This window comes from Haloferula sp. BvORR071 (assembly GCF_000739615.1).
Taxonomy (GTDB): Bacteria; Verrucomicrobiota; Verrucomicrobiia; order Verrucomicrobiales; family Akkermansiaceae; genus Haloferula.
Genome location: NZ_BATP01000023.1, coordinates 1 through 111,932 on the forward strand (window position 1 = coordinate 1; position 111,932 = coordinate 111,932).

108 protein-coding genes, 2 tRNA genes and 2 pseudogenes (1 of these 112 running past the window's edge) are annotated in these 111,932 nt (G+C 62.4%); 47 read left to right on the forward strand and 65 right to left on the reverse strand.

Annotation, left to right across the window (positions count from 1 at the left end):
- Window positions 1-1,128: 1,128 nt before the first annotated feature.
- From BV071_RS11820 to BV071_RS11850, 7 genes are all read right to left on the reverse strand, one after another.
- The gene (locus BV071_RS11820; RefSeq protein WP_052573204.1) at window positions 1,129-2,562 is read right to left on the reverse strand and encodes a hemolysin family protein; all 1,434 of its coding nucleotides are present in this window, start codon (window positions 2,560-2,562) and stop codon (window positions 1,129-1,131) included.
- Between the two features lie 6 nt (window positions 2,563-2,568).
- Window positions 2,569-2,829, reverse strand: a complete 261-nt coding sequence (locus tag BV071_RS11825) for a zinc ribbon domain-containing protein (protein ID WP_035606964.1) — start codon at window positions 2,827-2,829, stop codon at window positions 2,569-2,571.
- A gap of 60 nt (window positions 2,830-2,889) precedes the next feature.
- Window positions 2,890-3,159: a 30S ribosomal protein S14 gene (rpsN, locus tag BV071_RS11830; protein ID WP_035606967.1), complete on the reverse strand. Its 270-nt coding sequence runs from the start codon at window positions 3,157-3,159 to the stop codon at window positions 2,890-2,892.
- Window positions 3,160-3,333: 174 nt separating this feature from the next.
- The gene (locus BV071_RS11835) at window positions 3,334-3,774 is read right to left on the reverse strand and encodes a hypothetical protein (protein ID WP_035606970.1); all 441 of its coding nucleotides are present in this window, start codon (window positions 3,772-3,774) and stop codon (window positions 3,334-3,336) included.
- A gap of 18 nt (window positions 3,775-3,792) precedes the next feature.
- Window positions 3,793-4,170 (reverse strand): VOC family protein, encoded by a 378-nt coding sequence (locus tag BV071_RS11840; RefSeq protein WP_035606973.1) that lies wholly within the window; start codon window positions 4,168-4,170, stop codon window positions 3,793-3,795.
- Window positions 4,171-4,180: 10 nt separating this feature from the next.
- On the reverse strand, window positions 4,181-4,432 hold the full coding sequence (locus BV071_RS11845) for a hypothetical protein (RefSeq protein ID WP_035606976.1): 252 nt from the start codon (window positions 4,430-4,432) through the stop codon (window positions 4,181-4,183).
- Between the two features lie 10 nt (window positions 4,433-4,442).
- Window positions 4,443-5,390 carry an N-acetylmuramoyl-L-alanine amidase-like domain-containing protein gene (locus BV071_RS11850; protein ID WP_081885946.1) on the reverse strand — a complete coding sequence of 316 codons (948 nt, stop codon included), beginning with the start codon at window positions 5,388-5,390 and terminating at the stop codon, window positions 4,443-4,445.
- A gap of 113 nt (window positions 5,391-5,503) precedes the next feature.
- Between BV071_RS11850 and BV071_RS11855 the strand changes: the two genes are divergently transcribed.
- The 4 genes from BV071_RS11855 to BV071_RS11870 all read left to right on the forward strand — a co-directional run bounded on the left by BV071_RS11855 (window position 5,504) and on the right by BV071_RS11870 (window position 9,106).
- Window positions 5,504-5,929, forward strand: coding sequence for a DUF5069 domain-containing protein (locus BV071_RS11855; RefSeq protein WP_035606978.1), 426 nt, complete (start codon window positions 5,504-5,506; stop codon window positions 5,927-5,929).
- 123 nt (window positions 5,930-6,052) lie between these two features.
- The gene (locus BV071_RS11860) at window positions 6,053-6,832 is read left to right on the forward strand and encodes a hypothetical protein (RefSeq protein ID WP_035606980.1); all 780 of its coding nucleotides are present in this window, start codon (window positions 6,053-6,055) and stop codon (window positions 6,830-6,832) included.
- Window positions 6,833-6,971: 139 nt separating this feature from the next.
- Complete coding sequence (locus BV071_RS11865) at window positions 6,972-8,600, forward strand: fumarate hydratase (RefSeq protein WP_035606982.1); 1,629 nt, start codon at window positions 6,972-6,974, stop codon at window positions 8,598-8,600.
- Window positions 8,582-9,106 carry a hypothetical protein gene (locus tag BV071_RS11870; RefSeq protein WP_265594354.1) on the forward strand — a complete coding sequence of 175 codons (525 nt, stop codon included), beginning with the start codon at window positions 8,582-8,584 and terminating at the stop codon, window positions 9,104-9,106. Before BV071_RS11865 ends, BV071_RS11870 begins: the two co-directional genes overlap by 19 nt.
- Here BV071_RS11870 and BV071_RS11875 read toward each other — a convergent pair.
- A complete protein-coding gene (locus tag BV071_RS11875; RefSeq protein ID WP_035606988.1) occupies window positions 9,103-9,618 on the reverse strand; it encodes a hypothetical protein in 516 nt (171 codons plus the stop codon). The genes BV071_RS11870 and BV071_RS11875 overlap by 4 nt on opposite strands.
- Before the next feature lie 212 nt (window positions 9,619-9,830).
- Here BV071_RS11875 and BV071_RS11880 point away from each other — a divergent pair, with 212 nt between their 5' ends.
- Window positions 9,831-10,538: a hypothetical protein gene (locus BV071_RS11880; protein ID WP_265594355.1), complete on the forward strand. Its 708-nt coding sequence runs from the start codon at window positions 9,831-9,833 to the stop codon at window positions 10,536-10,538.
- 115 nt (window positions 10,539-10,653) lie between these two features.
- On the opposite strand, the gene BV071_RS11885 is transcribed toward BV071_RS11880, so the two are convergent.
- Window positions 10,654-11,685 (reverse strand): fibronectin type III domain-containing protein, encoded by a 1,032-nt coding sequence (locus tag BV071_RS11885; protein WP_081885969.1) that lies wholly within the window; start codon window positions 11,683-11,685, stop codon window positions 10,654-10,656.
- A gap of 206 nt (window positions 11,686-11,891) precedes the next feature.
- Here BV071_RS11885 and BV071_RS11890 point away from each other — a divergent pair, with 206 nt between their 5' ends.
- The gene (locus tag BV071_RS11890; RefSeq protein ID WP_035606997.1) at window positions 11,892-13,268 is read left to right on the forward strand and encodes a class II fumarate hydratase; all 1,377 of its coding nucleotides are present in this window, start codon (window positions 11,892-11,894) and stop codon (window positions 13,266-13,268) included.
- A 12-nt stretch (window positions 13,269-13,280) separates the two neighbouring features.
- Here BV071_RS11890 and BV071_RS11895 read toward each other — a convergent pair whose 3' ends face one another.
- The 8 genes from BV071_RS11895 to BV071_RS11930 all read right to left on the reverse strand — a co-directional run bounded on the left by BV071_RS11895 (window position 13,281) and on the right by BV071_RS11930 (window position 22,426).
- Window positions 13,281-14,114: an SDR family oxidoreductase gene (locus tag BV071_RS11895; protein ID WP_052573221.1), complete on the reverse strand. Its 834-nt coding sequence runs from the start codon at window positions 14,112-14,114 to the stop codon at window positions 13,281-13,283.
- Window positions 14,111-14,932, reverse strand: a complete 822-nt coding sequence (locus BV071_RS11900; protein WP_035607000.1) for an SDR family oxidoreductase — start codon at window positions 14,930-14,932, stop codon at window positions 14,111-14,113. Before BV071_RS11900 ends, BV071_RS11895 begins: the two co-directional genes overlap by 4 nt.
- An 11-nt stretch (window positions 14,933-14,943) precedes the next feature.
- Complete coding sequence (locus BV071_RS11905; RefSeq protein ID WP_035607003.1) at window positions 14,944-16,131, reverse strand: outer membrane protein transport protein; 1,188 nt, start codon at window positions 16,129-16,131, stop codon at window positions 14,944-14,946.
- 86 nt (window positions 16,132-16,217) lie between these two features.
- Complete coding sequence (locus tag BV071_RS11910) at window positions 16,218-16,610, reverse strand: helix-turn-helix domain-containing protein (RefSeq protein WP_035607006.1); 393 nt, start codon at window positions 16,608-16,610, stop codon at window positions 16,218-16,220.
- A 92-nt stretch (window positions 16,611-16,702) separates the two neighbouring features.
- Window positions 16,703-17,749 (reverse strand): response regulator, encoded by a 1,047-nt coding sequence (locus BV071_RS32855; RefSeq protein WP_052573223.1) that lies wholly within the window; start codon window positions 17,747-17,749, stop codon window positions 16,703-16,705.
- Entirely contained in the window at window positions 17,746-20,466 is a 2,721-nt protein-coding gene (locus BV071_RS11920; RefSeq protein ID WP_035607009.1) for an ATP-binding protein, read from the reverse strand. The genes BV071_RS32855 and BV071_RS11920 overlap by 4 nt, the downstream gene beginning before the upstream one ends.
- Window positions 20,459-21,877 carry a class I SAM-dependent methyltransferase gene (locus BV071_RS11925; RefSeq protein WP_035607012.1) on the reverse strand — a complete coding sequence of 473 codons (1,419 nt, stop codon included), beginning with the start codon at window positions 21,875-21,877 and terminating at the stop codon, window positions 20,459-20,461. Before BV071_RS11925 ends, BV071_RS11920 begins: the two co-directional genes overlap by 8 nt.
- 84 nt (window positions 21,878-21,961) lie before the next feature.
- Window positions 21,962-22,426: an NUDIX domain-containing protein gene (locus BV071_RS11930; RefSeq protein WP_035607015.1), complete on the reverse strand. Its 465-nt coding sequence runs from the start codon at window positions 22,424-22,426 to the stop codon at window positions 21,962-21,964.
- 107 nt (window positions 22,427-22,533) lie between these two features.
- On the opposite strand from BV071_RS11930, the gene BV071_RS11935 reads away from it, so the two are divergent.
- Complete coding sequence (locus BV071_RS11935; protein WP_265594356.1) at window positions 22,534-23,130, forward strand: hypothetical protein; 597 nt, start codon at window positions 22,534-22,536, stop codon at window positions 23,128-23,130.
- 52 nt (window positions 23,131-23,182) lie between these two features.
- Here BV071_RS11935 and BV071_RS11940 read toward each other — a convergent pair whose 3' ends face one another.
- Both BV071_RS11940 and BV071_RS11945 read right to left on the reverse strand, forming a co-directional pair.
- Window positions 23,183-23,587 carry a hypothetical protein gene (locus BV071_RS11940; RefSeq protein ID WP_035607018.1) on the reverse strand — a complete coding sequence of 135 codons (405 nt, stop codon included), beginning with the start codon at window positions 23,585-23,587 and terminating at the stop codon, window positions 23,183-23,185.
- The gene (locus BV071_RS11945; protein ID WP_081885947.1) at window positions 23,584-25,182 is read right to left on the reverse strand and encodes an AsmA-like C-terminal region-containing protein; all 1,599 of its coding nucleotides are present in this window, start codon (window positions 25,180-25,182) and stop codon (window positions 23,584-23,586) included. Before BV071_RS11945 ends, BV071_RS11940 begins: the two co-directional genes overlap by 4 nt.
- A gap of 74 nt (window positions 25,183-25,256) precedes the next feature.
- On the opposite strand from BV071_RS11945, the gene sufT reads away from it, so the two are divergent.
- On the forward strand, window positions 25,257-25,802 hold the full coding sequence (gene sufT / locus BV071_RS11950) for a putative Fe-S cluster assembly protein SufT (RefSeq protein ID WP_035607023.1): 546 nt from the start codon (window positions 25,257-25,259) through the stop codon (window positions 25,800-25,802).
- 190 nt (window positions 25,803-25,992) lie between these two features.
- Here sufT and BV071_RS11955 read toward each other — a convergent pair whose 3' ends face one another.
- Both BV071_RS11955 and BV071_RS11960 read right to left on the reverse strand, forming a co-directional pair.
- A complete protein-coding gene (locus BV071_RS11955) occupies window positions 25,993-26,307 on the reverse strand; it encodes a hypothetical protein (protein WP_035607026.1) in 315 nt (104 codons plus the stop codon).
- Between the two features lie 22 nt (window positions 26,308-26,329).
- Window positions 26,330-27,409 carry a M42 family metallopeptidase gene (locus tag BV071_RS11960; protein ID WP_035607029.1) on the reverse strand — a complete coding sequence of 360 codons (1,080 nt, stop codon included), beginning with the start codon at window positions 27,407-27,409 and terminating at the stop codon, window positions 26,330-26,332.
- 223 nt (window positions 27,410-27,632) lie between these two features.
- Between BV071_RS11960 and BV071_RS11965 the strand changes: the two genes are divergently transcribed.
- The 4 genes from BV071_RS11965 to BV071_RS11980 all read left to right on the forward strand — a co-directional run bounded on the left by BV071_RS11965 (window position 27,633) and on the right by BV071_RS11980 (window position 36,475).
- Window positions 27,633-30,848: an ankyrin repeat domain-containing protein gene (locus BV071_RS11965; RefSeq protein ID WP_035607032.1), complete on the forward strand. Its 3,216-nt coding sequence runs from the start codon at window positions 27,633-27,635 to the stop codon at window positions 30,846-30,848.
- A gap of 77 nt (window positions 30,849-30,925) precedes the next feature.
- Window positions 30,926-34,126, forward strand: a complete 3,201-nt coding sequence (locus BV071_RS11970) for an ankyrin repeat domain-containing protein (protein ID WP_035607035.1) — start codon at window positions 30,926-30,928, stop codon at window positions 34,124-34,126.
- Between the two features lie 31 nt (window positions 34,127-34,157).
- Window positions 34,158-35,801: a HAMP domain-containing sensor histidine kinase gene (locus BV071_RS32860; protein ID WP_052573227.1), complete on the forward strand. Its 1,644-nt coding sequence runs from the start codon at window positions 34,158-34,160 to the stop codon at window positions 35,799-35,801.
- The gene (locus BV071_RS11980) at window positions 35,798-36,475 is read left to right on the forward strand and encodes a response regulator transcription factor (protein WP_035607038.1); all 678 of its coding nucleotides are present in this window, start codon (window positions 35,798-35,800) and stop codon (window positions 36,473-36,475) included. Before BV071_RS32860 ends, BV071_RS11980 begins: the two co-directional genes overlap by 4 nt.
- Here BV071_RS11980 and BV071_RS11985 read toward each other — a convergent pair.
- The 5 genes from BV071_RS11985 to BV071_RS12005 form a co-directional block, all read right to left on the reverse strand.
- Window positions 36,472-37,911, reverse strand: coding sequence for a UdgX family uracil-DNA binding protein (locus BV071_RS11985; protein ID WP_035607041.1), 1,440 nt, complete (start codon window positions 37,909-37,911; stop codon window positions 36,472-36,474). The genes BV071_RS11980 and BV071_RS11985 overlap by 4 nt on opposite strands.
- Complete coding sequence (locus tag BV071_RS11990) at window positions 37,898-39,139, reverse strand: putative DNA modification/repair radical SAM protein (RefSeq protein WP_035607044.1); 1,242 nt, start codon at window positions 39,137-39,139, stop codon at window positions 37,898-37,900. The genes BV071_RS11985 and BV071_RS11990 overlap by 14 nt, the downstream gene beginning before the upstream one ends.
- Window positions 39,140-39,215: 76 nt before the next feature.
- Window positions 39,216-39,581: a hypothetical protein gene (locus tag BV071_RS11995; RefSeq protein WP_035607047.1), complete on the reverse strand. Its 366-nt coding sequence runs from the start codon at window positions 39,579-39,581 to the stop codon at window positions 39,216-39,218.
- A gap of 80 nt (window positions 39,582-39,661) precedes the next feature.
- Window positions 39,662-39,832 carry a DUF1328 domain-containing protein gene (locus BV071_RS34245; protein WP_035607049.1) on the reverse strand — a complete coding sequence of 57 codons (171 nt, stop codon included), beginning with the start codon at window positions 39,830-39,832 and terminating at the stop codon, window positions 39,662-39,664.
- Window positions 39,833-39,867: 35 nt separating this feature from the next.
- On the reverse strand, window positions 39,868-40,326 hold the full coding sequence (locus BV071_RS12005) for a PA2169 family four-helix-bundle protein (RefSeq protein WP_081885948.1): 459 nt from the start codon (window positions 40,324-40,326) through the stop codon (window positions 39,868-39,870).
- 177 nt (window positions 40,327-40,503) lie between these two features.
- On the opposite strand from BV071_RS12005, the gene BV071_RS12010 reads away from it, so the two are divergent.
- Window positions 40,504-41,253: a metallophosphoesterase gene (locus BV071_RS12010; RefSeq protein WP_035607053.1), complete on the forward strand. Its 750-nt coding sequence runs from the start codon at window positions 40,504-40,506 to the stop codon at window positions 41,251-41,253.
- 6 nt (window positions 41,254-41,259) lie between these two features.
- On the opposite strand, the gene BV071_RS12015 is transcribed toward BV071_RS12010, so the two are convergent.
- A complete protein-coding gene (locus BV071_RS12015; RefSeq protein WP_035607055.1) occupies window positions 41,260-41,568 on the reverse strand; it encodes a hypothetical protein in 309 nt (102 codons plus the stop codon).
- A gap of 111 nt (window positions 41,569-41,679) precedes the next feature.
- Here BV071_RS12015 and BV071_RS12020 point away from each other — a divergent pair, with 111 nt between their 5' ends.
- Window positions 41,680-42,384 (forward strand): AraC family transcriptional regulator, encoded by a 705-nt coding sequence (locus BV071_RS12020; protein ID WP_265594357.1) that lies wholly within the window; start codon window positions 41,680-41,682, stop codon window positions 42,382-42,384.
- Window positions 42,385-42,433: 49 nt separating this feature from the next.
- Here BV071_RS12020 and BV071_RS12025 read toward each other — a convergent pair whose 3' ends face one another.
- From BV071_RS12025 to BV071_RS12100, 16 genes are all read right to left on the reverse strand, one after another.
- A complete protein-coding gene (locus tag BV071_RS12025) occupies window positions 42,434-43,915 on the reverse strand; it encodes an arylsulfatase (RefSeq protein ID WP_035607061.1) in 1,482 nt (493 codons plus the stop codon).
- Window positions 43,916-44,042: 127 nt separating this feature from the next.
- Window positions 44,043-45,239 (reverse strand): glycoside hydrolase family 76 protein, encoded by a 1,197-nt coding sequence (locus BV071_RS32865; RefSeq protein ID WP_052573236.1) that lies wholly within the window; start codon window positions 45,237-45,239, stop codon window positions 44,043-44,045.
- A 137-nt stretch (window positions 45,240-45,376) separates the two neighbouring features.
- Window positions 45,377-46,465, reverse strand: coding sequence for a Gfo/Idh/MocA family oxidoreductase (locus BV071_RS12035; RefSeq protein WP_035607065.1), 1,089 nt, complete (start codon window positions 46,463-46,465; stop codon window positions 45,377-45,379).
- Between the two features lie 14 nt (window positions 46,466-46,479).
- Window positions 46,480-47,343 (reverse strand): neutral zinc metallopeptidase, encoded by an 864-nt coding sequence (locus BV071_RS12040; protein ID WP_035607067.1) that lies wholly within the window; start codon window positions 47,341-47,343, stop codon window positions 46,480-46,482.
- Between the two features lie 166 nt (window positions 47,344-47,509).
- A complete protein-coding gene (rpoC, locus tag BV071_RS12045) occupies window positions 47,510-51,661 on the reverse strand; it encodes a DNA-directed RNA polymerase subunit beta' (RefSeq protein ID WP_035607070.1) in 4,152 nt (1,383 codons plus the stop codon).
- A 43-nt stretch (window positions 51,662-51,704) separates the two neighbouring features.
- Window positions 51,705-55,592, reverse strand: a complete 3,888-nt coding sequence (gene rpoB, locus BV071_RS12050; protein WP_035607073.1) for a DNA-directed RNA polymerase subunit beta — start codon at window positions 55,590-55,592, stop codon at window positions 51,705-51,707.
- 200 nt (window positions 55,593-55,792) lie between these two features.
- Window positions 55,793-56,164 carry a 50S ribosomal protein L7/L12 gene (gene rplL, locus BV071_RS12055; RefSeq protein ID WP_035607076.1) on the reverse strand — a complete coding sequence of 124 codons (372 nt, stop codon included), beginning with the start codon at window positions 56,162-56,164 and terminating at the stop codon, window positions 55,793-55,795.
- Window positions 56,165-56,299: 135 nt separating this feature from the next.
- The gene (gene rplJ, locus BV071_RS12060; protein WP_035607079.1) at window positions 56,300-56,863 is read right to left on the reverse strand and encodes a 50S ribosomal protein L10; all 564 of its coding nucleotides are present in this window, start codon (window positions 56,861-56,863) and stop codon (window positions 56,300-56,302) included.
- Window positions 56,864-56,876: 13 nt separating this feature from the next.
- Window positions 56,877-57,578 carry a 50S ribosomal protein L1 gene (gene rplA, locus BV071_RS12065; protein WP_035607080.1) on the reverse strand — a complete coding sequence of 234 codons (702 nt, stop codon included), beginning with the start codon at window positions 57,576-57,578 and terminating at the stop codon, window positions 56,877-56,879.
- Between the two features lie 87 nt (window positions 57,579-57,665).
- Window positions 57,666-58,094, reverse strand: coding sequence for a 50S ribosomal protein L11 (rplK, locus tag BV071_RS12070; RefSeq protein WP_035607083.1), 429 nt, complete (start codon window positions 58,092-58,094; stop codon window positions 57,666-57,668).
- A 50-nt stretch (window positions 58,095-58,144) separates the two neighbouring features.
- Complete coding sequence (nusG, locus tag BV071_RS12075; protein ID WP_035607086.1) at window positions 58,145-58,711, reverse strand: transcription termination/antitermination protein NusG; 567 nt, start codon at window positions 58,709-58,711, stop codon at window positions 58,145-58,147.
- A gap of 44 nt (window positions 58,712-58,755) precedes the next feature.
- Window positions 58,756-58,992, reverse strand: a complete 237-nt coding sequence (locus BV071_RS12080; protein ID WP_035607089.1) for a preprotein translocase subunit SecE — start codon at window positions 58,990-58,992, stop codon at window positions 58,756-58,758.
- 39 nt (window positions 58,993-59,031) lie between these two features.
- Window positions 59,032-59,107 (reverse strand) — tRNA-Trp (locus BV071_RS12085).
- A gap of 121 nt (window positions 59,108-59,228) precedes the next feature.
- Complete coding sequence (gene tuf, locus BV071_RS12090) at window positions 59,229-60,410, reverse strand: elongation factor Tu (RefSeq protein ID WP_035607092.1); 1,182 nt, start codon at window positions 60,408-60,410, stop codon at window positions 59,229-59,231.
- A 53-nt stretch (window positions 60,411-60,463) separates the two neighbouring features.
- A tRNA-Thr gene (locus BV071_RS12095) sits at window positions 60,464-60,538 on the reverse strand.
- 208 nt (window positions 60,539-60,746) lie between these two features.
- On the reverse strand, window positions 60,747-61,577 hold the full coding sequence (locus tag BV071_RS12100) for a TIGR00282 family metallophosphoesterase (RefSeq protein WP_075090895.1): 831 nt from the start codon (window positions 61,575-61,577) through the stop codon (window positions 60,747-60,749).
- A 105-nt stretch (window positions 61,578-61,682) separates the two neighbouring features.
- Here BV071_RS12100 and BV071_RS12105 point away from each other — a divergent pair, with 105 nt between their 5' ends.
- The 7 genes from BV071_RS12105 to BV071_RS12135 all read left to right on the forward strand — a co-directional run bounded on the left by BV071_RS12105 (window position 61,683) and on the right by BV071_RS12135 (window position 68,538).
- Window positions 61,683-62,900: an N-acetylmuramoyl-L-alanine amidase gene (locus BV071_RS12105; RefSeq protein ID WP_265594358.1), complete on the forward strand. Its 1,218-nt coding sequence runs from the start codon at window positions 61,683-61,685 to the stop codon at window positions 62,898-62,900.
- A 52-nt stretch (window positions 62,901-62,952) separates the two neighbouring features.
- The gene (locus tag BV071_RS12110) at window positions 62,953-63,207 is read left to right on the forward strand and encodes a hypothetical protein (protein WP_035607096.1); all 255 of its coding nucleotides are present in this window, start codon (window positions 62,953-62,955) and stop codon (window positions 63,205-63,207) included.
- Between the two features lie 136 nt (window positions 63,208-63,343).
- Window positions 63,344-64,828 carry a PA14 domain-containing protein gene (locus BV071_RS32870; protein ID WP_052573238.1) on the forward strand — a complete coding sequence of 495 codons (1,485 nt, stop codon included), beginning with the start codon at window positions 63,344-63,346 and terminating at the stop codon, window positions 64,826-64,828.
- Entirely contained in the window at window positions 64,825-66,309 is a 1,485-nt protein-coding gene (locus BV071_RS12120) for a PQQ-dependent sugar dehydrogenase (RefSeq protein ID WP_052573239.1), read from the forward strand. Before BV071_RS32870 ends, BV071_RS12120 begins: the two co-directional genes overlap by 4 nt.
- A gap of 172 nt (window positions 66,310-66,481) precedes the next feature.
- Complete coding sequence (locus tag BV071_RS12125; RefSeq protein ID WP_035607098.1) at window positions 66,482-66,871, forward strand: hypothetical protein; 390 nt, start codon at window positions 66,482-66,484, stop codon at window positions 66,869-66,871.
- A gap of 149 nt (window positions 66,872-67,020) precedes the next feature.
- Window positions 67,021-67,590, forward strand: a complete 570-nt coding sequence (locus BV071_RS12130; protein WP_035607100.1) for an ankyrin repeat domain-containing protein — start codon at window positions 67,021-67,023, stop codon at window positions 67,588-67,590.
- A gap of 48 nt (window positions 67,591-67,638) precedes the next feature.
- Window positions 67,639-68,538, forward strand: coding sequence for a YitT family protein (locus BV071_RS12135; protein ID WP_265594359.1), 900 nt, complete (start codon window positions 67,639-67,641; stop codon window positions 68,536-68,538).
- Between the two features lie 97 nt (window positions 68,539-68,635).
- On the opposite strand, the gene BV071_RS35345 is transcribed toward BV071_RS12135, so the two are convergent.
- Window positions 68,636-69,139 carry a hypothetical protein gene (locus BV071_RS35345; protein ID WP_265594360.1) on the reverse strand — a complete coding sequence of 168 codons (504 nt, stop codon included), beginning with the start codon at window positions 69,137-69,139 and terminating at the stop codon, window positions 68,636-68,638.
- Window positions 69,140-69,241: 102 nt separating this feature from the next.
- On the opposite strand from BV071_RS35345, the gene BV071_RS12145 reads away from it, so the two are divergent.
- A complete protein-coding gene (locus tag BV071_RS12145; protein WP_035607104.1) occupies window positions 69,242-70,057 on the forward strand; it encodes an NAD-dependent epimerase/dehydratase family protein in 816 nt (271 codons plus the stop codon).
- Window positions 70,058-70,102: 45 nt separating this feature from the next.
- Here the strand turns inward: BV071_RS12145 and BV071_RS12150 are convergent, their stop codons facing one another.
- Window positions 70,103-70,459 carry a hypothetical protein gene (locus BV071_RS12150; protein ID WP_035607106.1) on the reverse strand — a complete coding sequence of 119 codons (357 nt, stop codon included), beginning with the start codon at window positions 70,457-70,459 and terminating at the stop codon, window positions 70,103-70,105.
- 190 nt (window positions 70,460-70,649) lie between these two features.
- Window positions 70,650-71,102 carry a hypothetical protein gene (locus BV071_RS12155; RefSeq protein WP_035607109.1) on the reverse strand — a complete coding sequence of 151 codons (453 nt, stop codon included), beginning with the start codon at window positions 71,100-71,102 and terminating at the stop codon, window positions 70,650-70,652.
- A 315-nt stretch (window positions 71,103-71,417) separates the two neighbouring features.
- Here BV071_RS12155 and BV071_RS12160 point away from each other — a divergent pair, with 315 nt between their 5' ends.
- Entirely contained in the window at window positions 71,418-73,436 is a 2,019-nt protein-coding gene (locus BV071_RS12160; protein ID WP_265594361.1) for a CAP domain-containing protein, read from the forward strand.
- 45 nt (window positions 73,437-73,481) lie between these two features.
- Here the strand turns inward: BV071_RS12160 and BV071_RS12165 are convergent, their stop codons facing one another.
- From BV071_RS12165 to BV071_RS12200, 8 genes are all read right to left on the reverse strand, one after another.
- Entirely contained in the window at window positions 73,482-74,651 is a 1,170-nt protein-coding gene (locus BV071_RS12165; RefSeq protein WP_035607115.1) for a putative zinc-binding metallopeptidase, read from the reverse strand.
- A 230-nt stretch (window positions 74,652-74,881) separates the two neighbouring features.
- Window positions 74,882-75,118 carry a hypothetical protein gene (locus tag BV071_RS12170; protein ID WP_035607117.1) on the reverse strand — a complete coding sequence of 79 codons (237 nt, stop codon included), beginning with the start codon at window positions 75,116-75,118 and terminating at the stop codon, window positions 74,882-74,884.
- 19 nt (window positions 75,119-75,137) lie between these two features.
- Window positions 75,138-77,030 carry a 1-deoxy-D-xylulose-5-phosphate synthase gene (gene dxs / locus BV071_RS12175; protein WP_052573246.1) on the reverse strand — a complete coding sequence of 631 codons (1,893 nt, stop codon included), beginning with the start codon at window positions 77,028-77,030 and terminating at the stop codon, window positions 75,138-75,140.
- On the reverse strand, window positions 77,008-77,358 hold the full coding sequence (xseB, locus tag BV071_RS34250) for an exodeoxyribonuclease VII small subunit (RefSeq protein ID WP_075090896.1): 351 nt from the start codon (window positions 77,356-77,358) through the stop codon (window positions 77,008-77,010). Before xseB ends, dxs begins: the two co-directional genes overlap by 23 nt.
- Window positions 77,358-79,166, reverse strand: coding sequence for a hypothetical protein (locus BV071_RS12185; RefSeq protein ID WP_035607120.1), 1,809 nt, complete (start codon window positions 79,164-79,166; stop codon window positions 77,358-77,360). Before BV071_RS12185 ends, xseB begins: the two co-directional genes overlap by 1 nt.
- Before the next feature lie 69 nt (window positions 79,167-79,235).
- The gene (locus BV071_RS12190; protein WP_035607123.1) at window positions 79,236-80,621 is read right to left on the reverse strand and encodes a sigma-54 dependent transcriptional regulator; all 1,386 of its coding nucleotides are present in this window, start codon (window positions 80,619-80,621) and stop codon (window positions 79,236-79,238) included.
- A 19-nt stretch (window positions 80,622-80,640) separates the two neighbouring features.
- Window positions 80,641-80,958: a hypothetical protein gene (locus BV071_RS12195; RefSeq protein ID WP_035607127.1), complete on the reverse strand. Its 318-nt coding sequence runs from the start codon at window positions 80,956-80,958 to the stop codon at window positions 80,641-80,643.
- Between the two features lie 2 nt (window positions 80,959-80,960).
- The gene (locus tag BV071_RS12200; RefSeq protein ID WP_035607130.1) at window positions 80,961-82,136 is read right to left on the reverse strand and encodes an ATP-binding protein; all 1,176 of its coding nucleotides are present in this window, start codon (window positions 82,134-82,136) and stop codon (window positions 80,961-80,963) included.
- 132 nt (window positions 82,137-82,268) lie between these two features.
- Between BV071_RS12200 and cutA the strand changes: the two genes are divergently transcribed.
- Both cutA and BV071_RS12210 read left to right on the forward strand, forming a co-directional pair.
- Window positions 82,269-82,589 (forward strand): divalent-cation tolerance protein CutA, encoded by a 321-nt coding sequence (gene cutA / locus BV071_RS12205; protein WP_035607133.1) that lies wholly within the window; start codon window positions 82,269-82,271, stop codon window positions 82,587-82,589.
- Between the two features lie 2 nt (window positions 82,590-82,591).
- Complete coding sequence (locus tag BV071_RS12210; RefSeq protein WP_035607136.1) at window positions 82,592-82,948, forward strand: hypothetical protein; 357 nt, start codon at window positions 82,592-82,594, stop codon at window positions 82,946-82,948.
- An 8-nt stretch (window positions 82,949-82,956) separates the two neighbouring features.
- On the opposite strand, the gene BV071_RS12215 is transcribed toward BV071_RS12210, so the two are convergent.
- On the reverse strand, window positions 82,957-83,481 hold the full coding sequence (locus BV071_RS12215) for a Rossmann fold nucleotide-binding protein (RefSeq protein WP_035607139.1): 525 nt from the start codon (window positions 83,479-83,481) through the stop codon (window positions 82,957-82,959).
- A 62-nt stretch (window positions 83,482-83,543) separates the two neighbouring features.
- Window positions 83,544-84,758 carry a hypothetical protein gene (locus tag BV071_RS12220; RefSeq protein WP_035607142.1) on the reverse strand — a complete coding sequence of 405 codons (1,215 nt, stop codon included), beginning with the start codon at window positions 84,756-84,758 and terminating at the stop codon, window positions 83,544-83,546.
- A 72-nt stretch (window positions 84,759-84,830) separates the two neighbouring features.
- Here BV071_RS12220 and BV071_RS12225 point away from each other — a divergent pair, with 72 nt between their 5' ends.
- Window positions 84,831-85,409: a hypothetical protein gene (locus BV071_RS12225; RefSeq protein ID WP_035607145.1), complete on the forward strand. Its 579-nt coding sequence runs from the start codon at window positions 84,831-84,833 to the stop codon at window positions 85,407-85,409.
- A gap of 22 nt (window positions 85,410-85,431) precedes the next feature.
- Here the strand turns inward: BV071_RS12225 and BV071_RS12230 are convergent, their stop codons facing one another.
- The 5 genes from BV071_RS12230 to BV071_RS12250 all read right to left on the reverse strand — a co-directional run bounded on the left by BV071_RS12230 (window position 85,432) and on the right by BV071_RS12250 (window position 88,805).
- Complete coding sequence (locus BV071_RS12230; protein WP_035607147.1) at window positions 85,432-85,707, reverse strand: acylphosphatase; 276 nt, start codon at window positions 85,705-85,707, stop codon at window positions 85,432-85,434.
- A complete protein-coding gene (locus BV071_RS12235) occupies window positions 85,704-86,297 on the reverse strand; it encodes a MarC family protein (protein ID WP_035607150.1) in 594 nt (197 codons plus the stop codon). Before BV071_RS12235 ends, BV071_RS12230 begins: the two co-directional genes overlap by 4 nt.
- A gap of 72 nt (window positions 86,298-86,369) precedes the next feature.
- The gene (locus tag BV071_RS12240) at window positions 86,370-86,891 is read right to left on the reverse strand and encodes a hypothetical protein (protein WP_035607151.1); all 522 of its coding nucleotides are present in this window, start codon (window positions 86,889-86,891) and stop codon (window positions 86,370-86,372) included.
- A 7-nt stretch (window positions 86,892-86,898) separates the two neighbouring features.
- Window positions 86,899-88,188, reverse strand: a complete 1,290-nt coding sequence (locus BV071_RS12245) for a hypothetical protein (protein WP_035607155.1) — start codon at window positions 88,186-88,188, stop codon at window positions 86,899-86,901.
- 20 nt (window positions 88,189-88,208) lie between these two features.
- Window positions 88,209-88,805, reverse strand: coding sequence for a hypothetical protein (locus tag BV071_RS12250; protein ID WP_035607158.1), 597 nt, complete (start codon window positions 88,803-88,805; stop codon window positions 88,209-88,211).
- 135 nt (window positions 88,806-88,940) lie between these two features.
- On the opposite strand from BV071_RS12250, the gene folP reads away from it, so the two are divergent.
- From folP to BV071_RS12300, 11 genes are all read left to right on the forward strand, one after another.
- Window positions 88,941-89,780 carry a dihydropteroate synthase gene (gene folP / locus BV071_RS12255; protein WP_035607161.1) on the forward strand — a complete coding sequence of 280 codons (840 nt, stop codon included), beginning with the start codon at window positions 88,941-88,943 and terminating at the stop codon, window positions 89,778-89,780.
- A gap of 200 nt (window positions 89,781-89,980) precedes the next feature.
- Window positions 89,981-90,220 carry a hypothetical protein gene (locus tag BV071_RS12260; RefSeq protein WP_035607164.1) on the forward strand — a complete coding sequence of 80 codons (240 nt, stop codon included), beginning with the start codon at window positions 89,981-89,983 and terminating at the stop codon, window positions 90,218-90,220.
- Between the two features lie 78 nt (window positions 90,221-90,298).
- Complete coding sequence (cdaA, locus tag BV071_RS12265; protein WP_035607167.1) at window positions 90,299-91,141, forward strand: diadenylate cyclase CdaA; 843 nt, start codon at window positions 90,299-90,301, stop codon at window positions 91,139-91,141.
- Window positions 91,101-91,226, forward strand: a complete 126-nt coding sequence (locus BV071_RS35350) for a hypothetical protein (protein WP_265594362.1) — start codon at window positions 91,101-91,103, stop codon at window positions 91,224-91,226. The genes cdaA and BV071_RS35350 overlap by 41 nt, the downstream gene beginning before the upstream one ends.
- Before the next feature lie 60 nt (window positions 91,227-91,286).
- On the forward strand, window positions 91,287-91,916 hold the full coding sequence (bioD, locus tag BV071_RS12270) for a dethiobiotin synthase (RefSeq protein ID WP_035607170.1): 630 nt from the start codon (window positions 91,287-91,289) through the stop codon (window positions 91,914-91,916).
- 152 nt (window positions 91,917-92,068) lie between these two features.
- Window positions 92,069-93,223, forward strand: a complete 1,155-nt coding sequence (locus BV071_RS12275) for a family 43 glycosylhydrolase (RefSeq protein ID WP_265594363.1) — start codon at window positions 92,069-92,071, stop codon at window positions 93,221-93,223.
- 6 nt (window positions 93,224-93,229) lie between these two features.
- Window positions 93,230-94,915: an arylsulfatase gene (locus BV071_RS12280; protein WP_075090898.1), complete on the forward strand. Its 1,686-nt coding sequence runs from the start codon at window positions 93,230-93,232 to the stop codon at window positions 94,913-94,915.
- Window positions 94,916-95,055: 140 nt separating this feature from the next.
- A complete protein-coding gene (locus BV071_RS12285; RefSeq protein WP_035607173.1) occupies window positions 95,056-96,474 on the forward strand; it encodes a sulfatase in 1,419 nt (472 codons plus the stop codon).
- Window positions 96,471-97,850 carry a sulfatase gene (locus BV071_RS12290; protein ID WP_052573248.1) on the forward strand — a complete coding sequence of 460 codons (1,380 nt, stop codon included), beginning with the start codon at window positions 96,471-96,473 and terminating at the stop codon, window positions 97,848-97,850. Before BV071_RS12285 ends, BV071_RS12290 begins: the two co-directional genes overlap by 4 nt.
- Window positions 97,851-98,028: 178 nt before the next feature.
- Complete coding sequence (gene trpB / locus BV071_RS12295; protein WP_035607176.1) at window positions 98,029-99,228, forward strand: tryptophan synthase subunit beta; 1,200 nt, start codon at window positions 98,029-98,031, stop codon at window positions 99,226-99,228.
- Window positions 99,228-99,473, forward strand: coding sequence for a hypothetical protein (locus BV071_RS12300; RefSeq protein WP_052573249.1), 246 nt, complete (start codon window positions 99,228-99,230; stop codon window positions 99,471-99,473). The genes trpB and BV071_RS12300 overlap by 1 nt, the downstream gene beginning before the upstream one ends.
- Before the next feature lie 2 nt (window positions 99,474-99,475).
- Here the strand turns inward: BV071_RS12300 and BV071_RS12305 are convergent, their stop codons facing one another.
- Both BV071_RS12305 and BV071_RS12310 read right to left on the reverse strand, forming a co-directional pair.
- Window positions 99,476-99,730 carry a hypothetical protein gene (locus BV071_RS12305; RefSeq protein WP_035607179.1) on the reverse strand — a complete coding sequence of 85 codons (255 nt, stop codon included), beginning with the start codon at window positions 99,728-99,730 and terminating at the stop codon, window positions 99,476-99,478.
- 9 nt (window positions 99,731-99,739) lie between these two features.
- Entirely contained in the window at window positions 99,740-100,291 is a 552-nt protein-coding gene (locus BV071_RS12310; RefSeq protein WP_081885953.1) for a GNAT family N-acetyltransferase, read from the reverse strand.
- A 150-nt stretch (window positions 100,292-100,441) separates the two neighbouring features.
- Between BV071_RS12310 and rpmH the strand changes: the two are divergent.
- The 9 genes and pseudogenes from rpmH to BV071_RS12355 form a co-directional block, all read left to right on the forward strand.
- Window positions 100,442-100,573, forward strand: a pseudogene (rpmH, locus tag BV071_RS36070) (50S ribosomal protein L34); the annotation flags it as partial.
- Between the two features lie 78 nt (window positions 100,574-100,651).
- Window positions 100,652-101,020 carry a ribonuclease P protein component gene (rnpA, locus tag BV071_RS32875; RefSeq protein WP_052573251.1) on the forward strand — a complete coding sequence of 123 codons (369 nt, stop codon included), beginning with the start codon at window positions 100,652-100,654 and terminating at the stop codon, window positions 101,018-101,020.
- Between the two features lie 107 nt (window positions 101,021-101,127).
- Window positions 101,128-101,358: pseudogene (yidD, locus tag BV071_RS12325) on the forward strand (membrane protein insertion efficiency factor YidD); the annotation flags it as partial.
- 72 nt (window positions 101,359-101,430) lie between these two features.
- Entirely contained in the window at window positions 101,431-103,311 is a 1,881-nt protein-coding gene (yidC, locus tag BV071_RS12330) for a membrane protein insertase YidC (RefSeq protein ID WP_035607187.1), read from the forward strand.
- A gap of 131 nt (window positions 103,312-103,442) precedes the next feature.
- On the forward strand, window positions 103,443-103,814 hold the full coding sequence (locus tag BV071_RS12335) for a DUF2237 domain-containing protein (RefSeq protein WP_035607194.1): 372 nt from the start codon (window positions 103,443-103,445) through the stop codon (window positions 103,812-103,814).
- 218 nt (window positions 103,815-104,032) lie between these two features.
- Complete coding sequence (locus BV071_RS12340; protein ID WP_035607196.1) at window positions 104,033-105,181, forward strand: alpha/beta hydrolase; 1,149 nt, start codon at window positions 104,033-104,035, stop codon at window positions 105,179-105,181.
- Window positions 105,169-105,627 (forward strand): hypothetical protein, encoded by a 459-nt coding sequence (locus BV071_RS12345; RefSeq protein WP_035607199.1) that lies wholly within the window; start codon window positions 105,169-105,171, stop codon window positions 105,625-105,627. Before BV071_RS12340 ends, BV071_RS12345 begins: the two co-directional genes overlap by 13 nt.
- Window positions 105,628-105,810: 183 nt before the next feature.
- A complete protein-coding gene (locus tag BV071_RS12350) occupies window positions 105,811-107,013 on the forward strand; it encodes a hypothetical protein (protein ID WP_265594364.1) in 1,203 nt (400 codons plus the stop codon).
- Window positions 107,010-108,731, forward strand: coding sequence for a hypothetical protein (locus BV071_RS12355; protein WP_265594365.1), 1,722 nt, complete (start codon window positions 107,010-107,012; stop codon window positions 108,729-108,731). The genes BV071_RS12350 and BV071_RS12355 overlap by 4 nt, the downstream gene beginning before the upstream one ends.
- Before the next feature lie 72 nt (window positions 108,732-108,803).
- On the opposite strand, the gene ptsP is transcribed toward BV071_RS12355, so the two are convergent.
- Window positions 108,804-110,567, reverse strand: coding sequence for a phosphoenolpyruvate--protein phosphotransferase (ptsP, locus tag BV071_RS12360; RefSeq protein WP_035607204.1), 1,764 nt, complete (start codon window positions 110,565-110,567; stop codon window positions 108,804-108,806).
- Window positions 110,568-110,720: 153 nt separating this feature from the next.
- Between ptsP and BV071_RS12365 the strand changes: the two genes are divergently transcribed.
- A complete protein-coding gene (locus BV071_RS12365; protein ID WP_035607630.1) occupies window positions 110,721-110,987 on the forward strand; it encodes an HPr family phosphocarrier protein in 267 nt (88 codons plus the stop codon).
- A 161-nt stretch (window positions 110,988-111,148) separates the two neighbouring features.
- Here BV071_RS12365 and hprK read toward each other — a convergent pair whose 3' ends face one another.
- Window positions 111,149-111,932, reverse strand: the 3' portion of a protein-coding gene (gene hprK / locus BV071_RS12370) for an HPr(Ser) kinase/phosphatase (RefSeq protein WP_035607213.1). It continues 170 nt past the right edge of the window; 784 of the gene's 954 nt are visible here — the last part of the coding sequence; the start codon falls outside the window, past its right edge; it ends in the stop codon at window positions 111,149-111,151.

The window sequence follows — 111,932 nt, forward strand, 5'->3', positions numbered from 1 at the left end:
CCAGGAGAAGTTAATTCCCGGGGTGCAGGTGTGGTTCGCCACACGGAGGAGCTGCACTCCGGGTTTTTCTTGTACGCGATCGCGGCATCTAACAGGTCAATTCCGCTTAACAGTCCTTAACACGACAAGCAGCCGAATCCGTGCTTTAGTATCACCAGTTCCGAGAGCGCAGGCCGCGAGGCCAGCGCACGAGGAAAGACAGTTTTCCAGGAGAAGTTAAATCCCGGAGTGCAGGTGTGGTTCGCCACACGGAGGAGCTGCACTCCGGGTTTTTCTTTGTAGGATCGGAGGCCCTCCAACAGGCCATCGCGCTTAACAGTCCTTAACACGACAAGCGGGTGAATCCGTGATCAAGTGCCGCCAGTTCCAAGAGCGCGGGCCGCGAGCCAGCACACGAGGAAAGCCAGTTTTCCAGTAGAAGTGAAATCCCGGAGTGCAGGTGCGGTTCGCCGCACGGAGGAGCTGCACTCCGGGCTTTTCATTTACGCGATCGCGGCATCTACCAGGTCAACTCCGCTTAACAGTCCTTAACGCGACAAGCGGCCGAATCCGTGCTTTAGTATCACCAGTTCCGAGAGCGCAGGCCGCAAGGCCGGCAGGCAGGGAACACAGTCTTCCAGGAGAAGTTAAATCCCGGGGTGCAGGTGTGGTTCGCCGCACGGAGGAGCTGCACTCCGGGTTTTTCTTGTACGCGATCGCGACATCTAACAGGTCACTCCGCTTAACAGTCCTTAACGCGACAAGCGCGAGAATCCGTGCTTAAGTATCACCAGTTCCGAGAGCGCAGGCGCAAGGCCAGCAGGCAAGGAACACAGTCTTCCAGGAGAAGTTAAATCCCGGGGTGCAGGTGTGGTTCGCCACACGGAGGAGCTGCACCTCGGGTCTTTCTTTTTTGGGGGTGGGCCTTCGGTTTCCCGGAGACGCTGGAATGGACAGGGCGTTTCCGCTTGTGGGCGGAGAGGAGTATCCGCCCTCCACAGGGCCGCGCGCGATGCGAAGGCGCTTGGCTCGCGCGGGGACAAGGTAGCAGTGAACTTGCCAAGCACTTGTCCAGCGGCGCTTCGAAGCCCGGAGGCACTCCCAAAACGGCGATCCTCGCGCGCACCCCAAAAGCGGGCAGGTGTAGTCTTACACTTCGGCTTCCTCGCCCTCGACCTTGGCGACGGCGGGCTCGAGGCGGCGGAAGTGGACTTGGCCGACGCGGCGGCCATCGGTGCTGGTGACCTTGGCCTCCCAGCCGTTGATCTCCATGCTCTCGCCGATTTCCGGGAAGCGGCCGAGCTGCTGGGTGATGTAGCCACCAACGGTGGTCACCTCGCCGCTCTCGATCTCCAACTCCTCGTCCATGCTGGCGAGATCGTTGAGGGTCATCGCGCCTTCGACCACGAATTCGTTTTCGTTGATCCAGTTCGACTCCGGGCGCTCGTTGTCGAACTCATCCTGAATGTCGCCGACCAACTCCTCGATCACGTTGTCGAGGAAGACAATGCCGACCGGTGTGCCGAATTCATCGACGGCCATGGCCAGGTGGGCGCGTTCTTTCAGGAAAAACTTGAGCAGCTTGTCCAGCGGCATGGTGTCCGGGACCATCTTCAGCTCGCGCTTGATCCGCATCAGGTCGGGATCGGGAGAGCCGATCAGCTTGAGGATGTCCTTGATGTGAATCAGACCGATCGCGTGGTCGAGGTGACCATCCTTCACCAGCGGGAAGCGGGTATGCTTGCTGCGGCGGGCGACTTCCAGGGCCTTGTCGAAAGGCTCGTCGGCATTCAGGACGATCACGTCCTGGCGCGGGGTCATCACGTCGCGGACCCAGAGTTCGTTCAACCCGAGCGCATTGATCAGGATTTCGCGCTCGGTTTCAGTCACCTCCTGGGCGCGCTCGCTTTCCGCTACCAACAGCGCCAGCTCATCGGAGGAATGGATGTGCTCGCCCTCAGCGACCGGATCGATGCGGAAGACGTTCTTGAGAATCCAGTTCGCAGTGCCGTTCAGCACCCGGATCGCCCAGTTGAAAGTCTTGTAGAAGACATGCAGCGGCCCAGCCAGTATCAGGGTTGCGGCCACCGCCTTGCGGATCGCGATCGACTTCGGCAGCAACTCGCCGATCACCACGTGCAGGAAGGTGAAGGAAGCGATCGCCAGCAGGAAGGAGATCGTCGAGATCGGCTTGAGCACCTTGCCCCAGACATCGACCGTCACCGGCACGCCGATTTTGTAGAGCGCAGGCGAAACGAGAGCCTCCACGAAAGGCTCCCCGAGGAAACCGAGGGCCAGCGAGGCGATGGTGATGCCGAGCTGGTTCGCGGAGAGGTAGCCATCGAGATGGCTGACGACGTGGAGCGCCGTCTTGGTCCTGCGATGGCCACTTTCCTTGCCCTCGGCCTCAAGCTGGCTGGGGCGGACCTTTACGATCGCGAACTCCGAAGCCACGAAGAAGGCATTCAGAAGCAGGAAGAAGACGATGCCCGCCAAGTAGAGCATGGTCTCCCCGGCGGAAGGAAACTCCGTGCGCAGCTCCGTGGCGGCAAGCAACAGGTGATCGGGAAGAAGGAAGTTCATCCCGAATCAGAGTTTCTCGTAAACTCCCTGATCCCGCTTTTCAAGGATCGTGAACCCCGCAGCCTTCGCGTCGCTCACGGAGAGCGGCTTGGCGATGCGCGGGGTATTCACCTTCGAAATCACCTTGCGCACGGGGTGCCGGCAAAGCGGGCACTTTTCCAGCGCCGGGCGGTCGAGCGGCCGATGCAACTCGAAGCCCTTGCGGCAAACGCGGCAAGATCGCTCCGGGTCTTCCGGGGTCTCGGAAAGGTATTCGTAGATAGGCATCGATGGGACGAAAGGTCGGGCGGTTTCCGCCTTTCGTCAACCGTAGCGGACGGCGTGCCGTTACCAGCTCGACTTCGTCACGCCCGGGATCATGCCGTGCGAGGCGAGCTCGCGGAAGCTGATACGGGAGAGACGGAAGCGGCGGATGAAAGCGCGGCGGCGGCCGGTGAACTCGCAGCGGTTCACAAGGCGCGTCGGGCTGGCGTCACGCGGCAGCATCGTCAGGCCGATGTAATCCTTCTCAGCCTTCAGCTTGTGACGGATATCGGAGTATTTGGCGACGGTGCGCGCCTTGCGCTCGTTGCGGGCGATCCAGCTCTTCTTTGCCATAATTCGGGGCGCGGTGAATATCCCATCAGCAGGGCCGTGCAAGCCCAAACTTGGGATTTTTCCTCGGAGGCGGCAGATTGCCGCCTTTTGGCACTGGAATCGGCCGCGACCGAGCCGGGGACCGGGCGAAGGCCAACTTCAAGCAGAACCACGGCATCCCGCCTCAAAGCAGGCCTAGGAACCGCGATTCCCGAACGCATTCCAATAGGTCGTCGCCGCGGCAAACAGATCCGCCAGCTCAATAGCTCGCCCACCGTCAAGCGCCAGGGAGAAACCTCGGGCAGCCAGCGAAATAACCCCTCCTTGCGAGCTTTCGACAGGCAGCGGGATCAGGCACGCGAAATCGGTTGGTGAGGTGCCCCGCAGGATATCCAGCTCCAAAGCCACGATTGCCGCCAAGTCAGTCTCCGCCACCTCCGCGTCCCAATTTTTGAAGGAGAACCCGCTACAGTCGTGGAGGGTGACGACAATGAGATCCCCCGGGTCTTCAAAGAACTTCCGCATATACAGAATGCAAATACCCAGCCGCAAGTCTCCGGGGACCGAGCCGGTGATCGTCTCCAATCCCCCGTCGTGCAGCACACTCCAGAGGTCCTCAGTCAGTGGTGAAACCATGGGGAGAAGGGATGCGGATCAAGGCCCGTCGGCCTTGGGTTCTCTACTGCTCTCTTGCCCGAAGCCGACCAAATTCCCGTCCGGATCCTCGACCACGAAGTCGCGCATCCCGTACTCGTAGTCCTTCGGCGGGGCTTGGGGTCTAGCGCCTCTTCCGATGATCTCGGCGTAATAGCCGTCCACGTCGCCGCAGAAGATGTAGATGCTCCCCTGCCCCACCTGTCGCTTGTTCGTGGACTTCGGCCCGGAGAGATGGATTTGCACCTCCCCATGCTCAACACCGGCGTAGTCGCCGAAGCGGAAGCGCTCCGAAAAGCCGAGAACACCGGTGTAGTAGGCCAGCGCGGCCTCGACATGGGCGACATGAAAGGTGGTGGCGGAGCCTTTTGTCTGCATGGCTGGGGCTCTAGAATCTGCAAGCTACCACCTCTCCCGTGCTGGAATCCTCGACTTCGGCTTTCCAATAATGGGGATCGTTGATTTCCCGGAAAATCAGAATGGCCTCCCTCTCCCAAGCCCTGCTGACAAAGGGCCCGGCAAGAATGACCAAACGCCTGAGCTTCCCCCATTCAAGAGCACCGCCGTCCACGACGCAGTTTCCAGCAGAGAGTTCAGCCTCCAAAAACCGCTGAAGTGGCGCTGACTCCAAGGGTTTCATTTCTAGATTCTCACCTCTCCGCCACCGGCGCGGTCCAGAACTTGGACGGCGGCAGGTCATTCGGGCGCAGGATCACGATCCCCGCGTGCTTCGAGCCTTGATAGAGGTAGTCCGTGATCGGGCAGTCGATGATGGTCATGCGGCCCTTGTCGCGGTCGGAGGTGGCGTGGGTGAAGACGGCTCGGCCGTTGATCTTGGTGATCATGCCGACGTGCGAGGTATAGCTGCTGTTGTCGTTGGCGGTGATTGCGCAGACGTCGCCGTCCTGCAGGTACTTCTCAATGTTGCGGACTTGGCTCTTCGGGACGTGGTAGACCGGCAAGCGCGACACGGCGGCCTCGATGCGGCCCATCTCCGGCAGCAAGTTCGGATTGCTGCGCAGGTAGCGGTAGCTCTTCCACTGGACCGTCATCTCGTGGATCTCGCGGTACAGACGCTGAGCCCCCGGCAGGCGCGGGGTGATATTGGTGGCGAAGCCGCGCCGCTGGTTGTCAGAGAAGACCTCCTCCAAGTGGTGCATGCGGCTGAGATAGCCTCCGGTGCAGCGTCCACCCCGATAGCGCTCCACCTCAATCATGTGGAGCATGTCCTGCGGGGTGTAAGGGCCCGGCTTGTAGCGTAACATGCGGGCGAAGGCCAAGGCGTTCTCGTAGTAGGTCCAGCAGTCCATGCCGGCGAAATTCACCACCGGGTTTTCGATCCGGTCATCCACCTCCAGCGTGTAGTTTACGTAGGGAGTGCCGACCATGGCCCGTGCCACGCGGATCGTGCGCTGGCCTATCGGAAGCTGGCGCCAGTTCTCCTTCTCGGCCTGCTGGACCAGTTGCTTGAACTTCGCCTCGCCCTTGAAGACGGTGGAAAGCGGCAAGCGGAGCGGGCAAGGCGGCGTCACCGTGTGCTGCGCGGCAGCAGGGAGGATCGCCATGGCTAGGGCGGCCAAGGGCACTAGAAATTTCATCGGGCTATCTTAAACATTCCGCTCAAAAAGCAAAGGAGCATTCCGCCGGGGACTGGATATCACGGTGACAAGCTTGCCGCAGCGACTGCTCATCCCTCACGCTTCGGCCAGCCATGAGCGACTCCTACGAGACACCCCGCAGCCCGCGCGACGAGATCGAAGGCCTGCCCTATTTCCCGCGACTCTGCCACAAGGTGCGCCTGCAGGCCGCCGGCAAGTTGCATCCCCAGTATCACGGAAACCTGGGCAGAGGCTGCGACCTGTGGACCTGCCAATTCCTCGGGGTGGACTACGCCGGTTTGGCGGATCAGGTGCGCGCCGGAAAGAGCGATCTGGAGGCCCTCGCCTGGGCGCGGGAGAACGGGATCTCCCGGCCAGCGTGCGAGGTCGCTTGGTGGCACTCCTACATTCGCACCCGCGGCTTCCGCGACGACTTGGCGGAGAAGCTGATCCAGCGCAAGGCGGAGTCCGGCTTCGCGGAGCGCGCGGATATCCTGACTTTCTTCGACTACATCGACGCCGACGAAGGGCGGATGTGAGCCCGGTAGGCAGACCTACCCGGGGGAGATGGCACTTGTGCATTTATTTAGGATTTATTAACAATCGATGCGCAACCCTTGCTGGTGGCTGAAAAACGCCCCCATCACTCCCCGACATCACCCATGAAGCACCCCCTGCTCTGCCCCACCTTGGCGGCGCTGGCTCTGATCGCCTGCGTGGCCCCGGCCTCCAGCCAGATCATTCCGGAAAACTCCTTCTACGCGGAGGACATCCCTTTCATCTACGACAGTAATCCGGAACCGGTCCATCAGCCGCAGCTCGCCGGGCTGAACCTGCTAAACATGCCCTTCCATGAGTCTGGCTATGTTTTCGACTTCTGCGCGGACTTCCTGAACGGCAACGGGGAGCTCAATGACTACAACATGAGCTCGGGCTTCGGCAGCCTGAGCAGCACCCAAGAGAGCGAGATCCGGGCGCTCATGTCCAATTCGCTGCCGACTTTCGTTGAGCTATTGAACGCCTACATCATCGCCAACGGCGGCGACTGGGGCGAAAACACCGGAGCGCTGGCCGGAGATTTCAACGAGGTGGTCGGCTACGCGGCAGGGATGCAGATCGCGCTGTGGGAAATCGTCCACGAGCAGTCCGGACAAATCTCGATCAATACGGACGGGCCGATCGCCGGCAGCTTCGGCGTAGAGACGATTCCCGCGGCACCGCCGAATCCGCGCGGGGAGATCGGCCGGGCGAATGCCGAGGACTTCCTGACAGCAATCCGCGGCGGCACTTGGAGCGATATCGGCGGGATCGGCTACTACTACGTGAATCCGGTGTCCCCGGCCGAACAGGACCGGCTGTGGCTGACGCAGGTGCCGGAGCCCTCCGCGGCACTGCTCGGAGTTCTGGGCCTGCTGACGGTCTTCCGCCGTCGCCGCGGCTAACGATTCTACGACTCGATTTTTCCTCCGAGGTCCCCGTCCGCTCTCCGGAGTGGCGGGGATTTCCTGTTTGGGGGAAGAGCCGTGGAGCTTCGCTCGTCCCGGGCTGGACGCGGGGCGGGGCCTGCCTAGAGTCCCCGGCATGCCCGACTTCGTTTACCAAGATCCTTTCCCGCTCGGTGCCGATGAGACCGAGTATGAGTGCATCAGCACCGAGCATGTCTCGGTCGCGGAATTCGAGGGCAAGCCGATGCTGAAGGTCGCGCCGGAGGCGCTGGCGCTGCTGGCGAACGAGGCGATGAAGGCGATAAATTTCACTCTCCGGCCGAGCCACCTCACACAGGTCGCGGCGATCCTCGACGACCCCGAGGCGACCGAGAACGACCGGATGGTGGCGCTGATGCTCCTCAAGAATGCGGAGATCGCAGCGAAGGGAATCTTGCCCGCGTGTCAGGACACCGGCACCGCCACCGTGATGGCGAAGAAGGGCCAGCAGGTGTGGACCGGCTGTGATGACGCCGAGTGGCTCTCGAAGGGAATCCACAAGACCTACCAAGAGGAGAACCTGCGCTACTCGCAAACCGCACCGCTGGACATGTACCAGGAGGTCAACACCAAGACCAACCTGCCCGCCCAGATCGACCTCTATGCGACCCAAGGCGATGCCTACAAATTCCTCTTCGTCAGCAAGGGCGGCGGCTCAGCCAACAAAACTTTCCTCTATCAGGAGACCAAGGCACTGCTGAATCCAAAGCGGCTGAAGGAATTCTGCGTCGAGAAGATGCGCTCGCTCGGAACTGCTGCCTGCCCGCCCTATCACCTCGCCATTGTGATCGGCGGGACTTCCGCGGAGACCTGCCTGAAGACGGTGAAGATGGCGTCCACGCGCTACTACGATGCGCTGCCAACCAGCGGCAATGAACATGGCCGCGCCTTCCGCGACATCGAGCTGGAGAAGGAGCTGTTGGAAGCCGCCCGGAACATCGGAATCGGCGCGCAGTTCGGCGGGAAGTACTTCGCGCTGGATGTGCGGGTCGTGCGCCTGCCGCGTCACGGGGCCTCGTGCCCGGTGGGTATCGGCGTCTCCTGTTCCGCGGACCGCCAGGCCAAGGCAAAGATCACCAAGGACGGCATCTTCCTCGAGAAGCTGGAGAAAAATCCCGGCCGTTTCATCCCGGAGAAGTACCGCGACTGGAAGTTCAAGGGCGTGGAAATCGACCTCGACCAAGGAATGGAGAAGACGCTCGCCACGCTGAGCAAGTATCCGGTGACCACCGCGGTTTCGCTGAGTGGCACAATCATCGTCGCCCGCGATATCGCGCACGCGAAGCTCAAGGAGCGTCTCGACGAGACCGGCGACTTGCCGGATTACTTCAAGGACTACCCGGTGTATTATGCGGGCCCTGCCAAGACGCCGGCGGGATATCCCTCGGGCTCCTTCGGCCCCACCACTGCGGGCCGCATGGATTCCTACGTCGATCTATTCCAGAGCCACGGGGCCTCGCGCGTGATGCTTGCGAAGGGGAACCGCTCGCAGGCCGTGACCGACGCCTGTAAGGCGCACGGCGGTTTCTACTTGGGCTCCGCCGGTGGTCCCGCCGCCTTGCTGGCGAAGGAACACATCAAGAGCCAGGAAGTCGTCGAGTATCCCGAGCTGGGCATGGAAGCGGTGTGGAAGATCCGCGTGGAGAACTTCCCGGCCTTCATCCTAGTGGATGACAAGGGCAACGATTTCTTCAAGAAGATCAACGAGTGCCCGGTCTGCGTATGACGGCCGGGGAAGAACAAGGCGACGAGGGCAACGCCCCCCAGGCACGGGGCGACAGGATGATCACGCGGGTCATCTTCGACATCCCCGCGAGCGTGATGGCAGAACCCGGAACCCGGTCCACGCCCGGCTTCTGGAAGCGCGTCACCGAAACGTCCAAGGAGCTGCTCAGGCCGATCCGCGACGCCTTGATCACAAGCGGCATGAAAGTCAGCGAACCTGGCGGCGGCAAACCGTGGGGTAGCGGCTTCACCGTCGGCGAAGGCCCCTCACGGGTGGATGTGTTCTTCTTCCCCTACATGGACGAGGACCGGGACCACTGCTGGGTGGGCGATATCCGCATCACGGAGGTATGGCCGTGGTGGACCTTCCTGACCATGGGTTACACCGCCACCCCACAGCAGATTGAAATGATCGGAAAGGTGACCGCGGTGCTTGAGACGCAACTCAAAGCCAACCCGGCGTTCACGGATATCCAGTGGAACCCGCCGGAGAAAGACGAGCATTAGGGGAGCTTCAGCGTGGCCGTGATTGCTTCGATCCGGACAACAGCCGTTTTGCTCAGGTCGCAGCGGAGGCTGCTTTCCGGTCGATAGATCAGGGCTTCGCCACAGCCCATGCAGACGATCACCTCCCGCCGATCAGCCCCGTCACCCCAGCGCAGATACCAATCGCCGTGAAAGCCGCCGCACATCTTCTCACCAGTCCATGATTCGTAGGTGGCCGGATCTGCTAGAACCGCTGCGAGTTGTTCGACGATTGGTGGCGGCAAGGCCGGATCGTCACGCTTGAAGCCGTTCCCATGCCGGACCGCGTGGGGAACAAAGAGTAGCTCGAAGGCGAGACGAAGTCCGTTGGGCTCCATGCGCGAAAGGCCGGAGCGGATTTCCACAGGTGCCGCGGCAGGAGGAAGAGATGGCGCGTCGGGGCGAATCCCGGAATTTGCGCCCGCGACATTCATGCCGGTAAAGGCACCGAACCAAGGCCAGAGACGCCAAGCGAGGACCAGAAGCAGCGCCAAGACGAGGCGCTTGCAATGTCTCCTGATCCAAGGTCGGAATTGACCGGGAAGCCCCATAAGGAGCCTACATCAAAGGCAATTCCGCAAGGAAAGCAATCCATCGGACAAGGCTCCTTCGCCTCCTTACGTGATTGCGTAAGCCGCGAGTTCTTGAAATCCAATCTCTCCCGGCCATTCTCAGCGTTGCTGTTTCACCCCCCAGCTCCCCCACAATGAAATTCCTGCTAGCTGCGGCAGCGTTGCTGCTCGCCCCGATGGCCGCGATGGCGGCTGCCCCTGTGCCTTCCCCGGTCGGCACTTGGGAGGTCACCCTTGCTGGTGCCGACCAAGGCATCAGCTATGTCACTTTTGAAGAGGATCACGACTTCACTGCCTACGGCGTGAGCGCAAAGTCCTTCGGCGTCTTCTCAATCTCCGGCACTTGGGAAGTCGATGACAAGGGCCTGCTCAGCGCGGTCTATGAGGAGCGGATCAATGGCGAGGACGTGACCGGCAGCATCAGCGGCAAGGTCACGGCAAAGAGCCTCAGCGGGAGGATCAGCGCGGACAACGGCAGCTTCACCTTCAAGGGCACACCGGAGAAGACGACCCAGGACCTGAGCGGTTCGTGGACTGGCGTCGCCCAACTCGGCAAGACCCGCCTGAGCGAAATCTATCAGCTTCAACCGGGCGATCTGCCCCACGTCTTCAATGTCTCCGGTCTCGGCATCTCGCCCAGCAATGGGGAGTTCGCCATCGCGGGCGTCGCGATCGCGGGCTCAAAGGGCAAGCTGCGGATCTTCGTCGGCAGCACCTATCCGGGATCGGAAACGCCGGGGCTCACCCACCTCTTTGGCACGGTCAACGCTGCCAAGACCAAGGGTGCCCTGAAGGGCTTCGAGCTCGACGGCCAGGCGATCAAGGTGTCACTGCGGCGCTGAGCGATTTCCCGCAATCTCCTGCGGGGTTAAAAACGAAACGGGCTCGCCGGCGGTTGCCAGCGAGCCCTTGATATTTGTTTCTCCTGTTTCCGGCGCGGGTCCGGAAAACCTCACCTTATTGGGTCGGTGGAGCGTAGTTGCGGATCTTCAGTTCCTCTGGCGAAATGCCGCCCGACTCGTCCTTGTCCAGCTTGTCGAAGGACTTGTCCAAGACCGCCTGCTTGGTGCGGGCACCACGGATCAGGGGATACTCGGTGGGGTCGAGTTCGCCGTCGGCATCAAGGTCGGCGAGGTAGAATTGGCGAGCCTTGCTCGGGGACATGTATTTCCGGCCGCCGAGGGCCTTGGCGTACTCGGAGAGATTGAGGTCCCCGGATTCATCGGTATCGCTGTACAGGAAGCGATGGTCCACCACCACCCAGGCGAGGCGGCCGCCGTGGCCGGCGACATACTCTTCCAAGGTCAACAGGCCATTGGCATCGATATCGATCTGGCGGAAGCGCTTCGCGAATGCCGCTTCCTTGCCCGAGCCATCGCCGAAGGTTGTGACCGTGACCGTGTTGGAATCCGCCGATTCGCCGGCGGTGGTCGTGGAGGTGACCACGTAGCTATAAGTCGTGGAGAGGTCCAAGCCCGTGTCCGTGAAGGTGGTCACAGTCAGATTCTCACCCACCGCCTCGTCATCACGATAGACGGTGTATTTGACGCCGGTCACGTTTACCGGATTCCAAGCCAGTGTGATGGTGGTTGAGCCGGTGTTGGTGACACGGAAATTGGCTGGAGCACCTGGAAGATCCAGCGGGCTGGCCGTGGCCGGGTCCGAAGGACTGGCGGCATCCGCGCCATTGTAGGCGACCACGGTATAAATGTAGTTGGTGCCGACCACCAGGTCCGTCGAGTTGTCGGTATAGGTGAGCTGTGTGATCTTGGTGGTCGTCAGCTCGACCGGAGTGGTCACCGTCGCGGTCGCCCGATAGACCTTGTAGCCATCGGCGGCCGGAGCGCCCTCCGTGGTGGGTGCCACCCAATTAAGGCGAATGGACTTGTTCGCGATGGCCGTGGCCGTGAGGCCGGTAGCCCGATTCGGGGCGACGGCCGACGCGACGGCAGCGGATAGGATCAAAAAGGCAGCGGCAAGTAGTCGCATGTGCTCGGGTCAGTGGAGGTGGTTAAGTCGGACGACAATGGGAACCTGAGACCGGAATTCCCGGCCATCAAGTCCCGTGTGGTCATGGCATCTGTGCGAAGGGAAAACCACCGGCAGGCGAATTTGTGTCTGCGATTTTTCGGGCATGGTGTTTGAAATGGAAATTCAGGCCGTGAAATTGCGGCGGGAGCTGCCAAATTGCGGGCATGCAGGAGACCCGCAGGGAACGCGATTCGATGGGTGAAATGGAAGTCCCGGCGGATGTCCTCTATGGGGCATCCACGGCGCGGGCGGTGGAGAATTTCCCGATTTCGGGCACGCCGCTGCCCCCGCGATTTCTGCATGCCTACGGCCTGATCAAGGCCGCCGCTGCCCGGACGAACGCCGATTTAGGCCTGCTGGAGCGCCCCGTGGCGGAGGCGATCGCCGCTGCGGCAGAAGAGATTGCCGCCGGGGGGCTGGAGCGGCATTTCCCGGTGGATATCTATCAGACTGGTTCCGGCACCTCCACGAACATGAACGTGAACGAGGTGATCGTGCATCTCTGTGCCCGGAAAGGGATCAAGGTCCACGCGAACGACGATGTGAACCTCGGCCAGTCGTCAAACGACACCTTCCCCACAGCGATCCATCTCTCCGCGGCATTGGCGCTCAAGGAAGAGCTGATCCCGGCGCTGGAGAGCCTGGCGGTGGTACTGGAGGCAAAGGCACGCGAGTTTCACGGCATTTTGAAGATCGGCCGCACCCACCTGATGGACGCCACGCCGGTGCGGCTGGGCCAAGAATTTGGCGGCTGGGCCCGGCAGGCCAGCCAGTCTGCCGGACGGGCGCAGAAGGCACTGAAGGCGCTGCATGAATTGCCGTTGGGCGGGACGGCGGTGGGGACCGGCTTGAATGCCCACCCGGAATTCGCGGCGCGGACCATCGCAGCTCTCGCGGAGCGGACGGGAATCCCCTTCCGGGAAGCGGAGGACCACTTTGAGGCGCAATCGGCCAAGGACGCCTGCGTGGAAGCGCACGGCCAGCTCGCCACCATTGCGGTAGCGCTGCACAAGATCGCCTGTGATCTGCGTCTGCTCGGCTCCGGGCCGCGCTGCGGGATCGGTGAGATCCGCCTGCCCGCGACCCAGCCGGGGTCCTCGATCATGCCGGGGAAGGTCAATCCGGTGATTGCCGAATCCGTGACGATGGTCGCGGCGCGGGTGGCCGGAAACCAGACGACAGTGAGCTGGTGCGGGGCGGGCGGCTTTCTGGAGCTGAATGTATCCATGCCCCTGCTCGCGGCTTGCCTGCTAGAATCGATCTCCCTGCTGGCGAATGTCAGCGCGGCGCTGCGGACGAAATGCGTGGAAGGCATCCAGGCGAACGAGGCGCGCTGCAAGGAGCTGATTGAATACTCGCTGTCGATGGTGACTTCGCTGGTGCCGACGATCGGCTACGACAAGGCTGCGGCGATCGCGAAGGAATCGGTGGCGAGTGGAAAGACTGTTAGGGAATTGTGCGCGGAACGGTTGGAGGAGCTGGGGATTACGGCGGCGCAGTTGGAGGCGGCGCTTGATCCAGGGAAGATGGCGGGAGGGTAGGGCTCTCCGCCTTTAACTGAACTTCCGCATCAGCCGCTTCTGGATCGGGCCGAGGGTGAATGGCAGCCAGCGGGCGAGGCCGCAGAGCAGCTTGGCGTTCGCGGGGAAGATGATGAGCTGCTTGCCGCTCGCGACCCCATCGAGGTAGTGGCGGGCTGCGACTTCCGTGGTCATCATCGGTGCGGGAAGATCCTTCACCACCTCATCCACCTTCGCACCGGTGACCCGGTCTTGGGTGAAGATATTGGAATTCACATAGCCGGGGCATACGACGGAAACCTTGATTCCATAGGCCTCGGCCTCGGCCGCGAGCGAGTTGCTCATGCCGATCACCGCTTTCTTCGCCGTGGTGTAGGCAGCAGCAGTGGCGTAGCCGGTGACGCCAGCCACGGAACCGGTGCTGATGATGTGGCCGCTGCCCTGCTTCACCATCAGCGGGTAGACGAGCATGATGCCATTGAGCACGCCCATCACGTTGATGTCGAGCAGCCACTTCCAGCGATCGAAAGGGACCTTGTGAGCCTCGCCTAACAGGGTGACGCCAGCGTTGTTGAAAAGATAGTCGATCGGTCCGGCTGCCGCGCATTCCGCGACCCACAGGCTGTAGTCATGGCGGTCGGTGACATTGAGCTGGCGCGGGACTACTTTGCCCGGCCCGGCGGCGGCCTCCGCCGCCAACTTGTCGAGACCGACGGGATCCATGTCCGCCCCATGCACTGTCGCGCCACAGGCGACCAAGCGCAGGGCAAGAGCCTTGCCGATTCCGGAAGCGGCACCGGTGAGCAGCACGCTCCGCCCTTCGAAGGCCTGGCGAGTAGAGCGGGCGATGTTGTTCATGCTGCTCATGCCGAGAGTTCGCGGAAGCGTTTCACCATCTTCGCGTGGATGCTGCGCACCAACCACGGGAAGCGCGGGCCGGCCCAAGCAAGAAGCTTGGCGTAGAAGGGGAACACGATCTGGCCCTTGCCAGCGGCACAGCCTTTCAGGATCGCCGTTGCGGCAGGAGCGGCCTCGATCATCGGGAAGCCCATCTCGCCGATCTGCTTCATCGTGTTGTCGTAGTTCGAGCGGCGGTAGATCGCGGTCTCGTAGATCCGGGTGCGGACGTAACCCGGACTGACGAGGTGGACCTTCACACCGTGCATGGGCGCTTCATAACGCAGGGTCCGGTAAAGACCTAACAGACCGGCCTTCATCGTCGCATAAGGGACGGAGGTCGGATAGCCGGCATAGCCCGCCAGCGAGGAAACCATCACCAAGCGGCCCGACTTGCGGGCGACCATCTGCGAGTAGCAGGCCTGCACCCACTGGGCGTAGCTGAGGAGGTCCGTGCGGTAAATCTGGTCCCAATCCTCCGGCTGGATGTCCTTCACCTCGCCGAAGATCGAAACCGCGGCGGCAAGGTAAACCTCATCCAGCTGGTTCTCCTTGAGGAACCAATCGAGGAAGACCCCGGAGCGGTCGATATCCGCCAGATCCTGCACCACGACTTCCGCCTCCGCACCCTTGGTGCGGAGTTCGGCGGCCAACTCCTCCAGCTTGTCGCCGCTGCGGGCCACGAGCCAGAGGCGCACGCCGGGAGCCGCCAATTGCCGCGCGAGTTCCAAGCCAATGCCTGAACTCGCGCCGGTCACCAGGATCTCCTTCGCCGCGCGCTGGCTCATCGATCAATCGGTTAGAAGCGGTAGTTGCAAGACAGGCTCACCGAGCTGTCGCGCGACTCATACTTGCCGTTCGCCGATTGGCCTGCGGCAGTCGGCACCGCTCCGCGGACATCGCGATTCGAGTAGCCAAACTGGTAGGCCAAGAACCAGCCCCACTTGTCGCACTTGCGACCGAAGCCCACATTGAACCATTGGCGATCGGCATCGCAGATCCCTGGGTTGAAGAAGGTGTCAGGCTGGGCGTTGCTATTGTAGTCGTAGCCCGCCGCCACCGTATAGCCGTTGTCGAAGGTGTAGCTCGCGCCGACCTCGTAGATGAACATCGACTTCCAGTGGAAGGGCACGCCGGTGGCCCCACCGGGGAGCACGGGCGAGCGGAGGTAGAGCGAGTTGAGCGAATCCCAGTCGAGCCACTCGATATTGGCCTCGATGTTCCAATTCGGTGTCGGGCGGAAGGAATAACCACCCGCGATCCGCAGCGGCGTGACGAAGTCGATGTCCGCCGGGCCAGCGCCGAGGATGTTCGAATAAACCTTGCCGCTCAAGTCGGTGGAGGTCTCGCTGGCCACGTTCAGGCCGAAGGCATGCTGCTCGCAGGGCTGCCAGCGCAGGGAGACCGCGCCGGAGACCGAGGTGCCATCACCCTCGAAGCGCAGGAAGTCGAGCGGCGCGAGGCCGAGGCCCTGCTCAAGGCTGAGATCCGTGTAGTTGGCGGAACCGGAGAGACCGACCGAAAGGGTATCCGTGAGGTCGTAGGCCACGGCCAGAGTCCCGGCCAGATAGACCAGCTTGGCCTCCGTAATCACGGTGCGGAATGGCGAGCCCTGTCCCCATTCGGTTCCCAAGCCCCAAGGGCTATTCACGCCGAAGCCCCACGCCAGATCTTCATTGATCGGCATGCCGTAGAAGATCGTCGGCACCGCCTGCCACTCGGATTTCGCCTCAAAGGTCCCTCCGTTCCCGGTCTTCACCTGATGATCGAGATCGATCCCGTAGAGACCGATCTGGAATTCCGGTTGCTCTAGCTGGGTCAGGCCTGCTGCATTGTAGTGAACGGCGGCCGGGCCATCGGCAGTCGCCACCCAGGCATTGCCTTTCGCGGTCGCGAGGGCGTCTTGGTTCGGCAGGTAGTAGCCAGCTGCACCGGCGGAAGCCGGAATCAGAGCCAAGCTCAAAGCGGAGAGGGAAGCGAATCTCATCGGGTTGATTTTCAGGAATGGTTAATAACCAGAAGGGAATTTCACTGTCAGGCCTAAAATCCACACATTTCCCCGGTTGCGGAAAGCTACTCCAAGCGACGGTTCCGCTCCGCATCGTGCCGACGCTGGAAGTCGGTCGGACTCACCTCGTAGAAGGTTTGGAACTCGCGGCTGAAGTCCTTGGTCGAGGGAAATCCCAGCTCCGCGGCGGCTTCCTTGATCGGCAGCCCCTCCAGCAGCAACTGGCGGGCCTGGACCATGCGCTCGCGGCGCAGCCAGTCCTTGGGACTGATACCCAGCGAGTCATTGAAAGTCCGGTGGAATTGGCGGTCGGAGAGGTTAAAGCGCGCGCAGAGCGGGCTGACCTTGAATCCCGTTTCCCGGGCGAGTGGGCCAAGGGCCATGGGTTCAGGTTCGCGGGGCCGGATGGCGACCACGCGGCCATTGCGATAGGCGATCTGGAGTTCAGGACGCTTCATATTCGGGTTCCAAGAGGAGGTTGGATAGGTTTCCCGGGGGGAGGGTCTCGATCATCCACGCGAGGGTTTATCCTTACGTGAAATTACTCAGGCTAGAGAAGCCCCAATGCAGAAGAAATGAGCAGATCATCGTCGAAGAGCCAGCGGGCGATATCCGAGCCCGGTGACGTTTCCGCCGCCGCGCCGCCGGGGCGGACTTGGATCGAGAGACTGTCCGAGCGCAGACGGGTCACGGAGGCATTCAAGTCGTAGATGCCCATCAAGGCCGCCAGCACCGGAACTGCGTCTTCGCCGCCCTTGCCACTGACGCCAAGGAGGCCGGCTAGAAGGCGTGGGAAAGGATCGCTAGCGGAACCCAAGGTGAAATTCTCCCCGTCCGGAGCGATATCGAGGACTTGGCCCTCAGGCAGGGACTTGGCGAAAGCGGCGACCCGGTCGGCCAGGGTCGAGCCGCTGAAGCCCGCCTTGAGCAAGCCTTCCAAAGTAGCGGCCAGCTTGAGCTCGACCTCGTGGACCTTGCGCCACGAATCGACCCCCGCATCCATGACTCCGGCCCGGCCATTGCCGGCAGCAGTGCCGAAAGCACCCAAGCGGATGAAGGAGCCGACGGCCTCTGCGGCGTGTCTGCCCGGCAGGGCGGCCACCACCGGAGCGAGGGCGAAAGCGGCGAGGCGAGCAGAGTAGATGACATTGGCCAGCGCCTGTAGCTTGGCACCCATCAAGGAATTGCGCTCGCGCTTCACTAGGAAGAACTCCATGGCACGGCGCAGAGTAACTTCGAGTTCACTGACTTCCCAAGGCTTGGTGATATAGCGATAGATGCCACCCTTGTTCACCGAGCCGATCGCCGCATCGAGGTCCGAGTAGGCGGTGGAGAGGATCTTCACCACATCCGGGTACTGATCGGAGATTTTCGCCAGGAAGCCGACACCGGTTTCATTCGGCATGCGCTGGTCGGTGATAATGATGCCGATCTCAGCGGCGTGGGCCCGGAATACCGACAGAGCTTCAACACCATCCGAGGCCTCAAGGATCCGGAAAGTCTCGCCGTAGAGGCGGCGGAAGTACTTACGCGTCTTCTCTTCGTCGTCCACGAAGAGGATGGCGTAGCGCTGGTAGTCATAGTTCAAGTCGCTCATGGCAGAGTATCGCTGGGGTCGGAGTCTTTGGAGTCTTCAGCATCCCAAACGGCATCGGGATCGGGCGGAGGGAAAAAGATGGTGAAACAAGTGAATTCCCCGGGGCGGGTGTCCACCTCAATATGCGCGCGGTGACGCCCCAGGATCTGGTGGGTGATGCTCAGGCCCAAGCCCATGCCCTTGCCCACGTCCTTCGAAGTGAAGAAGGGATCATAGATCTTGTGAATGATATCTTTTGGAATTCCGGCACCATTGTCCCACACCGTAACTTCCCAGCCGCCGGCGGCGGCGCGCAGGCCCACGTCAATCTTCCCCGGATCGCCTTCCTTTTCGGCTTGCCGCTGGTCGATGGCGTCGAAGGCATTCTGGAAGAGGTTTACGAAGACCTGCACCAGTTGGTTGGAGTTGCCGGTGATCGTCGCCTTGGCCGGCTTCTTGATATTGAAGGCCACTTTGTCCCCGAGCTGGTGACTGACGAGACGGCGCGAGCGCTCGATCACCTCGACCAGGTCGGCCTCGCCGCCCACGCGATTGTCATCGCGGGTGAACTGCCGCAGGTCGGCCACGATCTGAGCCACCCGTTCCACGCCTTCGCTGATGTCGCCCACGATTTCCTCGTAGTCGGCGTGTTCATCCTCGGGCAGGCCACGCTTGAAGGACTTCAGCGCGTGCAGGCCGGCGCGGGCGTAGTTGAGGGGATTGTTGATCTCGTGGATGATTCCAGCGCTCATCTGGCCGAGGCCGGAGAGCTTCTCGTTGCGCACTAGCAGGACCTCGTTCTCCTTGAGCTTTTCCATGGCTGCGGCGAGTTCGCGATTGAGCTCGCTGAGTTCGCTGCGGATCGCTGCCATGACGAGCTGGTTGCGCAGACGCAGGACCAACTCGGTGCTGGAGAAGGGCTTGGTAAGGAAATCGCTCGCGCCTGCATCCAAGGCCTGTAGCTTGGTCTGCTCGTCGGCCCGGGCGGTAAGCATGATGATCGGCATCTCGCGGGTGCCGTGATGGGAGCGGATCGCCTTGCAAACTTCCACGCCGTCCATTTCCGGCATCATGTGGTCCACCAGCGCGAGCACCGGCTGGTGCTGCTTAGCGAGCTCGAAGGCCTCCTTGCCGTCGCGAGCTTCAACCACGTCGACGTTCTCGAGCTGCATGACCAGATAGCGGCGCATGTCCGGCTCGTCGTCGGCCACCAGCACCAGCGGACGACTGGACGCCCCCCTGCGGCCAATGCCGCGGCTAACCACCACCGCTTCACCACCATCCGCCGGGCGAGCCACAGAGAGGGCGGCCTTGCGATGGAGTTCCTCAATGTGCTTGCCGGTTCCCAACTCTTGACTGTCCACGTCCGAGGCCGGTTCCGGCTCGGTGACCGCCAGCTCTGCGGGAATATCCACGATGAAGTTGGTCCCCTCTCCCACCTCGCTCTCGGCCGTGATCGTGCCGTGCATGGTTTCCACCAGGCTACTGACCAGAGCGAGACCGATGCCCGCGCCCTGGAACTTGCGTGTCGAAGATGAATCGACCTGCCAGAAGCGATCGAAGATCCGCTTCAAGCCGTCCGAGGTAATGCCAACGCCGGTGTCCTTCACGCTGAGCCGCAAGCGATCGTCCGCGATGGCCGCCACGACATCGATGCGCCCGCCCGAGGGGGTGAATTTAATCGCGTTGATCGTGAGGTTGAGCAGAACCTTCTCGATCTTGTCGCGATCAAGCATCCGCGCGTTCTCGCTGCCGGTGACATTCCAGTCGAGCGTCACGCCATCCTGATCGGCGAGATGGCGCATTGAGCTCATCAGGCCATCAAGCATGTCGCCAAGGCGGGTCGGCTGGAGCAGGAGGTCGGCATGGCCGGTGTCGAAGCGAACAAGGTCGAGAAGGTCATCGATGAGCTTGAGCAGACGCAGGCCGTTGTGCTCGGACATGGCGAGCATGTCGCGGACCTCTTTCTGGGGGCTGGCCTTGAATTTCCCGGCCAGGCGCTCGGTGAGGCCAATCATGACTGTGAGCGGGGTGCGGAGCTCGTGGCTGATATTGGCGAAAAAGCGGGTCTTCGCCTCGTCGAGTTCGCTCAACTGCTTGTTGGTCGCCTCCAGTTGGCCCCGGGCGTCCTCGACCTCCTTGCGCAAGACGAACTCGCGGAAGCGGAGGCGCTCATAGAAATAGCTTCCCGCACCGACGAAGACCGCGGTGACGAGGAGAAAGTAGGAGTTGTTGAAGAGCAGGCGGTGGTCCGGGTCCCAAGTCGAAAGCCGGACGCTGCTGAAATAGCAGACCAGACAGAGCAGGATCATCACCACCGAATCCTGGAATGCGCTGCGCAGCAAAAGCGAGAGGCCGAGCAGCACCAGATTGAGTCCGGCGTAGTATGGTGAATCCCCCCCCTTGGTCAGGGCGATCATCCAGCAGATGCTGACCGTGGGCAGCATGAAAAGACCATAGGTGGTCAGGCGCCGGGTCCACTCGCTGGAAACTTGGCCGAGCAGCCAATAGACCACGCAGAGCAGCAGCGTGACGATCGCCCGGATCAACAGGAAATGCCAGGACATCTCCACGAAGACCATCCAGTCAAGCGTCGTGCCCGCGAGCATGAAGAGCGCCGAGAGCGCGGCGGTACGGCGCGCATTATCCACAAACACGCCGTGTTCGTAGCGTTTGAAGGCGTGATTCAGCTCGGCCTCTTCAGTCGCCGTATAGGGAACTGTGGCGGCGTCAGCCATCGGCCAGTTCGATTTCCAGGAAGAGGTTCACCCCAGTTGCGTCGGCTTTCACTTCCACACGCTTGGTGGGAAGGTCGGCGGGGACGAGATCCAGCATATCCTCCTTGCTGCGGTAGATCAGGTTCCACTCCATCAGATATTCCATCCAGGCCTTGCGTGGATTGGTGTCTGCCACGTTGGTGACGATGACGATGCCGCCCGGATTGGCGATCGAGCAGAAAAACTCGACCAGGCGCTTGCCGACGCGCTGGGACAAGTAGTCGAACAAGCCGGCGCAATAGACCACGTCGTAACCCGCGAGTTCCGGGTCTCCACCGGGCTGGACAGCCGCCTTCAGGATCTGGTGGACGGAGCGCGGGATGAAGCGCAGGCGGGTGCTGCGGTTCTCCGCCATGCGCGCCTTGTCCAGGCGCTCGCGCGTGTATTCCAGGGTCTCCGGGTTGAAGTCGAGCAGGTCAAACTCCATCAGGTCGCTGGAATCGTGCTCCCGCAGGAAACGCAGGACTTCCTCCGCCGGTCCGCAACCCAGGTTGAAGGCGCGGGCCCGGCCCTTGCCGAAGCGCCGGCTCGATTCCCGGTCAAGGATGTCCACCAGATAATCGATACGATTGCGATGCGCGACTACCGGCTCGGTATTAAGAATCGCATAGTTGAGCATCTTCGCGAATGACGAGGCCCCTTCATAGGGATCACGCATCATCATATTGACCATTTCATAGTCACCCGCGTAGCCAAGTGGCTTCATGAAAGTGCGATACACAAAAGGCGCACAGAGCACGATCGGGTGCATCTCACGGCGGATATACGATTTGTGCGAGGGCACTTCATCCTCGGCAATCTGGTCTGCCACTTCCTCGAAATTTTCCATCGAGGGGATCATCTGCTCGAGGACCCGCTGCTGGACGCTGCTGAAGATCTCGCGCTCCAGGTCATCCCGCTTGCGGGTGGCGGCGGAACGGATGCCGACGTCGATGCCGCCCATCCAGTGCTGCACGCCGGTAAGGGCGCTCGCCATGTCAGCCACGGCGACCTTGAAGGGATCCTGCACATGGTTGGCAGCACGCCATTCCGACATGAAGGAGGTGAACTGGGCACCGAGATCCGCTTCCCCGGTTACACCGGAAAGGAAGTCCACCTCCTGCCAGCCATCCTCGAGGTTTGCCTCGCAGACCAGTACCAGGCCGGTATTGAGCAAATTGCTAACAACCGCCTTGCCGCGATAAATCAGACGCCGGTTCGCCAGGATGCGGAAGTCGGAAAGGACCTCCGAGAGCTGAAGAATACTGTAGGGATTGTAGACTTCGAAAACGACCGAGTAGCGGGTCAACCGGAGCAGGTTTGCCTGCACCTCCATTCCTTGGCTGTTACGGCATTTGATGACACTCTGCGACTGGTCGGGAAGAATCTCCATCAGGGAAAGTTTTACTGGGGGGCACAAGACTCGAAATCGGACACGCTCGCAAGCTCTAGTCTCAACCCTGCAATTCTTGCAGGGTCACAACTCGACCCCGAAGAAGTCCTTCATCACCTGTCGGTAAACATCGCGTTTGAACTCAGGGAGCCAATCGAGATCGAACTCCTCCGGCATGATCCAACGATAGGCTCCGAACTCCCGCGCGCGTTGGTTCACATTGACCTCCGGAGCCCCCTCCTTGAGCAGGCACTGATAGTAAGTTTGCTCCTGTCCGTGACAGCCGTGTTTGCGCATCTTCTTGGAGCGCACTTCCTCCGGATAGAGATAGCGGTAGCCGGTGCGGTAACCAAGCAATTCATAATGCCGGGGCAGCAGGCCGATCTCCTCTTGGACCTCGCGATACAGCGCTTGCTCCAAGGTCTCGCCATCGTCCACCCCGCCCTGCGGGAACTGCCATGCGCCGGGGATGGCCCAGCGCTCGCAGACGAGCAACTGCCCCTGCGCCCGCACCATCAACGCGGCAACATTCGGCCGGAAACGAACCACGGGCGAATATCTATGCAATTCCCGGCCGCGGCTCAATCCTTAACTTAGCCGAAATAATGCGCCGAAAACTCGCCAAGGGCATGAAGCGTATTCACACTCCTACCAAGATGAAAACGCCCGCTCTCACTTTCCTCCTCGCCCTGTTTCTGATCACCCTGCCGGCTGGTGCCCAAGGCCAGAACAACAACAATAAGAACAACAAGGAGGACGACGAGGAAGAGGTCCAGAAGGATCAGGACTCGAATGCCGAGGAAGCCCCGCTCTCCAAGCGCTTCTGGAGCGTCGTCCTGCCGGGCGGAGAATATACCGTCGGGCTGGACCGGATCTCCTCCGTCAGCATGCACGAGTACGTGCTGGATTCGCAGTTGGTGGTGACCGAGATGGTGATCGATACCAATGGCCGGGCCTTGGCGCGCTTTTACCACGTCCGCAGCATCCTTGAGAGCGTCGGCTCCGGCACCGCGGCCCGGGTCGCCGATCGGGTCAAGGACGTGGTGGACCGCGCCGGCCAGCGGGCAAACACGGACGTTCACAATTTGCCGCTAAAGAATTATCCGACGACCAGCCACGCTGGAATGATCGAATACCGCTTGATGAACCTGAACGACCTCAAAGCAGTCTTCAATAGTGCCCAAGGTGCGTGGGAATCCGGCCAAGGGAAGAAGATCACGGTAAAGTCGCCCAACACTCCGGCCGGAAAGTAAGCAGGACCCGGGCTCCGCTCGTTGGCTGGCGACAGATCGCCAGCCAACACCCTCACATATTCCCCATCTGCGAGATAATCCGGACCAGGGGCAGGAGGGTCGCCAAGACTGCCAGCGGGGCTAACAGGATCATCAGGAGCAGGCCGAGCCCGGCCATCCAAGCTGCAGCCTTGCCGCGAGCCCAGATGAAGCCAAGGGTGACAAGGAACAATACCGGTAGGGCAAGAAGCAGCGGGGAGCGGAACCCGACCAACAGACGGGAGATCACCGGCAGCTCGGCGGCTCCGAGTTCCGTGAACATCGCCTGGAATCCACTGAGGGAACTGAGCGCGAATTCCCCTGCAGTGAAGCAGGCGATGGCCATCGCAGAGGCTGCGATGCGCGCCAGTAGAAGCGCTTGATCCGCCTTGGCCAAAATCGCCGCCGGCACCGCCTGCTCGCTAGTCGGCTCGCTCACTCTTCCTTCTTCTCCTTTCCGCCACCGCCGAGGATGTCGAAGACGCCCTTGCCCACGTCCCCGGCCGCACCCGCCGCGCCTTCGATCATGGTCTTGCCCTGATCGATCACCTGTTTGCCTTGCTCGATGGCAGCCTTGCCCTGCTCAAGGACCACTCCGGCCTTGGCCAGATGACCTTGGAGGTCTTGGTCGATCACCTGCTTGGTGAACTTCATGACCTGTTCGCCGGTTTCCGGCAGGACCTCGAACATGCGCAGGCCGGCAGCCTCCACCAGACGGCCGCTGAGGTCTTCCTTGGGATCGTCCAAGGTACCGGTGATGTGCAGGTCGGTCCACAGCAGGCCGTTTGGTCCGCGGCGGAAGACCTCCGTTTCCGCACCCGGAATTTTTGTTAGAATACCGGGGACCAGACCCAAGCGGAAGCGCCCGTCGAGATTCTGCTGCTGGTCCATTTTCAGGCCACCTTCCAAACGAACCAAGCCCTCGCTGGAGAGCACCAGATTGCGCAGGGTCAGTTTGCCATCCTCCCACTCGTAGTCGGTCTTGCCCTGCTGCAGGGCGATCCGCCGGAAGCGGGTGGTATCCGCGTAGGCCGAAAGGGAATCGAGGACCGGCAGGGCGGTAATGACCCCATCGGTCAGCTCCAGCTCACCGCTGACCACGGGGCCGGAGTTCCTGCCCTGCACGGTGAAGTCCGAGGTGACCTTGCCGCTCAGGCGCTGTCTCCAGCTCTCCGGCAGGATCTCGGCGCAGGCGACGTCGCGCAGCTGGCCGTTGAAGGTGTAGCCCTCCCCCTTCACGGACATCTCGCCGTCCATGTCGAGCCGGCCGCTCTCATAGACCTGGAAGTCCGCGCTTGTTAGATAGGCGGTATTGCCTTGGTAGCGCAGCCGCGCCTTGCCGAGATTCAATCGCGGTGCCCACTTCCAGGGCAGTTTCACGCTGCCGTCGGTGCCCTCCGCGCGGTAGCTGCCCTTGGCGACGTCGGGCGTGACTTTCCAGGAGGTATTCGCGATGCCGACCGGCCCGGAGGCGGTGATGACCTTCACGGAGGAACTGCCGATCTCAAGCTGGTGCAGTTCCACCTCGTGAGGGATCAAGGCGTCATACCATTTCGACTCCTTCTTCTCCGGCGCGGGAGCTTCCGCCTGCAGTGGCGCGGGCTGATTCTTCATCCGGTCCGCGGCGGTGGCATCGATCTCGACCTCGATCCGCCGGGCTCGGGCATCGTCGACCCGCCATGCGCCCTTCCACCAGCCGCCGAGGCCGACGTCCACGCGGAGGTCGTCGGCATGGATATCCCGGATCAGGCCCTTGCCGGTGGCGGTGAAGGACTCAGTATCCATCCGGGTGCCGCCCCAGCGGAAGGGGCCGAATTCGCTGGAAACCTGCAGTGCCGCGTCCGCCTGGCCGGCGAGCATGCGGCGGAAAGCCTCGCTGTGCAGCCAGCCGCGCAGCCACAAGTAGCTGCCGCCCATGGCGACGACTCCGAGGGCGAGACCGGCGATCAGCACCCGGATCACCCAGCGCCCGCCGGCCTTTCCCGGCTTGGCCCCGCTGCCCGTGGCGTCTCGTCTCCTCTGTCTCCGGCTCATGCTGGCAAGCTGGCGGGTTTTCCCCGCCGCGGCAAGCCGCTTGCACCGCCCGCCCCCGTCGTTACAATGCCCCCATGCACGAGGAAATTGCCCTGGCCCGCGAGGTTGAAGCCATCCGCATCCCCAGCGGGGACAGCATCACCCTGCCGATCGGGACGCCGGTCTTCATTACCCAGCGCTTGGGCGGCACCTACACGGTGGCCACCTCCGCCGGTCTGGCCCGAATTTCCTCAAAGGATGCCGACGCCCTGGGCGTGGATCTCGAAAAGGAGAAGGAGAAGGTGGCCGAGGCGGAGCGCCTGAAGGACGCGCCGCTGGAAGAGCAGGTCTGGGCCCAGCTCAAGAGCGTGTATGACCCGGAAATCCCGGTGGATATCGTCAATCTGGGCCTGGTTTACGACTGCGGCATCGAGGAGCAGGACGGCAAGAAGACCGTGGCGATCAAGATGACCCTGACCGCCCCTGGCTGCGGCATGGGCCCGGTGATCGCTGCAGATGCGCAGGCCAAGATCATGACCATCGAGGGTATCGACGATGCCAAGGTGGAGCTGGTCTGGGACCCCGCTTGGAATCAGGACATGATCTCCGAGGAGGGGAAAATGAAGCTCGGGATGATCTGAGGCGGCCGATGCCCCTCTCCGGCGAACCCGGGAAGAGCTTGACGGCCCGGCCATCTGTTAGAGACTGTTGGTCAATGGCGAATGTCGGATTCCCGGATGACGAATGTCTTGTAGACTTGAGATGAGAGCCTCTGGCCGGAGACTCTTCTCAAGAACGCACTTCATTCGTCATTCTGGAATTCGGCATTCGTCACTTTGACTCCTGATCCAGACCGCGCAGGGATTCCTGGATCTCGCTGATCTCAAATTCATCCCCTTGCTCGCGCGCGAGGAGGAGTGCCGCTTCGTAAAGCTGGCGCCTTTCCTGGTCATCCTCCGAGTAATCAGCGCGGGTGGAGAGGGTCTGGGGGTGAATGCCGAATTCCACTTCCAGGCGATCGAGGATCTCGAACATCCGGGCCTTGTGGACCTCGATCATGACATCATCGTCCGCCGTTGCGGCATTGGCGATGTCGCAGGCTTTCTGGTGGACCTCCTCCCACGCGGCTTGGGTGATGGCCTTCATGTCAGGGTTGGGTAGGGCGGCTTCACAAGAAGCGAGTCAGTCCCTTCACGGTCGCGTCATCCAGGCGGCGGACTAGCGCCACGGCCAGCGAGACCATGTGCAGGTAGTCGTTCACATCGATCACCGAGTTGTGCGAGTGGATGTAGCGGGACGGGACGCCCAGCACGACCGAGGGCACGCCCTCACCGGCCAGATGGAATGAGCCGGCATCGGTGCCCCCGCTGCGACGCACGGTGACCTGGTGCGGGATGCCTTCTTCCCGGGCGGTGCGGATCGCGAGTTCCGCGAGGCGCGGGTTCATGATCGCGCTGGGATCGAAGAGGCGGATCTGCACGCCACCGCCGACGCGGCCCTGCGACTCCGCACGGGAGAAGCCGGGGGTGTCGTCGGCCGGCGGGCCTTCCAGGATGATGGCCACGTCCGGCTTGGAATGGATCGCGGCGGTGCGTGCGCCGCGCAGGCCGACTTCCTCCTGCACGGTGCCAGCGAGGATGATTTTGTTAGGCCGGGCGCCGCCGGAGAGAATCTTGCCGGCCTGGATGGTGCCGGCCATGCCCACGCGGTTATCGAAGGCCTTCGCCATGAACCAGTCTTCCCGCTGCAGCGGGGTGAATGGCGACCACGGAGCGATCGGATCGCCCAAGGAAATCCCGAACTCCTGCTCCACCTCCTGGCGCGAGCTCGCACCGACATCGATGTGCATCTGATCGATGGACATCAATTGGCGGCGCTGGGCCTCCGGCAGAAAGTGCGGCGGCCGCGAGCCCACTACGCCGATCACCTTTTCCCCGGAGCGGGTGCGGATTTCGACGCGCTGCGCGATGATGGTGTGCTCCCACCAACCGCCGACCGAGAGGAACTGGATGAAGCCATCCGGGGTGATGTTTTGCACCAGGAAGCCGATCTCATCCATGTGGCCGGCGACGATGACGCGGGGACCCTCGCCGTCCAGATTGCAGAACACGGAGCCCGAGCGATCCGCCGACAGCTCACCGCAGTCTTCCAGTTCGTTCACGAAGATCGCGCGGACTTCATCCTCATGGCCTGGCACCGAGTGGGCTTCCGTCAGTTCCTGCAGCAGGGAGATCGCTTTGTCCTTCACGCTCGTGACGCTACCGACACGCGGCGGGCGGGTGCAAGCGGATGTCGCGAAACGGCTGCGTCGCTCCCGCGGGGGAACACTCTTTCGGGAACCCCATGGCGCGCCATGGGAGAGCCCGCCCAGCCGGAACGGCGCAGCCGCTCCGCTACCGCTTCGCCTCAACTTGCACTCATGACCATTCCATGACAAACCGGAGGAAGGAAGCTGCCACTGTCCTGCCATCATGACTCCTTATCCGATCCGACGTTCCGGCCTGCTTCTCCTGGCGCTGATGACACCGCTCGCGCCGCTGCGGGCGGAAGACCCGGGCCAGAGCTCCCCGCGCGAGATCCTGCGCGACGCGCTTTATGCCGAGGAGGTGACCCGAGATGCGAGCAAGGCCGCGGAGAACTATGCGAAGGTGCTGGAACTCTACAAAGCACAGCAGCCCTTCGCGGCCACGGCGCTGTTCCGCCTGGCGGAGGTGCGGCGCAAGCAGGGCAACAAGGAGGAAGCGGTGAAACTCTATCAGGAACTGCTGCGGGAATTCCCCGCCGCGGAGGTCGAGGGCAAGCTGGCGCGGGAGAACCTCGCCGCGCTCGGTGCGGGGGAGGTGCCTGCTCCTGCCGCAGTGACCGTGGTGGTGGACGAGGAGGCGCAGGAACTCCGCCGCATCCAGGAGATGGTCAAGAGTTCACCGGACCGCGCCAAAAGCCCTCAGCTCGCCGAATCGGCTGTCGAGAACGGGCAGGCGCGAGTGTTGGAGTATCTGCTCGAGTCCGGCTTGGAAGAGAAGCCGGCGCGCTTGCTGCCGAAGGCGGCACAGTCCGGCCATGTGAAGATCGTACAGATGCTGGCCAGCCGGGCCAAGGATGCGCCGGAAGCCGGACAAGCGCTCTGGCTGGCGATCGCAAGCGGTTACAAGCAGGTGGCCATCGCTCTCCTTGATGCCGGGGTCAGCCCGAACTACTTGACATCCGCTGCCGCGCTGACTGTGCCGCCAGCCTGGCAATTCTATTCCTCCGGGAGCAAGGTTTCGCCCCTCCACCTGGCGATTCGCCGCGACTTGGACTGGGTGCGCTTACTTCTCGATCATGGGGCGGATCCGAATGCGATGGCGGAAATGGGGAGCACCGACCAGGGCACCCCGGAGCCCGGCAAGCCCATTGGCACGCCGCTGCACGAGGCAACACGGCAGGGAGCCGCCGATGCGGTGAAGCTGCTGCTCGCCAAAGGAGCAGACCCGAACCGGGCCGTTCCGGGTACCGGCATCACACCGCTGCACGAGGCTGCCGAGGCCGATAAACCCGAGATCCTCGACGCCTTGCTCCAGGCCGGTGGCAAGCTGGAGGCCAAGACCGCTGTCGTGGAGCCCGCGGCGGGCGAATCCTCGCCCAAAGGTGGCAAGACGCCCTTGATGACCGCCGCGGGGAGCGCGTCCCTCGGCGCGGTCGAGTTCCTGCTGAAGAAAGGTGCCGACCCGAATGCCAGATCGGCCGCCGGGACCCCGGTCCTCAGTTTCGCTGTCCGCTCCGGCAGGGAGAAGCAGCTTGAGGTCGTCCGCCTGCTGCTCGATCACAAGGCGGATCCCAAGGTCCGTTTCGGCACCTTGAAGTTGGCTCGCGATGCCGGCCATGGCGACCCCTTCTTCACCGGCACCGAAAGCGAGACGGTGACCGAATATTCTCTCCTCTATTCAGCCGCAACGACGACTTACGGGGATCCCCTGCCAACCATGTCCCTGCTACTGGAAGCCGGCTGCAGCGCCGGGCCCGAACTCTCATATACGATCGCCATGGTCGCCACCAAGGATACGGAGGGCAAGGTGGTCAAGGCACTCGCCGCCCTGCACCACGGCCCGGTCAATATGGAAGAGCTGCCGCCCATGAGCGAGTGGAAGGAGGCCGCCAGGACCGCCTATCTTGAGGCGATCGTCTATCCGACTCTCGCGGCGCGGCCGGGTGCCAGCTTCGTGAACATGGAAGGCAAGCTGAGGCCGGTGGAGCTCAGTCCGCTGAAGACGAATTCCGATATCCCGGGTCCTAGCGGGCCGGCCAAGCTGCTGCTCTCCAACCCGAGTTATTTGCAAAGCACCCCCAACTATTCTTCGCCGATCGCAGGGTTCACCTTGACCCTGGTTCGCAAGGCCGCGGATGGTGCTTGGTCCAGGACCGTCTTGAATCCCGCGGATGATGCCCCCTTCCCCGAGCTGCTTGCCGGCGACATCGTCGAGCTCGCGTCCCAACACAGGGATTGGGCGCCCGGCGAACCCAGGGACTCCAGCCAAGCGCGACAAATGTATGAGCGCTTGAGCTGGGACCTGCGCAAGAAGGTCAAGTTCCCGGTCAGCATCGAAATCGACGGTGAGGCGCGCGAACTCACGCTGCGCGGCGACCTGCTGGTCTATGACCCGCGCCGCCCGAATGAAGTGCCATGGACAGGAGCTGCCGGCATGGTGGGCATCCTCAAGGACTTCTCGCGAGGCGATGCCGAGATCAGTGTGCAGCGCAAGGGCTGGCCGGACGTGCAGGTGCCGGAGCATCCGCAGGGCAGCAAAGCGGACTTCCTCCTGGAAGCGGGCGACAAGGTTGTTGTGCACTGGAAGCCCTATCGGGACCAAGGAATTGAAGCCCGGAGGAAGGAACTGCGGGTCCAAGCCGAAGGTTTTTTTGCGGGCAGCTACTACTCCAAGGAGGATCCATTCGAGGAACGGAGCGCGGAAGGAACCCTGCCCACCCTGATCCAGGCCTTGGCCGATCTCGACGGGCGCTGGGCCAGCAATTTCGGCGAAGCTCCCCGCGACAATGAGATCCAGCCCGCGTGGCTTCAGAAGAAGACGCCCTATCCGGTGGTGCTTCTCCCCTACCCTGACTTCTCCCGGATCAAGATCCGCCGCTTGGAGGAGAACGGTCAGGAACGGGTGATCGCCGTGAACCTCGATCCTCTGGTTGCGGCCGCGGCCCAAGGCTCGCTGACCGTGGAGCAGGCGCGCGGTGCGGACCAGGCCTTGCAGGGCGGCGACATCGTCGAGATCCCGACCCGCCCGGATAAGCTGAACGAAGCATGGAAGGGCTGGTCCGAAGCCGAAGCCACTTTCTTCGCGAAGGCCTTGGATTGCCGGATCCAATTCACGGAATCGGACGGTGTGATCGCCCTGCGCGAAATCCACTACCGGGCGCCGCGCTACCTGAACTGGGGCGGCAGTTGGTTTCCCGCAGCCCCGGTCGCCGGAACCCCTTCCTTCGCCGTTACTCCCGCCTTGCTCGGGAACAACAGCCAGATCGAACTGACCCGCAGCGGCAAGGTCAGCAAGCCGGTGGACGCCACGAAGGTCTACCTGCGCGATGGCGACGCGGTGAAGAACCTGTGGCAACCGCTACCGAGGCAGCAACCGAACCCAGCCAACACGCCGACAGCTCCAGCAGTCCGGCCGGCCCGGCCACGGGGAGGATCCCGGTGATGAAAGGCCATCTTCATACCAGCTCATGACCATTCCATGACAATCCGCGACGAGGAATCCGCCAACTTCCCCTCATCATGACTCTTACTCCTCCACTGATTCAGCGCCGGACCGGTTTGCTGCTGCTTGCGCTCTGGATGCCGCTCGCGCCGCTGCGCGCGGACGAGCAGGCCCCCGCGGCACCACGCGAGCTGCTGCGCGATGCGCTCTATGCCGAGGAAGTGACCCGCGATGCGACCAAGGCCGCAGCGCACTACGAGAAGGTGCTTGAGCTCTATGAGGCGCAACAACCCTTCGCCGCCACCGCGCTCTTCCGTCTGGCGGAGGTGCGGCGCAAGCAGGGCAACAAGGAGGAGGCGGCGAAGCTCTACCAGCGCCTGATCCGCGAGTTTCCCGCTGCCGAAGTCGAGGGCAAGCTGGCTCGGGAGAACCTCGCGGCGATGGGCAATCCCGCTGCTACCGTTCCGGACGCAGACTCCCCCGCCAGTGATGATGAGGAGTCCAAAGAGCTCCGGCGCCTTCAGGAACTTGCCCGCTCCAGTCCGGATCTCGCCCGCGATCCCAAGCTGCTCACCACTGCCGCGTCGAAGGGCCAGACCCGCGTCATCGCCTTCCTCATCGATTCGGGCCTCGATCCGCGCGAGCAGCCGGCCTTGGAGTACGCCGCGCGCAGCGGCAATCTCAAAGCCGTCGAGCTTCTGATCGCGAAGGGCTGCGATCCCGCCAAGTCCCCGCACGACCAGGCCCTCGTCGAGGCCGTAAAGATGAAGTTCCGCTCGATCGTGGAAGTCCTTCTCAAGTCCGGCGCCGACGCCAACAGAACCCGCAAGTTCACCGACCGCGAGACCGGCCGCGAGAGCTCGACCATGAGCCCGCTCCACTACGCCGCCGCACGCAATGATGAGGCGATGTGCCGCTTGCTCATCGAGCACGGCGCGGACCTGAACTTCATGCCCGAGCTCTGCTACCGCGACGCTGGCGGTTCACGCAGCGGCGATGAAAAACCCGTCGGCACCCCGCTCCATCAGGCGCTCGCCTCCGAGTACGCCGCCACCACCAACCTGCCGGCCATGCTTATCAAAGCCGGCGCCAAGCCCGGACTGCCCGCCGCCGTCACCGGCATCACCCCACTCCACCTCGCGGCCGCGGGTAGCAATCTTCCCATGCTGCGCCTCCTGCTTGAGGCGGGGGTCCCGGTCAATGCCCAGGTCAATCCGCTCCCACCGGTGTCCAATGGTCAGGGCCAGAATCGCCCCACTTCCCTCTATTCCGGCGGGCTCACCGCACTCGACCTCGCAGTGGAGCACGGCTCGCGCGAAGCTATCGACCTGCTCCTCGACAAGGGTGCCGATCCAAACCTCGCCACCGACTACGGCGTCAACGCCCTTGGCTACGCACTCAGCAAAAGCCGCGACCTGATCTCCCTGCTCCTCCAGCGTGGTGCCAAGCCTGACTCGCCCCAGCTGCTCATCGAATCGCTCGGCGGCGACCTGGAGATCGTGAAGCAATTCCTCGATGCCGGCGCTGACCCGAACAAGATCTCCACACGCTACGGGAAGAATGCGATCCAGTGGGCCATCGACCAGGGGAACTCCTCTGCAGAAGTTGTCCAGCTCTTGCTCGACCATGGAGCCGAGGTGGACAAGGGCTTGCTGTCAGCGGTTCGCAACTCGTCGCCGGAAGTCCGCCGCCTCCTCTGGGAGCGCTTCATCTTACCCGACCTGCTCGAGCGCCCGGCCATTACCCTCACCAACCGGGAGAACTCTGGCAGCACCTGGACCCCGGCCAAGCGCGAGGGCGAGGGCGACCCGCCCCAGCTCGAAGCCCTGCTCCTGGACACGCCCTCCCTGCCCTACTACTACATCGGCAATAGCTCCATCGCCTACCTCCCGGAAGTGATCACCATCCACCGCCGGGAAAAGGATGGCAGCATCAAGAAGCTCCCGGCTCGCATCGACGGCTCGGCTCCCATGCCCAAGCTTGAATGGGGCGACGTGGTCGATCTGGCCCTCGATCCCAGCATCAAGAACTACCGTGCCATCGAGCCGCGCATGACCTCCGACAAAGCGGAGATGTCTCCGGAAACTTATTGGAAGCTCCACCAGCATCTGGTGGTGCCGATCAGCCTGCATCTCGATCCCACCGGTCCGGCGCGTCCCTTCACGCTGCGCGGTGATCGCCTGGTCTATCATCCGGGCGAAGCGGTCGCGCCCATCGCGCCCGTCGGTGTGCTATCCAAGCTGATTTGGAGCCGGGTCCAGCCGCTCGCGCTGTCGATCCGCCGTGCCGGGTGGCCGGAGATCCGCATCGAGAAGGGCAGCGCCCAGGCGGATACCTTTCTATTCCAAGCGGGGGATGAGGTCACTCCCGTGTATCCGGGAGGCGGCTTGGCGGAGCTCGAGAACAAGGCCCGAGATGGAGTCGCCACTCTAACTGTGCCTGGCACCACCTTCGCTAAAACTTGGCCCGCCAACCACCCGCCCACCGCGCCCAGCCTGATGGAGGTCATCGCCGATCTCTACGCCTCATGGCCCGGGTCCGTCCTTGGGAAGCTGCCCGAGGAAAGTTCCGCCGCCCGCTGGGGCATCATCGCAGCCAGACAGCAAGGCGAGCGCGTGACCGTTCCACTGTGGTATAACGGGAATAGCGGTGACACCCTCGCCATACCCGCGATCCCCGAGCACCCGGACTTCTCGAAGATCCGCATCCACCGCCGCGCCGCGGATGGCAAGGAGAGCATTCTGGAGATTGATCTCACCAAGGCCTTTGCCGCCACCACTGCGGCCACCACCCGCGAGGAAGCCGCCCGCCATGACGTGATGCTCCAGGCAGGCGATCTGATTGAATTGCCGCTGCTCCAAGGCGGAGCTCCGTGGAAGGGCTTCAACGAGGCTCAAGCCCTCTTCATCGGCAAGTTGCTCAACGGCGTCTTCCAATACACCGACGGCAACGGCACCCTGCGCCGCAAGACGCTCCTCTGGCAACCGGTGCAGTGGTTTGATTCCGCTGGCGGTTCCGTGCCCATGCCACCCGAGCAGGGAGTCTCCTCCACCCTCGCCCGCCATCAGGACTTCCTCGGCGGCGACTCCAACCCCGAAGTCAGCCGCGGCAGCAGCAGTGAGCTCTATCACCTGAGTGCGGACTTCTTCATCCGCGATGGTGACCGCATGGTGACCGGGAACATCACCGAAGCACCCCAGCCGAATCTCCAACAACAGCTCCCGAATGCGCCCCAAGTCCCACAGCCCAGGCCTCCACGCCCGCGCGTCCGCCAATGATTTTGATCGATCGCCCCTTTGATCCGTTCCGATGCCCGCCCGCAAGCCTGATGCCCTGCCACTGCGCCTGACCCTCGCGGTCTTGCTGCCGCTGCTGCTGCTGGTCGCACTGGCGGTGCAGGGGATGAGGGCGCGAAGCAAGGCGGCTTGGGACGAGATCGAGGAGGAGGCGAAGCGCGGCGCTCCGCTGATCGCGGAGCTGCTCGCGAAGAGACTTGCGAACGATGTGCGCGAGGCACCGCTCTATCCCGATCCCCCGCAGCCGGGCGAGCCATCGCCGCTGGATGCGGTGCTCGATGGCAACGATCCTGCCGCGCTGAATGAGATTGTGCGCAATCCGGATGCCGGCAGTTCCCCGGCGGGCTTGCCGCGGCGCGTATTGGCGGTACTGCGCCTGATCGCGCTCAACCCCGACTTCCCGAAAAGCCTGGAAGCCGAGGGCACCGAGGTCTCCGAACTCGCGAACCAGTGCCCGTCGGTCCTCAGTCCGTTGCTGTTGGAAAAACTTGGTCCCACCGCCGATCTTGCAGGGGCCAAATGGGAAGAGTTCGAGGAAGCATCCCGTCTGTTAGAAGCTCATCCGCAAGGGGGCTGGATACCAGAAACGGGCCAAGCTTCCGGGCAGCCGCGCTTCTGGTGGCTGGAGAGCCGGCCCGACAGTATCCGCTTTCTGTCCGAGCGCGTGGTTTCGTGGGCGGTGATCGAGATCAACAAGGAAGCTGATGGACTGAAACCCCGCACTTGCAGGGGCCGCCTCACCCTGCGCGACAGCAAGCCCCGCTCTCCTGCTAGTCCGGAACTCATGGCCGTTGCCCCCGTGCCCTTCGGCGAGGGCTTGCACCTGGAGATCTACTTGACCGATCCCGCGGAGGTGACCCGCAGTATCCGCCTGAAGGAAGCTTGGAACCTTGGCTTTGTCAGCCTGGCCTCGTTGGTTTCTATCGGCGGCCTGTGGCTGATCCTCACCACGCTCAAGCGCGAGCGGAAGCTGAACGAGATGAAGGGCCAGTTCGTCGCCAGCGTGTCGCATGAGCTGCGGGCCCCGGTGGCCTCGATCCGGCTGATGGCGGATGCGCTGGAAGAGGGCAAGCTCGCGCCGGAAACCGCGCGCGAGTTCCACCGCCTCATCGCGCGTGAGGGGGCGCGGCTTTCAACTTTGGTGGGCAATGTGCTCGATCACGCGCGCATCGAGCAAGGCCGCAAGGTCTGGAAGATGGAACCCACGGACCTCTCTCCGCTCGTGGCGGATACCCTGCGCGTGATGCAGCCGCTGGCCACGGAGAGGAAGATCGAGCTGGTATCGAAGCTCGATTCCGTCGAGGCCACGGTGGATGCCGATGCGATCCAGCAAGCGCTCGTGAACCTGTTGGACAATGCGATCAAGTTTTCCCGGCCCTGCAGCAGCGTGGAGGTGGAGCTCACGAAGTCCGATGAACGCCGTATTTGCGCGATCCGCGTGAAGGATCAAGGCCCCGGCGTCCCCAAGGAGGAGCAGGACCGCATCTTCGAGCGCTTCTACCGGCCCGGCGATGAGCTGCGCCGTGAGACCCAGGGCACCGGCATCGGTCTGAGCCTCGTGAAGTCCATCGCCGAGGCCCACAAGGGCAGCGTGACCGTGGAGAGCGAGCCCGGGAAGGGCAGCAGCTTTATCCTCCAACTCCCCCTCGCTCCATGAGACTGCTCGTGATCGAAGACGAAGCGCCGATGCGCACCGCCCTCGTAGAGACCCTCAAGACTGAGGGCTACCGCGTGCTGGCTGCCGCCGACGGCGTCTCCGGCCTTGAGCTGGCCTGCACCGAATCCTTCGATCTCGTCCTGTTAGACGTGATGATGCCGGGCCTCGATGGCTTCGCGCTCTGCCGCGAGCTCCGCAAGCGCGAGCGAACGATGCCCGTGCTGATGCTCACCGCCAAGGGCCAGGTGGACGACCGTGTGGAAGGCCTCGACAGCGGAGCGGACGACTATCTGGTGAAGCCATTCAGTCTACGCGAATTACTCGCGAGGGTCCGCGCACTGCTGCGCCGCAAGGAGCGAGCGGACTCGCTGGGGAAGGAACTCCTGATCGGGAAGTCCGCCGTAGATTTCGACAGGCGGATCTTGGTGCGAGGTGAGGCGCGGCACGAACTCTCCGAAAAGGAAACCGGGATGCTACGCCTATTGGCGACGCATTCCGGCGAAGCCGTGAGCCGCGAAAAGTTCCTGGATGTGGTCTGGGGCTACCACGCTTACCCGAGCACGCGCACGGTGGACAACTTCATCGCGGCTTTGCGGGCGAAGCTGGAAGATGACCCCGCCCATCCTAGGCATCTGATCACGGTCCGCGGGAGCGGATATCGACTGGACCTCTAAGCAAGAGCTAGCCGTAGATCCTTCACGAAGTTTCTGAACTCCGCTTCCTTCCGCATCTCATCCGGCAGCCGCAGCAGATACGAAGGATGTACCGTCAGAACCACGCGCTTCGCCAAATGCGGCACCTCCACAAGCCCCCGCGCCCGCGATACCTGCACACCCGGCCCCAACAAGGACCGTGCTGCCGTACCACCTAACAGGATCAAAACATCCGGCGCCACCTTGCTCAGCTCTGCCAGCAACCACGGCTTGCAGGCCTCGATCTCCCCCGCCCCCGGCTTCTGGTGCAGACGGAGCTTGCCACGCGGTGTCCACTTGAAGTGCTTCACTGCATTGGTCACGTAGGCAGAGGAACGATCCAAGCCGGCCTCCTTCAAGGCCCGGTCCAACAACTGCCCGGCCGGCCCGACGAATGGCCTGCCTTCCAGGTCCTCTCGATCGCCCGGTTGCTCGCCCACGATCATGATCCGCGCATCCGCAGGCCCCTCGCCGGTCACCGCACAGGTCGCATTCTCCCACAGCGGGCAATGCCGGCAGGCTTGGATCATCCGTGCGATCTCCTCCAGTGAGGCATCTTGAGGCTCCTTCACCACCGGGGCGGCGGAGAGTTCCTGCAAGTGCCCCAGGTAGCCGTTGTTAGGGGCGCGCCTGACCGCCCTGCCTTCCTCCGCGATCATCTCCTGGGTTCGCGACGCGCTGCTACGGGTCAGCTCTCCGATCAAGTCCGCTTCCGGTAGATTCTTCCAATACCGCTTCGGCATCTCGGCCTGCATCATCTTCAGCTTCAGCCGCGCCGGATTGAAGATGCTGCGATAATAGGTGCGCCAGATTGCTTCGAGGGCGTCGGGATCCTCACAGGGATTCTTCTCCACGCCCGGCGTGAAGTTCAGCTCCCCGCCGATCCAGTGCGCACAACCCTTCGGCGTAAAGATCGACCAATCCATGTTGGCGAAGCGCTTGCAAAAGAAAGGAACCGCCATATCCACACAGCCATGGTCCGGCTCAAACCACGCGACGAAGCGCTCCCTGCCTTCCTCATTCTCGCCGATTTTCCGGAAGCGCACGAAGGCGTGCATCTTGTGGATTTCGCGCCGCACATTCTTCGCCATTAGCCGCGCCCGCGCCACATCGGGATCGCTGGCGATTTCCAACAAGCTTCGCTCGTTCAACCGCGCGATCCGCCAGAGCAACCGGTAAAGCAGCGCCCAGCGCCGCGAATTCCCATGGCAAGCGACCTCCTTGGCCAGTTCCATGAAGGCCGGTGGCACCACCAGCTTCACCGCCGTTGCGATTGAACTCGTTTCCTCCTCCCCAAACAAGCTACCCGTTCTCTCCGCTTCCCAAAGCACGTCGCCGGGGGCCACGCCTTCCGCCAGGAGGCTGCGCGCCGCCTTCCGCCAGGATTCGAAGCCGGCTCCCGGATCAACCCTGCGCATGGTCGCCGAAGAGTTCGAGTTGCTGCGGCTTCGGCGCGAAGCGTGCCAGCAAACGGTCGCTGTCCAAAAGGAAGCGCGCCGGGTGATGATCCGCGGTGATCACGAAGGGCCGCACCTTGTCCAAGGGTATGCGCAGCCGTGCCAAATCTTCCAGCCTCACCCGCTTGTGACGGCGGATCACCAGCAAGCGATCCACGTTTTTCACTCCCAGCCCGGGCACCCGCAGCATCTGCTCACGCGGAGCCATTTGAAGATCCAAGGGAAACTCATGCCGATTCCGCAGCGCCCAAGCCAGCTTCGGATCGATCGTCAGGTCCAGATTCGGAAATTCCGGCGGCAGGATTTCGGAAGTACGGAATCCATAGTGCCTCATCAGCCAGTCGGCCTGATAGAGTCGGTGCTCCCGAACCAGCGGCGGCGCCACCGCCGGCAGAACCGAGGACGGCTCGGGAATCGGGCTGAAGGCGGAGTAGTAAACCCGCTTCAGCCGGTAGGCCCGGTAAAGTTCATCCGAGCGCGCCAGAAAATCGGCATCCGTCGATGCATCCGCGCCCACGATCACCTGAGTGCTCTGGCCTGTGGCATGCCGCAACTTCTTGTCGCCCGTGCGGCGCTGCTCCGCTGCATCCTCCAGCTTCACGCGGATCCGCCCCATCGCCTGCTTGGTCCGGCCCAGATTCTTCTCCGGTGCCAGGCAATCGAGACTCTGCTGCGTCGGCAGCTCTAGGTTGATACTGATCCGGTCCGCATAGCGCGCCGCTTGCTCAATCAATCCCGGCGAGGCTTCCGGGATCGTCTTGAGATGGATGTAGCCGCGGAAGTCATGCTCCTCCCGCAAGGTCCGCGCCACCCGCACCACCTGCTCCATGGTGTGATCCGCGCTGCGCACGATCCCGGAGCTGAGGAACAGCCCCTCGATGTAGTTCCGCTTGTAGAAATCCAGCGTAAGCTTGACCGCCTCCTCCACCGTGAAGGCAGCCCGCCGCACATTGCTCGATCTACGATTGATGCAGTAGTGGCAATCGTAGAGGCAGCGGTTGGTCAGCAGGATCTTGAGCAGCGAGATGCAGCGCCCGTCCGGCGCATAGCTGTGGCAAATGCCCGAGCCACCCGCAGAGCCGACACCGGTCCCATCGCTCGAATCCCTCCGGTTCGCCCCGGAGCTGGCGCAAGAGGCGTCGTATTTCGCCGCGTCCGCCAAAATAGACAATTTATCGCCAAGCTCCATGCTGTTCGCATGGACAGTATCAATCAGCCGATATTTCGCTACCGCAAAATTCCCGCGTTACTGCGGAAGGGGCAGATCAAATCCCCAGTTCTTCCATTTCCTCTTCTTCCTCCTCACGCGTCCGCGCGGCCCGGCAGCAGTCGCTTTTCGCAAATGCGATCACACCCACCGCCAGGATGCCGACAATCGCCGCCCCGGACAAAATCCCGAAGGCCTGCCGCGGCGCGCTGGAACTCAAGGCATTGAGGCGCGCCTTGGCGTAACTGCCACTGGCAGAGAGCCCTTGACGTGCCGAACCAGCGATCTCCCGCGCACCCTTCGGCAGGGTATAGCGGGTGGTGTAGGTCAGCAGCTTGGTAACATCTCCCCGCAAGTCCGAGATATCCTCGCGGACTTTCGAGAGAAGCTTGGCCGCTCCGGGATCATGAAATGGATTGCTCATGGCATGCAGCGCGGCTTTCGCGCGTCCCGAGCTAACAACGCGTTGTGCCCGGATGCAAGTTCCCTCTGGTGAAACGACGCTCACGGCATCTTGCCGCTCAGCGCACGCGAGGCCGCCGACACGATCATCAACACCAGAAAGACGATGAATAGGATTTGCGCGATCGACGACGCCGCTCCCGCAATCCCACCGAAGCCAAGTGCTCCGGCGATCACCGCGAGGATCAAGAATGTGATGGTCCAGCTTAACATGACGGTCTCCTTTCGTTGTTTTGGAAAATTGTTACTCACTCACCCACCACAGACGCGAAGGCCTGCTTGGCCAGACGCACCTCACCTACCGCGTCTCTGAATATGGCGCGGTGCTCTTCCGAGGTATGTTCGTCCTCCATCGCGGCCTGCAGCGTGCGCTCCAGTTCTTCCTCGCCTCGCACGCACTCGTTGAGGATCGCGTCGGTCTCCTGCTCCGACATCTTGTCCCGCACGCGGATCCACCAGCGATGCACGCCAGCCTCAATGCTGCCGCCTTCGTCGGCCTTTGCTCCTTGCTCTTGGATCAATGCGGCAACCCGACCGGCAATCGCATCGCGGCGTTGCGCAATCAATCGGAAGGATTCTGCCAAACCCGGCTGGGCGACCAGTGTGGCCGCTTGCAGGTAGCCATCGCGGGAGTCCACATAACGTGTGAGAACGTCTTGGACCCGGGCGGAATCAGAGTTGGGAGTCGTTGTGGTGCTGGTATCCATGCTCTCTCCTTTTGCAGCTTCGATACCACTCCCCAAGCACCGCCTTCACCTCTGAAAACCAAGGCTTTGCGCGACAGCCTCAAAATCGCGCCGTTTACCGTCCCCTTCCTCCGCTGCATGATTCAATTGCAAATCGCACCAAGCCTCCGCTGATATCATCCTCTGCCCATCCCTCTCATGAAGATCCGCATCATCAGCGACCTGCATCTCGAATTCGGCGAAGTCGAGATCCCCGCAGCGCCAGCGGATCTAACAATCCTGGCTGGCGACATCCATACCAAGGGTCATGCCATCGCGTGGATCAGCGAGAACTTCCCGGATCGAGAGGTGCTCTACATCGCCGGCAACCATGAGTTCTACGGCTCAAGGTTTCCCCGGCAAATCGGCAAGCTGAAGGAACTCGCAGTGGGAACAAAGATCCACGTGCTTGAAAACGAGGTGCTGGAACTGGGCGGCTGCCGTTTCTTCGGCGGCTCGCTCTGGACCGACATGAATTTAACTGGCGATGTGATGGTCGGCAGCGTCGAGGCCAGCGCCCTCATGAACGACTATCGCCGCATCCGCCACTCCGAAACCTATCGGAAGCTCAGGCCGGTGGATACCCGCGCCCGCCACCTCCAGACGCTCGCTGCCATCGGCAACTTCCTGGACAGCGGCGATCCGCGCCGCTCGATCGTGGTCACGCATCATGCGCCTTCCGCGCTCTCGCTTCCCGAGCGTCGGCGCACGCAGATCCTCAGCTGCGCTTACGCCTCTCACCTCGACGACTTCATCGTCCACCAGAGGCCGCTCCTGTGGATCCACGGTCACATTCACCATTCGCAGGACTACCTCCTCGGCGAGACACGGATCCTCGCGAATCCGCGCGGATATCCAGACAAACCGAATCCAGCCTTCAATCCATTGCTCACCTTTGAGCTGCCCTAGAGGCGGTTACTTCTCCTTTTCCTTGGCGTGAAGCTTCAGCGCCAATTCGATCACGCTATGCAGCGAGATCTGCTTCTCGAAGGGGTGCGGCAATTCCCGCTCAAGGTCGAGTTGGTAGGAATTATTCCGCCCGGCTTTCACTATCTTCAAAAACTCGGACTTTCCGAGAGAGCCGATCAGGAGACGCACTGAGCGTTCCGTGAGGTCCATGTCACGCGCGAGGTCGGTCAAGCGCATCCGCGGATTCTTCGCCAAGTGAATCAACGCGTGACCGTGGCGACTGAGGAGAGCCCATGGTCGTGGAGTAGCGTTCATGGCCAAAATCTAAGCAAAGGACCTATATACGTGAAGAAAAAAACCGGAAATAATTTTTGCCTTTTTCCGGGTTCGCGGCGACCAGTCCTGAACACCGGAAGTTTATTACCGGTGAAAAAACCACCTATGACCTTGGAAGGAAACCAACCTTTGACCCACGAGCAAATCCGAACCTGGCCCGCATTCTCGTCCTATTTCGAGGCGCTATCACGCCTCACCAACGGCACGATTCAATGCGAGCAAGGTGCACCGGATGGGGAGACGCTCTGTGCCGCATCAGCATTCACCCTTTCCGTTCCTCACGGGGAGGATCGTTGGCACATCTATGTCGCCAAACCGAAGGATCCGGCGGGGCCGCCACCATGGCGCGAGCCCACCTTGGTCCGCATGCTAGCCGCCATGCAGGATAACCTGACTGGAGCGAAGGCCATCAAGCAGTGGCCATCGGCAGTGAAGGCGACTTGGCAACTGGTAGTGGAGCACCCCTGCCGGGCGATGACCCTTGCGGAGGTATCCAACTGCGTGAACCTCTCCGCGGGTTACCTCGGCGAGCAGTTTGAGAGGATCACCGGTAGCAGCTTCAAGCGCATCCTGCGCGACGAACGCATCGCCTACTCCTGTGATCTTCTGGAAAATTCCAACCTGCGGGTTGCGGAGATCGCCTCACGACTCGGCGGACTTTCGCTATCGCAGTTCAACCGGAGCTTCGTAGCCGCCACCGGCTGCAGCCCCACGGATTGGCGGCGCAACTTCGCCAATAGGCGGAAAGGTACGGCTTATTCGCCGCTGCCCCCGCCCCCCTCAAGCATCAATTGAGTCGCGCGGCGTCGTCTGTCCGGCGCCAAGCTACTCACGGAGCTGAGTTCTAGTCGTTCACCCCTGGTACTTTGAGCGGAAAGGTCGCGTTGTCGCCCATCTCCCGCTTCAGGATCTCCACCGCTTGTTGGATGAGCTCCGGCTTTTGCGCGGCCAGATTCTTCGTCTCTGAGCGATCTGCGGGAATATCGTAAACTTCCCAATCCCCCGGATTCTTTGTGGCTAGCTGACGGCGCAGCACCTTGAAGTCACCGATCCGCACGACCACTTGACCGCCGTATTCGGCATAGGTCCATACCAGCGGTTTGCGCGTGGCCAGCGTGCCGCCCTCAAGCACGGGGAGAAGATTGTCCCCATCCAGTTCGGCCGGAGCCTCCACTCCGGTAGCGGAACACAAGGTGGGGAACCAATCCGCGTGGTAGCCGGGGGATTCCGTACTCGATCCCGCCTTCACCTTGCCGGGGTAGCGCACCACCGTGGGCACCCGCATGCCGCCTTCATAGACGCTGCCTTTGTAACCCCGCAGACCCGCGGTGCTGTTGAAGAACTCGGCGTCCACACCGCCGGTATGGAAGCGAGACTCCTTGCCGTCCTCCATCGTGGTCCCATTGTTGCTGGTAAAGACGACCAGCGTGCGATCTGCCACACCCGCTTTCTCGAGTGCCGCCATGACGCGCCCGACATAGGAATCCAGATCCGAGATCATGGCGGCATAGGCAGCACGTGGCCGCGGGTGCGGGGTGTAGCCTCCCTCTCCCCGGTAGGGCTGGGTATCCCATTCCTTCGGGAATTTCTCCACCGATTCCTTCGGCGGATGCATCGCCACATGCGGCTCGATGAAGGCTAGATAGAGGAAGAAGGGTTGGTCCTTCTTCTCGCCGATAAACTTCTCAGCCTCTGCCACCATCAGCTTCGGCGCATAGTTCTCGCCGATGTAGTCCTCCATCTTCACCTCAGCGTTCGCACCCAACGGCCTCGGATGTCCGGAAATGGGCTTGGCATTGATCTCGACCTGCTGGTCATTCCGCCAGAGGTAGCGGGGATAGTAGCTGTGCGCGACCGCTTGGCAGTTGTAGCCGAAGAAGTAGTCAACGCCATGGCGGTTCGGATCGCCGCTGCTGCCGACGGGGCCGAGGCCCCACTTGCCGATCGTCGCAGTGGTATAGCCGGCCTTCTTGAAGACCTCCGGCATGAGGACGGTCTCCTTCGCGATCGGGTGCTGGCCTTCCTTGAACTCCGGGAAGGCGAGCTTCGCCTGGCGGTTGCCGCGGATGTCCGCGTGGCCGAGGTGCTTGCCACTCATCAGCACGCAGCGTGAGGGCGCACAGGTCGGCGCACCGCTGTAGAATTGCGTGAGCTTCATACCCTGCTCCGCCAACTTGTCGATGTTCGGGGTCGGGATCTTCTTCTGCCCGAAGCAGCCGACCTCCCCGTAGCCGAGGTCATCGGCGAGGATGAAGACGACGTTGGGCTTCTCCGCGGCATGCAGAGGCAGGACCAACAGGGCAGTTAGAATTACTTTCGGGCTCATTTGAAGAGGATCGAGGACGCAGATACTACGTCAGTGGACCCCGGAATTTCCACCCAAAATGCCACCCGGGCGGGTATCCTGCTGTTCTCTCAATTTGAGATCTCAAATTTCAAATCTCAAATCGGACTTACAAGTTCGCAGCAAAGGTGATCAGCGCAGAAAGCTCGGTGTTGAAATTGTAAATCTCTGCCCGGGCAGGCTCCTGCCACTCCAAGGGATAGAGCCCCTCCTTCACTTGGCTCTTCAAGATCGCGGCAGTGCTCGCCTCAAGCACTCGCTCAAGCCGGGCCGCAGTCTCCGGATGAACCTGCCGCTGCCGCAGGACTCGCGCCAGCGCCTTGAAATAGCGGGCGCAGATGCCCTTGAACATTCCCACGTCCCAGCCGTCGGTACTAAGCTTCTCGTACAAGACACCGTCTTCCCGGACCACCCCTGACTTCTCGATGATCGAGTCCGCCACCGCTGCGGTCTCGTCCAAATATTCCGGCTTCTTGGTAGCCAGATAAAGTTCCGTCAAACCTCCCAAATAGGCACCCTGATTGTAGCTCCAGTAGTCGCCCTGATGCCCGGGCCGATCCACGATGCCCGTGCCATCATAGAGCTTCGCCTCCTTCTCCCAAGCCAGCGCCTTCAGCGCCCAATCAAGAAAGGCCTTCTCCTTGGTCACGCGATACAGCCGTGCCGACAGCACAACGAAGAGGCTGTTCGTGATCGCATTCGGATCGCGCTTGTCCGCTTCCTCGCCCCACGACACCCCGCCCTCTTGGCGCCAGTTATTGGCCATGTGCACCTGGATCGTCCTCGCCGTCCTCAAGTAACGCGGATCCTTCGTCCGCTCGTGGAACTTCAGCCAGGCGATCCCCCACCATGCCGAGTCATCCAGATACTCGTTGCGGAACTCGCTGCCTTGCACCTTTTCCGGGTCCAGCGCCTTGAGCCTGCGGGCCAGCTTGCGCTCGTCATCCTCACTCCACTTCCCTTGCTTGCGCAGGCTCTCCGCGATCTTCGGCAAGCGGCTCCCGCGCAGCACATTGCCGGCATGGATCTCGCGCAAGCGCTCGTCGTAAATGTTCGTCCGCGTCAGATCCATGTAGTCCACCATGGTCTCCACCACATTCGCACAGGACCACCACGGCGGGTTGATCTTCTCGTCAAAGGACCCGCGCAAATCCTTCCCCGGGCGGTCCAGCCAATTGGCAATCTCCGGGACCCAGAAGATCTCATCCAGCTTGGCCATTCCCTCACGGAACCGCTTCGCCAGATCCTCGCGCCCCTCCGGCGTCCCTCCCCAAGCCCCCGCTGGCAGGAACACGGCGGCGGACATCAATCGGACAAATTCGGCACGCTTCATCGGAACAGACGGAGAAGATCTTCAACCGCGAAGTAACGCGAAATCCGCCAATCCTGGAACAGCCAAGAACGACATCCGGATGCCCAAGCACCCCACGCCCAACAGCCTTCTCAGACAGTCCCCACCTTCACCGCCTTGCCCTCACGGATCGACTGGTAGATCGCCTCGATCACCAACAGGTCCCTCAAGCCTTCCTCACCCGATGGAATGAAGGGCTTCCCTGCCATGACCGCTTCCGCAAAGGCATCCATCTCGGTAGCAAAGTGGTCCACCGCGGGAAACTCGATCTTAAGCTCCGGCTTTGAGGTCCAGCCCTTCAGCCCGTCATAGCTGTAGGCGGGATCCATCCCGAAGCGCCCCTTCTGGCAAGTGGCCGTAAAATAGTTCGCGCCGTTAAAGGCATAGGTCGTCATCACCGAGGCCAGCACGCCAGACGGGAACTTCATCGACCAAGAGATCGTTTCATCCACCTCCGCGAACTTCACCGGATCGGTCTTGGTCTCCTGGGCCACGACTTCCACCGGCTCCTCACCGGCGAGATAGCGGCAGGCCTGGATGGCATAGATCCCCACATCCATCATGGCACCGCCACCGGCCAGCTTCTTGCGCAAGCGCCACTGGGTCGGATCGCCGATCTGGAAGCCGAAGCCCGCATCGATGAATTTGAGATCGCCGAAAACCTTCTCCCGCGCCAGGCGCATGCACTCGCGATGGTGCGGCTCGAATTGGCAGCGGTAGCCGACGCCCAGCGTCTTGCCCGCCTGCTTCATCGCCGCGATCATCCGCCGGCATTCATCCGCGCTACTGGCCATCGGCTTCTCGCAAAAGACATGCTTCCCGGCCTTCGCACCGCGGACCACGAACTCTTCGTGCATTGAGTTCGGCAGAACGACATAGATCACATCCACATCCGGATTCTCCGCAATCTTGTCGAAGGTCTCGTAGTTATAGACGTGCGTATCCGGGATTCCGTACTTGGCCTTCCACTCGTCCGCCTTCGCCGGCGTGCCAGTCACGATCGCCGCGAGTTTGCAGTTCTTGGTCTTCTGGAGCGCTGGCGCGATCTGGTTCTTGCTCAGCGAGCCAAGCCCCACCAGCGCCCAGCCGAGCTTCTTCGATCCCGCCTCTTGGGCACGGGCTCCGGTGGAAAGGGCGGCGGCAGTGGCTCCGAGAGTTGCGAGGAAGGGGCGGCGTTGCATGGGGCTTTTCTGTATTACAGGTCGTCGGTCTGAAACGTATTGTTCGGGTCGAATCGATCACTCTGCAGGCCTTTCTTGAACCAGCGCACCCGCTGCTCGGAACTGCCATGCGTGAAGGAATCCGGGACCACTTGACCCTGCGCCTGCCGCTGCAATGTGTCATCTCCGATCTGGTTGGCCGCCCGCAGCGCTTCCTCCAGGTCCCCCTGCTCCAGGAAGTCATATTTCTGCTGCCCCTTGCGCGCCCACATCCCCGCGAGGAAGTCCGCTTGCAGCTCCAGCCGCACCGAGAGCTGGTTCGCCTGCACCTCGCCACCCCGCTGCTGCGCCTCATGCACCTTGCTGGAGACTCCCAACAAGTTCTGCACGTGGTGCCCCACTTCATGCGCAATCACATAGGCCTGCGCGAAATCTCCCGGCGCACCAAAGCGCTGGCTCAGCTCATTGAAGAAGGAGAGGTCGATGTATACCGTCCGGTCGGTGGGACAATAGAAGGGCCCCATCTGCGCCCCGGCGAAACCGCAGCCGCTGCGCACCTGGCTGCGGAAGATCACCAGCTTCGGCTCCTCGTACGTACTGCCCATCTTCTTGAACTCCTCACCCCAGATCGTCTCCGTGTCCTTGAGAATGGTCGCCACGAATTGCTTCGTCTTCTCCTCCTCCGGCGACGCCGGCGCCTCTACTCCGGGCGACCCGGTGCCTCCTCCTTGCTCTTGGAGAAATTGCAAGGGATTGCCCCCCATCAGCCAGACAATCACCAGCAGCACGATGGTCCCCATCCCGCCACCAAGCGCGATGCGTCCGCCGCCGCCGCCACCCCCACCGCTTCCCCGGCGGTCTTCCACGTTGTCGCTCTGTTCACGTCCCTCCCAGCGCATGATCTACCTCCGGTTTCCTATCTAGCATGGAGAAGAGTTGCCGCAAACGGTAATCCTGAATCGCGGCGATCACCCCCGGCACCGGAAGCGCCGCCCTCGAAAGAAAAAGCCCGGCCGCGCTCTCGCACGACCGGGCTTTTGAATTCTTATCGGATCGGGTGATCGCTCAAGCGCTCTCGACCGCTTCTTCCGTTTCGGCCGGTTCCGGCACGAAGAGCGGTTCAGGCTCTTCCACGGTGAACTCGATGTCCGAGTCGCGGTGGCAGTCGAAGCCGGAGCCCGCCGGGATCAGGTGACCCATGATCACGTTCTCCTTGAAGCCCGTGAGGTAGTCCACCTTGCCTAGGGTCGCCGCTTCCGTCAGCACGCGGGTGGTGTCTTGGAAGGACGCCGCGGAGATGAAGGAGTCGGTCTCAAGCGAGGCCTTGGTGATGCCGAGCAGCACCGGTTCCGCTTCCGCTGGCTTACCACCGCTGGCGACGATACCGTCGTTGATGCGGTTGAAGGTCGAGCGGTCGATCTGGTCGCCCCAAAGGAGCTGATCGGCGTCGCCGGGATCGGTGATCTTCACCTTGCGCAGCATCTGGCGGATGATGATCTCGATGTGCTTGTCGTTAATTTCCACGCCTTGGACGCGGTAAACCGACTGCACCTCGTTCACCAAGTGCTCCTGCAATTCTTGGGCACCGCAAGCCTCGAGGAGGTCTTCCGGAGACACAGGACCTTCAGTGATCTGGTCACCACGCTTCACGCGGTCACCATCCGTCACGATGATGTGGCGGCCCATCGGGACCAAGTGTTCCACCTGCTCGCCGGAGTCCGGATCGCTGACGATGACCTTCTTCTTGCCGCGGACGGTGCCGCCGAAGGAGACCTCGCCCTCGATCTTCGCGATCACGCAGGCATCCTTCGGCTTGCGGGCTTCGAAGAGCTCGGCAACGCGCGGCAGACCACCGGTGATGTCCTTGGTGCGGGCCACCTTGCGCGGGGTCTTGGCAAGCTGCGTGCCCCCCGTGACCACTTCGCCTTCCTTGACGGAAAGGTGAGCGCCCACCGGGATCGAGTAGGAGGCTTTCACTTCCTTGCTCTTCTCGTCCACGATCACCACCTGCGGGTGCAGGTCTTCCTTGTGCTCGGTGACGACCATGACCTTCTTGCCCGTTTCCTTGTCGGTCTCGTTGGTCACGGTGATGCCCGAGATCATGTCGCGGAATTCCACCTTACCCGGCTTCTCCGTAAGGATCGGCACGTTGTAGGGGTCCCAAGTCGCCACGGTGTCGGCCTTCTTCACGTCGTCGCCATCCTTGATCTCGATAACCGAGCCGATGACGATGATGTGGCTTTCCAGCTCCAAGCCGTCCTTGTCGCGGATCGAAACCGAACCGTTCTTGTTCAGCACAACCCACTTGCCTTCGGCGCTTTCGACGACGCGCAGATCCTTATAGATCACGCGACCGCCGTTCTTCGCCTTGATGATCGGCTGCTTGAAGGTCGCCATGGCCGCACCACCCACGTGGAAGGTACGCATGGTGAGCTGCGTGCCGGGCTCGCCGATCGACTGCGCCGCGATGATACCGACGGCTTCACCGATCTTCACCGGCTTGCCGGTGGCGAGGTTCAGACCGTAGCACTTCGCGCAGCAACCGCGCTTGGATTCGCAGGTCAGGACCGAGCGGATCTTGAGCTTCTCGTAACCGATGCGCTCAACCGCCTTCGCGGAGTTCTCGTCCACCAGCTCATCGAAATCGAGCGCGATCTGGCCGCTGACCGGATCCTTCACCTGCTCGCACGAGGTGCGGCCGTAGATCCGGGTCGCCAGAGAAGCCGCCTCTTCGTCGCCGTCATAGATTGGCGCGACGACGATGCCATTGGCGGTGCCGCAATCGAACTGCGTGACGATGACGTCCTGCGCCACATCCACCAGCTTGCGGGTCATGTAACCGGAGTCAGCGGTCTTCAGCGCGGTATCGGCCAGACCCTTACGGGCGCCGTGAGTGGAGATGAAGTACTCCAGCACGGACAGACCTTCGCGGAAGTTCGAGGTGATCGGGCGCTCGATAATTTCACCGGAGGGCTTGGCCATCAGGCCGCGCATCCCGGAGAGCTGCTTGATCTGGCTCTTGTTACCACGCGCTCCGGAGTCCACCATCATGAACAAGGGGCTCGCGCCCGGCTTGCCGTCGTTGAACTCGATCTTGCGATAGAGCGCGGAGGCGATGGTGTCCGTAGCATGCGTCCAGATGTCGACGACCTTCTGGTAGCGCTCGCCATCGGTGATAACACCGTTGCGGTACTGCTTCGTCACCTTGTCCACGTCTTCGTAGGCCTTGGCGATGATCGCCGGCTTTTCTTCCGGCACAACCATGTCGACGATACCGATCGAGGTGCCGGAGCGGGTCGCTTCGCGGAAGCCGAGGCTCTTGAGCGCATCAAGCGCCTGCACCGTGGACTTCTGGCCGGACACCTGGTAGGTGCGCCAGATAATGTCGGACATCTGCTTCTTGCGGACCACGAAGTTGATGAAACCGAGACCGACAGGCCAGATTTCATTGAAGCGGACACGACCCGGCGTGGTCTCGAGAATCTTGCTCTCGTGATCGCCGAAGACGGTGCCCTGCTTGCCGTAGTTGGGGTTGCGGATCCGGATCCACTGGTGGTAACCCACCTTGCGGGATGCGATCGCGAACTCGACTTCAGACGAGTTCTCGAACAGCGGCAGGTGCTCCTGCTTCTCGCGGTCCTTTTGCGTGCGCACCGGAGCCCAGGTGAGGTAATAGGCACCCAGAATGATGTCCTGCGACGGCGTCGTGATCGGGCGACCGGATGCCGGCGAGAAGATGTTGTTCGGCGCAAGCATCAGCTGGCGCGCTTCCATCTGGGCTTCCACCGAGAGCGGCACGTGCACGGCCATCTGGTCACCGTCGAAGTCGGCATTATAAGCCGTACAGACGAGCGGATGGACGCGGATAGCTTCACCTTCGATCAGCTTCGGCTCGAAGGCCTGAATCGAGAGACGGTGCAGCGTGGGCGCGCGGTTCAGGAAGACCGGGTGACCCTTGGTCACTTCCGCGAGGATGTCCCAGACTTCCGGGGTCTTGCGGTCGATCATCTTCTTGGCCGAGCGCACCGTGTGGCAGTAGCCCAGCTCCTTCAGGCGGCGGATAATGAAGGGCTCGAACAAGGTCAGAGCCATCTTCTTCGGCAGACCGCACTGGTTCAGAGTGAGGTCTGGGCCGATCACGATCACGGAACGACCGGAGTAGTCCACGCGCTTGCCCAGCAGGTTCTGGCGGAAACGGCCACCCTTGCCCTTGAGCATGTCGCTCAGGGACTTCAGCGGACGGTTGCCAGCGCCGGTCACAGCACGGCCGTGGCGGCCGTTGTCGAAGAGCGCGTCAACGGCCTCTTGCAGCATCCGCTTTTCGTTGCGGATGATGACCTCCGGCGTCTTGAGCTGGAGGAGGTTCTTGAGACGGTTGTTGCGGTTGATGACGCGACGGTAGAGGTCGTTCAAGTCGGAGGTCGCAAAGCGGCCGCCTTCCAGCGGGACCAGCGGGCGCAGGTCCGGCGGGATCACCGGCAGCACGGTCTGGATCATCCACTCGGGGCGCGACTTGGAGCCTGCGAAACCCTGGGTGATCTTGAGACGCTTCGAGAGCTTCTTCTTGTTCTGCTTCGAGCGGGTCGTTTCCAGCTCTTGCTCCAGTTTGATCGCCAGATCCGCCAGATCGACCTGCGCGAGCAGGTCTTGGATCGCCTCCGCACCCATCGAGGCGCGGAAGGAAGACTCACCGTAGGCGTCCTCCGCATCGCGGAGTTCGTTCTCCGTGAGCAGTTGGCCGCGCTCGAGCGGGGTGTTGCCCGGCTCGGTCACCACGTAGTCTTCGTAGTAGATCACGCGCTCGAGGTGGCGGGCGCTGATATCCAGCACCAAGCCAATGCGCGAGGGCATGCACTTGTAGAACCAGATGTGCGAAACCGGCACCGCCAGTTCGATGTGGCCCATGCGCTCGCGGCGCACGCGGCTCAGCGTCACTTCCACACCGCAGCGGTCACAGACCACGCCCTTGTGCTTGATGCGCTTGTACTTGCCGCAGGCGCACTCCCAGTCGCGGGTCGGTCCGAAGATCCGCTCGCAGAATAGGCCGCCTTTCTCGGGCTTGAAGGTACGGTAGTTGATGGTCTCGGGGTTCTTCACTTCCCCCTTGGACCAGGACCGGATCGTATCCGGGGATGCCACGGTGATGGAGACCTGGTCAAAGGCCTCCGGCCGCTCGTCCACGCCGAAAAGTTCTCGAAGGTTGGTATCAACGTTCATGCTATCTAAGGCTTGTTAGGATGTCGGTTCGTGGTTCGGGCTATCAAAGGGTCAGATCGTCGAGCGAGAAGTCGTCGACACCGCCGATCGACGGAGCGCCGCCAGGGCCGCCGGCACCGCGGCGTCCAGGACGGACGTCGAGACCCAGCGATTGCATTTCCTTGATGAGGACGTTGAAGGACTCCGGCGTGCCGGCTTCCAAGTTGTTGTCCCCCTTGACGATCGCTTCGTAAATCCGCGTGCGCCCTTGCACATCGTCGGACTTAACCGTGAGCAATTCCTGAAGGGTGTAGGCGGCGCCGTAGGCCTCAAGGGCCCAGACTTCCATTTCCCCGAAGCGCTGGCCACCATACTGGGCCTTACCACCCAGCGGCTGCTGCGTAACGAGGCTGTAGGGACCGACGGCACGGGCGTGGATCTTGTCCGCGACCAAGTGACCGAGCTTCAGCATGTAGATGATGCCGACCACGACCGGTTGGTGGAAGGCCTCGCCGGTGCGGCCGTCGAACAGGGTCGACTTACCACCGGTGCTGCCGTCCTTGCCGTCACCGATCCAAGTGTAGCCGTCGACCTGCTTGGCCTCGGTCATGAACTCCCAGATCTTCGATTCGGGGATACCGTCGAAAATCGGGGTCGCCACCTTGAAGCCGAGCGCCTTCGCTGCGACACCGAGGTGAGTCTCAAGCACCTGGCCCACGTTCATACGGGAAGGCACGCCGAGCGGGTTGAGCACGATGTCCACCGGAGTTCCGTCCGCCAGGAAGGGCATGTCCTCCTCGGGAACGATGGTGGCGACAACGCCCTTGTTACCGTGGCGACCGGCCATCTTGTCACCCACCGAGAGCTTGCGCTTGGCGGCGATGAAGACCTTCACTTCCTTGATGACACCAGGATCGACGTCGTCACCGGCTTCCAGCTGGTCGAGCTTGCGCTCACGCTCGGTGTCGAGCTCCTGGAACCGCTGCTCGAAGGAACCGATGATCTCGAGGATCTTGTTCCGGATCGGGGACGGATCGATTTCGATGTGATCGTGCACCGAGGCGAGCTTGCGCAGCAGGGTCTTGGTGATCTTGCGGTTCGCCGGGATGATGATTTCACCGGTCTGCGCGTTGACCACGTCGAGCGGGATCTTCTCGCCGAGCAGGATGTCGGAAAGCTTCTCCGTCAGATCGTCGGTCAGCTTGTCCGCCTTCTTCTTGTGCTCGTCGTTGATCTTCTTGAGCTGCTTCTTGAGCTCGACCGGATCCACCTTCTCTGCGCGCTTGCGGGCGGAGCCGTGCGAGGACACGCGGATGTCCTGGACGATACCGATGCAGCCGGAAGGCACGCGCAGCGAGGTATCCTTAACGTCAGCGGCCTTCTCACCGAAGATGGCACGCAGCAGGCGCTCTTCCGGGGCGAGTTCAGTCTCGGACTTCGGCGTGATCTTGCCGACCAGGATGTCACCCGGCTTCACCTCGGCACCGATGCGGATGATGCCGTCGTGGTCGAGGTTCTTGAGCGCCTCTTCACCCACGTTCGGGATGTCCCGCGTGATTTCTTCCGGACCCAGCTTGGTGTCACGGGCGGCCACGTCGAATTCGGCGATGTGGATGGAGGTGTAGATGTCCTCCTTCTTCACCTTCTCCGAGATGACGATGGCATCCTCGAAGTTGTAGCCGTTCCAAGGCATGAACGCGACCAGCACGTTGCGGCCGAGCGCCAGCTCGCCGAGCTGGGTGTTCGGACCGTCGGCAAGGACGTCGCCCTTCTTGATCTTCTGGCCCCGCTTGACGATCGGCTTCTGGTTGATGCAGGTGCCGGCGTTCGAGCGCATGAACTTCCGCAGCGGGTAAGCCATGATGCCCTTGTCGATGTTGGTCTTCACCGACTCGGGGTCGGAGAGGAACTTCTCATCCGCCACCGGCATCTTGCCGTCAGGCGTCGTCACGATCATTTCGGCAGTGGCCGCGGCCACGATGCCATCCAGCTCGGAGACAATCACCGAGCGCGAGTCTCGCGCGGTCTTGCCTTCAAGGCCGGTGCCGACGTACGGCGACTCGGAAACGAGCAGCGGCACGCCTTGGCGTTGCATGTTCGAGCCCATCAGCGCGCGGTTGGCGTCGTCGTGCTCAAGGAAGGGAATCAGGCCCGCAGCCACCGAAACCAGCTGTTTCGGCGACACGTCCATGTAGTTCACGTCAGTAGGACCGACTTCGATGAACTCCCCGCCGGCTTCGCGAGCGGTGACCTTTTCATTCAGGAACTTGCCGCTCTTTTCGATCGGGTTGTTGGCCTGCGCGATCAGGAACTTCTCTTCCTGGTCGGCGGTCAGGTATTCGATCTCGTTGGTGACCTTGCCGCTCTTGACCTTGCGGTACGGCGTCTCGATGAAGCCGAACTCGTTGATGCGTGCGTAGGTACACATCGAGTTGATCAGACCGATGTTCGGACCTTCCGGGGTCTCAATCGGGCAGATACGGCCGTAGTGGGACGGATGCACGTCGCGCACCTCGAAGCCCGCGCGGTCGCGGTTCAGACCACCAGGCCCAAGCGCGGAGAGACGGCGCTTGTGCGTCAGCTCAGCCAGCGGGTTCGTCTGGTCCATGAACTGCGAAAGCTGGGACCGGCCGAAGAAGTCACGCACGACGGCGGAGAGCGCCTTCGGGTTGATCAGCTTCTGCGGGGTCATGCCCTCGATATTCACGTCGAACAGGGTCATGCGCTCCTTCACTAGGCGCTCGGTGCGGGCGAGGCCAACGCGGCACTGGTTGGAAAGCAATTCACCCACGGCACGCACGCGGCGCGAGCCAAGGTGGTCGATGTCGTCGATCACGCCTTCGCCCTTCTTGAGGCGAAGCAGATACTTCACGGCACCGAGGAAGTCCTCGGGCACCATGATGCGCTCGTCCGGACCGACCTTGCTTTCGAGCTTGCTGTTGATCTTGTAACGGCCGACGCGGGTCAGGTCGTACTTCTTCGGGTCGAAGAAGAGACGCTTGAGCAGGGCGCGGGCGTTGGCAGCCGTCGGCGGATCGCCGGGGCGCAACTTGCGGTAGATGTCCTTCAGCGCGCTGTCCTCATCCTTCGCCGGGTCCTTGCGGAGCGACTTGAGCAGGATTTCGTCTTCGCGGCCGTCGATCACTTCGATCTGCTTGTGGCCGAGGGCGATCAGCTGGCGGACGATGCCGATGGTGAGCGGCTCGTAGGCCTTCGCCACGACCAACTCGCCGTCCAGGATGTCTTCGAAGGGCACCTTGTGGCCGAGCTCCTGCTCGTCCATCTCCTCCTTCATCTTCAACGTCTCGACGTTGTAGAAGTTGGTGACGATGTCGCGGTCCGTCGGGTAGCCGAGGGCGCGCAGGAAGGTGCTCGCCAGGAACTTGCGGCGGCGGCGGCGGCGGTCGAGGTAGACGTAAAGCAGGTCGTTGGTGTCGAACTGCACTTCCAGCCAGGACCCGCGGTCCGGGATGATGCGGAAGCTGTGCAGGATCTTGCCGTTCAAGTGCTGCGAGGTTTCGAAGCAGATGCCCGGGGAACGGTGCAACTGGGACACGATCACGCGCTCGGCACCGTTGATGATGAAGGTACCGCGGCGGGTCATCATCGGCAGTTCGCCCATGTAGACGCGCTCTTTCTTGGTGCCGGTCTCGTCCTTCAGCTTGAAGGTGACGTAGAGCGCGGCGGAGAAGCTCTCACCGGAACGCAGCGCGTCCAGCGAGGTGATCTTCGGGTCCTCGATGTCGTAGGTGACGAAGTCGAGTTCGATCGCTTCGTCGTAGCTCTTGATCGGGAAGACCTCGCGGAAGACGGCCTGCAGACCCGTATCGGTGCGCTCGCCGGCAGGAATGTCCTTCTGCATGAACTCCTCATAGGAGCGGCTCTGAACCTCGATAAGGTTCGGCGGTTCAATGACTTCCTCGATTTTCCCGAATTGGAGACGGTCGGCCATGGCTGGATATGGTGCTTGCAAGTTGAGCCCGGACCGCAAGCGGTGCCGGGCAGATGGGATTCAGAAACTGGTGGATGGGTCCGGGATCGGCGGAAACGGTCGCTTCAATTTTACTTTAGTGACGTGACGGCTTCCGCCGGTTCCGGGAAATGGCTTCGCGGCTGGTACAACCAGCCGCGAAGCAAATCCGGTAAACTGGATTACTTGAGGTCGATCTTGGCGCCGGCTTCTTCGAGCTTCTTCTTGGCAGCTTCGGCGGCGTCCTTGGAGACACCTTCGAGCACCTTGGCAGGAGCACTTTCGACCAGCTTCTTCGCGTCCGCAAGGCCCAGGCCCGGCGAAACTTCGCGGACCGCCTTGATGACGGCGATCTTGTTCGCGCCGCCGTCGGTGATGACGACGTCGAATTCGGTCTTTTCTTCAGCGACTTCAACCGGGCCAGCTTGCACGGCGACGCCGACGGGAGCTGCGGCGGAAACGCCCCAGGTCTCTTCCAGCTTCTTCACGAGGTCGGCAGCTTCCAGAACGGTGAGCTTGCCGAGTTCTTCAACGAGTTGTTCGATATTGGCCATTGTATTTCTCCTTTGCGGTATCGTCGCGCCCGGAAGCCTCCGGACATTTGAGCCCCGCAGCAGCGGGGCCGACGAGGAACCATTGTGGGTTCAGGCCGCGGCGGGAGACGCCGCGGCCATCGGGTCAGATTCTTATCAGGCTTCGGCGGCAGGTTCCGCGGCAGCTTCGGCAGCCGGGGCGGCTGCGGCTTCTTCGGCCGGGGCTTCGTCCTTCTTGGAGTCGGCGTCCGGGTTGAACTTCTTCTGGATGACGCGGGCGATCCGGGTGGAAGGCTCGAGGATGGTGGCCAGAAGCTGGGAAAGGACGGCTTCGCGGGACGGAATGTCGGCGATCGCCTTGAGCTTGTCGGCGTCAAGCACCGCGTCACCCAAGATACCAACCTTCATTTCCGGCTTCTTGAACTCCTTCTCGAAGTTCTTGATCGCCTTGGCAGCGGCGAAGACTTCGCTCTCACCGGTGATGAAAGCGGTCTGGCCGACGAGGCTGTCTCCGAGATCCGGACGACCGGCTTCGGCGAGAGCCTTCTTCATGTAGGTGTTCTTGGCGACGTGGCACTCGGCACCGGCCGCACCGAGGCGGTTACGGAGCTCGGAGAACTGCGGCACGGTCATGCCGGTGTAATCCACCACGAGCACGTAAGGCGAGGCGTTCACCTTTTCGAGCAGAGCGTCGATGATGACTTTCTTATCGGGATTCATGGTCGTGGAAAGGTTAGACGGACTTGGTGTAAACACCGGACTCCAGCGGGATGCCCGGGCTCATGGAGGCGGCAACCGTCACGCTGCGGACGAAGTTGCCCTTGGCGGATGCCGGCTTGGCGCGCACCACGCTCTCGATGAAGGCGCGGGCATTGTCGACCAGTGCTTCTTCCGTGAAGGAAGCCTTGCCGACCGCTCCGGAAACGTTGCCGTTCTTGTCGAGCTTGTAGTCGATACGACCTGCCTTGACTTCCTTCACCGCCTTGGCGGTGTCGTCGGTCACGGTGCCGGTCTTCGGGTTCGGCATCAAGCCGCGGGGACCGAGGACACGGGCGATCTTGCGGACTTCGGTCATCGCGTCCGGCGTGGCGATCGCCACGTCGAAGTCGGTGAAGCCGCCTTGGACACGCTTGATCAGTTCTTCGAAGCCGACGAATTCCGCTCCGGCAGCCTCGGCCGCTTCAGCGGCGGCGCCGGCGGCGAAGACGGCGACGCGGACGTTCTTACCCGAGCCGTGCGGCAGGGCGACGCTTCCGCGGACCATCTGGTCGCTCTTGCGGGGATCCACACCGAGGTGGAAGGAAACGGTAACGGTCGGGTCGAACTTCGGCGCCGGGAACTTCTTCACCGTGCCGACAGCTTCTTCCAAGCCGTAGGTCTTGCCGGCCGGCACAAGGGCGGCGGCTTTCGTGTAACGCTTGCTGCGGTTCTTCATGTTTCGTTTTGCAGTGCTGGCGGACCGGTCCGTATGACTGGCCCTCCTGCGGTTTCAGGCGCCGCTCCAAAGAGCAGCGCGGAAAGATTACATACCTTCGATCTCAAGACCCATCTGGCGGGCGGTGCCAGCCAGGATTCGGGCGGCGGCCTCGGGATTCTTGGTGTTCATGTCGGGCATCTTGATCGCCACGACTTCCATCAGCTTCTCCTTGGTGATCTTGCCGACCTTGATCTTGTTCGGCTCCTTGGAACCGGAGGCAAGGCCTGCCGCCTTCTTGAGCAAGTTGCCCGCGGGGGGCTTCTTGGTGATGAAGGTGAAGCTCTTGTCCTTGTAAACCGAGATCACAACCGGAAGCACGTCGCCGGCTTGGCTCTGGGTCTGGGCATTGAACTCCTTGCAGAAGCCCATGATGTTCACACCGGCTTGACCGAGAGCGGGACCGACGGGCGGAGATGGGTTAGCGGCTCCGGCGGGAATCTGGAGCTTGATGACTTTAACGACTTCCTTGGCCATGGTGGTAAAGAGAGAGGGATTGCGGGATCGGGATGTTTAGCGTGTGAAGATCAGGCGCGTTCGACTTGCCAGTACTCGAGTTCCACCGGGGTGGAACGACCGAAGATGGTGACCGCCACACGCAGCTTGCCGCGCTCGGGGTCGATTTCCTCGACGATGCCGTTCTGGCTCTGGAACGGGCCATCGGCGACCTTCACGGTATCGCCGACTTCGAAACTGATGGCGGGGCGGGCGTGCTCCTCGCGCTCCTTGATCTGGGAAAGCATGCCTTCCACTTCGCTCTGGCGCATCGGGATCGGGCGATCCTTGGTGCCGGCAAAGCCGATCACGCCTTCCATCTCCTTGATGAAATACCAGGTCTTCTCGACGAGCTGGTTGTCAGGAGTCAGAAGGTTCATGTTCACGATGATGTAGCCGGGGTAGAACTTCCGCTTGGAGGAAGTCTTCTTGCCGCGGCGGATCTCGGAGACCGTTTCGGTCGGAACCAGCACCTCGTAGATGTATTCGCCCATCTCTTCCGCCTCGCGCTGGCGGATGATGCGCTCCTTGACGCGTCCTTCTTGTCCGGAAAGGACGTGGACGACGTACCACTGGTTCTCTGGGGACGGTGCGGGCATGACGGGAGATAAAAAAGCTAACCGGGAAAAACTCTCAGCTCGGTTCAGTGAGTCGCGTGACCCAACTGCGTGATGAAATTCAGCACCAGAATGCAGATGCTGTCCCAAAACGACACGAAGCCCGCCAGCAGCACGGTTGCGACAAGCACAACAATCGTGGAATCCACGAGTTCCTTGTACTTCTTGATGCCCTTGACCTTTGGGTCGGACTCCCAAGGCCAATTGGCCTTGCGAAGCTCGCCTTTCACTTCGCCGAAGAAACGTGAGACTTTTGCGAACATGCCGGGATTACCTGAAATAGAGAAGCTGGAGTTGAAGAATGGCACGGAAGGTGGGACTCGAACCCACAACCAACGGTTTTGGAGACCGCTACTCTACCAATTGAGCTACTTCCGTTTTATTCTTCGTGACCGGTGGAGGCGATGGCGGGGCACCCCGGCAAACTGCCGAAGTGCCCCGAAATTCGTCCCAGCCGGTTGTCGCGGGGCGACAGACTGAGGACCTACCCGAGGGTAAGTCAAAGGATTTCGCTGACACGGCCGGCACCCACGGTGCGGCCGCCTTCGCGGATAGCGAAGCGCATGGTCTGCTCCATGGCGATCGGCGTGATAAGCTCGACTTCGAGGTTCACGTTGTCGCCAGGCATCACCATTTCGACACCTTCCGGCAGCTTGATGCTTCCGGTCACGTCGGTGGTGCGGAAGTAGAACTGCGGGCGGTAGTTCGAGAAGAACGGGGTGTGACGGCCACCTTCGTCCTTGGACAGGACGTAGATCTCGCCGCGGAACTTGCTGTGAGCCTTCACCGAACCCGGCTTGGCGATCACCTGGCCGCGCTCGACGTCGTTCTTCTTCAGACCGCGGATCAGGAGACCCACGTTGTCACCCGCACGACCTTCGTCGAGCAGCTTGCGGAACATTTCGATGTCGGTGACGGTGGTCTTCTGCGTGTCGCGGATACCAACGATTTCGACTTCTTCCATCTTCTTGACGATACCGCGCTCGACACGACCGGTGCAGACCGTTCCACGACCTTCGATCGAGAACACGTCTTCCACGGGCATGAGGAAGGGCTTGTCGATGGCGCGCTCCGGCTCCGGGATGTAGGAGTCGACGGCTGCCATCAGCTTGAAGATGTTTTCCTTGTGGGTCGCGTCGCCATCAAGGGCGAGCTTGGCGGAACCCATGACGATCGGAATCTCGTCGCCGGGGAATTCGTAGGTCGAAAGGAGGTCGCGGACTTCCATTTCAACGAGCTCAAGGAGCTCAGCGTCATCAACAAGGTCAACCTTGTTCATGAACACCACCAGGGCAGGAACACCCACCTGGCGGGCAAGCAGGATGTGCTCGCGGGTCTGAGGCATTGGGCCGTCAGCGGCGGACACCACGAGGATGCCACCGTCCATCTGGGCGGCGCCGGTGATCATGTTCTTCACATAGTCAGCGTGACCCGGGCAGTCCACGTGGGCGTAGTGACGATTGTCGGTCTCGTATTCGACGTGGGCGGTGTTGATCGTGATGCCGCGCTCGCGCTCCTCGGGAGCGGCGTCGATGTCAGCGTAGCTCTTCTTCTCGGCGAAACCCTTGTCGGCCAGCGTGTTGGTGATGGCTGCGGTCAGAGTGGTCTTGCCGTGGTCAACGTGACCGATGGTTCCGATGTTAACGTGCGGCTTGTTCCGCTTGAATGCTTCTTTGGCCATGGTTGTGGTGGTTACGCTTGAAGAAAATTTCGGGGGATCCTCCGGGCAGCCGCTGGAGCTCGTGGGGGGAATTGAACCCCCGACCTCGTCCTTACCAAGGACGCGCTCTACCCCTGAGCTACACGAGCAATTAACGACTGGCTATGTTCGCGATTACCGGGACTTGCCAGGAAATCCGGAGGGGCTCTCGTGAGACGAAAAACCCCCGCGAATTTCTCGGCCGGTTCCGGGAAAAGCGGGGCGGAAGTTGAACAGAACCGCCCATCCTGTCAAAAAAAATATGTATTGGAAGGAAATTTATCGTGGGACGCGCGAAATTCACTCGATTCCAATGGGTTACAAGGAATCCACCAGCGGCGTTGCGACCTCTTTCACCACCAACAAGCGGTTGAAGCGGGCAATTTCCAGGCAACGACCGGTGGCCGGATCGACATCCACGACCGCGCCGCAGAGCCGAACCGGTCCGCTGGCGATCGGAAAGCGCGTTGGCATCCCGGTACGGAAGCGCCACACCACCGACTCCGGGGCCCGTCCCAGCACGGATTCCTCGGGGCCACACATGCCGGCATCGGTCAGGCAGCCGGTACCGCCCGCCAGAATCCGCTCATCCGCAGTCTGGACGTGAGTGTGAGTTCCCACAATCGCGGACACCTTGCCATCCAGCGCCCAACACATCGCGATTTTCTCGCTGGTGGTCTCGGCGTGGAAATCCATGAAAATCACCTGCACGCCCTCGGCCCGCAGCCGCGCGGCCTCCTCTTCCGCTGCCAGAAAGGGATTTTCCAGCGGCGGCTGCATGAAAGAGCGGCCTTGCGCTTGGATCACGCCGACCTTGCCCTTCGGGGTCTCCAGCACCACCGAGCCCGCACCAGGCGTATCGGCAGGATAGTTGATCGGCCGCAGCAAGCGCGGCTCGGTCGGGAAATAATCCACGATCTCAGCCTGGTCCCAGACGTGATCGCCAGTGGTAATCACCGCCGCACCGGCCCGCAGCAACTCAATCGCGATCCGCGGTGTAATCCCGCGGCCACCGGCGGCGTTCTCGCCATTGACGATGATGAAATCCAAGCCCAGTTCTTTGCGCAAGACGGGCAAATGCTCGATCACGGCCTTGCGACCGGGCTCTCCAACGATGTCTCCTAGGAAAAGTATGCGCAGCGGCTCCATGAAATCGGGGGCCCGCGAGGCTTACCCCCCCACCCTCCGGCGCGCCAAGCCAAATCCCCGATGAGAGCCCGCAGTTTGCCTATCCTGATCGTCTTTTTCATAGGGTTGATCGTCCTTTTTGTCTGGCTGCGCGGTCCGCAGCCGCAGCCCCCCGCGTCACCTGCGCCAGCGGTTTCGGTCTCGCTATCGGATCTCGCACCAATCCCGAACTGGCTGGAAATCAATGACTACCAATCTACCATCTCGCGCCCGGCCTTCCTGCGCCAGATGGACGGTGTCTTCACGGTCTCCCCGGCGTGGCGGCAGTTTTTCCAGGTGAATGACGATCACGTTCTGGTGACAACCGCTCCCGGGGAGACATTCCGCCTGCGCTTCGCCCCGGAGGGGCTGGAATCGGCTCCCCCCCGCTTTTGGCGGAAGCCTTCACAACTCGGCCCGGCCGCGCCGGAAAAGCCCTTGGAGGGGGTGAAAATCGCCATCGACCCGGGCCATATCGGCGGCAGATGGGCCAAAATGGAGGAGCGCTGGTTCCAGATCGCCGGCTCCCAGCCGGTCCAGGAGGGAGACATGACCCTTGCCGTGGCCAAGCTGCTCAAGCCCCAGTTGGAGGCGATGGGTGCCACCGTCACGCTGGTCCGCGAGCAGACCGAGCCGGTCACTCCGATCCGCCCCGAGATGCTTCGCGAGGAGGCTGACAAGAACAACGGCGACGGCACGCTCGCCCAACGTGCGGAGCGGCTTTTCTACCGCACCGCGGAGATCCGCGCGCGGGCCAAGATCGTCAACGAAACCATCAAGCCGGACATTGTCCTCTGCCTGCATTTCAACGCCGATGCCTGGGGCAATCCGAATGCCCCCACCCTCGTTCCGGCGGATCACTTCCACATGATCCTGAATGGGGCCTATACCGACGACGAGGTGGCCCTTGGCGACCAGCGCCACGAGCTTCTGCTGAAGATGCTGCAGGGCATCCACGATGAGGAAGTGGCCCTAGCCACCAGTGCTGCATCTGCCTTCGTCGAGCGCACCGCCATGCCGCCCTACATCTACACCGCTGCAAGTGGCCGGGCCCGCAACGTGGATGCCAATCCTTATCTTTGGGCCCGCAATCTCTTGGCCAATCGTATCTATCACTGCCCGGTGCTCTACTATGAGCCCTACGTGATGAACTCCGAGGAAGACCACGCCCGCATTCAAGCCGGCGACTATGACGGCTTGCGCGAAGTCGCCGGCAAGCGACGCCCTTCGATCTTCCGTGAGTACGCCGACTGCGTGGCTCTCGGCCTCGAGCGCTACTACCGCGCCCAACGGCCGGCTCGATAAGCCGACGCTTGCCAAGCGAAGGCTTGCATCGCTTTGCTGTGCGCGCCCCCCAGTGACCGCTCCCCGCAAAAAGAAGCTGCAAATCGCCGGCCTCGTTTCGATGGCCTCCGGATCGGTCTTTGCCCTAATCGTCGCGGTGAGCCGTTCCTACCGCGACAACGCCTTCTCGGCTGGCCTCCTCGGCAAGGATGATTACGCCGCCGGAGATGGCATGCTCGATGTCATGATGGGGCTGGCAGCGTTGGTCTTCGTCGCGGGCTGCATCGCCTTCGTCGCCGGACGCTTTGCAAAAGCGGACCGCAATTGATCGGCGGCAAGGCTAGCGGGTTTCGCTGGCCAAATCCCCTTGATGGGTGAGTCACCGTTTCCGGTGACAACGAATTTCTGTAATTTCCTGCGTCTTCAGGATAGCCCTTGGACGTTTAATCCGTTTCTGTTCGCCGATGCCAAGAGCCGCCCTTCTCGCTTCCATACTGGCCCTGCCACTCCATGCCCATGCGCAGGATGGTGGCCAACTCTTCACCACCTACTGTTCCGCCTGCCACGGTCCTGATGGCAAAGGTGCCACCGGGGGCCAGTTTCCGCCGCTGGCCGGCAGTGACTGGGTCGCCGGCGATCCGGCGCGAGCCGTGAAGATTGTGCTTCACGGGCTGCACGGCGAGGTCGAGGTGGACGGCCGCAAATTCAACCTGGAGATGCCTCCGCAGGGCGGCGTGCTGCCGGATGACCAGATCGCCGCGATCCTGAGCTACGTCCGCTCTTCCTGGGGCAACAAGGCGGAGGCCATCAGCACGGATTTCGTGAAAGCCACCCGCGCCGCCACCACCGACCGCAAGGTGCAGTGGACCCAAGCGGAGATCATCAAGCTTCATCCGCTGCCCCCGAGCAAGCCGCCGATCGCCAACCTGATTTCGCAGGTTTACAATGGTGAATGGCAGAGTCTTCCGGACTTCTCGAAGCTCAAGGCCACCAATGTGGAGGAAGAGCACGATGGCAAGATCAGCATCAAGAAAGCCGGAGCGACCGATCTCTTCGGCATGGTCTGGGAAGGTGATCTCAACGTCTCCGAGGAAGGCGAATATCTCTTCCGCCTCGATGCCGATGATGGCGCGCGCGTCGTCCTGGATGGCAAGCCGGTGGTGGAGGTCAGTGGCATCGGCCCGATGGACGGTGGTCGCGCCAAGAACGGCTCGGCAAAGCTCAGCGCAGGGCCGCACAAAATCCGCGTCGAATACTTCGAATACAAGGGCAACGAAGGCATCGCCCTCGCCTGGCGCAAATCGGACGTGCCGGGCTGGAAGAGCCTGACCGATACCGCGATCAAAGGTGGCCGCGATCCAATCATGCTGGCTCCGGAAAACGGTCGCGCCGTGGTTTACCGCAACTTCATCGAGGGCACCACACCCCGCGGCATCGGCATCGGTTTCCCGGGCAGCGTGAACCTCGCCTACAGCGCGGACAATCTGGCTCCCGAGCTGATCTGGACCGGCGAGTTCATGGATGCTTCCAAGCACTGGACCGACCGCGGCCAGGGTAACCAATCCCCTGCAGGCGATCATGTGGTGAAGCTCAGCGGCTCGCCCGCTTTCAGTGGCGAAGCCCGCTTCCGCGGCTACAAGCTCGACCCCGCCGGCAACCCGACCTTCTCCGTGCAGGTCGGCAATCAGTTCGTCCTCGATAGCTGGAAGCCCGGCACCGCCAACGGGGCCCCCGCACTGGTCCGCACCCTCACCGTGAACGGCCAGGGTGACGCTGTAAGCCTGCTGATCTCCGACAAGCTGGCACTCAAGAAGGAGGGCTCCGCCTCCAGCCTGGGAGATGCGATCACGCTCCAAAGCGACCACGCCGAGCTCGAAAGCCGAGACGGCAAGGTCTTCGTCAAAATCATCCCCGGCCAGCCCGCCACCCTTACCTACTCCTGGAAATGAAGTTCACCCGACCACAGTCCTCTCCCCGGCGCACCTGGCAGCTTGGCGCTTTCCTGCTGCTTGCTTCGCTGGGCTCTGCCTCAGCGCAGAAGCAATCCGACTTCTACACCCGCGAGGAGATCCCCATGCCGCCGGGTGAAGTGCTGGAACTCAGCTCAATCGCGCTGATGCCCGACCAGAAGATCGCCGTGGCCTCTCGCCGCGGCGACCTGTGGATCTGCACGGGTGCCTATGGCTCCGATCTCTCGCAGGTAAAGTGGAGCAAATTCGCAGAGGGCCTGCACGAGCCGCTCGGCATGTTCTACAAGGACGGCTGGCTCTACCTCACCCAGCGACCGGAAGTCACCCGCCTCAAGGACAGCGATGGCGACGGCAAGGCTGACACCTTCGAGACCATCAACTCGGACTGGGGCATCAAGGGCGACTATCATGAGTATGCCTTCGGCTCCGAGCCGGACAAGGAAGGCAATATCTGGACCGTCTTCTGCCTCACCGGTTCCTTCACCGCGGAGTCAAAATACCGCGGCTGGTGCATGCGGATCACGCCGAAGGGCGAAATGATCCCGACCTGCTCGGGCATCCGCTCGCCCGGCGGCATCGGCTTCAATGCCGAGGGCGACACCTTCTACACCGACAACCAAGGCCCGTGGAACGGCTCGTCCTCGCTCAAGTGGCTCAAGCCCGGCTCCTTCCAAGGCAACCCCGAGGGCAACAAGTTCTACACCGAGACGAAGGCGATCGGAGCACGGCCAGTGCAGCCGAACGACAACTCCCGCATCATCAAGGAGCGCAAGCGCATCCCCGAGTTCGTGCCACCCGCTGTCGTCCTGCCGCATGCCAAGGTCGGTCAATCCCCGTCCGGCATCGCCTGTGATCTCACCGGTGGAAAGTTCGGCCCATGGGAGAAACAGCTCTACATCGGTGAGCAGACCAAATCCGAAGTTCAGCGCATCTCCTTGGAGAAGGTGAACGGTCTCTATCAGGGAGCGGTGTTCCACTTCCTCAGTGGCTTCGAGGCTGGCATCGTGCCGGTCCGCCAGGGAGAAGATGGCTCCCTTTTCATTGGCGGCACCAACCGCGGCTGGGCCTCCAGCGGCCACAAGCCCTTCACCTTCGAGCGCGTCCGCTGGACCGGCAAGACGCCCTTCGAAATGCACGACATCTCCGCTCTCAAGGACGGCTTTGAAGTCAGCTTCACCGAGCCCGTGGATCCCGAAAGCGCCAGCAAGCCGGAGTCCTACAAGATGGACGCCTGGACCTACATCTACCGAGCTGAATATGGCTCGCCGGAAGTGGATCAAGTCACGCCCAAGATCACCGCCGTCGAGGTTTCAGCGGACAAGAAGAAGGTGCGACTGAAGGTCGATGGCATGGTCCAAGGTCATGTCCACCACCTCGAAGCTCCCGGCGTGAAGTCCGCCAGCGGCGGCAAGCTCTGGCACGACGAGGGCTGGTATACTCTGAACGAGATTCCGAAGTAAGCCCAGCGACTCGCACTCTTCATCAGAGAACGGCAAAGCCGTTCCCCATAAAGCCCAAGGTTGGCCACAGGCCCACCTTGGGTTTTTGGCGTAGAAGGCTTTCACCCTCGAGGAGCTTGCCGAGGGTGACTTCCTTGTGACAAGCCCGGGATGACCTGATATCCATCCGCGCATGCCTCACGAAGCATCTATCGTAGAAATCGACCTGGGCGAGGGCGATCAAGCCTTCGCCGTGATGCTGCCCGCTGCCCCCTACGACGAAATCCTTGTCGTCTCGCCCGACAAAAGCCCTAACTCGCAGGCTCTCTTGAAGGAACTCTGTCCCCACTGGGGAGCCCTTTGGCCGAAGATCTTGAACAAGCTCGAAGAAGGCATCGCCAAGCACGGGGAGGAGACCGTTTTGGAGGACGAAGAGTTCATTGCCGAGGTCAGCCGTCTCGAACCAGGAGTCTACATGGCCGACAAGGCCGATATCTTCTTCCGCCTGGAGTTCGACGAGCCACCGCTGTGGGACTGCTTCATCAAGGGAGACGAACTGGTTCACTTCCAGCCCGTCTTTTAACGATCGGCTGGGACAGGTGCGGGCGAAGCCTGCCTTTTCATGCGGGATCGCACGCCCCTCCCCAGCCTACTCCAATCGCGTCGGGAAATTGTAGTTCGCACCCCCACCCGGGACGATACCTTGGCAATCCTCCGGAATCGCCACTCCCCATGCCCTCTCCCGCCGAAACCCTCTGGCACGCCGCTTGGAACGGCGACCTCGACCTCATCCGCGAATGCATTGGAAAGGGTGCATCCCTCAACGAGCGCAGCTTCAATAGCTCCACGCCTCTCGAAGCCGCTGCCTACAACGCCCAAGCGGAAGCCTGCACACTCCTTCTCACCAGCGGCGCTGATCCGAATGCGACCTATGGGCCAACCGGAGAAAGCGTGCTGCATCAGGTGATCACCAAAACCGGCGATCCACGCCGCACCGCCATCGTCAAGGCCCTGATCGCTGCCGGAGCGGACCTCAACCGGCCCACTCTGCCGAACGCGCCAACCCAGTGCTTCGCCCGCGATATCCGCACCCGCGGTGAAACGCCCCTGCACCGTGCCGCCGCATACGGCGATGCCGAGATGATCAACGCCCTGATCCAAGCCGGTGCCGACAAAACCGCCCGTGACATCAACGGTGACTCCCCGCTCACCTGGGCGAGTTGGCATTTGAGGGACAACACCATCCTCCGTCTTCTGCTCTTCGGGGAATTCGAGGGCTCGATTCCCGAGTCCCGCCCATGAAGCGCGAGAACTTGCGCGCATCCCATCACTCCCCCTAACTCTCCGGCGTTGAAATTTCTATCATGGTTCGACCGGCGGCACCCCGTCCTTGAATACCTTGGCATGGCCGCGGCGGGGTTGCTGTATGCCATCGCCCTGAAGTACTTCGTCTTTCCCGCCAAGGTCATCCTTACCGGCTTCGAGGGTATCGCCGCGGCGCTCAGCTACTTCTTCGCCAGCGACTCGCTGTTCCTGATCCTCTACGGCATCTCACAGGCGATCCTCGTCGCCTTCGCCTACAAGAAGATCGGCCGCACCTTCGCTGTGCGCACCGCCTTGACCACCGGGATGGTGCTACTCGCATTACCGCTGCTGCCGGAAATGACGATGGCCGACTCCCAACATGAGCGCCTGATCCTTGTCCTCTTCGGCGGCATTCTTTCCGGATTGGCGAAGGCAATGGCCCTGCGCCTGCGCGGTTCGACCGGCGATGAAGACGTGTTAGGTGCCTGGTTCGCGATGAAGTATCTCAAGCCGGTCGGCACCATCGCGGTGATCTCCGCGGCAATCTCCTGCGTCTTCGGCCTCGCGCTCGAATACCTCAAGGCCCACCAGATCGAGCCGGTGATCAACACGCTGATGTACACCAGCATCTTCATCTTCGCCGGCGCGGAGACGCTCAACAACTTCTTCCGCAAGTTCAAGCTGGTGATGATCACTGCCTTCAGCAAGGAGCCAGACTCCATCGGCAAGGCCATCACGACCGCCGCACCCCACCGCACCTTCACCATCCAGCGCGGCATCGGCGGCTACTCCGCGGAGCCCCTGCACCTAGTCCGTACCATAGTCACCCACGAGGAACTGCCCGAGGTGCTGGACGCCCTTGAGCTCGACTGCCCGGAAGCCTTCCACTTCCACCACGACATCGAGGGCATCTCGCGAAGCTATTACATCAAGCCGATCGGCTAGAGAGGCCATCCCGACCCTTCTACGCGACCGCGCTCAACAAAACCGCGAGGTGGGTATGCTCCGCAGCCACATTCTCACCCGGCGAAATCGCGGCTTTCTACTCGAAGTAACATTCGCGGATCTCAGTCACGTAGCCGAGCTTCGCGATGCCGATCAGCACTTCCCGCCAATCCGCCCCACTGGTGCTGCCGATACACAGCGCCTGGTCGCTCCCACAATCGATCCGTCCCTTGCTCTCCGGTTGGATCGACACGCCGGGCGCGATCTTCCGCAGCTCTGCAAAGGTCGTTTCATCCTTCGGCACGCAGAATTCGTAGGAGACCGAGACGAGACCATCCTCGGGACCGCGCAACCCGTCGACGCGGATTTCGTCCAAATTGAATTTGATCTTGGCCAGCGCGACTTCCTCCCCGGTGCGCATCTTGGATGGAAGTCGCTTGCCCGATTTTGCCGCGTCAAGGCCGCCATCGCCACGAGTTCCGGCAACCGCATCATACTCTCCCGCCTGCTCTCGCGGCCCTCGCCCACAACGCGACACGACCCAGCCTCCCGCTACGACCAGGACCAGCATGACGGAGACGACGCGGCGCTGCTTCGACATGGGATGCATCCCTACTTATTTTGAGAAGAAGCGCGAGCCCTAGGTCTTGGACCGCTTCTCGCCTCCCTTTACATTGTCCCCAGCCTTGGCGATGAAAGCCGCATGCAGACACTTCTTCTCTGCGGTCACGGCTACCTGGGCCAAGCGATCGCCCGCGATTTCCACGCGGCGGGCTGGAAGATCGTGGCCTTGTCCTTGTCTGGTGGAGCGGATTCGATCGCTTGCGATCTCTCTTCCCCCGCCGCGGTCAACTCCCTGGACCTCGCACCCGACTTCATCGTCCACTGCGCCTCCTCCGGTCGCGGTGGTGAGGAAGCCTATCGCGCGGTCTATCTCGAAGGTTGTCGCAATCTGTTAGCCCGCTTTCCTGAAATGCCGCTGTTCTTTACTTCCAGCACCTCGGTCTATGCCCAGACGGATGGCTCGGTGGTGACGGAAGAGAGCCCCGCCGAGCCCGACCGGGGAACCGGCAAGCTCCTGCGGGAAACAGAGGACCTCGTCTTGGCAGCAGGCGGCAGCGTCGCGCGCCTCGCGGGGATCTACGGCCCGGAACGCAGCGTGATTTTGAAGAAGTTCCTCGGTGGTGAAGCGGTGATTGAAGAAGACGGCAGCCGCTATCTCAACCAGATCCACCGCGATGATGCAGCGGCTGCTATCCTGCATCTCGCGACCAGCGGGGCACCGGCAGGTATCTACAACGTGGCCGACTCCACCCCGCTGACGCAGCTCGAGTGCTATACCGGCCTGGCTCGCGTCTTCACCCGCCCACTACCGCCAAGTGGTCCGCGAGACCTGAACCGCAAGCGCGGCTGGACCCACAAGCGCGTCTCGAATGCGAAGCTCCGCTCGAGCGGGTGGGAGCCGCGGCATGCTTCATTTCTGGATGCGGCGGCAGAAGTGGAGAAGACCTTGAGCTAACAGGTAGCTTTGCGGCGCAGGGATTCCGCGGTCGGCAGTTCGCCCTCAGTCCCCACAGAATACCAGAGTGCCGCCAGACTTCAGGGCTTGATCGGCCGCATCGTAAAGCTTGAGCAGGCAGTCCCTTATCTCAGCACAAGACAAAGTCACCAGGCCCTTCTCGAAGGCGTCGAACTGAACCTCAGTCCTCCTGGCAAAGATCGCGGAATCGATCAGATACTCGATGTTGCCCTTCAAGCGGGCGCAGTCTTCGGTGCTGAACTCCGTGGCATCATACTCATCAATAAACGGCTTTCCCACGTTGATCTGAGGGAGAAGGAACTCCTGGATCTCGAATGAGGGAAAGAACCACTCGCGCTCTTTGATACTCTCGAAATCGGGTGATAGGCGCCAATCGATCATCTTTCAATGGAGTGTGGACCGTCGAGTCCCGAACAATCGCTCGCATATCCTGACAAACCCGGCAATCGCCCAGAAAAGAAGAAGCCAGGCCGGCGGCAATCATCGGTGAGAATCGTGAGACCGGTGATAGGGACGGGCCGGCTCCTAAAGAGAAGCCGGCCCTTGCTTGTGATGGCAACTCCACCGCCATTCAGCGGATGAAGCCCAAGCCGGAGACGCGCTCTTTGCCGTCGCGCTCCGTGACGGTGATCGTGACGGTGCCGCCGCCGGAATCCGCCGCCACCTCCGTCTTGATATCATCGTGGTGGCTCACGCGCCAGTTGGTGAACTGGCCGGGCGTGCCACCCGACTTCTGGAAGCCAGAGGCAAATTGAGTCACATAGGAGGTTTCAAAATTCCGCTTCTGGGTTTCCGAGGGAAGCTGCGAGTATTCCGCTCCTACATCCTCGCCCATCGACTGGAGCATCGGCCAGTCGATCTTGTCCACGACCGAGCTGTCGCCGCGCGCGAGTTCTTCAAAGGTGTCCTTCGCAAAGGACATATCAGCCTTGCTCTCAATTTTCCCGACTTGGTGCTCGGCCTCATCACACTGGGTCAAGGTGATGGCGGAGAGAAGGCTTGCTGCGATCAGGAGTTGTTTCATGCGAAACTCTCTTTGCAAGCGCTATGCCCAAGCCATTACCCATTGTCAATCAATGGACCGCCAGTCCCTGCGAGCGGTTAGAATGGCACAATGCAACCCCACCTTTGGTGGCATTGTGCAACTTGAAGCAAACTGGCAATACGTGCTCCGCCTTTTCCCCGGTTTTCGGAACTTTTGCGGAGCGAGATGCCGACTGATCGAAAATTTCAGGTCCCCTTGATCAAAGGGGCGTGCTACCCTCGCGCGCCCTCCGGACCGTATCGCCCTTTCGGTTCACCCTTGAAAACACACCCGCGATTTTTGCGGATGCTCTTGGTGGCATGCGCGACCGCCGCTTGCAGCCTGCAAGCGCAGAGCCTCTACAGCTTCGGCAATCCGACTCCGGACGAGCAGCTCTATCTGGAGTATATCAATCGTTCGCGCGCGAATCCGCCAGCGGAGGGAGCCCGCCTGGCCGCAACCACCGATGCCGCGGTGCTGAATGCTTATAGCATTTACAACGTGAACCTCGCCCTGATGCAGAGCGAGTTCAAGGCGATCCCTGCGGCTCCTCCTCTGGCACCAAGCGCCGCGCTCACCACGGTGGCGCGCAGCCACTCACAGTGGATGCTGGCGAATGCAACGCAGAGTCACGATGAGGGCCCACTAAAGATCGCCACACGGATGGCAACCACCGGCTTCTTGACTTGGGGCGAGAACGTCTATGCCTACTCAAACAGCACTTGGTTCGGCCACGCCGGTCTGAATGTGGACTGGGGTCCCGGTGGCAGCGGCGGCATGCAGAGCGGCCGCGGTCATCGCACCAACATCCACAATTCAATCTTCAAGGAGATCGGCATCGGAGTGGTCAACGGGACCAACGGCGGCATCGGCCCTCAACTCGTGACCCAGGACCTTGGAGTCAAGGGCAGCACCGCTTTCGCTACCGGCGTGGCCTACTACGATCTCAATAGTAACAACTTCTACGATCCCGGCGAAGGCATCTCGGACCTCGACGTCAACGTCAGCGGTGCCTCCTACTATTGCAAGACCGCCAGCGGTGGCGGCTGGGTGGTGCCGGTGCCCACGAGCGCGGCGGACCGCACCGTGACCTTCTCCGGGCTGAGTCTGAACCAGAGCTCGCCGATCACGATCCCCGCGGCCACAAATGCCAAGCTGGACCTCAAGCTGGCCTATGCTCCACCTGCGATCACCAGTCCCGCTACCGCGTATACCGGTAGTCCCTACAATATGAGCTTCACCGCAGTGGGCGGTGCTGGCAGCTACCGCTGGAAACGCTGGACCGCACCGGCCGCTGCCGCGGAGAACGCCGAAAACACCACCAAGATCACTTCGTCGATCCTCGGTGGCTACTCCGTGGTGAACTCGGGCGTGAAGCAACAGGGCAGCAGCTCTTTCCACCTGGTAAACGCTTCGCCCCCGGGCACCCAGTGGATCCAGCTTTCCCCGCTCTACCGCGGCCTCGCCTCCGCCTCGCTCAGCTTCCAGAGCCGCCTGCGCACCGCGATGCCCAGCGAGCAATACAAGGTGCAGGTGAAGGAGGAAGGCAGCTCGAACTGGGTGGACGTCTATAGCCAGACCGGCGTCAACAGTGCGGGTGAGGCGTCATTCAGCCTGAAGACCGCCGACCTCTCCGCGATGGAGGGCAAGCTCTTCCGGGTCCGCTTCCTCCTCCAGTTCTCCAGCGGCTCCTACTGGGGCAACAGTGGCAATACCTACGGCTGGTTCATCGACGCGATCAACTTCAGCAAGGTCCAGGAACTCCAGAACGAGGTCAGCGACACTCTCGCCAGCACCACCGGGAGCTTCACGCCTCCCGCCACCGGCACCTATCTGCACGCCATCTTCCCGGTAATCTCGGGACTCGATTTCCCGCCTTCGTTCAAAACCGTTACCGTGAATGCGGGGCCGCCTCCCGGCTTCGCTTCGTGGGCGGCCGCATTCGAAACCGCCAATTCGATCCCCGCCGGGACCCTTTCCGATCCGGATGGCGACTACGACCAAGACGGCCGCCCGAACCTGGTGGAATACGGCTTCGGCACCTCGCCGGTGCTCGGGACGGAGAGCATGGCGCGCTATCCCGCGCCATCCACGAGCGGCAGCGACGTCATCGTGAGCTACCAGATCGATACCTCGCTCGGCGATATCAGCTACTTCGCCGAGGCCGGCACCGAACTCGGGACATGGAGCCCGCCGGGCCAAGCTGGAGCTCCCGCCGGCTTCAAGGATCAACTGGTCTCGACAAACGGCAGCATCGAGACCCGCGAGGCCACCCTGCCGACCGGCTCCGGATCGCAGGTGTTTTTCCGCGTGAGAGTGGCGCCGAATCCTTGAAGTCACGGGTCTTCAAGGCCTTGCGAGACGCCGCCGTTTGTCACTTTAGTCGTCATCGTCCTGGTCCTCCCGCTCGCTTTTCACGACGAGCTGGATGAAGTGCAGCTTGCGCAGCACCGAGCGAGACATCACGAAGGGGTAGAAGTCCTGCTGCCCCATGCTGCGCGCCACTTCATTGAGCACGGTGACCAGTTCCAGCCAGGCATTTACCAGAGACAGGTAACGCGGGGCGCCGCGGTCGTCCGGGTCGTAGAGGTCCTTCAACTCATACTGATCCAGCTCCAGCTCGACATCGTCCCCGGTGAGCCCGAATCCCATCGCGGTATTCAAGCTGTCCACGAGGTGCATGTAGTGGGCCCAGCATTCGGCCCAGTCTTCCCATGGGTGCACGGAAGCGTAGGAGCTGATGAAGTGATCCTGCCAATCCGGCGGCGGCCCTTGTTCGTAGTTTTTCCGCAGCGCTGCACCGTAGTCGGCCCGCTCGTCGCCGAAGAGCTCCCGGTATTTTTCATGCCACGGCGAGTCGGCGATCAGGCGGTCCCAGTAGTAGTGGCCGATTTCGTGGCGGAAATGCCCGATCAGGGTGCGGTAGGGCTCGTGCATGTCATAGCGCGTCCGCTCGCGCACGGAGTCGTCCGCCTCCTCGACATTGAGGGTGATCAGGCCATTGCCGTGGCTGGTCATCACCCGTGGACCCTCCGGCGGAGAGCGCAGGAAATCGAACATCACCCCGCGCTCCGGATTCTCTTCCACCTTCGATTCCACCGGCAACCCTAGTGCAATCAGTTGCGCGACCATCCGGCGCTTCGCGTTTTCAATCGCGCGCCAGTAGCGGCAGTTGTCCGGATCGCCCAAGTCGGGGATGGTCCGGTTGAGCCGGCAGGAAGTGCACAGGTCCGATGCATGCCCGGTGGGCAGGAGCCAGTTGCACCCGGCGGGCGAGCTGAAGTTGCTACAGCGCTTGTAGACCCCCGGCGTGTCCTCGGGGTCACCGTGCAATAGCCAGGTATCGGCACTGGGGCCGGGCAGCAGCGCCCGCACTTCGCCCAGCCCCGGCTCGTAGCCGAGCGGTGAACTGCAGGCGAGGCACTTGCTGTTGCGGAAGAACACCGGCCGCCCACACTGGCAGCGATAGGTGTGGCCGCGCTGCGGTAGCTCGGGACTGTGCCAGGTTTCCGAGATCCGCCTGCTGATCGTTTGGATCAGGGTCTTCATGATCCGGGCAATCCAGACACGGGGTGAAGCGCCGGAAACGAACACCGCTTGCCGGTCGCTGAAAAATCCGTGCGTGGGGTGATATGCCTAACATGCTCCGGCTGCTTTCTTCAAGCAGGCACCGCCAAGGAACGCAGGCTGCCTACGGCCATCCCCGCTACCCTCACCCGATCATCCTTCAGCTTCCCTAACCAAAATGTTCCGGACACTGTCCGGACAATAACAATACCCTACACATCCATGATCCTCCGCACCGCAGGCCGGAGGAGAGACGGGAAGTTCGGCTTGAAGTGGATCCGCTTGTCGCGGGTGATCCAGAAGGAACTCACCACCGGCAGCGGATCTGCCTCGAAGAGTGCGCGCAGCTGCTTCATCTGCGTGAAGCTCGGGTGACCCTTGCGCACCCGCAGGTGCTTGGCCCGGATCTCCACCCACTCGGTCGCGACCTTTTCGATGAACTCGGCCATGGCGCGCGACGGAGTCCGCTTAGAAGTGCTTCATCACTTTCTCGACCGCCGCCTCCGCGGTCAGGCCGTGGAGCTTCATCAGGATGTCCGGCTTGCCGTGCTCGACGAAGGCGTCCGGCCAACCGATGCGCTCGACCGGCGTGGTGATCCGCGCGTCGGACAGCAGCTCGATGACACCGCAGCCGAAGCCGTTGTGCAGGACGTGATCCTCGAAGGTGCAGACGACCTTGCACTGCTTGGCGAGGCGTTCGATGACGCTGGCATCCAGAGGCTTGATGAAGCGCGGATTGACCAGCGCAACCGAAAGGCCCTTTTCCTCAAGCATCGCCTTGGCCTTCTCGGCCATCCCGAACAGCGTGCCGAGGCCGATCAGCACTACATCGGTGCCTTCCGCCGCGACCACTGCCTTGCCGAGTTCGATCGGAGCAACCGGCGCATCCAGCGGGGTGCCGCTGATCGTCCCGCGCGGGTAGCGGATCGCCGAAGGACCGGCCTCGTAATTCGCCATCCACTTCAGCATCGCCACGAATTCGGCCTCGTTGGCCGGCTGCATGTGGACGATACCCGGGACCGGGCGCAGGTAGCCGATATCGAAGAGACCGTGGTGGGTCGGACCATCGTCGCCGGAAAGACCGCCGCGGTCCATGCACAGGCGCACGGGGAGGTTCTGCAGCGCCATGTCATGGATGATCATGTCGTAGGCCCGCTGCATGAAGGTGGAGTAGATCGCGAGGAAGGGCTTGAAGCCCTTGGTCGCCATCCCGCAGGCGAAGAGCGCGGCGTGTTCTTCCGCGATGCCCACGTCATAGTAGCGGCCGGGCAGCTCCTTCTTGAAGATCTCCAGCTTGGTGCCGCCGGGCATCGCCGCGGTGATCGCCACCAACTTCTCATCCGTCTTGGCCATGTCCGTGACGGTGCGGCCGAAGATGTCCGAACAAGTCGGCGTCGCGGAAATATCGGTCGAGCCGTCCTCGATCTTGTAAGCACCCAGACCGTGGAACTTGCCCGGGTTGTCGAGCGCCGGCTGGTAGCCGCGGCCCTTCTCCGTGATGATGTGCAGCACCACCGGCTCGTGCAGGGTCTTGAGGTGCTCGAAGGTACGGACCAACAGCGGCAGGTCATGACCGTCGATCGGGCCGTAGTAGCGCAGACCGAATTTCTCGAAGAGCACGTTCGGGAAGAGCAGGTTCTTCGCACCCTCTTCCACCTTGTGGGCCAGCTTGCGGACCGCCTTGCCAGCCACCTTTTCCACGAAGTCCGCCGCGGTATTGCGCACGCTGGCGTAGGTCGAGTGGGTCTGTAGCGCGTTGAAGTAGCGGGCAATCGCCCCCACGTTTTTGTCGATCGACCACTCGTTGTCGTTGAGCACGACGATGAAGCGCTTGGTCGTCTCGGCGATGTTGTTCAGCGCCTCCAGGGTCGGACCGCAGGTGAAGGCCGCATCCCCGGCGACGGCGATGACGTGGCTGTCCTCCTGCGCCAGATCCCGCGCAGCGGCCATACCGAGGGCCGCGGACAGGGCGGTGCCGGCGTGGCCCGCACCGTAGCTGTCGTGCTCGGATTCCGAGCGCAGCAGGAAGCCGTTCAGGCCTTGGTAGGTGCGGATCGTGTGGATGCGGTCGGCCCGGCCGGTCAGCATCTTGTGGACGTAGCCCTGATGGGCGACGTCGAAGACAAATTGGTCCTCCGGCGTGGAGAACACCCGGTGCAGCGCGACGCTGAGTTCCACCACCCCGAGGTTCGGTCCGAGGTGGCCACCCGTGCGGGAAAGGCAGGTAATGAGCGAGTGCCGGATTTCGGCCGCCAGCTTGATCAGATCGGACTCGGGAAGCGCTTTGACGTCTTCAGGCGATCGGATAGCGGCAAGGAGAGGGCCGAGGGCAGAGTGCTCAGAAGAGGCGGATGTCGTCATCGTCGTCGTTGTCGTCCGGGGTGCCGGAAGAATTACCGGCAGGTTCATCATCGTCTTCCTCCGGAGATTCGTCGGGTTCTTCCGCGAGAGCCCCGGCTTCGGTGGCGGCTTTCGCGGAGATGGTTTGGAGTCGTTTCCGGGCGGAGGCGAGGACCGTCTCGCAGCGCGCCAGCAATTTCGAGCCCTTTTCGTAGCGACCCACTAATTCCTCAAGCGGAAGCTGCTCTTCCTCCATCGCCGCCACGATCGCCTCAAGCTCGGAAAGGGCGGCTTCGAAGCTAATCCCCTCTCCCGCAGCCTCAGCCGGGTCCTGTTTCTTACGGGCCATCAGCGGGAAGAGTCCTCCGGGAGGGTGTTGCGGCTGCCGTACCACACGAAGTCGGCGCCCACGAGGAACTTCATGGCTCCGTAGCGGTTCGAAATCCCCTGCAACTTGGAGTCGGCGTCCAGGATATTGACCGAACGGCTGCCCGGGCCTGCCGCGGTGGTCAGATTGACATAACCATTGAAAACCAGCGAGGTAAGGTCGTTATACTGGCCACGAACCACGCCCGGGGTGGCAGACTCGATCGAGCTGGGGGTCATCAGAATCCCGGCGAAAGGCGTGCCGAGTGCTTCGGCGTCGGATTCCAGCTTTTCAAAGCCCTTCTTGGTCTTGGGCAGCCAGAGGCAGACTGTATCGGCATACCATGCCACCGCCCAGGGCTGGTCGGAAACCGCCACCTTGGGGGCCTCCGAGGACCCACCACGGCGGGATTTCATCAGATTCGGCAGCTCCTTGCTCAGAACGTCCGCCCGGTAGTGCGGCCAAGGGACCCCGTTTTTACTGAACTGCATGGCGATCAGTCCTTTCTTGGGGATGCTCAGCAGCATCGGGGCCGCAGAAAGCACGACGATAGCGATGAAGTGAGCATGACGCAGGAAAGGAACGTTCGCCACGACGTCCAGGCGGCTCCACAGGATCGAGATGAAGGCCAGTCCATACGCCGCCATCAACGGCGCGAAGAGGATGTGGATCTGGTTCGGGTGGGTCGAGTGCTCGCGGTCGATGCCGAAGATGGCCATGCCGAGCGCGGCAAAGGCCCACATCAGCAGGATCCCCCAGCGGAAGGTGGCGATGGTCTTGCGCTTGAAGGGGTGCAGCAGCGCGAGGAAGAAAATCGGCGCGGCAAGGATGCCGCCGAGGAAGGGCAGCAGGTCGGAGGCCTGTACCAAGGTTGTACCCAACAGCTTGACGATCAACCCGTCGAGCGAAAGCGGCTCGCTTTGCAGGTCGTGGTTGCGCATGACCACGGATTCAGCTCCGCCCGCCAGACCGTTGTAGAAGACGTAAAAGCCGGTTCCGAAGGGCTGGCCAGTGATCCCGCTTGAGCGAATGAAGGGAAAGGCGACCGCAATCGCCAGCATCCCCAGCGCCGCCAGAGCCACCGCGCCGCGCGGCTTGAAGGCCACCGCCACGAAGATCGCGTAGCCCAGGAAGATCCAGATCGCAAGCCAGTGGGCGAGCGCCATCAGGACGAAGAAAACCGCGCCTAGCAGCGCCATGCCGAAGCTCACCCGGCCTTCCTCAGCCGCTTCCATCGCGCGGTAGGTGAAATACATGCCGCAGGAGAACAGCAGCAGCAGCAGCATCTGCGGCAGGCCGCTCTGCGAGAATTGCCACATCAAGTCACAAAGCAGCATCAGCAGGACCGTGACGCCGGCGATCTTGGGATCGAATATTCGCCCTACCAGCAGATAGGTCACCCCGATCGACATCAGGAAGAATAACGTGGAAACCAGTGCCACGATCCGGTCCAAGGGGAAGATGAACTCATTGTTGGTCATCGGCCAAGCACCCGGCTTGTCGGCACCCACAAGCTTGAGCACAGCCCCCAGGATCAGCGGGTTGAGCGGAGCATGGTAGGTATCCCGGAAGAGAGTGAAGGGCACCCGCCCGCCGTTGTTCACCTTCTGCGCTTCATAATAGGCGAGCGGCCGGATCATCTTGGTCACGAAGCCCTCACCGCGGGCGACTTCCCGGGCGATCGAGGCCTGCTCCATCGCCTGCGGGGTATCGAGTCCGCGGAACAGAGGGAAGAGGTGAGCCAAGGTCAGGGCGATCAGAACCAGGAAAAACAGAATCCGGCGGATCATTACCGCCGTTTCAAAATGCGAAGTCGTGGGGCTGCTCATGTGGGTCGGTCGGGGTGCCGTGGCGGGGCTTCAGTCCTCCTCTTCCTTCAGCTTGCGCTGCAGGGTTCGGCGGCTGATGCCGAGGAGCTCGGCGGCCCGCGTCCGGTTGCCTCCGGCTTGTGCCAAGGCGGAGCGGATGGCGCTGGTTTCGAGCGCATGCAAGTTGAATTCCCGGGGAGCGGCAAGGGTGATTTTCCCTTCAGGCAGGACCGTCACGGGCGCAGCGGGAAGCACCGGCAAGGGCCCATCTCCCAACACCGAACCAGGCAGGTGCTGGAGGTCGATCACCGGATCGTTGCTCATCACCACCCCGTGCTCGATGGCAGTCCGCAATTCGCGGACATTCCCCGGCCAAGGATAGGCCCGCAACCGGGCGAGGGCGGCGTCGCTCAACGGCTTCACCGGACGGCCGTTCTCCTCAGCGAATTCCTTCAGGAAGGCTCCAGCCAGGATCACGATGTCCTCCGCGCGCGCTCGCAGCGGCGGCATCTCGATCCGCACCACATTCAGGCGGAAGTAGAGGTCTTCCCGGAAATCACCCCGCGCCACCATCGCGGCCAGGTTCTTGTTAGTGGCGGCTACCAGCCGGACATCCACCTTCACGGGCGCATTCGAGCCGACCCGCTCGATGGTCCTCTCGGACAGGGCGCGCAGCAGCTTCACCTGGATGCTCGGGTCGATCTCGCCGATCTCGTCGAGGAAGAGAGTTCCGCCGTCCGCCTGCTCGAAGCGCCCGATCCGGCGCTGGATCGCCCCGGTGAAGGCCCCCTTCTCGTGGCCGAAGAGCTCGCTCTCCAAAATCTGCGGAGCCAGTGCCGCACAGTGCACAATCACCAGCTTCTCCGCCGGACGACCGCTCAGGCGGTGGATCGCGTGCGCCACCACCTCCTTGCCGGTGCCGGACTCGCCCTCGATCAGCACCGTGGCCTTGGTCGGCGCGACTTGGCGGACCACCTCAATCACCCGCTGGATTGCCGGCGACTTCCCGGCCAGACGCTCCAGCCCCGGTGCGTCGGCGATCTGCTGGCGCAGCTCACGGTTCTCCACCTCCAGCTTGCGGCTGCGCAAGGCCCGCTTCAGCAGCATCTCGACCTCGTCGAGATTGAGCGGCTTGGTGACGAAGTGGTAAGCCCCGCGCCGCATCGCCTCCACCGCCGTATCGACCGAGCCGTAAGCGGTCATCATGATCGTCACCGGCTGGTGCTCCAGCTTCTGAGCCTCGCTCAGCAGGTCCATCCCGGAATCCCCGCCCATCCGCAGGTCGGTCAGCAACAAATCGATCGGCTCGGACTTCAGGACCTGCAGCGCCTCCTTGTTGTTGGACGCCAGATAGACATCGAAGTCTTCGTCCAAGGCGGCGCGCAAACCATCGCGGGTGGCCTTTTCGTCGTCTGCGATAAGAAGCGTGGGGGTCATGGAGAGGCGGGAATAGAGATCACAAACCGAAATGGGCAACCGCCCACACGTTGCAGACGACAAAGTAGTGGACTACCGAGAGCAGGACCACGGCGGCCAGCTGTTGGACGAGTCCCGCGCGCTTGCCTCTGGCGAAGGCGAACCACGCAGCAAGCAAAGCGAGCGAATTCAGAACCAAGCCGCCTCGCGAGATCGGCGCGACTGGAAGCCGGGTGGCAACCGCGAAGAACAGGCTGTTCACCACCGAGAGAAACACTGAAAGGGCGAGAAGAAAGATCCCCGTCCGATCTCCCAAGCGGAAAATCAAGTTCGGCGTGTTAAGTTCGTCGTCCGGCATTTCTAGTCGATGTCGATGATATTGGGAGGGGTCTCTAACAGCCGCACGGGGCGAGGCCCGCGTGGAAGATGGATCAAGACCCGCGTCCCGCTACCGGGCTCGCTCTGGATCTCGATCTCGCCGCCGTGTTCGCGGACGACGCGGCGGACGATCAGCAGGCCCAAGCCGGTGCCGGATTGCTTGGTGGTGCGGTAGGGCTCGAAGAGCGAGCCCATCTGCTCCGGCGGTATACCGGTGCCATTGTCCTCAATGGTGAAGGTCGCCTCGAAGTCATTCGCCTTGGCCTGGACGCGGATCACGCCCTTGTCCCCGCCGATCGCTTGGAAGGCATTCCGCAGCAGGTTGTAGAAGACCTGTTGGAACTGCCCGGCATCCACCTCCATCAGCGGGAAGTCCGAGGCCAGTGATAGCTCGACCGCCACGCCGCGGGCCGCGAGTTCCGGCTCCAGTAGCTTCACCGCATCCGAAAGCACCTTCGGCAGATCGCAGCGCTCGCGATTCGGCGTGGTCGGGCGGATCGCCTGCAGGAACTGCCGCAGGATGGTGTCCAAGCGCTTGATCTCGTTCCTGGCGGTGGTGAGGTTCTCCTCCAGCGGCGCGCGGTCGCCCGGCGGCAGCTTGCGCAGCTTGCGGGCCATGAGCTGGAGGTGGATGTCCAGCGAGTTCAGCGGATTCCCGATCTCGTGCGCCACGCCGGCGGCCAGCAAGGTCAGGGCATTCAGGCGCTCGGATTCGAGGGTCTGCTCGGCTTCCGCGCGAGTGGTGGTCAGGTCCCGCACCAGCATCACCCAGCCAAAGGCCGCGTTCGGCGAGTGCTCGTGGCGGATCGGTGAGAGATAGAAATTCAGGAAGCGGTTGTCAGGATAGAAGATCTCCAGATCCCGCGAGACCACCATCTTGGACTCCACCAGCGAGGCCCAGTCCAAGCCCGGAATCCGCGCCGTGAGCAAAGTCCCCACGGCCGTCTCCGGATCGATCCCGAAGAAGCGGCAGGCCGCGCCATTGATGAAGGAAATCTCGCCGTCGTCATCCAAGACGATCACCCCTTCGTGCAGGGCCTCGAAAACCTGCTCCAGGAAGCCCTTCTCCCGCACCAAGCGGTCGAGAAGTTGCCGCGCCTCCGCCGGATCGATCCGGTCGATGCGGGCGAGGAGTTTGTCGAGAAAGCCGGGTTTCAAAGATCAGAGAGGATGGAAGAGAGAGGCACCACGAATCTGGCGAATCTTACGAATAAGAAGGTTCTGGAGAGATTCGTGGGATTCGTCAGATTCGTGGTGCCATTTTCGCTGTCCGGGGTTCAGTGATGCTGCATGGAAAACACCATGGTGGTCCTATGCACCTTCCCCGACATCGAGCAGGCGCGACAGATTGGCGCAGCCTTGGTGGAAAGGCAAGTGGCGGCCTGCGTCAATCTCCTGCCGGGCGTGGAATCGCTCTACCGCTGGGAGGGCAAGGTCGAGAAAGCCGGCGAGGTGCTGGGGATCATCAAGACCACGCGCTATGCCGAGCTGGAGGCTGCGATCCACGAGCTGCATCCCTATGAAGTGCCGGAGATCCTGGCGCTGCCGGTGCAGGCAGGGTCGGAGGCCTATCTCCGCTGGGTGGCAGAGTCATGCGGAAAGCCCAGCTAGTCATGCCCATCGTCCGCGAGTATGCCATGCAGTCGATCTTCGCTGCGGCGCAGGCGATGGTGATCGTGGCTGGATCGCTCATGACTGCGGCGGTCCTGCAGACTCATGGCTATCCCGATGCCAAGGCCGAGTGGCGCTGGCTGCCGGTTTTCGTCCGCGAATGGGGTCTCGCCCTGATGCTGGTTCCTGCCGCTTGGGTGCTGACTACCCTGTGGCTGGAGCGGCACCGCGATGCATGGTTTACCAAGCGCTGGACGATCCTCAGCGGAAGCTTGCTGCTCGCGGGATTGGTGGGGCTGATGGTCTATGCCTACGCTTTGGCGGGGTCGGTCATGACCCAGATGAATCCGCCCGGCTGAGACCTGACTCAGCCCCGGATCAAGCCCAGCTCGCGCAAGCGCTCCTGCAGCACTACCGTGGAATCCCACGGCAGGATCGGTGAATTCTTCCGCTCGTCCGGTGGGTTCTGCTCCAGTTGGTCCGACCAACCGCCGCAACCTGTTAGAGGAAGCAGCGGCCGGTGGTGGAGCCAGGCCAAGCAGACCTCGGAAATCGTTCCCGCCCGGCCGCCAATGACAATGCAGGCATCTCCCGAGAGGGCCATCAGCAGGTTGCGGGCATCGCCCATGCCGCAGGGGATCAGCACGGTGCAGGGCCAGTTCTCGGTCTTTATATTGTCGGAGGGGATGATGCTCACCACCTCTCCGCCCGCCGCGAGCGCGCTCTCCGCGGCAACACGGGTCGCCGGGCTGCCGCAGCCGCTGACCACGGTGATGCCGAGCTTGGCAAGCAAGTTCCCGGCGGCTGCGGCGAGGCCGTAGGCCTTGGAGCCAGGCTCAGCACTACCGAGGATGCAGACTTGAGGACGGCGGGGTGATGGTGCGGAAGACATGAAGGCAAGCTAACAAGCGCGATGCTCTTGCCAATGCCACCTTCGTTCCGCCTGGACCACCGTTACTTGGCATCCTGCTGCCAGATCTCTCGGATCGTGTCTTCTTGGCCGGAGCCATCGGGGCTCGCCGCGGAAGCGCGGTTCACGGTGTACCAGGACTTCCGGTCCTTCGCCCCCGCCAGGCAGCGCATCCCGGGCATTTCGAGATAGCCCTCGGCATCGTTCTCTCGGATCCACTTCCAGGAGTCACGCAGCCACTGGTTTCGGTAGTCCGCAGGCTGCTGGGAAAACCAGGTGATCTCATCCCAGCCCCAGACCCAGTGGACGCCCTGCCCTGCCTCGCCAGGCTTCTTACTACGTCCATAGTTGTCGAGTTCCACCAGATAGGGCAGGTGAGCGCAGCTCCAACCGGAAGGGGTGACGCCGCCCTTGCTGCGCCCGTAGATCGCATCCTTGTAGCCCGCGCGCAGACGACCTTCCTGAGGCTTCTCTGCCACTTCTTCGACCCGCAGCGGGAAGGAGTGGAAGTCGAAGAGCAGCTTGCCATCGCGTAGAAGGCCGCCGTTCGGCACATGTGAATCGCAGACCACGAAATGGCGGCGGGCCTTCTGCTTCGCATAGGCACGGGTGCGCTCCAGCACTTCGTTCCAATGCGCGTTGCCCGGATCATTGCTGTTCATGATCTCCGTCTGGCCGAAGTGGATCGCTTCGCAGCCGATGTCGATGTAGGAGGCGGCGAGGTAGTGGAAAAACAACTTGGTCTCAGGGCGACTGACATCCGGGATGCAGGTCCCCTTCCCCCATTGGTCGATGCCCTTGCCGTTCTCGTACTTGATCCCATCGAAGCGGAAGTTGCGTTGTTCCACCGGCATGCCCAGCGCCTCGAAGGCCCATGCCGGCACCGCCAGCTTGTTCACCTCCTCCGAGGCGATCTCGAAGATGCAGGCCTGCAGGATGATCTCCGGATCCGCCGCATGGATTTTCGCCACCTTCGCCCGCGCTTCTTCAAGGCGCCTCGGCAAGGCGGACTCCCCGCCCTGCTCCCGGCCCCAGTTGTGAATCGACCGCCCGGCGAATTTCACGCCGGTCTCCTTCATCATCCGGATATTGTCATCGAGATCCCCGCCCCCCGTGAGCAGATACATCAAGGTCATCGAACGCGAGAGGTAGCTGCGCAGCACCTCCTCCGACATCGAGCCATCAAACTGGTAGTCGCGGGCACGAGCGGGCAGGAGAAGACCGCAAAGCAGGAGCGCGGGAATGAGCTTTCGGAGCATCCGAAAGGTTCGGCCATGCTGCCGACTTCCTTTCACTCCCCAGGACGAAAGCCCGTCCCCGAAAACGGGGGCATGTGGGATCGCCCCACTTCCAATGGCCTGTTCCGTCCTCGCCAAGTCGCCGGAAGCAGCTTCAATAATGTCGTGGCAGAAGGAAACCGAGAGGCTCCTGTCCGTAATCGCAAGTTCCGCCGCAATGGCCTCGTGCTCTCCTTGGGCGCCCTGCTCGCTGCTGCTGCGGCTGGCTACATCGCGCTTCGCCACCAGGATGTTTACCACAAGAAGGAACGCCGCGAGGCAAAGACGGAGATCATCAGCGCCGTCACCGCGGACCTTGGTGCCAAGAACCCTCCGCCCGAGCCTGCGGATGACGACTGGATGAACGACAAGGTGATCTTCTGCGCCGACGGAAGCTGGCTTGCTTACCGCTCGCGCTGCCACAAACAAGACCCGAAGGTCTGGGATATCTTCATCGCCAAAGCCTCCGACGGAAAGTGGTACTACTCCACCTACCACTTTTGCGTAGGCGCTTTAGTCTTGGCTATGGACGGCCAGCCCGAATCCCTCGCTCAGTTCAAAGAGAAATACTTCCTGGCCGAGTTCGACGGGCAATCCGATCTCGCCTTGGAGAAGACATGGCCGCAGAAGTGACTTTGAGGCCTATCAGGCACACTCACCTCTCAATCGTGAACCCCTTCACCCCTTCCAGCGGCGGGATGTTCTTCACGTGCATGCCCTTGATGTGGTGGGCCAGTGGCGACTCCTCGGCGATCTCCTTTAGGAAAGCCTCCACCTCCTCACGCTCGCCCATGACCTCCAGCTCGACGGTGCCGTCGACCAAGTTCTTGACCGTGCCGCAGACCTCAAAGCCCTTGGCCAGGTCCTTGGTGGTATAGCGGAATCCCACGCCTTGCACGCGGCCTTCGAAAATGACGCGTCGGGCAATCACGGGGCGGAGGATGCGCTGTAGTTGGCGACCCCATCAAGGAACATTTGAACCGCCACTAGGATCAGCAAGAGGCCCATCAAGCGCTCCAGGGCGCGGGTCCCCTTGCTCCCCAGCAGCCGCAGCAGGGCGGGAGAGAAATACAAGATCACCGCCGAAACCAACCAAGCCCCGCTCACCGCCAGCGCGATCGACGGGATCTCCTGCGGATACTTCGAGGCGGTCAGCAAGATCAGCGCGATGCTGGAGGGCCCCGCCATCAAGGGCACCGCCAGCGGTACGATGAAGGGCTCTTCATCCGCCGACTCTCCCAGGACCGAGCGGGTCGGAAAGACCATCCCCAGCGCGATCAGGAACAGCAGGATGCCGCCGGAGATGCTCAGCGTGGCCTGCTTGACCCCGAGGAAGCCCAGCAGGTATTTCCCCACGAATAGGAAGCCGAGTAGGATCACCAGCGCGAAGCACAGCTCCCGCAGCAGCACCCGCGGCCGCCGTTCCGTCGGGACCTTCGCCAGGATCGCATGGAAGATCGCCGCGTTCCCGAAGGGGTCGAGCACGAGGAACAGGGTGACGGCGAGGGCGAGGAGGTTCACACCGCAGATTTCAGCCTTAAAACTGCGAATGCCAAGCGGAAGCTAAGGTCTCGATTCAACCGCCCACTCCGATCAATCATTCCGCGGATCCGGATCGCCATGCTGGGGAATCGAATGCGAGCCGCGGGCCGCGTCCTTGAGCTTGCGGGAAGTATTGCGCTCCACCCGGATCGGCTTGCCATCGCCCTTCAATGGATGGGTCTCCGCGAGATAGCTGAGGTCCGTGATCTCGATTTCATCCCAGCGGAAGCGCATCACCCGGGTCTGCCCGCGCTCAACGATCACCAGCTTCTGACGATCACCGCTTTTCAAAGTCGCGACAAACTCCGGCGGGACCATTCCGCGGTCATCCGCGAAATAGACGATGTAACTCAGAGGCCCATAGTAGAGGCCCAACCAAGCGGCCACGAGGAAGACGAAGATCACCGGCAGCTTCACCCGCAAGCGGCGGCGGCGCCGGTTCGGCCGTGACTCCTCGGGCGGCACGCCATAGCCCGGTGGTAACGGTGGCGTCTCAATCGCCGGTTCTACCACGTAGCCGGGCGGCAGCGGCGGCGGGTCGATGTTCATGGCTTCAACATCGTCGGACGACATGGTTCGATCAGGGAGCGAGGGCAGCGGCAGCTTCCTTGGTCGCCGCATTGATGAAACGCACGCGGTCGGGAGCCGATCTGTGCACTACGACGAAACGATCCTCCCGAGTATTCAGAATGGTTCCCGCTGCCGGATTCTCGGCAGCTCCCGCCAAGGCAGATGCCGCGGACAAGGCCGACTTCAGCAGCGCCTCCGCGGCTTCCGGCGTGGCGAGGCGGATTTCCCAAATCAAGTGAACCTCACTGTCGCTCGTCGCGGAGAGCCGGTAGCGGTCACCCCGCCAGGCATCGGCAAGCTTCATCGCCTCCTCGCCCAGCGGCTCCAGCCACAGCGACAAACCTAACATCCCCGCCGATTCTTCTAACAGGACATTACCTGTTGCCGCCGGCAGTTCCGGTGGCTCGGCCTTCAAGTCCTCATGCCCCTCGAAGAAACTCGCAGTCAGCGCCGGCGGCCGATGCAGACCTTCAAGGATCTTCTTCTGATCAATCAACCGTCCCGCCTTGGCCTGCCCGCGCGACGAAGGAAAAGTCGCCAGCCCGCGCACAAAAGCGGACAAGACATCCAACAGCTCACGCGCGCCGCTATCGGCCGCCTGCGAGCCGGTGAATCCAGAAGCCAGCGCCTGGCGAGCCAGGAAGCGGTTCTCGATCGCGATCGCAGTGCCATGCTCCAGTGCCTCCCGCGAGTTCGCCGCCTCATCCCCCGGCCACCCGGGCGCGGGCGGGTTGTTCTGATAAATCAGGATCCGCGCGAGGCTGCGCACCAGCGCCGCTTGGTCCGGCACCGATTGCGGGTCGAAGCGGTGCGTCACCCAGCCTTCGCCGCTCTGGCTGTCGAACCACGAGCGCGCGCCGATCGCCTGGGTCGCGGCGAATTGCGGTGCGAAGCGGTCATCCGCCGCCAGCAAGCCCATGAGCTGCCAGGCCTGCTCGCGGGAATCGAGGCCATGCGGTCCGTAGCGCGACTCGATGGTCGCGACAATCCGGTCCGCCAGTTCCTCTCCGGCGATGCGGTGGATCTGCGGCGAGCTGCGGAAGCTCAGCCCGAGCGATTGCTCGACGAACTGCACCAGCTCCGGCTCCACCTTCACCTCGCCGCCACCTTGGGCCAGCGAGCGCAGGCTCTCGTTCTCCCGGCGCAGCAGGTCGACCTCGTTCTCGAGCGCGACGATGCGGCCGGCGGCATCTTCATCCGGCGCCGTGGCGGCGGCGGATTTCCAATGCAGCCCCTGCATCCATCCCGCCGCGCCAAGCGCCGCGCCGAGCAGGCACGGCAAAATGGTCTGCGGACGCATTGGAATGAAAACCAGCGCCCTTACTTCCCGACCGCGCGACCCTTGGGATTGGCAGTGCCACCACCCTTGGCAGTTGGATCAGCTTCCTTCGGGTCGAAGGGGTTGAACTGCAGGCCGGACGGCGCAGCGCCGAACACATCCTCCGCCATCTTGCCAGGGATCAGGTTGATCGCGATGGGGGCGTTGCGATTGCCGCGGGCATCGTAGGTGTAGATGAAGCGCCGGATCGGCATCTCCTCATTCGTGCCCGGCTTCTTGCGGACCATACGCGCGTCAAACATCTGCTCCTCCAGCAGCTTGCCATAGGTCAGGCCGGCGCGGGTGTCGTAGCCGTAGCGCGACTTGAAGAGACGCACGCCCTTGCCGTCGGAGATGTCGCAAGTCAGAGGGTTGCCCTCCGGACTCAGGCGGTAGACCGTCGTCGTGAGCAGCGTGTGGTTCGCGCTCTTGAGCTTCTTGGTGATCGTGCGCTCATCGGGCGGCCGCGAGAATTCCTCATACGATCCGTCCTTGTTCCGCTTGATACTGGAATAAGGGCCCGTCACCTCCAAACCGGGGACACCGGCAGCGGCGACTCCGGCGAGCAGCAGCGAGAAAAGCAGGGTTTTGAATTGCATGGCGCGGACCCTAGACAAGCGCTCCCGCCGCGGCAAGTTGGCATTTGCAGGCAGTTAATACGATTCCCTGAAGTATTATCCGGTCCCAGTCGAGGCTTGCCCCGCACCCCGGCAGGCCGCCAATTCCCCCCCGCCATGTGGTGGAAAACCTCGCGTTCGCGCATTGATCTCTCCCGTCACGGGCTGATCATGGGCATTCTCAACGTCACCCCGGACTCCTTCTCGGACGGAGGAGAGCACGCCGGGATCTCCGCTGCCCTCAGCCACGCCCGCCAGATGATTGCGGAGGGCGCGGGAATCATCGACGTGGGCGGCGAATCCACCCGACCCGGCGCGGCGGAAGTCGGCATCGCCGAGGAAATCGCCCGCACTACCCCGGTCATCGCCGCCCTTCGCGCGGAATGGGACGGCTGTATCTCGATCGATACCTCCAAGGCCGCGGTCGCCGAGGCCGCCCTCGTTGCGGGGGCCGACGTGGTCAACGACGTCAGCGGCCTCCAAGCCGATCCGGAAATGCTCGCTCTCTGCGCCGCCCGCGGCTGCGGCGTAGTGATCATGCACATGCAAGGCGACCCGCGGACCATGCAGATCGCTCCGCACTACAGCGACGTGGTCGCGGAGGTCCGGGCCTTCTTCGAAGAGCGGCTCGCCACCCTCAGCGCCGCGGGCCTCAACCCGGAAACCATCTGCTTCGACCCCGGCATCGGCTTCGGCAAATCCTTGGAGCACAATCTCTCGCTGCTCCGCAAGCTCTCCTGCCTCGGCGTGGGCGGGCGGCCGCTGCTACTGGGTGTCTCCCGCAAATCCTTCATCGGGAAAGTCCTCGGCAGCCCGGAGTTGGCCGACCGCGCTTGGCCGACGGTCGCCATCACCGCTTGGACCCGCGAGGCCGGGGCCATGATCCACCGCGTCCACGAGGTGAAACCCAACGCCGAGGCCCTGCGCATGGCCGAGGCGATCCTGCATGGGGTCTAGCCCCTCAGGCAACCTGATCCCGGATCGACAAGATTTCGGAGCGCGCTCACCAGAATCTTGCAATCGGCCAGCGGCAGCGGACGCCCGGTCCGGCGGCCGGCTCTGTTCTTAAACGTTTACTTCCGCCCGCTTCCAAATAAGGCGGAGCTTGGATGAATATTCCGGATTGGCCTCCGTCTTATTTCCGAATACTGGAAGCCATGAAATCCCTCGTTCCCAAAGCTGCGGCCTGCCTTGTCCTGACGCTGGCCGCCTCTTCCTGCGTCACCACTTACGACGCCTACGGCCGCCCGGTCCAGACCGTGGACCCCGGAGCCGCCGCAGTCGGCATCGCCGCCGCGGGGATCGCCGGCTACGCCATCGGCCAGCACAACGACCACCACCACGGCTACTACGGCCCTTATTATGGTCCCTACTACGGACCCTACCGCTGCTATTGAGCCAGCCGCCCGGTAAATTCACCGGGAGGTCGAAAGGGAATGACAGCCCGCTGGGGTGCGGGCTAGTATCGTGGCGCGATGGCCTGGAAGTGGTTAGCAGATCATTGGAAGGACGGGATCGAGATCCTGATCCTCGCGATCGCCATCTACCAGATCTACCGCGCCTTCCGGGCCACCCGCGGTGCCCGGATCCTGGTGGGTCTGGTGGTGATCCTGGTCGCCATCACCCTGCTGCTCAGCTACTTCGACTTCCAGATCATCACCTGGCTGGTCCAGCGCACTGCGATCCTGCTGGTCCTCTCGCTGCCGATCATCTTCCAGCCTGAGCTGCGGAACGCCTTGGCCAAACTCGGCAGCAGCCGCCTCTTTTCCTTCTCGAACAAGAGCCAGCTCGACTTCCTCGAGGTCTTCGAGGACTCGGTCGTCACGCTCTCGAAAAAGCGCATCGGCGCGCTCTTCGCCATCGAGCGCGACATCACGCTCCGGCCGTACGAGGAAACCGGTGTCACCCTGAATGCCGACTACTCGCCAGAGCTGGCGATGACCGTCTTCTTCCCGAAGACCCCACTCCATGACGGCGGGATGGTCATCGCGAACAAGAAGATGTCCACCGCCGCCTGTGTGTTCCCGGTCAGCCAGAAGGAACTCAGCGACCGCTCGATCGGCCTCCGTCACCGCGCCGCCATCGGCGTGACCGAGGAAACCGACTGCGTGGCCGTGATCGTGAGCGAGGAAACCGGCGCGATTTCCATTTGCCTGGAAGGGGTGCTGGAGCGGAATCTCGGCGAGGAGAAGTTCCGCGCACGGATGGCCCAGATCTTCCTCGCCAACGACGACAAGGATGAAAAAGGCGCTCCGAAAGAACATGATACCAAAGATCGTGTCGCTGCTTCTCGCGATCGCGATCTGGTTTCTGATTAGGGATTACCTGAAGCGCGAAGGGCAGTACTACGATCCCGACGACCGCCCGCCGAAGGCGCGCCTGGTGCCGGAGGACGAGCAATAAGCAAGCGCCGCGGATCGCTCTGGTCTTGACCCCCTCCCGGCGGCCCGCCACGGCTGCGGCGTGAGTTACTTCGTCACCGGAACGGACACAGGCGTCGGCAAGACCCGCTTCTCCTGCCTGCTTGTGGAAGCCCTCCGCGCCGAGGGCGTGGATGCCGCGGGCTTCAAGCCGGTCTGTTGCGGCGACCGCGACGACGCCCTGCTTCTCGCCGCCGCCTCCGGCGGCCTGAGCCCGGACGAAGTGAACCCGGTCTGGCTCAAGGCCTCGGTCGCTCCCCTGGTGGCCGGTATGCTCGAAAATCGTCCGGTGGACACCGCGGATCTGATTGGCAAGTTCCACGCATTCGCCGCCGCCCACCACACCGTCATCGTCGAAGGCGCCGGCGGATGGCGCGTGCCCTTGGCCGATGGCTACGACATGGCGGACCTCGCCGCGGACCTCCGCCTGCCGGTTATCATCGTCGTCGGCAATCGTCTGGGCGCGCTGAACCACACCATTCTCACCGTCGAATCGATTCGCGCGAAGGGCCTCCCGATCGCCGGCCTGGTGATGAACCACCTTGTCGACGAGCTGGATACCGCTTCGATCACCAACAAAGGCATCATCGAGCAGCTCACCGGCCTGCCGATCCTCGCGGAGATCATCCACGGCCAGGACTTCCTGGATGTGGAGCCGTTCCTCGGGCGCTGAGAAACGCGCCATAGGTCCCATAAGACCTATAGGGCCTATCTCTCAAGGCCTTCGCTTTCCAAGAAGGCCTCGCCGCTCCGCAAAATGGCGTAAGATGGGGGCGAATGACACCCTTCGTCGCCACACTTGGCGCGTTCGCGAAACCCCCATGCATGCCGCTGCGTCTCTGCCTTCTCCTTGCCCTCGCCATGGTGTCACCCGCCATGGCCCAACAGGCGGGTCCTGACGGCGACAAGGAGTTCCCCTCGCCTCCCGCAGCGCCGCTTCCCACCGTAATGCCACGAGCGGAGATCGAGGCCGGCCTTGCCAGCCATGACCGTGCGCTCTTCATCAAGACCGGCTGGATCCGCGATCCCTACATCACCGTCGGCCCGGACAAGCTCTACTACCTCACCGGCACCACCCCGGATCCCAGTGATCCGCGCGAGCAGAGCGATCCCTACAACGTTGGCCTCGGCAGCAACTCGATCGTCGGCGGCACGGTGCAAGTGTGGCGCAGCAAGGACCTCATCGATTGGCAGTCGCTCGGCACGCCCTTCACGGTGAAACAGGACAGCATTCGCAAGGAGCCCGGCAAACTGGTCTGGGCCCCGGAAATTCACTGGCTGGGCGACCGCTGGGCACTCGTCCACTGCCCCGCCGCGAAGTCGAATCTCGCCTTCACCAGCGGCACGGAACTCAAGGGCCCATGGACCCATCCGATGAAGGGCCCCAAACTCGGCAACAAGCATGACCCCTCCCTTTTCCAGGATGGCGAGACCTGGTACATGCTCTGGGAGAACACCATGATCGCCCCGCTGGCGAAGGACTTCAGCAGCTTCACCGCCGAGCCTGTTAGAATCGACCCTTCCGGCAGCCGCCTCGGACCGCAGGGCACGCCGATCAGCCGCATCGGCCACGAAGGTGCGACCATGCTCAAGGTCGGAGACAAGTATGTCCACGTCGGCACCGCGTGGTCCACCGACAAGGGCCGCAAGGGCTCCTACAACCTCTACTACTGCAGCTCCGACAAGATCACCGGACCCTATGGCCCGCGCAAGTTCGCCGGTCGTTTCCTCGGCCACGGCACACCCTTCCAGGCCCTCGATGGCAAATGGTGGTGCACCGCCTTCTTCAATGGCAACCAGCTCCCGCTGTCGCGCGATGGCATTGAGAAGCGCGATCTCTCTGCCGATGCTCAGACCATCAACCAACGCGGCCTGACCATCGTGCCGATGGAAGTCACCACCAAGGACGGCGACGTCTTCATTCGCGCCCTCGATCCCGCCTACGCCACCCCGGGCCCCGACGAAGCCCAGAAATTTTGAACGATCATGAAAGCCGCACTGCTGCTCACCCTGCTCGCCGCACCGCTGATGGCAGCGGACAAGCCGAACATCGTCCTGATCATGGTCGATGACATGGGCTACTCCGACATCAGCCCCTACGGTGGCGAGATCGATACGCCGAACATCGCCGCTCTCGCGAAGAACGGACTGCGCTTCACGCAGTTTTACAACAACGCCCGCTGCTGCCCGACCCGTGCCAGCCTGCTGACCGGCCTCGCGCCCCATGAAGTCGGCATCGGCCACATGACTGAGGAGGAAGGCGCGGGCAACAAGGATGTGCCACCGGCCTACGTGGGGAACATCAACGACTCCTGCGTGACCCTCGCGCAAGTCGCGAAGAGCGCCGGCTACTCCACCTTCATGGCCGGCAAGTGGCACCTCGCCGGCAAGGACCAGGGCGACTGGCCCTTGCAACGTGGCTTCGACCGCTACTACGGCTGCATCGCCGGAGCCACCCACTTCTTTTTCCCGGAAGGCCCGCGGATCATGTACGATGGTAACACGCCGGACCCGCACCCGAAGAGCACCACCGACCGCCCCTTCTACACCACCGACTCCTTCGCGGATCACGCGCGGCAGTTCATCGACGAGCATTCCGCCGGTGCCGACAAGGACAAGCCCTTCCTGCTCTACCTCGCCTTCACCGCGCCGCATTGGCCGCACCAAGCCCCGGACCAGGAACTCGCGAAGTACAAGGGCAAATACACCATGGGCTGGGACAATCTGCGCGAGCAGCGCTTCGCCCGCCAGCGCGGGTCGGGCCTGATTCCCGCCGCATGGCAGATGTCACCGCGCGATCCGGAAGTGCCCGCATGGGACACGATCGAAAAGGAGCAACAGGAAGTAAGTGCCGGGCGCATGAGCGCCTACGCCGCAATGATCGATCGCGTCGACCAGAAGGTTGGCGATCTCGTCGCGACGCTGAAGAAGAACGGCAAGTTCGACAACACCCTCATCCTTTTCCTCTCCGACAACGGTGCTTGTGCCGAGGGCCCGCTGATGGGCGAGGGCGACCCCGAGAAGGACCGCGGCCCCGGCACCAAGTGGGACAGCCCGCGCTACGGCAAGGTCTGGGCCAATGCCTCCGCCACGCCCTACCGTCTCTACAAGCACTTCGCCCATGAAGGCGGCTCTAACACGCCCTTCATCGCCCACTGGCCCGCGCGTATCAAAGCGGGCCGCGACTGGTATCGCGAGCCCGCACAGATCATCGACATCATGGCCACGGTGATCGACCTCAGCGGTGCGACTTATCCGAAGGAGTTCAAGGGCCACCCGGTGCTGCCGATAGGAGGCGTGCCGCTGACCCCGGCCTTCGATGGCAAGCCGCTCGGCCGCAAGCAGCCGCTCTTCATCGAACACGAGAACAATGCCTTCATCCGCGACGGCGAGTGGAAATTGGTCGGCCGCGGTGTTTCGATGCCGCGCGGCCTGCAGAAGGACAAGTGGCAGCTCTATCACATGAGCGAGGACGGCACCGAGCTGAAGGACCTTGCCAAGGACATGCCGGACAAGGTCAAGGCGATGTCCGACCAGTGGGAAGCCTGGGCCGAGCACGCGCATGTCTATCCCAAGCCCCGCCCCAACAATCCGCCGCCCGCCGGCAAGCAAGGCGGCCAGGGCAAGCAGCAGCAGAATCAAGAGAAGGAAGCCGCCGAAAAATCCGAATAGCACCGGATCCGACGGTCATAGATTTCAACCACGGATTCACACGGATGGACACGGATTGAAGGCAAGGGGAGACTGCCGGAACTGAATCTCAATCCGTGCGAATCCGTATAAATCAGTGGTTCCTTTCAAATTTCATCAGCATGAAACTCGCTACCCTTACCTCCGCTCTGCTCGCCTTCGGGTTCACGGCAAGTCTCCGCGCCCAAGACGCGCCGGAGAAGCCGAACGTCCTGATCATCATGGCGGACGATTGCACCTTCAGCGATCTGCCGATCAATGGCGGTGAAAACGCCATCACGCCGAACATCGATGCCTTCGCCAAGCAGAGCACGGTCTTTGATCGCGCCTACCTCGGCATGGCGATGTGCTCGCCTTGCCGCTCCGAGCTCTTCACCGGCCGCCTGCCACTCCGCAATGGCTGCGCTTGGAACCACGGCACCTGCCGTCCCGGCACCAAAGCGCTGCCCCAGCTTCTGGGGCCATTGGGCTATCGCGTCGGACTGACCGGCAAGCGCCACATCCAGCCGGATGCGGTGTTCAACTTCGAGCGGGTCCCGGGCTTCGATGACAACTGCGTGCGCAACCCCACCAATCCGCACGACCTCGGAGGCCTGAAGGAGTTCATCTCCCGCGATTCCAAGCAGCCCTTCTGCATGGTCGTCGCCTTGGTGGAGCCGCACGCCCCTTGGGTGATGGGCGACGTCTCGGCCTACCCGCCGCGCAAGCTCAAGCTGCCGCCTTACCTCGCGGACACGCCGCGCACACGCCAGGACTACGCCGCTTACCTCGCGGAGATCACCTACATGGATTCGCAGGTCGGCCAGATCCTCGCCGCACTGGATGAAGCCAAGCTTGCCGACAAGACCCTCGTGCTCTTCAGCAGTGAACAAGGCGCACAGTTCCCCGGCAACAAGTGGACCAACTACGACAGTGGCCTGCACACCTCGCTGGTCGCGCGCTGGCCCGGCGTGATCAAGGCCGGCCGCCGTACTCCGGCGATGGTCCAGTATGCGGACGTCGCACCAACCCTCATCGATATCGCCAGCGGCAAGGCCGATCCCGAAGCCTTCGACGGCACCAGCTTCCTGCCGGTCCTGAAGGGCAGCAGCGACAAGCACCGCGAGTATGCCTACGGCATGCACAACAACTACCCGGAGGGCCCGCCCTACCCGATCCGCTCGATCACCAATGGTGAGTGGCGCTACATCCGCAACCTCACGCCCGACCACCTCTACATCGAGAAGCACGTGATGGGACGCGATGAGCACAACCCGTACTGGATGACCTGGATGTTCCAATCCACCGAAAACCCGAACACCCTGCGTTTGGTCGAGCGCTACATCCACCGTCCCGCCGAGGAACTCTATCACACCTCTGCGGATCGCTTCGAGATGAGCAACCTCGCCACCCATCCCGCCGCCGCGGAAATCAAGGCCAAGCTCGCCGCCGAACTCGACCGCTGCCTCGCCGAGCAAAAGGACCCCGGCGTGCCTCTCGACACCCCCGAGGCCCATCAAGCCGCCGAACGCGGTCAACCCAAGTTCCCGAGCAAGCCATGAAGTTCCTCATCCCGCTCTGCCTCGCGCTCTTCGCCTGCCTCGCACGGGCGGAGGACAAGCCGAACTTCGTGCTGATCATTGCCGATGACTGCACCTGGAACGACATGGAGATCCATGGCGGCCAGGCGAAGACCCCGCACCTCAAGGCCCTCGCGGCGGAGGGCATGAAGTTCGAGCGCTGCTTCCAAAGTTCGCCGACCTGCTCGCCCACGCGGCACAACCTCTACACCGGCATCTATCCGGTGAAGTCGGGCGCCTATCCGAACCACACGATGGTCTATGACCACGTGAAGAGCATCGCCCACTACCTGCAGGCTGGCGGCTATCGCACCCACCTCTCGGGCAAGACCCACATCGAGCCCAAGGCCTCCTTCCCCTTCGAATACTCGGCGGGCGGCAAGAACCCGGACATGGGGGCGATCAGCACCTTCCTTGGCGAATGCAGCGAGCAGAAGAAGCCCTTCCTGCTGATCGCGGCTTCACACGAGCCGCACTCTCCGCACAACCTCGGCGACCCCAGCGTCTATCCGCCGGGCAAGATCAAGCTATCGCCAATCCAAGTCGATACGCCGATCACCCGCCGCGTGCTCTCGAACTACTTCGCGGAGATCACCTACTTCGACTCGCAGGTTGGCGATGTCCTCGCTGCGCTCGACGCCAAGGGCCTGCGCGACAATACGATGGTCATCGTACTCAGCGAGCAGGGCTACGACCTGCCCTTCGCCAAGTGGACCTGCTACGATACCGGCCTGCACAGCGCCTGCGTGATCCGTTGGCCGGGCAAGGTGAAGCCCGACAGCACGACCAAGGCGATCGTCGAATACACCGACATTGTCCCGACCTTCCTCGAAGCCGCGGAGCTCCCCCGCCCCGAGGTTCTCGACGGCAAGTCCTTCCTGCCCGTCCTGCTCGGCAAGACCGAGACCCACCGCAGCTACACCTATTCGCAGGAGACCTCGAAGGGCATCATCGCCGGCCCGGATCACTACGGCATCCGCAGCGTCCGCGGCGAACGCTACCGCTACATCCGCAACCTCACCCCGGAAGCGACCTTCCAGAACACCACCACCAAGGGCCAGCCCTTCCAAAGCTGGATCAAGTTCGCGAACAACGGCGACGAACACGCCGCCAAACTAGTCCACGACTACCAGCACCGGCCAGCCGAGGAACTCTACGACTGCGACAGCGATCCCTGGAACCGCAAGAACCTCATCGACGATCCTGCCCTCGCCCCGGTCCTCGCCGACCTCAAGGAAAAGCTCGCCGCTTGGATGAAGTCCCAAGGCGACGAAGGCCAGGCCACCGAGGAAAAGGCCCTCACCCGCATGCCGAAGAAGCTCGGCAAGGCCGGTGCCAATGAGGATGCAGACGAATAGGGAGTAGCGGAATGGCTGCGCCATTCCGGCGGGGAGGATGAGCCCGTAAATCGCCATTCCCTTCCAAAGGGAGTCTTTTCCCGCCGGAACGGCGCAGCCGTCCTGCTACGGGCGCGTTGCTTCCTCCGCGATTTTTTCGGCTGCTATCCGCCCCGTCCTGTGTTTTCTTCCCGCCCCCATGGCAGCCCTGACCCTTCCAGACGCGACCGGACATTTCGGCAAATTCGGCGGGATGTTCGTGCCGGAGACCCTGATGGCACCGCTTCAGGAGCTATCCGCGGCCTACGACGCCGCCCGCAAGGACCCGGAATTCCAGCGCGAGCTCGATGACCTCCTGCACAACTACGTCGGCCGGCCGACTCCGCTCTATTTCGCCGAGCGCTGGACCGAGAAGCTGGGCGGCGCGAAAATTTACCTGAAGCGCGAGGACCTGCTCCACACCGGCGCGCACAAGATCAACAACGCCATCGGCCAGATCCTGCTGGCCAAACGCCTGGGCAAGAAGCGGATCATCGCCGAGACCGGTGCCGGCCAGCACGGCGTGGCCACGGCCACCGTCTGCGCCCGCTTCGGCATGGACTGCGTGGTTTACATGGGCGCGGTGGACATGGAGCGCCAGGCGCTGAACGTCGCCCGCATGCGCCTGATGGGCGCTGAGGTTCGTCCGGTCACCGCCGGCCAAGCCACCCTCAAGGAGGCCGTGAACGAGGCGATGCGCGACTGGGTCGCCACCGTCGACCACACCCATTACATCCTCGGCTCCGCCCTCGGCTCGCACCCCTTCCCGATGATGGTCCGCGATTTCCACCGCGTGATCGGCCTCGAAGCCCGCGAGCAGATCCTCGCCAAGGAAGGCCGCCTACCAGACCTGCTCGTCGCCTGCGTCGGCGGCGGCTCGAATGCCATCGGCCTCTTCCATCCCTTCTTGCAGGACGAGAACGTCCGCATGGTCGGCGTGGAAGCCGGTGGCCTCGGCATCCTGCCGGAGAAGCACGCCGCCCGCTTCCAAGGCGGCAAGCTGGGCGTTCTCCAAGGCACCAAGACCTGGCTGCTGGCCAATGAGGACGGCCAGATTGAGCTTACCCACTCCGTCTCCGCCGGCCTCGACTACGCCGCGGTAGGCCCGGAACACGCTTATCTTCAGGACATCGGCCGGGTGGAATACACCTACGCCACCGACGACGAGGCGCTCGCCGCCTTCAAGGAACTGGCCCACACCGAGGGCATCCTGCCCGCGCTGGAGAGCTCCCACGCCATGGCCTACGTCTCCAAGATCGCCGGCAGCCTGCCGAAGGCCTCGATCCTGATCGCGAACCTCTCCGGCCGCGGCGACAAGGACGTGGAGCAAGCGGCGAAGTATCTGCTTGGCGGAGTCTGATGCTGATTGAGCACGCAGGACGGACCTACAGCACCGTGCGCGGTAGCGATTTGGCCCGCGACGGCATGTTTCTGGAACTCAGTGTCGCTGGATCAAGCGAGGTGCTGATGGAGATCTTCTATTCGAGCGTGGACGGAAGCTTCAGCCTTTCCAGCTTCGGCGCCCAAGTCCCTCTGGAAGTCGCCGAGGCACTGATCGCGGGTGCCCGTGAACTTCTTGTCCAGAGGCCGGAGCAGATCAGCTAAGCCTATTTCTTCCACCAGTCCTCTTCCCTCTCCCACGGTTCACGGGACTCCGCGCTGCCGGAGGGCGGGGCCGGATGTCGTTCGGCTTCCTCGTCGCGGCGGAGTTCTTCCAGCAGTTTCTCCACCTCGGTCTCCGCGCGGCGGCCGCTGCGGCGGATGATCGTGAGCAGTAGCGCGACCACGCCGAGGCTGAGGACGAGGATCACCACCATCGACATGGCCATGCCGTCGGCGGGACTGACCACTCCGTGGACCATATCCGTGATTCAGGTCACTCCATCGATGATCCGCCGCATGGGGATCATGTTGGAGTATTCAAAGCCGTTCTTTTTGAAGAAGTGCTGCGATTCCGCGCTGATCTTGTCGGTCAGCAGGGTGATGCGCTTGAAGTCCTTCTGCTTGGCGAACTCGATCACGCGGTCGAGCAGCATGGTGCCGTAGCCCTGGCCACGGTGGGAGGGGTGGACGATCACGTCCTCCATCAGGATCACGAAGCCACCCATGGCGGTGGAGATGGTGAAAAGCATGTTCACCATGCCGATGATCCGGGTCTCGTTCCGCACCACGAAGATCCGGCCGCGGCTGGGCTGCTCCAGGATCAGGGCGAGGCCGCGCTCCTGCAGGTCATGGTCCGGCGTGAAATCGTCGGACAGCGCCAGAAGCTCCATGACCAGATCGGTCAGGCCCGGCAGATCCTCGATCGTCGCCGCCTCGACCTTGGGGCGGTTGGCAACGGCGACGCCGCTCTCGGGAAGACCTTCGCTCACGTCGGGACGCTGCCACGCCGGGTAGGCAGCAGCACGAAATTTTCCGGCCATCCCCAAAAAAAATAAAAATTCCGCCCAACGGGGAATTTGGCGGATTGACAAGGGTAGGCTGACCCCTAGAGTGCGCGCCCCGCCGGGCCGGAACAAGGGTTCCATCGCGCCGCGGGCAGAAAGAAACGCTTTTCCCCGAGACTTACAGCCATGAAACGCACATTCCAGCCTTCCAAGCGCACTCGCAAGCGCCAGCACGGATTCCGCGCCCGCATGGCCACCAAGTCCGGTCGTGATATCATCAAGCGCCGCCGCCAGAAGGGCCGCAAGCGCCTGATCCCGAAGGGTGCCGAGCTGCAATACGCCCGCCACACGACCCAGCACGGGGTGTAATTTCAGCCTGCGCGCCGCGCCCGGCCCATGCGCCTCCCGCGGAAGCAGAGCATGTCGAAACGCGCGGATTTCCTCCGCGTGCGCACAGACGGTCAGGCGAAAGCCGGCCGTCTTGTTGTTGTCAGCAGCTTGGCCGATCCGGCCCTGCCGCACTTGCTGGTCGGTTTCATCACCACCCGCAAGATCGGCAAGGCCCACGACCGGAACCTGTTGCGCCGGCGCTTGCGATCGATCGTCCAGCGCCACGGCCACCTCTTGGCAGACCCGAAGCGCTTGCTCGTCGCCATCCCCCGCGCCGGTTCCGCCGCCGCGAGCTTCGCCGAGCTGGAGGCCGACTGGCTGAAGCAGGTGAAGCGGCTCGGACTCTTGTCCCGGCCCGCCCCTACCGCCGAGTAAGCGGATCCCCTGACGAGTGGGAAAACCGTGGAAAATTCTCCCTGCACCCGGCCCCAAGCGTGCTATTTCCCCTGACCGCATCCGCCCCCTCTCCAGGCGATATCACTTTGAAACGGGTCATCAGAATCCTCATCCGCTTCTATCAGAAGTTCCTCAACCCGGTGCTGAAGCTACTGGGCGGGCCGAACTCCGGCTGCCGCTATCAGCCGACTTGTTCGAACTACTTCCTGCAAGCGGTGGAGACCCACGGCTCCATGCGGGGCTCCTGGCTGGGGGTTCGCCGGATTTTCCGCTGTCATCCCTGGGGGGGCTATGGTTATGACCCCGTCCCACCGAAACCGGGTGCAACACCCGACCATCCCACAGGGCCTGAAGCCTGAGGCGGGTCTCTTTGCTTTTCCTTATCTCACATGTACGACCGCAAGACTTGGATCGTTGTGATCGCCTGTAGCATCCTGCTCGCGACCAACATTTATTTCCAGAACAAGAACAAGGTTCTGGTGGAGCAGGACAACAAGGCGCGAGCTGCCGCGGAGGAATCCGCGAAGAAGGCAGCCGATGCCGCGAAGGGCCAAGCCCCGGGTCCCGACGGCCAGCCTGCGCCTGTGCCCGGCTTGGTCGAGGCTCCACCACCGGTGGAAGTAGTGGAGCAAACCGTGACCTTGGAAACTTCCGAGGCGAAGTTCGTCTTCACCAGCATCGGCGGTGGGATGAAGTATTCGGAGCTGAAGAATCAGACCCCGGGGGTCGAGGGACCGGTGCAGCTCAACCGCCATGGCTCCAATGCCGTGGGCGCACTCTCGGAAGGCTCGGATCGGGTTGAGGGTGGCAACTACGAATACGTGAGCGCCTCTTCCCAGCCGGGCAAGTCGGTCGTTTTCCGTGGCAAGCTGCCCTCCGGTCTGGTGGCGGAGAAGACCTGGTCCCTGCGTGAGACCGGCAACGAGGGCGACCCCTTCATGCTCGACTTCAAGGTGGAGCTGAAGAACGACAGCGGGAACTCGGTCAATCTGGACAACTACAGCGTCTTCCTCGGATCGGCCACGCCACTCGATAACGTGGAGCGCGGCGACCAGACCGGCTACGTGGTGAATGACGGCGACAGCTTCACCTTCCACTCCAGCACCGAGTTCGCAAAAGGCTGGTTCCGCCCGGCCAAGGACCAGATCACCACGCCCTTGGACAAAACGATCTACGCGGGTGTCTCCAATCAGTTCTTCACCACGGTGCTGAAGCCGACGGAGCAGGCAGGTTCCGTGGTCTGGAGCGCGATCGAAGAGCGCACGCTGGTGCAGGGCGCGCGTCCCGTGAAGGCAATCCGCGCCGGCTTGAGCCTGCCGAAGGCGACGCTGGCTCCCGCCGAGAAGCGCACGCTCACTTTCGAGGTTTTCACCGGTCCCAAGCAGAACCGCATCCTCCGCAAGATGGAGACCAAGTGGGGTTCGGAATGGGGCTCGCTGATGAACTACACCCCGAAGTTCGTCAGTCCCTTCAGCCGTTTCCTGAACTGGTCGCTGTGGTGGGTGCACTCCGCGATCACCAAGATCACGACAAAGTGGACCTGGGGTATCGCGGTGGTCGTCCTGACCATCCTCCTGCGCACGGCGATCTGGCCGCTCTACAACCGCTCCAACCGGACCATGAAGCGGATGTCCAAGCTCAAGCCGGAGATGGACAAGCTGCGGGAGAAGTATCCGGACGATCCGCAGAAGATGAACCAGGAGATGATGGGCCTGTACCGCAAGTACGGCATCAATCCCGTGGGTGGCTGTCTGCCGATGTTCGCGCAGATCCCGATCTTCCTGGGCTTCTACTCGATGCTGCTGCACGCGGTGGAGATGCGCGGCCAAGGCTTCCTGTGGGTGATGGACCTGTCGCAGCCTGACACCGTCTTCCACATCGGTGGAATTCCGATCAATCCGCTGCCGATCCTGATGGCGATCAGCAGCTTTGCGCAGATGGCGATGATGCCGAACACCGGCGGGGACAAGACGCAGATGGCGGTCATGAAGTTCATGCCCTTCATGTTCCTGTTCATCTGCTACAACTTCGCCTCGGCACTGGCGCTTTACTGGACGACCTCCAACCTGTTCTCCATCGGCCAGACTTGGCTGAGCAACCGCCTGCCGGAACCCGAGCTGAAGGCCAAGGCCGGTGCCGGCGGCAAGAGCATGATGCAGCGTTTGGCGGAAAAGGCTGAGGAAGCCCAAAAGATGAAGCAGGCCAAGGGCCGCGAGATCACCCCGGACGACGACGAGCCGAAGAAGCGCTCACCGCGGACGGGAGGCTGAGAAACACGCCCGCTACTGAATTCGAAAATAGGTCCTATAGGTCATATAGGACCTATTCTCTTTTCGGGGTGACGCCTATTTGTCACTACGGCGGATTGGACGAATCGCGCTTCCGGGCTAAGTTAGGCCGAATGGCTGCCGAAAGAAGAAACGTTCTGGGCGGGGTGTTGCAGCCCTGCTCGACCCAACCAATGACTGGTTTCTTTCGTGACGGCTGTTGCCGTACCGGCCGGGGTGACGTGGGCGTGCATGTGGTCTGCGCTCAGGTCACGGAAGAATTCCTGGCCTTTTCCAAGGGGCGCGGGAACGACCTTTCCACGCCACGGCCGGAGTTTGATTTCCCTGGCCTCAAGCCCGGCGACCGCTGGTGTCTTTGTGCGACCCGCTGGAAGGACGCGCTGGAAGCCGGCCACGCGCCACCGGTAGTGCTGGAGTCCACGCACGAGGCGGCGCTGGAGTTTGTGGACTTGGAGGATTTGCGGGCGCACGCGGCGCAGCGGTAGTCCGCTCAGTCCTCTGAGCGGACGACGCAGTTATGGTAGCGGCTGCAACCTGTGGTCCTCGAGTGGAGTCTGCCACACCGTACCTCGGCCGCTGGCTCAGGCCTGTCTCGGGGGCACTTGGTGTTGTCAGCCGAAAGAACTACTTCGTCCGCTCAGAGGACTGAGCGGACTACCTTTCGGCTCGCGCTGCGCCGCGGCTTCCCCCACCCTCCACGCTGATGATCGCACGATTGATCACCACTCTTTTCGCCTGCTTGACCGTTGGTGCCATTGCAGAGCAACTCCAGATCGAAGGATTGTCCCAGCCGGTAGAGGTCTCGCTGCCAAGCAACCACGACTCGTCGAAATCTTGGCCAGCGGTGTTCTTTTACCACGGGATGGGCGGACACCCGACGACGAACATGATCCGCTCCCAGACCGGTCCGAAGGACTGGATCGTGGTGGGTATGGCTTACACCAAGCCGGGCTCTTTCACCTTCACGCCGGAGAACGTCCAGAAGGAGCTGGCGATGATGCACAAGGTGCGCGACCAGCTCGCGCAGACCAAGGGCCTCGATCCGAAGCGGGTCTATGTCTCCGGCTTCAGCCTCGGCGGCTGGATGACGGACATGATCTTCCAGGCGGACCGCAGCGTGGCGGGCGCCGCGATTCTCGGTGCGGGGCACATGTATGAGGTGTCTCCGAAGCTGGCTCCCTTCCGGCCGGACACGCCGCTATTCATCGCAGTCGGCCGGCTAGACGGGAACTATCCCTTTGGGTTGAAGGCGCGGCTCTTCTACAACAAGCTGGGGGTGACCACACGGATGGAGACTTGGGAGAGGCAGGGGCATGCTTTTCCGGGCGGTGGCTCTCCGGGGCTAAGGGAGTGGTTCGCGCTGCGGAATGGCGGTGTTCCCGATACCGCGGCGCTGCAGGCGGACTACGCGAAGATCTGCAAGCTGGCCCCGCTGGCGCAGTGGCGGGCCTTGCTGGAGTTCCGCGAGCGGCCCTATGCGAATGTGCCGGGGCAGACGTGGCCGGAGACCACCAAGGTGAAGATCGCCGAGCTGGAGGCGATGCCGGAGGTCGCGGAGGAAGCGAAGGCCTACAAGCGGCACCGGCAGCTGTTGGCGGATGAGATCCAAGCGGAGACTCTGACCGACCTGACAAAGGTGCAGAAGGGCTACGAGGCGCTGGTGCCGGAAGCGGGCAACGGCGAGGAGGTGGGTTTGATCGTGGAGGATCTAAAGCGCGTGACGGGTTTGGTGGAGCGATTCGAGCAGCAGAAGGCAGAGCGCGAGGCGCAGAAGCCCAAGCCGATCGAGCCGAACATGCCGAAGTCGGATCATGGGATACCGAGGAATCCGTTGGTGAAGTGGAACCGCTGACCAAAGACATCTCCCAACTGGCAATCGCCGAGATCGTCGAGGGCTGGCGCTCCGTCGTCGAAAGCCTCCGTCCCGATGCGATGTGGATCAGCTCGCACCTGCCGGTGGCCAGTGCCGACGACATGATCGGAACGGATGTGAATGCCGCGTGGTTCTTCGATGGCAAGGAAGTCTCACCGCGGCAGCCGGTGGACTTCATCCGCTTCATTGCTGTGCAAAGCGGGGGCTTCTGGCATTCGGGCACGATGCCACCGCCAGCGGCAGTTTTTAATGCGGGATCGAATGGAGGACGCCACGAAATCGGATTGGCGCATTTCTGCCACCTTGAGGGCCGCGAAGATCATCTGCTGATCGAAACGATCTTCGGCGGCCGCTACGGACGCGGAGTGCTCTATCGGATCGAGGACGCGAAGCTGGTGGAAGGGGCGATGACTTGGATCTCTTGAGACGTTTTCTTCCGTCCCGGAGGGACAGCCACCAGATCTGCTTCAACCGAAGAACAGAGGAGGGCTGTGCGGACCACCTTCTTTGTCCCACACGGCGTGTGCGAACTACGTCGACCTATGCGGACCACTTCACGACGATCCCGCTTCCCAGAGCCGGAACAAATGTCCAAGGATCGACGAATCGTGAGCCGAACCCGATGGCGGATGACGATTCTCCCGCTGCTGGCGGGGGCCGGCTGTTTTGCGGCCGGATGGGCCACGCATGGCAACCCGGAGCAACCCCAAGCCATAACACCAGCGGCGGAAGGGAAATCGAAGACCCGCCCCTCTTCACCACTGCAAGGCCACGGTGACGAGCTCTTGGTCGCTTGGGCCGCACGGGTGGAGGCGGCTGGCAATGGCGAGTTGGAGTCCTTGGCCCTTGACTTGGCGGCGGAACCGCGTGGCAGGGATCTTAGCTTTTGGATGCCCTTGCTAGCACGGTGGTCGGAGGTGGATGGCGCGGGGATGATCCACTTCCTCGAAACCAAGGCACCTACCTCCTTACGGTCGAATCTGCTGCCGCATGCTTGGTTTGCTTGGGGTGTGGCGGACCCAGACAAGGCCTTCGCGGCGGGCCGGAACCTCAAGGCGGAGTGGGTCTGCAAGCTTCTGGAAGGAGTGGCGGAAACCGATCCGAAGAAGGCCGCGGATTTCGTCTACAAGGTTCCGGAGCCACATTATGCCGTCTATGCGATCTCCCGGCTGCTGGTGGCGAAGGCCCCGGAGCTTGCCGAGGGACTGCTGTCGCGGGCCATGTATGACGGCGCACGCTGGGGGATTCAGGACGCGATGATGCGGCAGCTTGCTGCCAGCGATCCGGCCGAGGCGATCACCTATGCGCGCCGTTGCGGAATCATTGGTTACGATCCGGTTCCGAATGTCATCGCCATGATCGCGTCGGCAGATCCGGCCAAGGCCATCGAGCAAATCGAAGCGATGCCCTCTAGCCGCGCAAAGGCACTTTCCTCTGTCAGGCTCGCGGCGGCGTGGGCCACGCAAGACCCGGACAAGGCGACTGCCTGGGCACGTGATAATCTAAACGGACCGGCGCTGCACTATTCCTTGGTGGCCGTGGCTTCCGCGACCGGACGTCAGGATCCGGAGAAAGCCTTCGACCTTCTGTTAGAGGCGGGGCCCGAGGCAGGCGGTGATTTCTTCAAGGTGACCGACTACTCGATCGAACCCAGCGAGGTGAGAGCGATGCCGGATATCCACAAGATCTCCGTCGATCTGCTACGGCAGATGAAAGAGACGAATGCGGAAAACGCCCGCCGTTTTGTCAGCCGGAAGCTTGGTGGAGACAAGTGGAGTTCCTGGGCAAAGGAGGCCGGGATCGAACCATGAAAGCCCCTGCCCTCATCCTTGGTGCCTGCACCATCGGCTTGCTTGCCGGATGGAGCAGCGCGGCGCTTTTCGAAGCGAGGTCGACTGCAAGACCGCAAGCCGCTTCATCTTCCGCCCCGGAGTCCTCCAAGCCGGAGCCAAGGCGCAGCATCCCCCGGGAAAGGACTCACCTCGATACAGTGCAGGACTGCCAAGAGATGCTGGCAGCGGCCGCGACCGACGACGGAATGCATCCTCTCCTGCGTCAGTTCGATCGCCGGCGGGCCCTGCGGCGCTGGATCGAACTCGATCCCGAGGGTGCCCTGACTGAGGCGGAGCGAAGTTCGGAGAGCTCCTTTGCGCGGGATTTGTTCCGCGAATGGGTGGCCATGGACCCACGGGCGGCGCTCGCGGCCCTGAAGCAGACCCGGCGGGATGTGGCTGGCTCCGTGGCACAGGAGTTCTTTGTCACGCTGATGGCCACGGATCCGGCCCTTGCGGTGGCGGAATTGAAGGACGAGCGCTGGAAAAAGAAAAACGGGGACATCCTGGGCTGGGGTTTCCATTCCGAAATCGGTCTCCAGTGGTTCCTGTCCGACCCCTCGGCAGCCATCGCCTTCTTGGAAAATCCCGGCTCCTCGTATGATCAAAAGCAGATCCAGACGGCGATTCTCAGCGAATTGGCGAAGACCGACTTTGCGACCGCATGGAAGCATGTCGTGGGCGAGGCTGAGAAGGACGAGAAGCGGATCTCAAACGAAAGCGACAAAATCCTGGCAATGGGGCTGCTCTCGGAAGACCCGGGGGCCCTGAAGGTCCTTGAGGGCCTTTCCGTGAAGCTTTCCGGCGAGCTGGATGACGTGAACCCGCGCGGGGATACGGCCAAGGAGATGGTGAAGGAGGATCTCGACAAAGCGATGGCCTGGGCGCGCTCGCGGCCGGAGGACGATCCAATGCGGCGAGACATCCTGGCCTATGCGGCGGACCGGCTTGCCACCAGCGAGCCACGGCAGGCACTGGCGATGCTGAAGGAAGCACCGGGTGCCCTTCACGATTGGGAAGAGGGCTCCGTTTTGCGCGAGGGCCTCGCGACGATTGCGGGTGAAAATCCCGAGGAGGCAGTGGATACGATCGCAGGCCTCCCGCCCGGGCAGCGCAAGGAAGGGATGTGCGGGTACCTGACCCGGATGTTTGTCGCCGATCCCGAGGCGATGATGGCGCAGTGCCGTCTCTGGTTGGAAGATCCCGAGTTGAAGGGCAGTCTGCCGGGAGCATTCGCCACGGCATTTTCATGGAGCCACGGGTCCGGGGTCCGCGATCCCGCTGCGATCCTGGAGGCGATTCCCGAACTGAATTCAGCGGTGAATGGCGACGTGCTCGCCACTTGGGCGAAGGCGGATCCCGAAGCCGCGGCCGGGTGGATCTCCGCGCATCCCGAACAAAAAGGGCTCGGATTGAAGCAGGAGGGCTTCTTCGCGGAGCTTGCCATTACGCGCCCGGATTTCACGGCGGGTTGGGTGCTCACGCTGCCCAATGCCGAGATGCAGGCCGAAGCGGCGCGGACGCTTACCTCCAACTGGGGCACCTTCGATTCCGCAGCGGCGCAGGCTTGGACGGAGGAGCTGCCGGAGGGGAAGATGCGGGAGGCCGCTGAGGAAGGGATGAAGAAGGCGGCGGGCTTGCTTCCGAAGGCCAATGATCCTTTCGGGGGCGATCCGTTTTCAGGGAGCGGATTTTGAGGCAGCCGGGGCCACTGGGAGGCACCGGGTGATCGTCGGCCACTCGTCCACACAGAGGACTGTGCGGACTACTTAGTCCATCAGCTCCGGATAGTACTGCTTCGCCATGCCCATGGTCGCATCCATGATCTCCTGGCTGATGCCGGTCTTCAGCGCCTCAGCGGCCATGGCGGCGCACTCGGCGTGGCTGAGAGCGCGGATGGCGCGACGGACGCGCGGGACCTGGTGGGGGCCGACGGAGAGTTCTTCGACGCCGAGGCCTAACAGCAACGGCGTGAGCCGGATGTCGCCGGCCATTTCACCGCAGACGCCGGTCCAGATGCCGGCATTCGCCGCAGCATCCACAGTCTGCTTGATGAGGCGGACGACGGCGGGGTGGGTCGGGCGGTAGAGATCGGCGACGTGGTGGTTCACCCGGTCCACCGCGACGGTGTACTGGATGAGGTCATTGGTGCCGATCGAGAAGAAGTCGACCTCCGGTGCAATCAGGTCGGCGATGACGGCGGCGCTGGGGACCTCGATCATCACACCGGTCTCCAGCTTCTCGTCGAAGGGGATGCCCTGCTTGGCGAGCTCGTCCATGCAGTCTCTAAGGTGCTCTTTGGCGCGGCGGACTTCGCCGAGGCCGGAGACCAAGGGGAACATGACGGCCAGCTTGCCGTGGGCGCTGGCGCGGAGAATCGCACGGAGCTGTTCCTTGAACATGCCGGGCCGGTCCAGGGAAACGCGGATGCCCCGCCAGCCGAGGAAGGGATTCGGCTCGGGCTCGGTGAGCGGCTCGATCGGCAGCTTGTCACCGCCGGCATCCAGGGTGCGGATGATGACCGGGTGCGGAGCGAGGGTGGAGGCCAGCTTGGTGTAGGCCGCCGCCTGCTCGATTTCGTCCGGCATTTCCTCGCCGTCCAGCAGTAGGAACTCGGTGCGGTAGAGACCTACGCCCTTCGCTCCGCTGTTCACCACCAGCTGGAGTTCGTCGATGAACTCGATGTTCGAGGACAGGGTGATCGTCCGGCCGTCGGTAGTGGCGGTGGCGGCATCGCGCTGGGACTCCAGATCCTGGCGGACCTTTTCCTTGCGCTCCTGCAGCTCGCGGTAGCGGCTCAGGGTGTCCTCGGTGGGGTTGAGGATCAGCTTCCCGGAGTAGCCGTCGAGGATCGCCGGGGTGAGGGTGCGGATGTCGAGCACCGCGTCCTCAATCCCGACGATGGCGGGCAGGCCCAGCGAGCGGGCCAGAATGCCGGAGTGGGAATTGACGCTGCCCAGCTCGGTGGCGAAGCCGAGAACGTGGTTGCGATCCAGCGCGGCGGTGTCCGAGGGCGTGAGATCGTAGGCAACGAGGATGTGCTTCTCCTCCGGCGCGGTGTGACGGATGACCTCCTCCGCGCGGAAATTCCGCAGGACCCGCTGGCAGACGTCCTCCAGATCCACGGTGCGCTCGCGGAGATAGGGGTCCGGCACCCGGCGCATGGCCTCCAGGAAGTGCTGCATGACCGCGTAGAAGGCGAATTCCGCATTCTGGCGGCGGGATTTGATCGCATCTGCCACCCGGTCGAGCATCGCGCGGTCCTCCAGCACCATCAGGTGAGCCTCGAAAATGCGGCTCTCCTCCTCCCCCGAGAGGGACTTGATCGTCTGTTGGAGCTGGTCGAGCTGGGCCTTGGTTTCCTCTAGGGCGAGGCGGAAGCGCTCCTGCTCGACGGGAATCTCGGACTCGGAAATGTGATAGACTTCCGGAGCGGAAAAGCCGCGGGCGACGACGTGCACGGGAGCAATACCGATCCCGGGCGAGACCGGAGTCCCCTGGAGCACGGTTTCCTGCGGCGCGACTTTGGACATCCCTTGGGCAGCATGCTGTGGGGGACCGGGATCGCTTCAAAGAACAAAAATTGGAGTGGGCGGCCCTAGGGCCTTTTTCCCATGATGAAAAATCCACTTGGAACCGGAGCGAAACTGCTCCTACGCTCCGCCCGTCCCGACGACACCATGCCGATGGCGCAACGCGAATTCACCATTCAGAACAAACTCGGCATCCATGCCCGTCCTGCCGCTCAATTCGTGAAGACGGCGAGCCGGTTTTCCTCGGAGGTCCGGGTCGAGAAGGATGGCGAGGAAGTGGACGGCAAAAGCATCATGGGTCTCATGATGCTGGCCGCCGGCCATGGCTCCGTAATCAGCATCGCTGCGGAGGGATCCGACGCGGATGCCGCGCTGGACGCGCTGGCGGACCTGATCGGACGGAAGTTCGAGGAGGAGTGAGGTTTCCCGAAGGGGAAATCATCAATCACCAATCTTCCTATCATCAATCGGACTGCGCGCTACCGCGCGGCCGTTGATGAGCAGCGACCTTATTGTCGCTGGCTACGTCCAAGCGAAGCAGCTCCTGGGGACCGCCTTGGGGACAGGAATGCCCCCGCTCCTTATACTTCACCCGCCATGTGCCGGAGCAGGCGCTGGTTGAACTCGTCCGCCATGTTGTAGCCGAGGCGGCGGAGCTGCTGGTCGAGGGCAGCAATGGCCACCATCCGGGCAGTATCGCGGCCGGGAGCCACCGGGACTTCGACGTGCGGGACCTGCTGACCGAGGATTTCGTACGATTTCGGCTGGAGGCCGAGGCGGTCGATCTCGTTCTGGTCGGCGTAGGCGATGAGGGTGACGACGAGGTCGAGGCGCTTTTCCGGACGGATCGAGGCGAGGCCGTAGAGGTTGGCGACGTTGACGATGCCGATGCCGCGGATTTCGAGGTAGCCGCGGGAAAGCGCCGGGGCGGAGGCGGTAAGTTCGCCATTGGCCAGCTTGATGCGGACCATGTCATCGGCGACGAGCGCCCCCCCCTTTTCGATCAGACCGATCGCGGTCTCGCTCTTGCCGGCACCGGACTTGCCAATGATCAGGACGCCGATGCCGCGGAGGTCGACCATGCAGCCATGCATGGTGACGTTCGGGGCGAATTCATTCTCCAGCCGCAAGGTGGCTGCATTCAGGAACTTCATGGTCACCAGGGTGGTGCCGAAGACCGGAATGCGGTGCTCCGCCGCGATCTGCATGTGCTCTTCCGAAAGCGCGGCGCCGCGGGAAACGACGATGCCGGGAATGTCCCGTTCGCACATGCGGCGGAAGCGCTCGCTGCTCATCTGCGGGGTGAGCTTCTTGAGGTAGGAGATCTCGGAGTTGCCGAGGACCTGGATGCGCTTCTTGGCGAAG

What these genes read in the sequence shown, in the direction of transcription:
- BV071_RS11840 (WP_035606973.1), bottom strand. Translation starts at nt 4,170, where the DNA reads ATGCAGACAAAAGGCTCCGCCACCACCTTTCATGTCGCCCATGTCGAG.
- BV071_RS11820 (WP_052573204.1), bottom strand. Translation starts at nt 2,562, where the DNA reads ATGAACTTCCTTCTTCCCGATCACCTGTTGCTTGCCGCCACGGAGCTG.
- BV071_RS12285 (WP_035607173.1), top strand. Translation starts at nt 95,056, where the DNA reads ATGAAACTCGCTACCCTTACCTCCGCTCTGCTCGCCTTCGGGTTCACG.
- BV071_RS12015 (WP_035607055.1), bottom strand. Translation starts at nt 41,568, where the DNA reads ATGAACGCTACTCCACGACCATGGGCTCTCCTCAGTCGCCACGGTCAC.
- sufT (WP_035607023.1), top strand. Translation starts at nt 25,257, where the DNA reads ATGCACGAGGAAATTGCCCTGGCCCGCGAGGTTGAAGCCATCCGCATC.
- BV071_RS12210 (WP_035607136.1), top strand. Translation starts at nt 82,592, where the DNA reads ATGCCCATCGTCCGCGAGTATGCCATGCAGTCGATCTTCGCTGCGGCG.
- yidC (WP_035607187.1), top strand. Translation starts at nt 101,431, where the DNA reads ATGTACGACCGCAAGACTTGGATCGTTGTGATCGCCTGTAGCATCCTG.
- BV071_RS12185 (WP_035607120.1), bottom strand. Translation starts at nt 79,166, where the DNA reads ATGATCCGCCGGATTCTGTTTTTCCTGGTTCTGATCGCCCTGACCTTG.
- BV071_RS12340 (WP_035607196.1), top strand. Translation starts at nt 104,033, where the DNA reads ATGATCGCACGATTGATCACCACTCTTTTCGCCTGCTTGACCGTTGGT.
- BV071_RS11935 (WP_265594356.1), top strand. Translation starts at nt 22,534, where the DNA reads ATGAAAACGCCCGCTCTCACTTTCCTCCTCGCCCTGTTTCTGATCACC.
- BV071_RS32870 (WP_052573238.1), top strand. Translation starts at nt 63,344, where the DNA reads ATGCCAAGAGCCGCCCTTCTCGCTTCCATACTGGCCCTGCCACTCCAT.
- ptsP (WP_035607204.1), bottom strand. Translation starts at nt 110,567, where the DNA reads ATGTCCAAAGTCGCGCCGCAGGAAACCGTGCTCCAGGGGACTCCGGTC.
- BV071_RS12310 (WP_081885953.1), bottom strand. Translation starts at nt 100,291, where the DNA reads ATGGCCGGAAAATTTCGTGCTGCTGCCTACCCGGCGTGGCAGCGTCCC.
- BV071_RS32855 (WP_052573223.1), bottom strand. Translation starts at nt 17,749, where the DNA reads ATGAGCGACTTGAACTATGACTACCAGCGCTACGCCATCCTCTTCGTG.
- BV071_RS12080 (WP_035607089.1), bottom strand. Translation starts at nt 58,992, where the DNA reads ATGTTCGCAAAAGTCTCACGTTTCTTCGGCGAAGTGAAAGGCGAGCTT.
- nusG (WP_035607086.1), bottom strand. Translation starts at nt 58,711, where the DNA reads ATGCCCGCACCGTCCCCAGAGAACCAGTGGTACGTCGTCCACGTCCTT.
- xseB (WP_075090896.1), bottom strand. Translation starts at nt 77,358, where the DNA reads ATGGCCCGTAAGAAACAGGACCCGGCTGAGGCTGCGGGAGAGGGGATT.
- BV071_RS12010 (WP_035607053.1), top strand. Translation starts at nt 40,504, where the DNA reads ATGAAGATCCGCATCATCAGCGACCTGCATCTCGAATTCGGCGAAGTC.
- BV071_RS12300 (WP_052573249.1), top strand. Translation starts at nt 99,228, where the DNA reads ATGCTGATTGAGCACGCAGGACGGACCTACAGCACCGTGCGCGGTAGC.
- dxs (WP_052573246.1), bottom strand. Translation starts at nt 77,030, where the DNA reads ATGACGACATCCGCCTCTTCTGAGCACTCTGCCCTCGGCCCTCTCCTT.
- BV071_RS12335 (WP_035607194.1), top strand. Translation starts at nt 103,443, where the DNA reads ATGGCTGCCGAAAGAAGAAACGTTCTGGGCGGGGTGTTGCAGCCCTGC.
- BV071_RS11865 (WP_035606982.1), top strand. Translation starts at nt 6,972, where the DNA reads ATGCCCGACTTCGTTTACCAAGATCCTTTCCCGCTCGGTGCCGATGAG.
- BV071_RS12240 (WP_035607151.1), bottom strand. Translation starts at nt 86,891, where the DNA reads ATGTCGTCCGACGATGTTGAAGCCATGAACATCGACCCGCCGCCGCTG.
- BV071_RS11965 (WP_035607032.1), top strand. Translation starts at nt 27,633, where the DNA reads ATGACTCCTTATCCGATCCGACGTTCCGGCCTGCTTCTCCTGGCGCTG.
- BV071_RS12125 (WP_035607098.1), top strand. Translation starts at nt 66,482, where the DNA reads ATGCCTCACGAAGCATCTATCGTAGAAATCGACCTGGGCGAGGGCGAT.
- BV071_RS12170 (WP_035607117.1), bottom strand. Translation starts at nt 75,118, where the DNA reads ATGGCCGAGTTCATCGAAAAGGTCGCGACCGAGTGGGTGGAGATCCGG.
- BV071_RS12275 (WP_265594363.1), top strand. Translation starts at nt 92,069, where the DNA reads ATGCCGCTGCGTCTCTGCCTTCTCCTTGCCCTCGCCATGGTGTCACCC.
- trpB (WP_035607176.1), top strand. Translation starts at nt 98,029, where the DNA reads ATGGCAGCCCTGACCCTTCCAGACGCGACCGGACATTTCGGCAAATTC.
- rplA (WP_035607080.1), bottom strand. Translation starts at nt 57,578, where the DNA reads ATGAAGAACCGCAGCAAGCGTTACACGAAAGCCGCCGCCCTTGTGCCG.
- BV071_RS11850 (WP_081885946.1), bottom strand. Translation starts at nt 5,390, where the DNA reads ATGAAATTTCTAGTGCCCTTGGCCGCCCTAGCCATGGCGATCCTCCCT.
- folP (WP_035607161.1), top strand. Translation starts at nt 88,941, where the DNA reads ATGTGGTGGAAAACCTCGCGTTCGCGCATTGATCTCTCCCGTCACGGG.
- BV071_RS12215 (WP_035607139.1), bottom strand. Translation starts at nt 83,481, where the DNA reads ATGTCTTCCGCACCATCACCCCGCCGTCCTCAAGTCTGCATCCTCGGT.
- BV071_RS12355 (WP_265594365.1), top strand. Translation starts at nt 107,010, where the DNA reads ATGAAAGCCCCTGCCCTCATCCTTGGTGCCTGCACCATCGGCTTGCTT.
- rpsN (WP_035606967.1), bottom strand. Translation starts at nt 3,159, where the DNA reads ATGGCAAAGAAGAGCTGGATCGCCCGCAACGAGCGCAAGGCGCGCACC.
- BV071_RS11945 (WP_081885947.1), bottom strand. Translation starts at nt 25,182, where the DNA reads ATGAGCCGGAGACAGAGGAGACGAGACGCCACGGGCAGCGGGGCCAAG.
- BV071_RS11895 (WP_052573221.1), bottom strand. Translation starts at nt 14,114, where the DNA reads ATGAGCAGCATGAACAACATCGCCCGCTCTACTCGCCAGGCCTTCGAA.
- BV071_RS12165 (WP_035607115.1), bottom strand. Translation starts at nt 74,651, where the DNA reads ATGAAGACCCTGATCCAAACGATCAGCAGGCGGATCTCGGAAACCTGG.
- BV071_RS12130 (WP_035607100.1), top strand. Translation starts at nt 67,021, where the DNA reads ATGCCCTCTCCCGCCGAAACCCTCTGGCACGCCGCTTGGAACGGCGAC.
- BV071_RS12260 (WP_035607164.1), top strand. Translation starts at nt 89,981, where the DNA reads ATGAAATCCCTCGTTCCCAAAGCTGCGGCCTGCCTTGTCCTGACGCTG.
- BV071_RS12190 (WP_035607123.1), bottom strand. Translation starts at nt 80,621, where the DNA reads ATGACCCCCACGCTTCTTATCGCAGACGACGAAAAGGCCACCCGCGAT.
- BV071_RS12150 (WP_035607106.1), bottom strand. Translation starts at nt 70,459, where the DNA reads ATGATCGATTGGCGCCTATCACCCGATTTCGAGAGTATCAAAGAGCGC.
- BV071_RS11835 (WP_035606970.1), bottom strand. Translation starts at nt 3,774, where the DNA reads ATGGTTTCACCACTGACTGAGGACCTCTGGAGTGTGCTGCACGACGGG.
- rplK (WP_035607083.1), bottom strand. Translation starts at nt 58,094, where the DNA reads ATGGCCAAGGAAGTCGTTAAAGTCATCAAGCTCCAGATTCCCGCCGGA.
- BV071_RS12280 (WP_075090898.1), top strand. Translation starts at nt 93,230, where the DNA reads ATGAAAGCCGCACTGCTGCTCACCCTGCTCGCCGCACCGCTGATGGCA.
- BV071_RS32865 (WP_052573236.1), bottom strand. Translation starts at nt 45,239, where the DNA reads ATGTCCGCCGCCGTGTTCCTGCCAGCGGGGGCTTGGGGAGGGACGCCG.
- BV071_RS12220 (WP_035607142.1), bottom strand. Translation starts at nt 84,758, where the DNA reads ATGCTCCGAAAGCTCATTCCCGCGCTCCTGCTTTGCGGTCTTCTCCTG.
- BV071_RS32860 (WP_052573227.1), top strand. Translation starts at nt 34,158, where the DNA reads ATGCCCGCCCGCAAGCCTGATGCCCTGCCACTGCGCCTGACCCTCGCG.
- BV071_RS12035 (WP_035607065.1), bottom strand. Translation starts at nt 46,465, where the DNA reads ATGCAACGCCGCCCCTTCCTCGCAACTCTCGGAGCCACTGCCGCCGCC.
- BV071_RS12100 (WP_075090895.1), bottom strand. Translation starts at nt 61,577, where the DNA reads ATGGAGCCGCTGCGCATACTTTTCCTAGGAGACATCGTTGGAGAGCCC.
- BV071_RS12195 (WP_035607127.1), bottom strand. Translation starts at nt 80,958, where the DNA reads ATGCCGGACGACGAACTTAACACGCCGAACTTGATTTTCCGCTTGGGA.
- rplL (WP_035607076.1), bottom strand. Translation starts at nt 56,164, where the DNA reads ATGGCCAATATCGAACAACTCGTTGAAGAACTCGGCAAGCTCACCGTT.
- BV071_RS12120 (WP_052573239.1), top strand. Translation starts at nt 64,825, where the DNA reads ATGAAGTTCACCCGACCACAGTCCTCTCCCCGGCGCACCTGGCAGCTT.
- BV071_RS12365 (WP_035607630.1), top strand. Translation starts at nt 110,721, where the DNA reads ATGGCGCAACGCGAATTCACCATTCAGAACAAACTCGGCATCCATGCC.
- BV071_RS11825 (WP_035606964.1), bottom strand. Translation starts at nt 2,829, where the DNA reads ATGCCTATCTACGAATACCTTTCCGAGACCCCGGAAGACCCGGAGCGA.
- BV071_RS12305 (WP_035607179.1), bottom strand. Translation starts at nt 99,730, where the DNA reads ATGGTCCACGGAGTGGTCAGTCCCGCCGACGGCATGGCCATGTCGATG.
- BV071_RS12250 (WP_035607158.1), bottom strand. Translation starts at nt 88,805, where the DNA reads ATGCAATTCAAAACCCTGCTTTTCTCGCTGCTGCTCGCCGGAGTCGCC.
- BV071_RS11920 (WP_035607009.1), bottom strand. Translation starts at nt 20,466, where the DNA reads ATGGCTGACGCCGCCACAGTTCCCTATACGGCGACTGAAGAGGCCGAG.
- BV071_RS11985 (WP_035607041.1), bottom strand. Translation starts at nt 37,911, where the DNA reads ATGCGCAGGGTTGATCCGGGAGCCGGCTTCGAATCCTGGCGGAAGGCG.
- rplJ (WP_035607079.1), bottom strand. Translation starts at nt 56,863, where the DNA reads ATGAATCCCGATAAGAAAGTCATCATCGACGCTCTGCTCGAAAAGGTG.
- BV071_RS12025 (WP_035607061.1), bottom strand. Translation starts at nt 43,915, where the DNA reads ATGAGCCCGAAAGTAATTCTAACTGCCCTGTTGGTCCTGCCTCTGCAT.
- BV071_RS11955 (WP_035607026.1), bottom strand. Translation starts at nt 26,307, where the DNA reads ATGAAGGCCATCACCCAAGCCGCGTGGGAGGAGGTCCACCAGAAAGCC.
- BV071_RS11970 (WP_035607035.1), top strand. Translation starts at nt 30,926, where the DNA reads ATGACTCTTACTCCTCCACTGATTCAGCGCCGGACCGGTTTGCTGCTG.
- BV071_RS11880 (WP_265594355.1), top strand. Translation starts at nt 9,831, where the DNA reads ATGAAATTCCTGCTAGCTGCGGCAGCGTTGCTGCTCGCCCCGATGGCC.
- rpoC (WP_035607070.1), bottom strand. Translation starts at nt 51,661, where the DNA reads ATGAACGTTGATACCAACCTTCGAGAACTTTTCGGCGTGGACGAGCGG.
- BV071_RS12155 (WP_035607109.1), bottom strand. Translation starts at nt 71,102, where the DNA reads ATGAAACAACTCCTGATCGCAGCAAGCCTTCTCTCCGCCATCACCTTG.
- cdaA (WP_035607167.1), top strand. Translation starts at nt 90,299, where the DNA reads ATGGCCTGGAAGTGGTTAGCAGATCATTGGAAGGACGGGATCGAGATC.
- BV071_RS11910 (WP_035607006.1), bottom strand. Translation starts at nt 16,610, where the DNA reads ATGAAGCGTCCTGAACTCCAGATCGCCTATCGCAATGGCCGCGTGGTC.
- rpoB (WP_035607073.1), bottom strand. Translation starts at nt 55,592, where the DNA reads ATGGCCGACCGTCTCCAATTCGGGAAAATCGAGGAAGTCATTGAACCG.
- BV071_RS12005 (WP_081885948.1), bottom strand. Translation starts at nt 40,326, where the DNA reads ATGGATACCAGCACCACAACGACTCCCAACTCTGATTCCGCCCGGGTC.
- BV071_RS11860 (WP_035606980.1), top strand. Translation starts at nt 6,053, where the DNA reads ATGAAGCACCCCCTGCTCTGCCCCACCTTGGCGGCGCTGGCTCTGATC.
- BV071_RS11855 (WP_035606978.1), top strand. Translation starts at nt 5,504, where the DNA reads ATGAGCGACTCCTACGAGACACCCCGCAGCCCGCGCGACGAGATCGAA.
- BV071_RS11905 (WP_035607003.1), bottom strand. Translation starts at nt 16,131, where the DNA reads ATGAGATTCGCTTCCCTCTCCGCTTTGAGCTTGGCTCTGATTCCGGCT.
- tuf (WP_035607092.1), bottom strand. Translation starts at nt 60,410, where the DNA reads ATGGCCAAAGAAGCATTCAAGCGGAACAAGCCGCACGTTAACATCGGA.
- BV071_RS12290 (WP_052573248.1), top strand. Translation starts at nt 96,471, where the DNA reads ATGAAGTTCCTCATCCCGCTCTGCCTCGCGCTCTTCGCCTGCCTCGCA.
- BV071_RS11845 (WP_035606976.1), bottom strand. Translation starts at nt 4,432, where the DNA reads ATGAAACCCTTGGAGTCAGCGCCACTTCAGCGGTTTTTGGAGGCTGAA.
- BV071_RS12245 (WP_035607155.1), bottom strand. Translation starts at nt 88,188, where the DNA reads ATGCGTCCGCAGACCATTTTGCCGTGCCTGCTCGGCGCGGCGCTTGGC.
- BV071_RS12225 (WP_035607145.1), top strand. Translation starts at nt 84,831, where the DNA reads ATGTGGGATCGCCCCACTTCCAATGGCCTGTTCCGTCCTCGCCAAGTC.
- BV071_RS12145 (WP_035607104.1), top strand. Translation starts at nt 69,242, where the DNA reads ATGCAGACACTTCTTCTCTGCGGTCACGGCTACCTGGGCCAAGCGATC.
- cutA (WP_035607133.1), top strand. Translation starts at nt 82,269, where the DNA reads ATGGAAAACACCATGGTGGTCCTATGCACCTTCCCCGACATCGAGCAG.
- BV071_RS11925 (WP_035607012.1), bottom strand. Translation starts at nt 21,877, where the DNA reads ATGGAGATTCTTCCCGACCAGTCGCAGAGTGTCATCAAATGCCGTAAC.
- BV071_RS11900 (WP_035607000.1), bottom strand. Translation starts at nt 14,932, where the DNA reads ATGAGCCAGCGCGCGGCGAAGGAGATCCTGGTGACCGGCGCGAGTTCA.
- BV071_RS12040 (WP_035607067.1), bottom strand. Translation starts at nt 47,343, where the DNA reads ATGCGCTGGGAGGGACGTGAACAGAGCGACAACGTGGAAGACCGCCGG.
- BV071_RS11980 (WP_035607038.1), top strand. Translation starts at nt 35,798, where the DNA reads ATGAGACTGCTCGTGATCGAAGACGAAGCGCCGATGCGCACCGCCCTC.
- BV071_RS11890 (WP_035606997.1), top strand. Translation starts at nt 11,892, where the DNA reads ATGCAGGAGACCCGCAGGGAACGCGATTCGATGGGTGAAATGGAAGTC.
- BV071_RS34245 (WP_035607049.1), bottom strand. Translation starts at nt 39,832, where the DNA reads ATGTTAAGCTGGACCATCACATTCTTGATCCTCGCGGTGATCGCCGGA.
- rnpA (WP_052573251.1), top strand. Translation starts at nt 100,652, where the DNA reads ATGCGCCTCCCGCGGAAGCAGAGCATGTCGAAACGCGCGGATTTCCTC.
- BV071_RS11885 (WP_081885969.1), bottom strand. Translation starts at nt 11,685, where the DNA reads ATGCGACTACTTGCCGCTGCCTTTTTGATCCTATCCGCTGCCGTCGCG.
- BV071_RS11990 (WP_035607044.1), bottom strand. Translation starts at nt 39,139, where the DNA reads ATGGAGCTTGGCGATAAATTGTCTATTTTGGCGGACGCGGCGAAATAC.
- BV071_RS11995 (WP_035607047.1), bottom strand. Translation starts at nt 39,581, where the DNA reads ATGAGCAATCCATTTCATGATCCCGGAGCGGCCAAGCTTCTCTCGAAA.
- BV071_RS35345 (WP_265594360.1), bottom strand. Translation starts at nt 69,139, where the DNA reads ATGTCGAAGCAGCGCCGCGTCGTCTCCGTCATGCTGGTCCTGGTCGTA.